Origin of the sequence: Novosphingobium sp. SG754 (assembly GCF_013149315.1) — a bacterium.
Taxonomy (GTDB): domain Bacteria; phylum Pseudomonadota; class Alphaproteobacteria; order Sphingomonadales; family Sphingomonadaceae; genus Novosphingobium; species Novosphingobium capsulatum.
This window is the reverse complement of the sequence record NZ_JABGCC010000001.1, coordinates 623,507-736,962: the sequence shown is the minus strand read 5'-3', so window position 1 is coordinate 736,962 and position 113,456 is coordinate 623,507. Positions and strand designations below refer to the sequence as shown.

General features: G+C 65.1%; 113 protein-coding genes (1 of these 113 cut by a window edge). 41 read left to right on the top strand and 72 right to left on the bottom strand.

Features of this window, described 5'->3' with window-relative positions; translation table 11 throughout:
• From FHW97_RS03435 to FHW97_RS21935, 3 genes are all read left to right on the top strand, one after another.
• A protein-coding gene (locus tag FHW97_RS03435; protein ID WP_171797971.1) for a CHAT domain-containing protein crosses the window boundary here: on the top strand, positions 1-1,724 show its 3' portion. Its footprint begins 433 nt before the window's first position; 1,724 of the gene's 2,157 nt are visible here — the last part of the coding sequence; its start codon lies off the left edge, out of view; its stop codon occupies positions 1,722-1,724.
• Positions 1,725-1,954: 230 nt separating this feature from the next.
• Positions 1,955-2,650 carry a hypothetical protein gene (locus FHW97_RS03430; protein ID WP_171797970.1) on the top strand — a complete coding sequence of 232 codons (696 nt, stop codon included), beginning with the start codon at positions 1,955-1,957 and terminating at the stop codon, positions 2,648-2,650.
• The gene (locus FHW97_RS21935; protein WP_216647608.1) at positions 2,650-3,681 is read left to right on the top strand and encodes an OmpA family protein; all 1,032 of its coding nucleotides are present in this window, start codon (positions 2,650-2,652) and stop codon (positions 3,679-3,681) included. The genes FHW97_RS03430 and FHW97_RS21935 overlap by 1 nt, the downstream gene beginning before the upstream one ends.
• 10 nt (positions 3,682-3,691) lie before the next feature.
• Here FHW97_RS21935 and FHW97_RS03420 read toward each other — a convergent pair whose 3' ends face one another.
• Entirely contained in the window at positions 3,692-3,982 is a 291-nt protein-coding gene (locus FHW97_RS03420; protein ID WP_171797969.1) for a hypothetical protein, read from the bottom strand.
• Positions 3,982-4,794, bottom strand: a complete 813-nt coding sequence (locus tag FHW97_RS03415; protein WP_171797968.1) for a hypothetical protein — start codon at positions 4,792-4,794, stop codon at positions 3,982-3,984. Before FHW97_RS03415 ends, FHW97_RS03420 begins: the two co-directional genes overlap by 1 nt.
• Positions 4,795-5,440: 646 nt before the next feature.
• Between FHW97_RS03415 and FHW97_RS03410 the strand changes: the two genes are divergently transcribed.
• Positions 5,441-5,905, top strand: coding sequence for an SRPBCC family protein (locus FHW97_RS03410; RefSeq protein WP_171797967.1), 465 nt, complete (start codon positions 5,441-5,443; stop codon positions 5,903-5,905).
• Between the two features lie 785 nt (positions 5,906-6,690).
• The gene (locus FHW97_RS03405) at positions 6,691-7,092 is read left to right on the top strand and encodes a hypothetical protein (RefSeq protein WP_133726756.1); all 402 of its coding nucleotides are present in this window, start codon (positions 6,691-6,693) and stop codon (positions 7,090-7,092) included.
• A gap of 7 nt (positions 7,093-7,099) precedes the next feature.
• On the opposite strand, the gene FHW97_RS03400 is transcribed toward FHW97_RS03405, so the two are convergent.
• Complete coding sequence (locus tag FHW97_RS03400; protein ID WP_171797966.1) at positions 7,100-8,473, bottom strand: formimidoylglutamate deiminase; 1,374 nt, start codon at positions 8,471-8,473, stop codon at positions 7,100-7,102.
• Positions 8,474-8,536: 63 nt separating this feature from the next.
• Here FHW97_RS03400 and hutI point away from each other — a divergent pair, with 63 nt between their 5' ends.
• The 5 genes from hutI (at position 8,537) to FHW97_RS03375 (ending at position 14,868) form a co-directional block, all read left to right on the top strand.
• On the top strand, positions 8,537-9,751 hold the full coding sequence (gene hutI, locus FHW97_RS03395) for an imidazolonepropionase (protein WP_171794680.1): 1,215 nt from the start codon (positions 8,537-8,539) through the stop codon (positions 9,749-9,751).
• Positions 9,748-11,277: a histidine ammonia-lyase gene (gene hutH, locus FHW97_RS03390; RefSeq protein WP_107715812.1), complete on the top strand. Its 1,530-nt coding sequence runs from the start codon at positions 9,748-9,750 to the stop codon at positions 11,275-11,277. Before hutI ends, hutH begins: the two co-directional genes overlap by 4 nt.
• The gene (gene hutG / locus FHW97_RS03385) at positions 11,277-12,071 is read left to right on the top strand and encodes an N-formylglutamate deformylase (RefSeq protein WP_171797965.1); all 795 of its coding nucleotides are present in this window, start codon (positions 11,277-11,279) and stop codon (positions 12,069-12,071) included. Before hutH ends, hutG begins: the two co-directional genes overlap by 1 nt.
• Before the next feature lie 2 nt (positions 12,072-12,073).
• Positions 12,074-13,741 (top strand): urocanate hydratase, encoded by a 1,668-nt coding sequence (gene hutU, locus FHW97_RS03380; RefSeq protein ID WP_171797964.1) that lies wholly within the window; start codon positions 12,074-12,076, stop codon positions 13,739-13,741.
• A gap of 167 nt (positions 13,742-13,908) precedes the next feature.
• Positions 13,909-14,868, top strand: coding sequence for a transferrin-binding protein-like solute binding protein (locus FHW97_RS03375; protein WP_171797963.1), 960 nt, complete (start codon positions 13,909-13,911; stop codon positions 14,866-14,868).
• A 132-nt stretch (positions 14,869-15,000) separates the two neighbouring features.
• Here the strand turns inward: FHW97_RS03375 and FHW97_RS03370 are convergent, their stop codons facing one another.
• Complete coding sequence (locus tag FHW97_RS03370; protein WP_245652518.1) at positions 15,001-15,627, bottom strand: polysaccharide biosynthesis/export family protein; 627 nt, start codon at positions 15,625-15,627, stop codon at positions 15,001-15,003.
• Between the two features lie 490 nt (positions 15,628-16,117).
• Between FHW97_RS03370 and FHW97_RS03365 the strand changes: the two genes are divergently transcribed.
• The 5 genes from FHW97_RS03365 (at position 16,118) to FHW97_RS03345 (ending at position 22,496) form a co-directional block, all read left to right on the top strand.
• On the top strand, positions 16,118-18,322 hold the full coding sequence (locus tag FHW97_RS03365; RefSeq protein ID WP_171797962.1) for a polysaccharide biosynthesis tyrosine autokinase: 2,205 nt from the start codon (positions 16,118-16,120) through the stop codon (positions 18,320-18,322).
• A 259-nt stretch (positions 18,323-18,581) separates the two neighbouring features.
• Positions 18,582-19,619: a glycosyltransferase gene (locus FHW97_RS03360; RefSeq protein WP_171798198.1), complete on the top strand. Its 1,038-nt coding sequence runs from the start codon at positions 18,582-18,584 to the stop codon at positions 19,617-19,619.
• A gap of 65 nt (positions 19,620-19,684) precedes the next feature.
• On the top strand, positions 19,685-20,395 hold the full coding sequence (locus FHW97_RS22260; protein WP_171797961.1) for a DapH/DapD/GlmU-related protein: 711 nt from the start codon (positions 19,685-19,687) through the stop codon (positions 20,393-20,395).
• Between the two features lie 49 nt (positions 20,396-20,444).
• A complete protein-coding gene (locus FHW97_RS03350; protein ID WP_171797960.1) occupies positions 20,445-21,953 on the top strand; it encodes a hypothetical protein in 1,509 nt (502 codons plus the stop codon).
• A 138-nt stretch (positions 21,954-22,091) separates the two neighbouring features.
• On the top strand, positions 22,092-22,496 hold the full coding sequence (locus tag FHW97_RS03345) for a hypothetical protein (RefSeq protein WP_171797959.1): 405 nt from the start codon (positions 22,092-22,094) through the stop codon (positions 22,494-22,496).
• Here FHW97_RS03345 and FHW97_RS03340 read toward each other — a convergent pair.
• The 5 genes from FHW97_RS03340 to FHW97_RS03320 form a co-directional block, all read right to left on the bottom strand.
• A complete protein-coding gene (locus tag FHW97_RS03340; RefSeq protein ID WP_171797958.1) occupies positions 22,488-23,036 on the bottom strand; it encodes a hypothetical protein in 549 nt (182 codons plus the stop codon). The two genes, FHW97_RS03345 and FHW97_RS03340, sit on opposite strands and share 9 nt — an antisense overlap.
• Positions 23,037-23,084: 48 nt before the next feature.
• A complete protein-coding gene (mdoH, locus tag FHW97_RS03335; protein WP_171797957.1) occupies positions 23,085-24,971 on the bottom strand; it encodes a glucans biosynthesis glucosyltransferase MdoH in 1,887 nt (628 codons plus the stop codon).
• Positions 24,968-26,518 carry a glucan biosynthesis protein gene (locus FHW97_RS03330; protein WP_253941531.1) on the bottom strand — a complete coding sequence of 517 codons (1,551 nt, stop codon included), beginning with the start codon at positions 26,516-26,518 and terminating at the stop codon, positions 24,968-24,970. Before FHW97_RS03330 ends, mdoH begins: the two co-directional genes overlap by 4 nt.
• Before the next feature lie 83 nt (positions 26,519-26,601).
• Positions 26,602-27,801 carry an efflux RND transporter periplasmic adaptor subunit gene (locus FHW97_RS03325; RefSeq protein ID WP_171797956.1) on the bottom strand — a complete coding sequence of 400 codons (1,200 nt, stop codon included), beginning with the start codon at positions 27,799-27,801 and terminating at the stop codon, positions 26,602-26,604.
• Positions 27,783-28,907 (bottom strand): hypothetical protein, encoded by a 1,125-nt coding sequence (locus tag FHW97_RS03320; RefSeq protein ID WP_171797955.1) that lies wholly within the window; start codon positions 28,905-28,907, stop codon positions 27,783-27,785. The genes FHW97_RS03325 and FHW97_RS03320 overlap by 19 nt, the downstream gene beginning before the upstream one ends.
• Before the next feature lie 239 nt (positions 28,908-29,146).
• Here FHW97_RS03320 and FHW97_RS03315 point away from each other — a divergent pair, with 239 nt between their 5' ends.
• Both FHW97_RS03315 and FHW97_RS03310 read left to right on the top strand, forming a co-directional pair.
• Positions 29,147-29,926, top strand: coding sequence for an SDR family oxidoreductase (locus FHW97_RS03315; protein WP_171797954.1), 780 nt, complete (start codon positions 29,147-29,149; stop codon positions 29,924-29,926).
• Between the two features lie 27 nt (positions 29,927-29,953).
• Positions 29,954-31,828 (top strand): ABC-F family ATP-binding cassette domain-containing protein, encoded by a 1,875-nt coding sequence (locus tag FHW97_RS03310; protein WP_022674728.1) that lies wholly within the window; start codon positions 29,954-29,956, stop codon positions 31,826-31,828.
• 51 nt (positions 31,829-31,879) lie between these two features.
• On the opposite strand, the gene FHW97_RS03305 is transcribed toward FHW97_RS03310, so the two are convergent.
• The gene (locus FHW97_RS03305; RefSeq protein ID WP_171797953.1) at positions 31,880-32,659 is read right to left on the bottom strand and encodes an SDR family oxidoreductase; all 780 of its coding nucleotides are present in this window, start codon (positions 32,657-32,659) and stop codon (positions 31,880-31,882) included.
• 302 nt (positions 32,660-32,961) lie between these two features.
• On the opposite strand from FHW97_RS03305, the gene FHW97_RS03300 reads away from it, so the two are divergent.
• The 4 genes from FHW97_RS03300 (at position 32,962) to FHW97_RS03285 (ending at position 36,936) form a co-directional block, all read left to right on the top strand.
• Positions 32,962-33,951 (top strand): sterol desaturase family protein, encoded by a 990-nt coding sequence (locus FHW97_RS03300; protein ID WP_171797952.1) that lies wholly within the window; start codon positions 32,962-32,964, stop codon positions 33,949-33,951.
• Between the two features lie 70 nt (positions 33,952-34,021).
• Complete coding sequence (locus FHW97_RS03295; protein ID WP_171797951.1) at positions 34,022-34,636, top strand: hypothetical protein; 615 nt, start codon at positions 34,022-34,024, stop codon at positions 34,634-34,636.
• A 236-nt stretch (positions 34,637-34,872) separates the two neighbouring features.
• A complete protein-coding gene (locus FHW97_RS03290; RefSeq protein ID WP_171797950.1) occupies positions 34,873-35,370 on the top strand; it encodes a hypothetical protein in 498 nt (165 codons plus the stop codon).
• A gap of 111 nt (positions 35,371-35,481) precedes the next feature.
• The gene (locus FHW97_RS03285; RefSeq protein ID WP_216647607.1) at positions 35,482-36,936 is read left to right on the top strand and encodes a S41 family peptidase; all 1,455 of its coding nucleotides are present in this window, start codon (positions 35,482-35,484) and stop codon (positions 36,934-36,936) included.
• Positions 36,937-37,194: 258 nt separating this feature from the next.
• On the opposite strand, the gene FHW97_RS03280 is transcribed toward FHW97_RS03285, so the two are convergent.
• Genes FHW97_RS03280 through FHW97_RS03270 form a run of 3 tightly spaced genes read right to left on the bottom strand, consistent with a single transcriptional unit; the run spans position 37,195 to position 40,677 of the window.
• Positions 37,195-38,649, bottom strand: a complete 1,455-nt coding sequence (locus FHW97_RS03280) for an oligosaccharide flippase family protein (protein WP_171797949.1) — start codon at positions 38,647-38,649, stop codon at positions 37,195-37,197.
• A 50-nt stretch (positions 38,650-38,699) separates the two neighbouring features.
• A complete protein-coding gene (locus tag FHW97_RS22325) occupies positions 38,700-39,803 on the bottom strand; it encodes a glycosyltransferase family 1 protein (protein ID WP_171797948.1) in 1,104 nt (367 codons plus the stop codon).
• Positions 39,804-39,807: 4 nt separating this feature from the next.
• Positions 39,808-40,677, bottom strand: a complete 870-nt coding sequence (locus FHW97_RS03270) for a glycosyltransferase family 2 protein (protein WP_171797947.1) — start codon at positions 40,675-40,677, stop codon at positions 39,808-39,810.
• Between the two features lie 762 nt (positions 40,678-41,439).
• On the opposite strand from FHW97_RS03270, the gene FHW97_RS03265 reads away from it, so the two are divergent.
• On the top strand, positions 41,440-41,586 hold the full coding sequence (locus FHW97_RS03265) for a hypothetical protein (protein ID WP_157088941.1): 147 nt from the start codon (positions 41,440-41,442) through the stop codon (positions 41,584-41,586).
• A gap of 121 nt (positions 41,587-41,707) precedes the next feature.
• Here FHW97_RS03265 and FHW97_RS03260 read toward each other — a convergent pair whose 3' ends face one another.
• The 41 genes from FHW97_RS03260 to rpsL form a co-directional block, all read right to left on the bottom strand.
• The gene (locus tag FHW97_RS03260; RefSeq protein WP_370525280.1) at positions 41,708-42,478 is read right to left on the bottom strand and encodes a sugar transferase; all 771 of its coding nucleotides are present in this window, start codon (positions 42,476-42,478) and stop codon (positions 41,708-41,710) included.
• A 135-nt stretch (positions 42,479-42,613) separates the two neighbouring features.
• Positions 42,614-42,760 carry a hypothetical protein gene (locus FHW97_RS03255; protein ID WP_171797945.1) on the bottom strand — a complete coding sequence of 49 codons (147 nt, stop codon included), beginning with the start codon at positions 42,758-42,760 and terminating at the stop codon, positions 42,614-42,616.
• Between the two features lie 280 nt (positions 42,761-43,040).
• Positions 43,041-43,862, bottom strand: coding sequence for an NUDIX domain-containing protein (locus FHW97_RS03250; protein WP_171794002.1), 822 nt, complete (start codon positions 43,860-43,862; stop codon positions 43,041-43,043).
• Between the two features lie 334 nt (positions 43,863-44,196).
• A complete protein-coding gene (gene grxD, locus FHW97_RS03245; protein WP_171797944.1) occupies positions 44,197-44,520 on the bottom strand; it encodes a Grx4 family monothiol glutaredoxin in 324 nt (107 codons plus the stop codon).
• 25 nt (positions 44,521-44,545) lie between these two features.
• Complete coding sequence (locus tag FHW97_RS03240; RefSeq protein ID WP_022675082.1) at positions 44,546-44,779, bottom strand: BolA/IbaG family iron-sulfur metabolism protein; 234 nt, start codon at positions 44,777-44,779, stop codon at positions 44,546-44,548.
• Entirely contained in the window at positions 44,779-45,102 is a 324-nt protein-coding gene (locus FHW97_RS03235) for a DUF1476 domain-containing protein (RefSeq protein WP_022675081.1), read from the bottom strand. The genes FHW97_RS03240 and FHW97_RS03235 overlap by 1 nt, the downstream gene beginning before the upstream one ends.
• A gap of 67 nt (positions 45,103-45,169) precedes the next feature.
• Positions 45,170-47,497, bottom strand: coding sequence for a prolyl oligopeptidase family protein (locus tag FHW97_RS03230; protein ID WP_171797943.1), 2,328 nt, complete (start codon positions 47,495-47,497; stop codon positions 45,170-45,172).
• 64 nt (positions 47,498-47,561) lie between these two features.
• On the bottom strand, positions 47,562-49,733 hold the full coding sequence (locus FHW97_RS03225) for a prolyl oligopeptidase family protein (RefSeq protein WP_171797942.1): 2,172 nt from the start codon (positions 49,731-49,733) through the stop codon (positions 47,562-47,564).
• 80 nt (positions 49,734-49,813) lie between these two features.
• On the bottom strand, positions 49,814-50,266 hold the full coding sequence (locus FHW97_RS03220; RefSeq protein ID WP_171797941.1) for an RES family NAD+ phosphorylase: 453 nt from the start codon (positions 50,264-50,266) through the stop codon (positions 49,814-49,816).
• A 125-nt stretch (positions 50,267-50,391) separates the two neighbouring features.
• Positions 50,392-50,817 (bottom strand): 50S ribosomal protein L17, encoded by a 426-nt coding sequence (gene rplQ, locus FHW97_RS03215; RefSeq protein WP_022675077.1) that lies wholly within the window; start codon positions 50,815-50,817, stop codon positions 50,392-50,394.
• Between the two features lie 151 nt (positions 50,818-50,968).
• A complete protein-coding gene (locus tag FHW97_RS03210; protein ID WP_022675076.1) occupies positions 50,969-52,030 on the bottom strand; it encodes a DNA-directed RNA polymerase subunit alpha in 1,062 nt (353 codons plus the stop codon).
• Between the two features lie 121 nt (positions 52,031-52,151).
• Positions 52,152-52,541 carry a 30S ribosomal protein S11 gene (rpsK, locus tag FHW97_RS03205; protein WP_008065643.1) on the bottom strand — a complete coding sequence of 130 codons (390 nt, stop codon included), beginning with the start codon at positions 52,539-52,541 and terminating at the stop codon, positions 52,152-52,154.
• Positions 52,542-52,598: 57 nt separating this feature from the next.
• Positions 52,599-52,967 carry a 30S ribosomal protein S13 gene (gene rpsM, locus FHW97_RS03200; RefSeq protein ID WP_022675075.1) on the bottom strand — a complete coding sequence of 123 codons (369 nt, stop codon included), beginning with the start codon at positions 52,965-52,967 and terminating at the stop codon, positions 52,599-52,601.
• Positions 52,968-53,305: 338 nt separating this feature from the next.
• On the bottom strand, positions 53,306-54,331 hold the full coding sequence (locus FHW97_RS21930) for an SRPBCC domain-containing protein (protein ID WP_183533752.1): 1,026 nt from the start codon (positions 54,329-54,331) through the stop codon (positions 53,306-53,308).
• A 113-nt stretch (positions 54,332-54,444) separates the two neighbouring features.
• Positions 54,445-55,089, bottom strand: a complete 645-nt coding sequence (locus tag FHW97_RS03190) for an adenylate kinase (RefSeq protein ID WP_022675042.1) — start codon at positions 55,087-55,089, stop codon at positions 54,445-54,447.
• Positions 55,090-55,121: 32 nt separating this feature from the next.
• Positions 55,122-56,489 (bottom strand): preprotein translocase subunit SecY, encoded by a 1,368-nt coding sequence (gene secY, locus FHW97_RS03185; protein WP_022675043.1) that lies wholly within the window; start codon positions 56,487-56,489, stop codon positions 55,122-55,124.
• A 189-nt stretch (positions 56,490-56,678) separates the two neighbouring features.
• Positions 56,679-57,158, bottom strand: a complete 480-nt coding sequence (rplO, locus tag FHW97_RS03180; RefSeq protein ID WP_022675044.1) for a 50S ribosomal protein L15 — start codon at positions 57,156-57,158, stop codon at positions 56,679-56,681.
• Positions 57,159-57,438: 280 nt separating this feature from the next.
• Positions 57,439-57,615: a 50S ribosomal protein L30 gene (gene rpmD / locus FHW97_RS03175; protein ID WP_022675045.1), complete on the bottom strand. Its 177-nt coding sequence runs from the start codon at positions 57,613-57,615 to the stop codon at positions 57,439-57,441.
• Between the two features lie 6 nt (positions 57,616-57,621).
• Positions 57,622-58,341 (bottom strand): 30S ribosomal protein S5, encoded by a 720-nt coding sequence (gene rpsE, locus FHW97_RS03170; protein ID WP_022675046.1) that lies wholly within the window; start codon positions 58,339-58,341, stop codon positions 57,622-57,624.
• A 2-nt stretch (positions 58,342-58,343) separates the two neighbouring features.
• Positions 58,344-58,694, bottom strand: a complete 351-nt coding sequence (rplR, locus tag FHW97_RS03165; RefSeq protein ID WP_022675047.1) for a 50S ribosomal protein L18 — start codon at positions 58,692-58,694, stop codon at positions 58,344-58,346.
• Positions 58,694-59,227, bottom strand: coding sequence for a 50S ribosomal protein L6 (gene rplF / locus FHW97_RS03160; RefSeq protein ID WP_054130540.1), 534 nt, complete (start codon positions 59,225-59,227; stop codon positions 58,694-58,696). Before rplF ends, rplR begins: the two co-directional genes overlap by 1 nt.
• A complete protein-coding gene (gene rpsH / locus FHW97_RS03155) occupies positions 59,227-59,622 on the bottom strand; it encodes a 30S ribosomal protein S8 (RefSeq protein ID WP_022675049.1) in 396 nt (131 codons plus the stop codon). The genes rplF and rpsH overlap by 1 nt, the downstream gene beginning before the upstream one ends.
• A 12-nt stretch (positions 59,623-59,634) precedes the next feature.
• The gene (gene rpsN, locus FHW97_RS03150) at positions 59,635-59,940 is read right to left on the bottom strand and encodes a 30S ribosomal protein S14 (protein WP_022675050.1); all 306 of its coding nucleotides are present in this window, start codon (positions 59,938-59,940) and stop codon (positions 59,635-59,637) included.
• A 28-nt stretch (positions 59,941-59,968) separates the two neighbouring features.
• Positions 59,969-60,550, bottom strand: a complete 582-nt coding sequence (gene rplE / locus FHW97_RS03145) for a 50S ribosomal protein L5 (RefSeq protein ID WP_022675051.1) — start codon at positions 60,548-60,550, stop codon at positions 59,969-59,971.
• A complete protein-coding gene (rplX, locus tag FHW97_RS03140; RefSeq protein ID WP_022675052.1) occupies positions 60,543-60,860 on the bottom strand; it encodes a 50S ribosomal protein L24 in 318 nt (105 codons plus the stop codon). Before rplX ends, rplE begins: the two co-directional genes overlap by 8 nt.
• Positions 60,860-61,228, bottom strand: coding sequence for a 50S ribosomal protein L14 (gene rplN, locus FHW97_RS03135; RefSeq protein WP_022675053.1), 369 nt, complete (start codon positions 61,226-61,228; stop codon positions 60,860-60,862). The genes rplX and rplN overlap by 1 nt, the downstream gene beginning before the upstream one ends.
• An 88-nt stretch (positions 61,229-61,316) precedes the next feature.
• Positions 61,317-61,586 (bottom strand): 30S ribosomal protein S17, encoded by a 270-nt coding sequence (gene rpsQ / locus FHW97_RS03130; protein WP_022675054.1) that lies wholly within the window; start codon positions 61,584-61,586, stop codon positions 61,317-61,319.
• 11 nt (positions 61,587-61,597) lie between these two features.
• Complete coding sequence (rpmC, locus tag FHW97_RS03125; RefSeq protein ID WP_022675055.1) at positions 61,598-61,804, bottom strand: 50S ribosomal protein L29; 207 nt, start codon at positions 61,802-61,804, stop codon at positions 61,598-61,600.
• A 9-nt stretch (positions 61,805-61,813) separates the two neighbouring features.
• On the bottom strand, positions 61,814-62,248 hold the full coding sequence (gene rplP, locus FHW97_RS03120; RefSeq protein ID WP_022675056.1) for a 50S ribosomal protein L16: 435 nt from the start codon (positions 62,246-62,248) through the stop codon (positions 61,814-61,816).
• A gap of 22 nt (positions 62,249-62,270) precedes the next feature.
• Positions 62,271-62,966: a 30S ribosomal protein S3 gene (gene rpsC, locus FHW97_RS03115; RefSeq protein ID WP_022675057.1), complete on the bottom strand. Its 696-nt coding sequence runs from the start codon at positions 62,964-62,966 to the stop codon at positions 62,271-62,273.
• A gap of 3 nt (positions 62,967-62,969) precedes the next feature.
• The gene (gene rplV, locus FHW97_RS03110) at positions 62,970-63,347 is read right to left on the bottom strand and encodes a 50S ribosomal protein L22 (protein ID WP_022675058.1); all 378 of its coding nucleotides are present in this window, start codon (positions 63,345-63,347) and stop codon (positions 62,970-62,972) included.
• Positions 63,347-63,625, bottom strand: a complete 279-nt coding sequence (gene rpsS, locus FHW97_RS03105; protein WP_022675059.1) for a 30S ribosomal protein S19 — start codon at positions 63,623-63,625, stop codon at positions 63,347-63,349. Before rpsS ends, rplV begins: the two co-directional genes overlap by 1 nt.
• 6 nt (positions 63,626-63,631) lie before the next feature.
• Positions 63,632-64,468, bottom strand: coding sequence for a 50S ribosomal protein L2 (gene rplB, locus FHW97_RS03100; RefSeq protein WP_022675060.1), 837 nt, complete (start codon positions 64,466-64,468; stop codon positions 63,632-63,634).
• Between the two features lie 16 nt (positions 64,469-64,484).
• Positions 64,485-64,790, bottom strand: coding sequence for a 50S ribosomal protein L23 (locus FHW97_RS03095; RefSeq protein WP_022675061.1), 306 nt, complete (start codon positions 64,788-64,790; stop codon positions 64,485-64,487).
• On the bottom strand, positions 64,783-65,406 hold the full coding sequence (rplD, locus tag FHW97_RS03090) for a 50S ribosomal protein L4 (RefSeq protein ID WP_022675062.1): 624 nt from the start codon (positions 65,404-65,406) through the stop codon (positions 64,783-64,785). The genes FHW97_RS03095 and rplD overlap by 8 nt, the downstream gene beginning before the upstream one ends.
• Before the next feature lie 3 nt (positions 65,407-65,409).
• On the bottom strand, positions 65,410-66,135 hold the full coding sequence (gene rplC, locus FHW97_RS03085; protein WP_022675063.1) for a 50S ribosomal protein L3: 726 nt from the start codon (positions 66,133-66,135) through the stop codon (positions 65,410-65,412).
• Positions 66,136-66,464: 329 nt separating this feature from the next.
• Positions 66,465-66,776, bottom strand: coding sequence for a 30S ribosomal protein S10 (rpsJ, locus tag FHW97_RS03080; RefSeq protein ID WP_011444906.1), 312 nt, complete (start codon positions 66,774-66,776; stop codon positions 66,465-66,467).
• A 146-nt stretch (positions 66,777-66,922) separates the two neighbouring features.
• Positions 66,923-68,113, bottom strand: a complete 1,191-nt coding sequence (gene tuf / locus FHW97_RS03075; RefSeq protein WP_022675064.1) for an elongation factor Tu — start codon at positions 68,111-68,113, stop codon at positions 66,923-66,925.
• A gap of 89 nt (positions 68,114-68,202) precedes the next feature.
• The gene (gene fusA / locus FHW97_RS03070) at positions 68,203-70,275 is read right to left on the bottom strand and encodes an elongation factor G (protein WP_028657518.1); all 2,073 of its coding nucleotides are present in this window, start codon (positions 70,273-70,275) and stop codon (positions 68,203-68,205) included.
• Positions 70,276-70,379: 104 nt separating this feature from the next.
• Positions 70,380-70,850, bottom strand: coding sequence for a 30S ribosomal protein S7 (gene rpsG / locus FHW97_RS03065; RefSeq protein ID WP_022675066.1), 471 nt, complete (start codon positions 70,848-70,850; stop codon positions 70,380-70,382).
• A 105-nt stretch (positions 70,851-70,955) separates the two neighbouring features.
• The gene (gene rpsL / locus FHW97_RS03060; protein WP_022675067.1) at positions 70,956-71,327 is read right to left on the bottom strand and encodes a 30S ribosomal protein S12; all 372 of its coding nucleotides are present in this window, start codon (positions 71,325-71,327) and stop codon (positions 70,956-70,958) included.
• 519 nt (positions 71,328-71,846) lie between these two features.
• Here rpsL and FHW97_RS03055 point away from each other — a divergent pair.
• Positions 71,847-72,530 (top strand): energy transducer TonB, encoded by a 684-nt coding sequence (locus FHW97_RS03055; protein WP_168351687.1) that lies wholly within the window; start codon positions 71,847-71,849, stop codon positions 72,528-72,530.
• A 78-nt stretch (positions 72,531-72,608) separates the two neighbouring features.
• On the opposite strand, the gene FHW97_RS03050 is transcribed toward FHW97_RS03055, so the two are convergent.
• From FHW97_RS03050 to FHW97_RS03035, 4 genes are all read right to left on the bottom strand, one after another.
• Positions 72,609-73,094 (bottom strand): winged helix DNA-binding protein, encoded by a 486-nt coding sequence (locus tag FHW97_RS03050; protein WP_370525281.1) that lies wholly within the window; start codon positions 73,092-73,094, stop codon positions 72,609-72,611.
• A 91-nt stretch (positions 73,095-73,185) separates the two neighbouring features.
• Positions 73,186-73,632: a hypothetical protein gene (locus FHW97_RS03045; RefSeq protein WP_022675070.1), complete on the bottom strand. Its 447-nt coding sequence runs from the start codon at positions 73,630-73,632 to the stop codon at positions 73,186-73,188.
• Between the two features lie 38 nt (positions 73,633-73,670).
• Positions 73,671-74,069, bottom strand: a complete 399-nt coding sequence (locus FHW97_RS03040) for a hypothetical protein (protein ID WP_231627512.1) — start codon at positions 74,067-74,069, stop codon at positions 73,671-73,673.
• Between the two features lie 66 nt (positions 74,070-74,135).
• Positions 74,136-74,684 carry a helix-turn-helix transcriptional regulator gene (locus tag FHW97_RS03035; RefSeq protein WP_054130543.1) on the bottom strand — a complete coding sequence of 183 codons (549 nt, stop codon included), beginning with the start codon at positions 74,682-74,684 and terminating at the stop codon, positions 74,136-74,138.
• A gap of 253 nt (positions 74,685-74,937) precedes the next feature.
• Here FHW97_RS03035 and FHW97_RS03030 point away from each other — a divergent pair, with 253 nt between their 5' ends.
• Both FHW97_RS03030 and FHW97_RS03025 read left to right on the top strand, forming a co-directional pair.
• A complete protein-coding gene (locus tag FHW97_RS03030) occupies positions 74,938-76,584 on the top strand; it encodes a sensor histidine kinase (RefSeq protein ID WP_171797939.1) in 1,647 nt (548 codons plus the stop codon).
• A gap of 13 nt (positions 76,585-76,597) precedes the next feature.
• Positions 76,598-77,224, top strand: coding sequence for a response regulator transcription factor (locus FHW97_RS03025; protein ID WP_022674799.1), 627 nt, complete (start codon positions 76,598-76,600; stop codon positions 77,222-77,224).
• Positions 77,225-77,338: 114 nt separating this feature from the next.
• On the opposite strand, the gene FHW97_RS03020 is transcribed toward FHW97_RS03025, so the two are convergent.
• Positions 77,339-78,184 carry a class III extradiol dioxygenase family protein gene (locus tag FHW97_RS03020; protein WP_022674798.1) on the bottom strand — a complete coding sequence of 282 codons (846 nt, stop codon included), beginning with the start codon at positions 78,182-78,184 and terminating at the stop codon, positions 77,339-77,341.
• On the bottom strand, positions 78,181-78,681 hold the full coding sequence (locus FHW97_RS03015) for a protocatechuate 4,5-dioxygenase subunit alpha (RefSeq protein WP_253941530.1): 501 nt from the start codon (positions 78,679-78,681) through the stop codon (positions 78,181-78,183). Before FHW97_RS03015 ends, FHW97_RS03020 begins: the two co-directional genes overlap by 4 nt.
• Positions 78,682-78,794: 113 nt before the next feature.
• On the opposite strand from FHW97_RS03015, the gene FHW97_RS03010 reads away from it, so the two are divergent.
• The 5 genes from FHW97_RS03010 to FHW97_RS02990 all read left to right on the top strand — a co-directional run bounded on the left by FHW97_RS03010 (position 78,795) and on the right by FHW97_RS02990 (position 85,417).
• Positions 78,795-79,169 (top strand): hypothetical protein, encoded by a 375-nt coding sequence (locus FHW97_RS03010; RefSeq protein ID WP_022674796.1) that lies wholly within the window; start codon positions 78,795-78,797, stop codon positions 79,167-79,169.
• 395 nt (positions 79,170-79,564) lie between these two features.
• Entirely contained in the window at positions 79,565-80,548 is a 984-nt protein-coding gene (locus tag FHW97_RS03005; RefSeq protein WP_171797938.1) for a sensor histidine kinase, read from the top strand.
• Between the two features lie 122 nt (positions 80,549-80,670).
• Complete coding sequence (locus tag FHW97_RS03000) at positions 80,671-82,413, top strand: type I secretion system permease/ATPase (protein WP_171797937.1); 1,743 nt, start codon at positions 80,671-80,673, stop codon at positions 82,411-82,413.
• Positions 82,410-83,762 carry an HlyD family type I secretion periplasmic adaptor subunit gene (locus FHW97_RS02995; RefSeq protein ID WP_171797936.1) on the top strand — a complete coding sequence of 451 codons (1,353 nt, stop codon included), beginning with the start codon at positions 82,410-82,412 and terminating at the stop codon, positions 83,760-83,762. Before FHW97_RS03000 ends, FHW97_RS02995 begins: the two co-directional genes overlap by 4 nt.
• A gap of 128 nt (positions 83,763-83,890) precedes the next feature.
• A complete protein-coding gene (locus FHW97_RS02990; protein ID WP_171797935.1) occupies positions 83,891-85,417 on the top strand; it encodes a TolC family protein in 1,527 nt (508 codons plus the stop codon).
• A 28-nt stretch (positions 85,418-85,445) separates the two neighbouring features.
• On the opposite strand, the gene FHW97_RS02985 is transcribed toward FHW97_RS02990, so the two are convergent.
• The 3 genes from FHW97_RS02985 to FHW97_RS02975 all read right to left on the bottom strand — a co-directional run bounded on the left by FHW97_RS02985 (position 85,446) and on the right by FHW97_RS02975 (position 89,354).
• Positions 85,446-86,975 carry a methyl-accepting chemotaxis protein gene (locus FHW97_RS02985; RefSeq protein ID WP_171797934.1) on the bottom strand — a complete coding sequence of 510 codons (1,530 nt, stop codon included), beginning with the start codon at positions 86,973-86,975 and terminating at the stop codon, positions 85,446-85,448.
• Positions 86,976-87,093: 118 nt separating this feature from the next.
• A complete protein-coding gene (locus FHW97_RS02980) occupies positions 87,094-87,813 on the bottom strand; it encodes a response regulator (protein WP_171797933.1) in 720 nt (239 codons plus the stop codon).
• Positions 87,810-89,354, bottom strand: a complete 1,545-nt coding sequence (locus tag FHW97_RS02975) for a DUF4118 domain-containing protein (protein WP_171797932.1) — start codon at positions 89,352-89,354, stop codon at positions 87,810-87,812. The genes FHW97_RS02980 and FHW97_RS02975 overlap by 4 nt, the downstream gene beginning before the upstream one ends.
• A 149-nt stretch (positions 89,355-89,503) precedes the next feature.
• On the opposite strand from FHW97_RS02975, the gene FHW97_RS02970 reads away from it, so the two are divergent.
• Positions 89,504-91,468, top strand: a complete 1,965-nt coding sequence (locus tag FHW97_RS02970) for a potassium transporter Kup (RefSeq protein WP_022678605.1) — start codon at positions 89,504-89,506, stop codon at positions 91,466-91,468.
• A gap of 59 nt (positions 91,469-91,527) precedes the next feature.
• On the opposite strand, the gene FHW97_RS02965 is transcribed toward FHW97_RS02970, so the two are convergent.
• Genes FHW97_RS02965 through modA form a run of 3 tightly spaced genes read right to left on the bottom strand, consistent with a single transcriptional unit; the run spans position 91,528 to position 93,647 of the window.
• Positions 91,528-92,166: an ATP-binding cassette domain-containing protein gene (locus FHW97_RS02965; protein ID WP_171797931.1), complete on the bottom strand. Its 639-nt coding sequence runs from the start codon at positions 92,164-92,166 to the stop codon at positions 91,528-91,530.
• Positions 92,156-92,848 (bottom strand): molybdate ABC transporter permease subunit, encoded by a 693-nt coding sequence (modB, locus tag FHW97_RS02960; RefSeq protein ID WP_107716006.1) that lies wholly within the window; start codon positions 92,846-92,848, stop codon positions 92,156-92,158. The genes FHW97_RS02965 and modB overlap by 11 nt, the downstream gene beginning before the upstream one ends.
• Positions 92,849-92,858: 10 nt before the next feature.
• Positions 92,859-93,647: a molybdate ABC transporter substrate-binding protein gene (gene modA / locus FHW97_RS02955; RefSeq protein ID WP_171797930.1), complete on the bottom strand. Its 789-nt coding sequence runs from the start codon at positions 93,645-93,647 to the stop codon at positions 92,859-92,861.
• A gap of 164 nt (positions 93,648-93,811) precedes the next feature.
• Here modA and FHW97_RS02950 point away from each other — a divergent pair, with 164 nt between their 5' ends.
• The 3 genes from FHW97_RS02950 (at position 93,812) to FHW97_RS02940 (ending at position 96,189) form a co-directional block, all read left to right on the top strand.
• Positions 93,812-94,549 carry a thioredoxin domain-containing protein gene (locus FHW97_RS02950; protein WP_171794015.1) on the top strand — a complete coding sequence of 246 codons (738 nt, stop codon included), beginning with the start codon at positions 93,812-93,814 and terminating at the stop codon, positions 94,547-94,549.
• 68 nt (positions 94,550-94,617) lie between these two features.
• A complete protein-coding gene (locus FHW97_RS02945) occupies positions 94,618-95,073 on the top strand; it encodes an Lrp/AsnC family transcriptional regulator (RefSeq protein ID WP_022678610.1) in 456 nt (151 codons plus the stop codon).
• A gap of 33 nt (positions 95,074-95,106) precedes the next feature.
• A complete protein-coding gene (locus FHW97_RS02940) occupies positions 95,107-96,189 on the top strand; it encodes a serine hydrolase (protein ID WP_171797929.1) in 1,083 nt (360 codons plus the stop codon).
• Here FHW97_RS02940 and FHW97_RS02935 read toward each other — a convergent pair whose 3' ends face one another.
• Together FHW97_RS02935 and FHW97_RS02930 are read right to left on the bottom strand one after the other, a co-directional pair.
• Positions 96,190-97,656, bottom strand: a complete 1,467-nt coding sequence (locus FHW97_RS02935; RefSeq protein ID WP_171797928.1) for an MFS transporter — start codon at positions 97,654-97,656, stop codon at positions 96,190-96,192.
• Positions 97,657-97,766: 110 nt separating this feature from the next.
• Positions 97,767-98,801, bottom strand: a complete 1,035-nt coding sequence (locus FHW97_RS02930) for a LacI family DNA-binding transcriptional regulator (protein WP_022678614.1) — start codon at positions 98,799-98,801, stop codon at positions 97,767-97,769.
• 383 nt (positions 98,802-99,184) lie between these two features.
• On the opposite strand from FHW97_RS02930, the gene FHW97_RS02925 reads away from it, so the two are divergent.
• The 6 genes from FHW97_RS02925 to FHW97_RS02900 all read left to right on the top strand — a co-directional run bounded on the left by FHW97_RS02925 (position 99,185) and on the right by FHW97_RS02900 (position 109,693).
• Positions 99,185-102,016 (top strand): TonB-dependent receptor, encoded by a 2,832-nt coding sequence (locus FHW97_RS02925; RefSeq protein ID WP_107715843.1) that lies wholly within the window; start codon positions 99,185-99,187, stop codon positions 102,014-102,016.
• 118 nt (positions 102,017-102,134) lie between these two features.
• Entirely contained in the window at positions 102,135-103,655 is a 1,521-nt protein-coding gene (locus tag FHW97_RS02920; RefSeq protein ID WP_171797927.1) for a tryptophan halogenase family protein, read from the top strand.
• A complete protein-coding gene (locus FHW97_RS02915; RefSeq protein WP_171797926.1) occupies positions 103,652-105,511 on the top strand; it encodes an alpha-amylase family glycosyl hydrolase in 1,860 nt (619 codons plus the stop codon). The genes FHW97_RS02920 and FHW97_RS02915 overlap by 4 nt, the downstream gene beginning before the upstream one ends.
• A complete protein-coding gene (locus tag FHW97_RS02910) occupies positions 105,508-107,133 on the top strand; it encodes an alpha-amylase family glycosyl hydrolase (RefSeq protein ID WP_171797925.1) in 1,626 nt (541 codons plus the stop codon). The genes FHW97_RS02915 and FHW97_RS02910 overlap by 4 nt, the downstream gene beginning before the upstream one ends.
• A gap of 7 nt (positions 107,134-107,140) precedes the next feature.
• A complete protein-coding gene (locus FHW97_RS02905; RefSeq protein ID WP_171797924.1) occupies positions 107,141-109,222 on the top strand; it encodes a glycoside hydrolase family 97 protein in 2,082 nt (693 codons plus the stop codon).
• 147 nt (positions 109,223-109,369) lie between these two features.
• Positions 109,370-109,693: a GIY-YIG nuclease family protein gene (locus FHW97_RS02900; RefSeq protein ID WP_043611393.1), complete on the top strand. Its 324-nt coding sequence runs from the start codon at positions 109,370-109,372 to the stop codon at positions 109,691-109,693.
• 74 nt (positions 109,694-109,767) lie between these two features.
• On the opposite strand, the gene FHW97_RS02895 is transcribed toward FHW97_RS02900, so the two are convergent.
• Positions 109,768-110,211: a cytochrome c family protein gene (locus FHW97_RS02895; RefSeq protein ID WP_168351671.1), complete on the bottom strand. Its 444-nt coding sequence runs from the start codon at positions 110,209-110,211 to the stop codon at positions 109,768-109,770.
• A gap of 187 nt (positions 110,212-110,398) precedes the next feature.
• Positions 110,399-111,382, bottom strand: coding sequence for a GAF domain-containing protein (locus FHW97_RS02890; RefSeq protein WP_168351670.1), 984 nt, complete (start codon positions 111,380-111,382; stop codon positions 110,399-110,401).
• 240 nt (positions 111,383-111,622) lie between these two features.
• Here FHW97_RS02890 and FHW97_RS02885 point away from each other — a divergent pair, with 240 nt between their 5' ends.
• Positions 111,623-112,672: an aldo/keto reductase gene (locus tag FHW97_RS02885; RefSeq protein ID WP_171797923.1), complete on the top strand. Its 1,050-nt coding sequence runs from the start codon at positions 111,623-111,625 to the stop codon at positions 112,670-112,672.
• 145 nt (positions 112,673-112,817) lie between these two features.
• On the opposite strand, the gene FHW97_RS02880 is transcribed toward FHW97_RS02885, so the two are convergent.
• Both FHW97_RS02880 and FHW97_RS02875 read right to left on the bottom strand, forming a co-directional pair.
• Positions 112,818-113,000 carry a Flp family type IVb pilin gene (locus FHW97_RS02880; RefSeq protein ID WP_054130878.1) on the bottom strand — a complete coding sequence of 61 codons (183 nt, stop codon included), beginning with the start codon at positions 112,998-113,000 and terminating at the stop codon, positions 112,818-112,820.
• Positions 113,001-113,238: 238 nt separating this feature from the next.
• Positions 113,239-113,421 (bottom strand): Flp family type IVb pilin, encoded by a 183-nt coding sequence (locus FHW97_RS02875; RefSeq protein WP_022678626.1) that lies wholly within the window; start codon positions 113,419-113,421, stop codon positions 113,239-113,241.
• Between the last annotated feature and the right edge of the window lie 35 nt (positions 113,422-113,456).

Sequence of the window (113,456 nt, the reverse complement as noted above, 5' to 3'; positions counted from 1 at the left end):
GTTGGTGCATCACCTTTTTCCTGCTCGCGAGGGACGCAAATATCCGCAAGGAGATCGTTGAGACATTCGCGGTATGCTGGGACATCCTCTGGGAAATGCTCGCGCTCGACGGCCCCGGAAAACCCGACGTACAGTTTGAGATTTTTTCTGCGCTATCCTCCATCGCCAGTTGGGCGATCATCGAGGATTATTCAAAGAGGGATGAGTGGGTCGCAGCGCTCGTGCGGGCGTGGCATGCGGGGAAAATCCCGCGCCGCGCTACGTCGATCGTCGCCGTCAACTTCATCACCCGCGCGAACTCAACAACCGGACGCAGCATCCGCGACTGGGCTCTCGAAATCCTGCATTCGTTTGGCGATACGCTGCGCGAGCATGAGCGGCTGCAGTTCCTCGTGGCGACCATCGACACGCACGAGCGCTGGCGCGCTGCACGCCAAACCGTATTCGATGAGATAGAAGCCCTGAACGACCGGGCTTCTGCAGCCGAAGAAGTCGGGTCGAGCGCGTTATTCGCGCGCGATGCCCGCATCGATATTCTCAAGCCCCTGATACGGCTGCTCGTTCTCGAGCAGGATCTGGCAGGTGCGATGGACCTGCTGCGGGCATGGTACGGCAAGCCGGGGGCGCTCCCCTGCGATGACAACGTGCTGTTCGTGCATCCTGCACTCGGAGACGGTGTCGCGATGCTCTGGCCGGGCCGCGCTCTGATTAGCTTCGACACCACAGAGGATGGCCATGAGATTGTCGTCGACGCGATTGACCGTGCGCTTCGCATTGCTCGTGACCCGGATGCAGAGACGATTGAAGAGCATCGCGAAGGGATGCCCGACTATCGGCAAGGGCCAGGTGTTGAAGCGGCGATGCTTCGCTACTATCGACCAACCGAACTCGCCGCGGCATTTAAGCGGCTCTCCGATCCGCGTTCGATGGTTGTCTTCCCGTCAGTGGCTGACCCGCTGCAGGCGCTGCTGGCGCGGCACCTTTCACTGATGCTTCCCCTTGAAGTGAGCCTCGCCGAAGCGCTTCCGATGCGATCGATTCGTGAGATTTCGATTTGGGCGGGCTATACGCAATTCACTCACTTCGAGCTGCAGCTCATCCAGGAATTCGCGGCGCAAAACGGATGGCTCGCGACGGTCTTCAGCGGCAGCGAGGACGGTGACGCCGAGGATTTCCGCCGCTTCTATGAGCAGCCAGACCCCGATATTTTATGGGTGTGCGGGCACGGCGAATATGTCGCCCATCGCCTGAACGAGACGGGCATCGTCGTAGCCCCACCGAGGACGGACGGGGATGAGGATAGCTTTGCTCATGTCATCCTTCCCATGGAGACGATTGCACGGTTTCAAACACCGAACGATGGCCGACGCCTGCTCGTGCTCAACACCTGCAGTGGCGCAACAACCCAAGGTATGGCTGGTATGGCTCGGATCGGGCTTGCGCAAAGTCTGGTGCAGCCCAATCAGATGGTCATCGGCCATCTTTGGCCCGCCAGCGCCGCGGTGGCCCTGGCGTTCGGTGGCCTGTTCGCATCCAATTTGGGGCGGCACGACGTGATCGCAGCCTTTGGCACTACCTTGGCGGAGCTGCGCGACCCCTCAGCGATAGTTCCGCTGATCGAGGACCGTCTGGGTGCGACGTTTTCTGGTGGGTTCCGAGTAACGAGCGCTGTCGACGAACTCTCAAACATCCTGGCGTGGGGATGTCCCGTGCTTCTGACTTGAGCATAGCGTCGCGCACTGTCGATATGCTGTCAATTTTTGCATACGCGGGTCACGAAGTCCGAGGCGGATGTGAGTCCAGGAGTGCTGGTCATCGGGCGCTTCCACCGCACGCCATTGCGCTCGTCTTCAAAGCTCAAATCGGACATGATTTCCGCAGCCGATCTATGCTACCTTTGTGACGCAGCCAAGGACAGGCTACCCAAGGTGTGTCTACCGCTCCGGGGGGACAGATGGCAGGCGATCAAACTACCAATCCGAAAGACCGCGAGTTCGCGGAGATGGTGGGCTTCGCCCTATTTGATACGCATCCGACAGCGTCGTCGTTTGCGCCCAATCGTTCTCGGGCACAGGATCTGCTCGGGTCGATCGAAGAACGGGTCAAAGACTATTTGGGTGACGGATTTCGCCCCTTCTCCGTGCTTCAGCGGCGCGATCTCGGGGCGGAGCTGAGTGAAATTCTGAAGGTTATTCAGCAGAGCCATGACGGTGTCCTCGCCCTTGCCGGCATGGAGAACGGATTTGGTCTGAAGCTCGTGATCAACACGCTGGACAACTACACGATGGAAGCGTTCCGTGGTGGAAAAGGCGACCGCCGGATTGAGCGCCTCAGTAAAGCTGATGCCCAACGCAGCGTCGCAACTCTTTTGGCGGACTCGATGCGCTTCGCGGCGAGCACCGGCGGATCGGCATCCAGTGGCCAAGTTAACTTCACGGTCAACACGACAAAGACCGGCTATGTCCTCGATAGCTGGGCGCAATGGGCGATTACACGCATCCGCTTCGGGAGCAAGACGACGACACCCGTCTCGGGATTTCTGAAAACGGGACGCTATTATTTTGAAGGTAAGAAGGGAACCGACATCCAGAATGATGGGAGTCTGAGCTATGCTGGGGGCGCTAATACTTCGACCGTGCTGGGTTGGTAATGGCAGCCGACCCCGTCCTTGATCCGCTCGTTGCCGGCATCGGTGCTCTCATGGTCGCCGGCGGCAACATCGTCACTGCGATCGTCGGCAAGGATGGAGGGTTCTCGCCGCCATTGGATGACGATCTTGTCAAGATTTATAACCGGCTGGCGCATTTGGTTGCCGTGATCGCGGCTATCGGCACCTGGTATATCATCACCAACGATCATATTGATATCGTTCGCACGACAATGCTGCTGCTGATCGCCACGATCGTTGCAATTGTGGTCTACGTGTTCTCGCTCGCGACTTGGACGATCCGTTGTCCCGACGACCCGAGGGTCTACATTGGCGGGCTGTGGTTGCAGCCGCGGGCAAAGGCTCTACTCTCCCGTCATCGTGACGGTGAGCCGGACACACCAGCCAGCGTGCGGGATCTCTTCTGCAACAATGGCCACGAGGCGGACTTAGTATGGCCTCTTACGGCCCAGAACAGCGCGAAAGCGGTGCTCGTGCTGTTCTACGCAGTCGCAATTTTTCTTGCCTCGGCTACCTTGGCGTCGGGCTGGATGCTGATTTCACAGAGAGCGAAAAAGGACGCGCCGCCATCCACGCCGGAAAAAACGACGTTGCCGACCGTAAAATCTATCGAAGTGCCCGGCGCATTGCTCTTCGACTATAAAGACTCGGCGCTACGGCCATCCGCCGACCAAGAACTCAAGGAGGTCGTCACCCAGCAGAGGATGATCGAGGCGAACGAGATCGACGTCATTGGCCACACCGACTCGCATGGCAGCCCTGCCTATAACGCGCGCCTCTCAGAACGACGCGCGTCCGCGGTGTACATGTGGCTCCTCGGGCAGAAATGCCTCGCAGGAGTAAAACTGACCGCTCACGGGGTCGGAGCGACCCAGCCGGTTGCGCCCAATGTTCGTTTCGACGGAACCGATTACCCGGAAGGCCGCGCCCGCAATCGCCGCGTCGAGATAACGATCACTTATGGAGCAGATCCTGCAGTCGTCAAACGACGTACGGCCTGTCCGCGCCCCTGAACTGTGGGTTCTAGCAGGGCCCCTGATAAAGATCGCAAGTGCCGTTCGGGCCACAGGCGCCGAAGATTCCAATATGCTGCTCTTCATGGCACTCGCTGTAGCATGGTGTGCCCTCGGGATCGTGGGCGCAGTCCGCACCATCGCTCGCGGCAAAATTGTGGTGGCGCGCCTTGAACTCCTCAAGCGAGAGGCCAAGCCTTTCTTCCAGGAACGCCTTCAGATCGGTGATGCGCTCGTACCCGCGCGCTTTTGCTTCCGACAGCGTTCGAGGCAACTCATGATCTGACATCGACATCTCCATCACCGAACGGATTGGCCAAAGAGAGCCGCGAAATGCGCTTGTGTGGCGCGGTCGGTGGGCTGGCCCTTCTTCGAGTGATCAGTCGGGCCAACGGTGATCAGCAGGTCGTCCGTTCGCTTTCGCGATGCGCCCAACAGATTACCCGAGCCCGGATCAATCACGACACGCGACAAACTCCAGGTTGGATTGATGCCTCCGCTGGTGGAGACCACGAATGTTACATCGTAGGTGAAGGCGTCGAGCGGCGAATTATCTTGCGGCATGTCTGGCCGCGGCAGCAAAAGATGCGGCACCTGGGCGATGCGGATCTTGTTTACGAGGAACTCATCGATCTTGAGGTCGCCGTTTATAAAGTAATCTCCGTGCGGCTGACAGCGTCTCGTCCTTTCGCCATAGTCCGCCGCGAGATCGGGAAAATAGAAATAGAACTGGATCGTTTCCGTCCTCGTTGCCTCGGATGTCGCGCTCGCGGAAATTGGAAGCCCGAATGAGCGAGCGGTCGTAACGTCTCCGTTCGAGAAATGCTTTACGGCATTCTTCATGGGCGTCTTGAGCGTGACGCCTGGGGAGAGATTCGAATTTTCATCCACGGTCACCTTGAGGGAGACCTGGGCACCCCAATCGCTCAACCAAGGTGCAGGGCTGAGGGGAGCGAGCTTCCCATATTTGCTTCTGTCCCCCGCGTTCTGCGACATCACGTCATGTATGGCTTGGCCGAGCGAACACTTGATATAACCGATCAAACGCTCCTGGCTCAGCCCCTCTTCCGCATCGCCTCCATTGATCGGCAAGCGTAGGCTGGGCGTCGTCATCGCGCAGCCAGAGGTGGCAAGAATTGCTAGCGCCGCTACAACCGCCCGCCAATCACACTCCCATATGCCTCTCGCAGACGCCATCGCGCTACCCCCCGTGCCGACTGAAATGATCTGCCCATGACCCAGAAATGGCAAGAGTAATGAAGCGATCGGTTTCGGCCGCGGTGTCGATGCCCATATTCGCAGGAATAAAAAGTCCTCCGTATCCGCAGCTATGACTACCATTTGAGCGAGCGCCCGTATGGCCGGAACTGATCCGCTACGATCCCGGCGCGGGCATCGGCTGGCACAACGACCGGCCGGTGTTGAACATGTCGTCGGCATCTCACTCGGTAACGCCACGACGCTGCGCTTGCGCGAGCGGACTGTCGGCGGGTTCGCGCGCGCGAAAGCCCAGCTCGCGCCGCGGTCAATCTATTGTCCGGCGAGGTTCGTCACCAATGGGAGCACAGCACCGCCCCGATGGAAATGCCGCGCTGGTCGATCACGTTCCGCAGCCTCAACGATCGCGGCGCGTCGAAATCAATGCATCACAGCGACTGAGCTGACCGCGAAGGCAACACAATGGAAGGGCCATCCCGCGAGGGGCGGCCCTTCGCTTTTGGGTTGGTCACCAGGCGAGGCACCTCTTATCCAGATCGGGATGACCGACTCCGCCACCCACTCAGCAGCCCGCACCATCCTGGCGCCCCCCAAGGCTATCTATCGCGCCTTCCTCGATCCCGAGACCGTTATGTCCTGGCGGCCGCCGAAGGGCATGACCGCCAAGATCTTCCACTTTGATCCGCGACCGGGCGGCGGATATCGGATGGCATTCATCTACGATGATGCTGAGGCTGGCCAAGGAAAGTCGAGCGCTGGCTCTGACATCTTCGAAGGGCGGTTTGTCGAGCTGGTTCCGGAAGAGAAGATTATCGAAGCGGTCACCTTCGAGAGCGAGGACCCCTCGTTCGGCGGCACGATGACGATCACGACCCGGCTCACGCCGGTGCGAGACGGAACGAAAGTAACCTTTGTCGCCGAGAATGTGCCTGCAGGGATCAGCCCGGCCGATCACAAGACTGGCATGGAGTCGACGCTGAAGAACCTCGCCAATCTCCTTGAATGAAGCCAATGCTATTAAGGCCCTTCGTGCGAACCACACCTTGTCGCTGCGCAAGTGCGACGTCGCGTTCGCAGGTCGGACAGGAGCGAATGGGCAAGAATTGGTCCATTTGTGCTCATTTGCGCCGAACCGGCACTTCAGTGCCCTACCTCTTGCGCAACGAATCGCGTCGCTGCATGAAGATATCGGATCAGATGTAGAGACCGGATCGTGCTACAGAGCCCTCGTGGTTTTGAACTGCCGGTTTAGCCAGATGGTTCAGATCTTGAGCGCGTCCGGCTTAGGGTCTGCTCTTTGAACGAGTGAGGAGGGTGAACGACCAAGGCATGCGCCTGCGGATCGTGAACGGATGCGCCACAGGCTCTCTCGGGTGTCCTGAACTGCCGTTCTCGCTCTCAGGCAGCTGCTCAACCCGGATCGTGCTACAGGGCCTTCGCGGACCCCGAACTGCCGGAATTGTGCGGATAAATGTTGCGTGTTTAATGTGGCTGCGCCGGACGGGCCAAGGCTGCAGATGTCATTTCACCCGCGATTTCAGCCGAAGTGGCGCATCGCAAAGGATGCGACGCGCCGATTCGATGCCCCGGTTTTATGCTGTCAGGACGCTACATCCAAAAATGCGGCGCGATATCGCGCGACCAACTGCCTTGACTCGACCGTTGGAAGCCGGAAGAAGTTCGAAATGTCTCCCACTAGGGGAGCCACCCTTCCAGCACTGGTTATTGCGGCCGGCCCAGGATCGCATCATGCTGCGGCGGTCATTTCCATTGCCGGACACTATCGCCGCCATGTTCCTTCGCCCCGCCGCCATCGCGTTTGCCGTGCTCGTCGCAACGCCCCTCGCCGCGCACGCCGCGCCGGCCCATCCAAGCAGCCCTGCGCATCCGGCCTATGCGGTGTTCGCCGGCCTCGGCCCCGATGGCCGTCCGATCCGCTTTGAAGATCATGGCACGCGCTATCGGCTGCGCCTGCACGGCCATGTGCGCGAAGGCGATCTCAACACCGAACGCGGCTGGAAAAGCGATCCTGACGCCACGCTCTACGTGCTCGATTGGCAGGGCCCGGCTGCGCAGCAAACACGGCTGGTGCGCCGCACCGGCAAGCGCGACGTGCTGTTCCTGGATAGCCACGACAACATCGCGCGCCCGGTCACCCGTCTGGCGCGCGTCACCCCGCGCGCAGGCCGCTGACCGGGCTTTACCCGCGCAGCAGCGCGGTCATCGTGGCGCAATAGCGCGCTGCAATCGCGGCCCGGGCAATGTGGCGTCCGCCCTGCACCACCTGCCGACCCCTGCGCCACACGCCATCGACCAGGCTGCTGCCGCCGGCAAAGATCCAGGCGTCAATTGCACTTTCCGGCCTGTGGCCCGCCAGAGCGGGATGGGCGGAATCAAGCGTAACGAAATCGGCAGGCGAGCCCACCGCCAGGCCCGCATGTGTCTGTCCCAGCGCTTGCGCCCCGCCGGCAAGGCAGGCGCGCAGCAGCGTTTCCCCGGTCGAGGCGCCCGGCCCTTGCACCAGCACGGCCCGGCCGCGCTGGTCCAGGCGCTGGCCATATTCCAGCAGGCGCAATTCCTCGGCCGCATCGATCCGCACGTTGGAATCGCTGCCCACGCCGATCCCGCCACCGGCCGCCAGAAACGCGCCAGCGGGAAACAGCCCATCGCCCAGGTTCGCCTCGGTAATCGGGCATAGCCCCGCCACCGCGCCGCTGCGCGCCAGGGCCAGCGTTTCGGCTGGCGTCATGTGCGTGGCATGGACCAGGCACCATTGCGCATCCACACGCGTACGGTCGAGCAGCAGTTCCACCGGGCGCTGCCCGCTCCAGGCCAGGCAATCGTCCACTTCCTTTACTTGCTCGGCAATGTGGATGTGGATCGGCCCACCCTCGGCCAGCGCAGTCACCTGCGCCAACTGGTCGAGCGTGACCGCGCGCAGGCTGTGCGGCGCCACGCCCACCACCGCATCGGGCAAGGCCGCAGCATGGCCGCGCGCCGCCTCCACCAGGCGGGCAAAGCCATCAAGGTCGGTGATGAACCGCGCCTGCCCGGCGCTGGGCGGCTGCCCGCCGAACCCGGAATGGCTGTAGAGCACGGGCAGCAGCGTCAGGCCGATGCCGGTTTCCTGCGCGGCAGCAACCACAGCGGCGCTCATCTGCGCCGGATCGGCAAAAGGCCGGCCGCCCGCATCGTGGTGTAGGTAATGAAATTCGCCCACGCGGGTAAAGCCGGTTTCCAGCATTTCCACCTGCGCCTGCGCGGCAATGGCCAGCAGGTCTTCGGGCGTGACCTGCCCGACAAAGCGATACATCGCCTCGCGCCAGGTCCAGAAACTGTCTGCGCCCGGCCCGGCGCGTTCAGCCAGGCCAGCCATGGCGCGCTGAAAGGCGTGGCTGTGCAGATTGGGCAGGCCCGGCATGGCCCAGCCGTGCCGCGTCTCTCCGGCGCGCGGGGCCTGATCGGCCGCGATTGCTGCGATCTGCCCGTCAGCCAAGGTCACCCGCACATCGCGCGCCCACCCTGTGCCCAGCCAGGCCGCATCGAAGAACAGGGTTTGAGAATCCGCTTGCATCGTCACGCTCCTTGCGTGATTATGTATATACATTATCGCACCCCCGGCAAGGACCAACCCAGCATGCGCTGCGACACGATCTGGACCAATGCGCACCTTGTCACGATGGCGGGGAAAGGCCCCGACGCAGACGCGCTGGGCCGCATCGAAAACGGCATGATCGCCGCGCGCGACGGGGTTATCGTCTATGCCGGGCCGGCCGCTGCGGCGCCGGCGCTAGAGGCAGACGCAACGGTCGATTGCCAGGGCCGCTGGATCACCCCAGGCCTGATCGATGCGCACACTCACCTGGTCTTTGCCGGCAACCGTTCCGATGAGTGGGAGGCGCGCCTGGCTGGCGCCACCTATCAGGATATCGCCCGCGCCGGCGGCGGGATCATGGCCACTGTGCGTGCCACGCGCGGCGCCAGTGTCGATGATCTGGTTCGGGCCGCGCTGCCGCGCCTAGATGCGCTGCTGGCGCAAGGCGTCACCTGCGTCGAAATCAAATCGGGCTATGGCCTGACGCTCGAGGCCGAACGCGCGATGCTACTGGCTGCGCGGCAACTGGGCCAGGTGCGGCCGGTGCGCATCGTCACCACGTTCCTGGGTGCCCACGCGCTGCCGCCCGAATGGGCCGGCAATGCCGATGGCTATATCGCGCAACTGGCCGACGATTGGCTGCCCACGCTGGCGGCAGAGGGGCTGGTCGATGCGGTCGATGCCTTTTGCGAAGGCATTGCCTTTTCGCCGGCACAGGTCGATCGCCTGTTCCGCGCGGCCCGCGCGCTGGGCCTACCAGTGCGGCTGCACGCCGAACAGCTTTCCAACCTGGGCGGCGGGGCGCTGGCCGCCAGCCACGGCGCGCTCTGCGCCGATCATCTCGAACATCTCGACCAGGCGGGCATTGCCGCGATGGCGCAAGCAGGCACCGTGGCGGTGCTGCTGCCCGGCGCGTTCTATTTCATGCGCGAAACCATCAAGCCGCCGATCGCCGCGCTGCGCGCCGCCCGCGTGCCCATGGCCATCGCCACGGATTGCAACCCCGGCACGTCGCCGCTCACCGCGCTGCTGCTGGCGATGAACATGGGCGCCACGCTGTTCGGCCTGACGGTGGACGAATGCCTGGCCGGTGCCACGGTCCATGCCGCCCGCGCGCTGGGCCTGGCCGGCACGCTGGGCCAGCTTGTGCCTGGCCAGCGTGCCGACCTGGCGATCTGGAATATCGCGCGCCCGGCCGATCTTGTTCACGGGATGGGCGCAGCGCCGCTCCATACCCGCATCTGGAGTGGAAAATGACCCAAATCGTCCTCACCCCTGGCGCCGCCACACTGGCCGATTGGCGCGCGATCCACGGTGGCGCCGATGTCGTGCTGCATGATGATGCCTGGGGCGCAATCGCGGCCAGCGCGGCTGCCGTTGCGCGCATCCTGGCCAAGGGCGATGCCGTCTATGGCATCAACACCGGCTTCGGCAAACTTGCCAGCGTGCGCATCGCCGATGAAGACTTGGCCGCCCTGCAACGCAATATCGTGCTCAGCCATGCCGCCGGGACCGGCGCCCCCTCCCCCGTGCCTGTGGTGCGGCTGATGATGGCGCTCAAGCTCGCCAGCCTGGCGCAGGGCGCCTCGGGCGTGCAGGTGGCCACCGTGCGCTTGCTGGCAGACATGCTGGCGCGCGGCCTGGTACCGGTGGTGCCGTGCCAGGGTTCGGTGGGTGCCAGCGGCGATCTTGCCCCGCTTTCGCACATGACCGCCACGATGCTGGGCGTTGGCGAGATTTTCGTGAACGGCGTGGCTCTGCCCGCCGCGCAGGCCCTGGCCGATCATGGCCTCGCCCCCATCGCGCTGGGGCCCAAGGAAGGCCTGGCGCTGCTCAACGGCACGCAGTTTTCCACGGCCAATGCGCTGGCCGGGCTGTTTGCGGCCGAACGCCTGCTCGCCACCGGCCTTGTTACCGGCGCCCTGTCGACCGAGGCGGCGCGCGGAACGGATACCCCGTTCGATCATCGCATCCATGCCCTGCGCGGCCATGGCGGGCAGATCGAAACTGCCGCCACCTTGCGCGCGCTGATGGCCGGCAGCGCCATCCGCGCCAGCCACGCAGTGGATGATCCGCGCGTGCAGGACCCCTATTGCCTGCGCTGCCAGCCCCAAGTGATGGGCGCCGCGCTCGACGTGCTGCGCCAGGCCGCGCGCACGCTGGAAATCGAGGCCAACGGCGTCACCGACAATCCGTTGATTTTCCCCGATGCCGATGAAGCGCTGTCGGGCGGTAACTTCCATGCCGAGCCAGTGGCCTTTGCCGCCGACATGATCGCCCTGGCGCTGGCCGAAATCGGCTCGCTGTCGGAGCGGCGCCTGGCCATGCTGGTCGATCCCGCGCTGTCGGGCCTGCCTGCCTTCCTCACCCCGCTGCCGGGGCTGCATTCCGGCTTCATGATCCCGCAAGTAACGGCCGCAGCCCTGGTTTCGGAAAACAAACAGCGCGCCGCGCCGTGCAGCGTCGATTCCATTCCCACGTCGGCCAACCAGGAAGACCACGTGTCGATGGCCGCCCACGGCGCGCGGCGCCTGCTCGACATGGCGGGCAACCTCGATGCGATCCTCGGCCTCGAACTGCTCGCCGCCGTGCAGGGCATCGAATTTCACGCGCCGTTGCGGTCAAGCGACGAGCTGGAGGCGGTGCGCGCCATGTTGCGCGGCGTGGTGCCTGCTCTGGTCGAAGACCGCCATTTTGCACCCGACATTGCCGTCGCGCGTGGCATGGTCGAGCGCGGTGCCGTGCTGGCGGCGTGCCCGCTGCAACTGCCGGTGCTGGGCTGATGGACTGGCTCACCATCCAGCGCGGCGCCGCACCGCTGATCGTGGCCTTTCCCCACGGCGGCACCGATCTGGCCGGGTGCGACTTCGGCTCGGAATGGCTGGCCCGGCGTGATACCGATTGGTGGATCGACGAAGTCTATGACGTTGCCCGCGATCTCGGCGCCACGCTGGTGGCGACGGACATTTCGCGCAGCGTGATCGATGCCAACCGTGATCCTTCGGGTGCCTCGCTCTATCCCGGCATGGCCACCACCGGCCTGTGCCCGGAAACGACGTTCGATGGCGAGACGCTGATCCCCGCGCCGCTCGACGACGCCGAAATCGCGCGGCGCCGCGAAACCTGGCACGCACCCTATCACGCAGCGTTGGCGGCGGAAATGGAACGGCTTCGTTCGATTTACCCGCGCGTGGTGCTCTATGATGCACATTCGATCCGCAGCCGCGTGCCTCGCCTGTTCCCCGGCGAACTGCCGCTGTTCAATATCGGCACCAACGATGGCCGCTCTTGCGCGCCAGAGCTGGAAACCGCGATCGCCACCGTCTGCGCCGCCAGCGGCGAAAGCCATGTCGTCAACGGCCGCTTCAAAGGCGGCTGGACCACGCGCCACCATGGCGATCCCGCGCGCGGCATCCATGCCGTGCAAATGGAACTGGCGATGCGGGGCTATCTGGCGGAACCGGCGGAGCCCACGGCGGAAAACTGGCCGCCCCGCCCCGATCCACGGCGCCTTGCCCACCTGCAACCGATCCTGAAGTGCGTGCTCAGCGCCTGCCTTGCCTTTGCTGGAGAATGACGATGACCCGTTTGGACAACAGCCGCGTGATCCGCCCCGCCACGGGCACGGACCTGACCGCCAAATCCTGGCTGACCGAAGCGCCGCTGCGCATGCTGATGAACAACCTGCATCCCGATGTGGCCGAACGGCCCGAGGAACTGGTCGTCTATGGCGGGATCGGCCGCGCCGCGCGCGATTGGGAAAGCTATGACAAGATCGTCGAAACCCTGCGCCGCCTGGAAGATGATCAGACCCTGCTGGTGCAATCGGGCAAGCCGGTGGGCGTGTTCCGCACCCACGCCGATGCGCCGCGCGTGCTGATCGCCAATTCCAACCTGGTGCCGGAATGGGCCAATTGGGAGCATTTCAACGAGCTCGATCGCAAGGGCCTGGCCATGTATGGCCAGATGACCGCCGGCTCGTGGATCTATATCGGCACCCAGGGCATCGTCCAGGGCACGTACGAAACCTTCGTCGAAATGGGGCGCCAGCACCATGGTGGCGATCTTTCCGGCAAATGGCTGCTGACGGCGGGCCTGGGCGGCATGGGTGGTGCGCAGCCGCTAGCCGCAGTCATGGCCGGCGCATCGTGCCTGGCGATTGAATGCCAGCGCAGCCGGATCGAGATGCGCCTGCGCACCGGATACCTCGATCACGCCGCCGAAACCCTCGACGAAGCGATGGCCATCATCCGCCAGTCCTGCGCCGACAAGAAGCCGGTCTCGGTGGGCCTGATCGGCAACGCCGCCGAAATCCTGCCGCAGATGCTCGACGCCGGCATCCTGCCCGACCTATTGACCGACCAGACCAGTGCGCACGATCCCATCAATGGCTATCTGCCCGCCGGATGGACCGTGGCGGAATGGATCGACAAGCGCGAGCGCGAGCCGGAAAGCGTTGCCAAGGCCGCTCGCGCCAGCATGGCCACCCACGTGCGCGCCATGCTCGATTTTCAGGCGCGCGGTGTGCCCACCACCGACTATGGCAACAACATCCGCCAGGTCGCTTTTGACGAAGGCGTTGAAAACGCCTTCGATTTCCCCGGGTTTGTGCCGGCCTACATCCGCCCGCTGTTCTGCCGCGGGATTGGCCCGTTCCGCTGGGCGGCGCTTTCTGGTGATCCGGAAGACATCTACAAGACCGACCAGAAGGTTAAGGAACTGCTCCCCGACAACGCCCATCTGCACAACTGGCTCGACATGGCGCGCGAGCGTATCCACTTCCAAGGCCTGCCGGCGCGGATCTGCTGGGTGGGCCTGGGTGACCGCCACCGCCTGGGCCTGGCGTTCAACGAGATGGTCGCCAACGGCGAACTCAAGGCGCCGGTGGTGATCGGGCGCGATCACCTCGACAGCGGATCGGTTGCCAGCCCCAACCGCGAGACCGAGGCCATGCTCGATGGATCGGATGCCGTGTCGGATTGGCCGCTGCTCAATGCCCTGCTCAACACCGCCAGCGGCGCCACCTGGGTGTCGCTGCATCACGGTGGTGGCGTGGGCATGGGCTATTCCCAGCATTCGGGCATGGTGATCGTGGCTGATGGCACGCCAGAGGCAGCGCGCCGCCTGGAACGCGTGCTGTGGAACGACCCGGCCACCGGCGTGATGCGCCATGCCGATGCCGGCTATGCCATCGCCCAGGATTGCGCCCGCGAAAAGGGGTTGGACCTGCCCGGCATTCTGGGCTGATCCAGCCGCTGGTCGATCCCCGCCGGAACCGGCGCGCTGACCGCGTGACGGCCGATCCGGCGGGGGCAGACTATTCCCCCGATATGATCCTAAATATTTGGATACGCGTCAGGAAATCTATTGTAACAGCGGCACGCAAGACAACTTTTGCGGGACCGATCGAAACGATGGCATATACAATTCGCACCATTCGCATGGCTGTTCCACTGGCATGCGGATTGCTCGCAGCCTGCGGCGGTGATGGCCCGGTCAATTCCGTATCGGCCAGCAAGCCTTTTCCGCAGAGCACCTCGGGCACCTTTTCCGCCGCGACGGCCACGCAAACCTACACCGGCAGCCTGAGCAGCGGCCAATTCGGCAGCCAGTTCAGCAAGCCACTGGCAGTGACGCCCGCCACCACGGCAAGCGTCAACGCAGCCACGACAATCGCCTATGACGCCGCGACGGGAACCTATACCGTGCAGGCGGGCAGCACCTCGGCCAGCTTCACCGCCGCCGACAAGATGCCGTCGAGCGACTATACTACGAGTTTCAACAAAGGTGGCGACACCCTGACGCTGTATGGCAATGCGCAGCCGGGCAATACGGCAACCGCCCCTGTCAGCCTGAGCTACACCAGCTTTGGCAAATGGACCCACGTCGACGCGAGCGCCGACCAGACCGACATCCGCTATTACGTATTTGGCGAAATGTCGGGCAGCAAGGGTATGCCCACCAGCGGTTCGGCCACCTATGCCACCACCGTTTCGGGCACGATGCTGGCATACAACTATGCCCCGGCCACACTGAGCGACCTCACCGGGACGGCAACGTTCACGGCCGATTTCGCCCAGGGCACGGTCAGCACCGGCCTGTCCCTCCGCGCGGTCGGGAATCCCACCGAAGGCAGCGCAGGCGTCTACAGCGGCAGCGGCACGATCGCGAAAGACCAGTTTGCCGGTACGTTCACCAGCGGCACCAACTACTTTGCCAGCGGCGCATTCAACGGTGCCTTCTTCGGGCCATCAGCGGCAGAGATGGGTTATACGTTCGCGATCAAGGGCCACAATCCTGATCCTTATGCCGGCGCCAGCGTATCACCCGGCGACATTTCCATCGTCGGGGCAGTGGTCGGCGCGAAGAAGTAGCCCCTCCCCCACGCTGCACTCCACAGCCGTCCTCCAGCGCGAGGCCGCCCCGGATCGTCTGCTCTGGCCCAAGCGCCGGCGCGACGATCCGGCCGGCCGGGGTGGCACGGCGTTGTGGTCAGATGGTCCGCTTCAGAAATAGCGCTCACCGACGCGGATCGTGTCGCCGGGCAAAACCGCCACTGGCGCGCCGCTGCGCAGCGATACGCTGTGTTCGGCCGAAGTCGTCTGCCGCCGCAGGAATGCCGTCTTTTCGTTGGCGCGATAGGTAAATCCGCCGGCCTTGGCGATGGCCTGCTCCACCGTCATGCCCGAGGCATAGGGATATTCTCCCGGCTTGTTCACCTCTCCCAGAATATAGAACGGGCGGTAGTTGAGCACTTCCACACTAACGCGCGGATCGTTGACATAGGCGCCCGACAGCCGACCGGTAATCTCGCGCGTGACGTCATCGATCGTGTGGTTTCCCGCCTGGACCACGCCGATCAGGGGAAAGGCCACGGCCCCGGTGGAGGTGACGTTGTATTCGCCGGTCAGCGTCGGCTCGTTGAACACGGTGATGCGCAGCTTGTCACCCGCGCCCACCCGATAGCCCGCCAGGCCGGTGGCGCGGTCCACTGCCGATAGTGGCTGTGCCGTGGTGCCCGCGCACCCCGGCAACAACAGGGCGAAGCCCAGCACGGCCGCCAGCATGGCGGGCCGGGCCGCCCGGGCCATGGCAGCATGGCGCGAGAGACCATGATCGATATGGGGAATCACGTTACACCCTCCGTGTGCGTTCGTTTCCCGGTTGTTCTATGCCGCGCCCTTGCGAAGACAATGCAGCGGCCCGGGATGAAAACTCCGACTTGGAGGCTTTCCGGAATGATCGGAATCGCCGGTTAGGCTGGGCGGCGGGCTTGGCCATGCCTAATCGATGGCCATCGGGCGGAACCGGCCAGCGCGCCGTATATGCGGGCAAATCCTACGCATTTTTCCGGTGCCATACGCGGATTTACCGATAGCCGACGGCGCGATTGCCACCCGGCCTGCGCCACCCGCCGCACCCCTCTCCTGGGCCCGGATCAGCCGGCTGCAAGGGGTGCCAAGCGGTGCCGCGCTATTGCTCCGCTGCGGATATGCTTGGCCTTCCTTGCGCGGGCGAACCGCCACAGGCTGAGGTCATACCGGGAGCGGGCAAGGCCTGGGGTGCCAATGGCGCCGCCGCCATGCGCGCCGGGTGCAGAGCTTGACTTGGCCGAAGGGGGCAATGGTGAACACCGCAATCGACTTTTATCGCGCGCCAGCCGGCATCGTGCCGGCCACGCCGGCCGAGCCACGGGCCAACAGCGCGGCGGCAACCGACCGAATCGATCTGCGGCGGCTGATGGCCATGTTCCGCCGGCGCATCGGCGTGTTCCTGGGCGTTTTGCTGGGCGTGCTGGCGATTGGCATGGTCATCACGGCGTTGCAGCCGCGCACGTATCAGGCTCGCGCCGAAGTCACGCTCAACAGCAAGTTGCAGCCGGTCGCGCCGACCAGCACCAACGACCGCACCGACCAGCCCGCCATTCCCAGCGAAAGCTTTGTCGATACGCAGGTTTCGGTAATCACCTCGGAAACCAACACGGCCGCGGTCGCCGATGCCCTTGGCCTGGCGCGCGATCCGCGTTTTGCCCCGTCGCCAGACGAAGGGAAAGCCGCCAACACCAAATCTGCCGGCACCCAGCAAAGCGCGCGCGAGGCGGCCATTGCCTACCTGGCCAAGAACGTGGCGGCGCAGCGCATCGGCACGACCTATGGCATCGCCATCACGTTTGAAAGCAGCGACCCGCAGGAAGCCGCGCGCATCGCCAACGCCTTTGCCGAGCAATACACGCTGGGCGCGCTGGAGAACAAGCGCAGCGGCGCGCGCGAAACCACCGGGGTGATCGCCAACCGGCTGGAACAACTGCGCCAACAGGCGCTGGCCGATAGTGCGACGGTGCAACGCTATCGCATCGCGCATAACCTGCTCAGCACCACGCAGGGCACGCTGACCGAGCAGGAAATCTCGTCGTACAACCAGGAAGTGACCGCTGCCCGTGCACAGGCGAGCGAGGATGCCGCCCGCCTGGAAGCGGCGCAGCGCCAGTTGCAGGCCGGTGGCAGCGGCGGCGTGGGCGAAGCCTCGCTCTCGCCGGTGATCGGCCAGATGCGCGCACAGCAAGCCAGCCTTGCCGCCGAACTTGCCGCCATGTCATCACGCTATGGTCCACAGCATCCCGAAGTGCTGCGCTCCAAGGCGCAACTTGATGCCGTGAACCGGCAAATCGCCGCCGAAACCCAACGCGTGATGGCCAGCCTTGAGGCCAAGGCACGGGTATCGCAGCAACGCTTGGCTTCGCTCGCCGGTTCGCTCGATGCCTCGCGCGGGGCACTGGCGCAGAACAACGCGGCGCAAGTGGGGCTCGACGATCTGCAGAAGCGCGCCGAAACCTCCAACGCGCTTTATGAAAGCTATCTCAACCGCTTCAAGGAACTGACCGCGCGCGAAGGCACCGAGCAGGCCGATGCCGACATGCTGCACCGCGCCGATGTTCCGCGCCATCCCAATAGCCCACACATCCTGATCAACGCGGTGCTGGCCGTGGCGCTGGGCACGGGCCTTGGCATCGCCGCAGCCTTCCTGGCGGAAATGACCTTTACCGGCCTGACCACGGGTGAGGATATCGAAGAGCGCATGGGCGTGCGCTATCTGTGCGCCATCCCGACGCTGCAATCGGTGGCACGACGCGGGGAACGGGTGCCGGCCAGCGCCCTGCTGGAAGATCCGCGTTCAGTCTTTGCCGAAAGCTTCCGCTCGCTGCGCGCCTCGATCGCGATGAACACCACCGAGGCGCGGATCATTGCCATCACCTCCGCCCTGCCCGAGGAAGGCAAGACCACCACGTCGATCTGCCTGGCGCGCTCGATGGCGGCGGCAGGTGACCGCATCCTGCTGATCGACGGCGATCTACGCCACCAGGGCGTCAGCCGGTTCCTGCGCGGGGGCGAAGGGCGCCCTGGCCTGATGGAAGTGCTGCACGGCACGGCCAGCCTCGACGATGCGCTGGTTGTCGATCCTGGCACGGGTCTCTCGATCCTGCCGCTCTGCGCCGAGGCGGGTGATCGCGCGGAACTGATGACCGGGGTCGAAATGGATCGCCTGCTCGCCACGGCGCGCGAACGGTTCGATGCGGTGATCATCGATACCGCGCCGGTGCTGCCCATCGCTGACGCCCGCCTCTTGCTGGGCAAGGCCGATGCCTCGGTCTTTGTGGTGCGCTGGCGCAAGACACCGGAGCAGGCCCTGCGCGCCGCGCTGCGCCTGTTGCCGATTGACCGCGTGCAATTGGCCGGCGTCGCGCTCACCCGCGTGGACATGCGCAAGCAGCCGCGCTTCGACTATGGCGAAACCGCATTCTACCGCAGCTATGAGAGCTATTATGCCTGAGCGGCGGCGCTCGGCGGGCCGATCCATTGCGCCTGCGGACACGGCGGTGGCTGTTACCGCGCCGGGCAAATTCGGCACGGCCGACGTGCCGGCCTTGCCACTGCGCCTGCCGGAAACGGCGCGACGACGCGAGGACCATGGTGCGCGGCTGGTGCTGCCCGCCAAGCCAGAGCGCACGGCGATCCCAGCGGTCCATCCAAGCGCAGACCCACGCCGCCGCTTTGCCCGCGTGGCCATCGTGCATTACTGGCTGGTGACGATGCGCGGCGGGGAGCGCGTGCTGGAACGCCTGCTGCGCCTGTTTCCGCAGGCCGATATCTTCACCCACGTGTATGACCCGACAGCCGTTTCCGACACGATCCGCCGCCACAAAGTAACGACCAGCTTCATCCAGCATCTGCCCGGCGCACGGCGGCATTATCAAAGCTATCTGCCGCTCATGCCCATGGCGCTCGAGCAGCTGGACATGCGCGGCTATGACCTGGTGATCAGCAGCGAAAGCGGCCCAGCCAAGGGCGTGATCACGGCGCCCGATGCCCTGCATCTCAGCTACGTTCATTCGCCCATGCGCTATCTGTGGGACCACTATCACGATTATCGCGATGCCGCCGGGATGGTCAGCCGCACGATGATGCCGCTGCTGTGCCATCGCCTGCGCGCCTGGGATGCCAGCTCGGCCGCGCGGGTGGATCGCATCGTGGCCAATTCGCGCTTTATCCAGCGGCGCATTGCCAAGGCTTGGCGGCGCGAGGCCGATGTGGTGCATCCGCCGGTAGAGATCGACCTGTTCGATCGCGCCGATGCGGTGGGGCCGGCCTATCTCTGGGTAGGGCAGATGGTGCCCTACAAGCAGCCCGACCTGGCGATCGATGCGTTCAACGCGCTGGGCCTGCCGCTGGTGATGGTGGGCGATGGACCGCTGGCCGCGGCTATGCGCCGCCGCGCCGGGCCCAACATCACGATCCTGCCACGCTTGCCCTTCCCCGCGCTGCGCCGCGCCTATGCCCAATGCCGCGCCCTGGTCTTTCCGGCGGAAGAGGATTTCGGCATCGTCCCGGTAGAGGTGATCGCCTCGGGCCGGCCCGTGCTCGCCTATGCCGGGGGCGGTGCGCTCGACAGCGTGACGCAAGACCTGACGGGCCAGTTCTTTGCCAGCCAAAGCGTGGACTCGCTGATCGCCGGGGTTGAAGCGATGGAGGCATGGTTGCCGCATTTCGATCCAGCCGCCGCCATGGCCGATGCCCGCCGCTTTGCGCCCGACCGGTTCGACCAGGGGCTGTTGTATGCGCTGGAATAGGGTGCGGCGTCCCACTGTCATCGTGCTTGTGAAATCGTCTGCCACTTTCTGACCAGGGGATACCCATGGCCACGCATCTCGCCCCCGCTTCGACCGATCATGACCCCCCGGCCTTGCCACTCCCCCCTGCGGCAGGCCCACTAGACTGGCAAACTACGCCGCGCGTTGCGGTTGATGCGCCGCCCGTGGTTGGCCCCAGCGGCCGACTGGCCCGCTGGCTCGCCGCGCTCCAGCCGCGCAATCGCCTAGCCACGCTGGCCACCCGCATCGCGCTGCGGCGGCGCGGCACAGTGCCTGGGCATCGCTTTTTCGTGCACGGCCATCGTCCGCGCCTAATCGGCCAAGGCCATATCCGCATCGGGGCGCGGGTCAACCTGCGTGGTGATGTGGCGCCGGTGCGCATCGAAGTGGCGCGCGGCGCGCTGGTCACGCTGGCGGATCGCGCCTTTCTTAACGCCGGGGTGCAATTGATCTGCCACAGCGCGATCGAGATCGGCCCGCATTGCCGCATCGGCCCCGATTGCGTGCTGTGCGATACCAACCACCACCCGGTGCACCAGGGCGACGGCGTGCGCGTGGCGCCGATCCGGCTCGGCCGCAATGTGTGGCTGGGGCGCGGGGTGATCGTGCTGCCGGGCGTGACCATCGGCGATCATGCCGTGGTCGCTGCCGGCGCAGTGGTGACCCAGGATATTCCCGCCGCGCAGGTGTGGCGCGGCAACCCTGCCAGCTTTGCCAAGGCGGTGCGCTGCGCGCCCGATTTCATCCGGCCATGATGGCGCCGTTCCCTTCCGTTTCTATCGTCCTGCTTGTGCGGAGCCTGCGATGCAATTGACCTTCATCGGCGCGATCCAGGTGCTGTTGGGCCTCAGCCTGTTCCTTGCCGGATCGATCGAGGCGATGTTCGCATTCCTCTTGGTCTCGACGCTGTTTGGCGGCTCGGCGGCGATCGTGCTGCCGATGCTGGGCGGGTCGTCGATCCCGCCGGTGCAGTTTGCCCTGGTGTTCATGGCGCTGCGCCTACTGGTGCCCGGCGCGGGCAATGGCATGGCGGTGGGCCAGGCGGCGCGGGCCAATATCTGGCTGGCGACGTTCATCCTCTATGGCGCGGTGCTGGCATTTATCGGCCCGCGCCTGTTCGCCGGGCAGATTGACGTGACCCCGATGCGCGGCAAGGTGGAAGCGCGCTATATCTCCATGCGCGCCTATATCTATTCCACCCGCCCATTGAGCTTTTCGGCGCAGAACATCACCACCACGGTCTATCTGGTCGGCACCCTGCTGACCGCGATTGCCGCGCACGTGGTGTGCAGCAAGGAGCGCGGGCGCCGCGTGTTCGTGCGGACGATGGCGATCGCCGGGCTGGTCCACGGCCTGATCGGCTTTCTCAGCGTGGCGGCCAAGGGCACGCCGGTGGACACCGTGCTCGCCCTGTTCCGCAACGGATCCTATGCCCAGCTCGATCACAGCTATCGCGGGTTCGTGCGCATGGCCGGGCTGTGGCCAGAGGCATCGGGCTTTGCCTGGTTTGGGATCAACTGGTTCGTGTTCCTGTTCGAATGCTGGCTGCGCCGGGTAGACAGCCGCTACACAGGGCCGGCGGCCTTCGTGCTGGCAGCGGCGCTGCTGTGCAGTACGGCGACCACGGCTTATGTCGGCCTGGGCATCTATGGCGCGCTGGTGCTGGGGCGCAGCTTGCTGCTGCCGGGCGCCATGCCCGCCGATCGCGCCCTGATCATTGCCGGCGCGGGCCTGGCCATGATCGTGCTGATCACCGGGCTGATGATCGCCCACCCGGTTCTGGTCAACGATGCAGCGGAACTGCTGCGCCACATGACGGTGGACAAGGGCCAATCGCTGTCTGGCGAACAGCGCGGCTTCTGGGCCTGGCAGGGCTGGCATGCCTTTGTCGCCACGCATGGCATCGGCATCGGGCCGGGCAGCTTCCGCTCGTCCAGCCTGGCAACCGCCGTGCTCGGCTGCACCGGCCTGATCGGCGCGACGGCGATGATCGTGCACATGATCAGCGCGTTCAAACCGACGCGGCTGTCCACCTATGTCCCCTCGCCCGACATGGCGCTGTCCACCGGCGCGGCCTGCGCGTGGGCAGCGGTGGTCGATGCCGTGGTCGCCTCGCTGTCCTCTCCCACCTGCGATCCGGGAACGGACTTTGCCATCCTGACCGGCGCCGCCTTGGCCCTGCGCCCGATCGTGCCCCGCCTGACCCCATGGCGCGGCCCTGTGCGTCGTCTGCCCCCCTTGCAGCTTTCCCCGGCGATGGCACTGGGCAGCGTCATGCCCGAGCCGGCGTTTTCGACACAGCCGGCGGAGTGAGGGCCGAGGCTAAGGCAACGGGACTAACGGGCAGCCGGGGAACGCTGTGACAGCCGATTGCTGCGTAAGGCACAGAAAGCGGCGCGATCGAATGATCGCTTGGCAAACACAGGTCGCGCCACACCATCGCGCACTGCGTTGGCGGATAAATCCAAACGACAGTTTGCGCCCAGTTGCCGACATAAATTTGTTTGGTATTTTGCTATTATGCTTTGGTGGGAATGGAACGGTAAACAGAAGCTGGCCCTCTTGGCGGCGATGCTGATCGCTGCTGCTCTGCCGTGGATATTTCTGGGTTGGCTTCCTCAGCAATTGGGAGCTTTCGTCGGAGGCACGAGCTTTCTCTTCATCCCTCAAATTGTTGGATGGCAACTGTTTGTTGGCCTCAAAACAGGTATCATGCCGCAGAGAGGTGCAAGGGTATCTCGGGCAGATTCACCGACCAATTTTTGGATAACTGGCGGAATGTACAGTGCTTTGCTCGTCTTGTACGTTGGAATCATTCTGATGGTTTTGCTGGATGTAGCGAAGGCACTACTTTGATGGTGGCTCCCCACCAATCTCGGACGTTTCAGTCGGCTTCGCGAGGCGGCACGCTGTAAGAACTTGGCGCGCCATCGCCGGGGCCGCTCTTTTTCTAAAATTCCACACGAAGCCACGAAGCCACAAAGGTAGATAACAAGAGGCTTCTTCGTGCCTTCGTGTGAAATCATTCCAAAGCCGAGACAACCACAAGCCGGCTGAGCAAGCGGCGATACGCTTGCGTTCAGCCGCAGCAGCGTTCGTGGGATCAGCCGGCTCGCAGTAACGAGAAATCCAGGCGATTAGCAACGGCGAAGCGGGTATGACGTCCTCACGCGGATCAGGCATAAGCGTTCGAAAAAAAAGAAAATGACGCAGAAAAATCAGAAAAATTTCACTCACTTCAATGCCTGATTTGTAAGTCGCATCTTCAAGCTGGCTCCCGGATAAAGTCCTGGGTGACGAGAAAATATAAGCGACGTAAAAATTTACAGCCACCCCGGACTTGATCCGGGGTCCAGCTTCCTCTTTTGCGCGATGCGTGGAAAAACGGTCGATCAACTTCAGCTATATGCTGCGATTTCCCAAGCCATATAGCCTACTTCTATCTTACGCACCCAGCGCCTTCGCCGAAACCGGCTGCGCTTGCGCTGAACCCATGCCACCCGGCGCGGCCTCGGCCGCTGGATCGGGCACTTCGGCGCGGCCCACGCGCATGGTGCGGGCGGGGACGCGGAACAGGCCGCGTCGGGCGGCGGCTTCGCCCAGATCCTCGCGCGAGGTCAGGCTGACCAGCCAGGGGGCGGTCAACAGGCCCAGCGTGATCGGCGAGAGCCACAGCGCGGTGACGGGATCGAGCCAGACGGTGGCGGCAAACGCCAGGCCGAGCAGGATATGGTCGCGCATCGCCGGCAGGATCGCGCGCACGGCAATGGCCTGAGCATCGCGGTTTTGCGCGTTCCACTGCGAAGGAATGCCGAGCAGAAGGCCAAGCAATGCCTTGATCTGCAAGAGCATCGACACCGGCGCAAACAGGGTGGACAGCACCAGCTCGCCCAGGACGGAGCGGAGCGCGCGCCACGGCCCGCCAAAGGCCGCGCAGCGCCGTGCGTCGGCGAGAATCCACACCAGGCCCATCACCTTTGGCCCGAACAGCAGCAGCACGGTAAGCGCCAGAACGCCCGGCGGCACGGTCATCAGGACATTGCCTTCGATGCCGCCCCCGATGCGCGCCATGGCCACCTGGGCAATCGTGGCGAGCAGCAGCAGCAGCCAACCCGGCGAGGTAAGATAGGCAGAGGCGCCAATCAGCAGGTGCAACCGGCTGGTACTGGCGAGGCCCGAGGCACCGATCAGGCGCAAGTGCTGGAGGTTGCCCTGCATCCAGCGGCGATCGCGCAGCGCATGATCGACGATGGTGGGCGGATATTCTTCATAACTGCCACCGATCATCACCATGTGCACGGCCCAGCCGCGCCGCCGCAATAGCGCGGATTCGACCATGTCGTGGCTGAGGATATGGCCGCCGAACGGCGGCTTGCCCGGCAGATCGGGCAGGCCACAGCTTTCGGCAAAGGCGCGGGTGCGCACGATCGCGTTGTGGCCCCAGAAATTGGCCTCTGCCCCGCTCCACCACAGCAGCCCGGCCGATGCGATCGGGCCATAGGCCTCGCTGGCAAACTGCATCCAGCGCTGGAACAGGGTGCGCGCATTGGTGATCATCGGCACGGTCTGGAGCAGGCCGATCGACGGCCGTGCCTCCATGAGCGAGGCCAAGCCGATGATGGCGTCGCCGGTCATCACGCTATCGGCGTCAAGCACCAGCATGTTTTCATAGGCCCCGCCAAAGCGGCGGACCCATTCGGCAATGTTGCCGGGCTTGCGGGCGGTGTTTTCCTCGCGGCGGCGATAATAGACCGCGATCGGCGCACGCGCGGCCAGTTCGGCCCACGCCGCCTCTTCGCGTTTGCCATGCAATGCGCTGGAATCGCTGAGCACGAAGAAATCGATCCATGGCGCCCCGCCCGACCGATCGATGGCGAAGGCCATCGCCTCTACGCGGGCGAACACCGCGTCGACATCCTCGTTATAGACCGGCATCAGCACGGCAGTGCGATGGGCCAGGCTGGCAGCGGGCGATGGCACCGGCACAAAGCCGGGATGCGCGCCGCTGATCAGCTGGATGAAGCCGATCGTCGAACTGACAAAGCCGAACGCCACCCAGCTGAACAGCGGCACGAAGAACACGAGCAGCGCCACCTCGATGGCATTGAGGCCATCGCGCGAAAAGGCGACGCGCACCTCGCTCGACGCAGCAAGGCCCAACACCGCCGTCAGCGCGATGAGCAGCCAGCGCTTGACCAGCAGGCCGTGAGGGCGCGTTTCCACTTCGCGCCGTGCCGGGGCATTGCCGAACAGGCGCTGCACCGGCATGTCGAGCGGCGCTTCGGCCGGGAGCAGCGGCGGCTGGCCACCTGGCGCAGCGCGGTCCGTCATGGCTGGATCGCCTTGATCACGGTTTCGCTGAGCGCGCCGCCGCCGCGCTTCAAGAACAAGCGAAATTCACGCGCGGCGAGCCCCTGCGTCTTGATATCGAGCGTCACGCGCCATTGCTTTTCCCGCCCGGCGACCGGGCCGACCGCCTTGTGCAGCACGGCCTCTGGCGGCAAGTCCAGTTCGGCCGTGACACCGCTGCTGCGGTTAAGGCCTTCAAGAGAATCGCCCTGGAAATCGAGGACATAGCGCGTGGCACCGGGGATCGGATCACCGCCCGGCACGCCGCCCGGCCCGGCAAACACCTTGATGCAGCGGGCATTGGCATTGGCGGCCAGATCGCGGTTGGTCCAGGTCAGCCGATAGGCAAAATCCTGGCGCTGGCCGGCCTTGGCCGGCCGATCGCTGAGCCAGAAAGCCGCCACATTGTCGACGTTTTCCGAGATCGTCGAAAAGGCATAGAGCACAACCGCACCCGCGCCCCAATCACCCTGCGGCTCTACCCACAAAGATGGCCGGCGATCGTAGAAGGCCAGGTCATCCTGATAGTGATCGAACGCCTGATCCCGCTGGACCAGGGCAAAGCCACGCAGGGAGTTGGCGCGAAAGGTGTTGGTGCGCGGCTCTGGCGGGTTTTCCAGCGGGCGCCAGATGCGCTCGCCATCGGCCATCCAGATGGCCAAGCCGTCGGAATCGTGCACTTCGGGCCGCCAGTCGCGGCGATCCATCTTGGTCGCCTCGTCAAAGCAGAACATGCTGGTCATCGGCGCGATGCCTAGCCGCGCCACGTCCTTGCGCAGGAACAGGGCCGATTTCACCTCTTGCACCACGCCCGCCTCGGTCTGGCGGGTATCGAAGGCATAGGCCCCAGTCAGCGACGGCCCCTCAAGCAGGGCATGGATCACGAGGCGCTGGCGCCCTTCCGGCCCGCCCAGATCCTCGATCCAGAACGCGGTAAATTCGGGAAATTCCTCCGCCCCGGGCATTGTGCCGGTATCGACGGCAATGCCCCGCGCCGAAAGGCCGTACTGGTCTTTCTCGCCCGCCGCGCGGAAATAGGATGCGCCCAAGAACGCCAGCCAATCGCCATGGCCATCGGCATGCATCACGCGAAAGCCGGCGGGATCGACATTCTGCGCCGCGCCGAACAATCCTTGCGTGTTGATCAGCGGGCGCGCCTGCCCGGCCGAGACCACGTTGATGCCCACGGCAAAGGGCGCGGTTTCCAGCCGCGTGGGAAACAGGCGCACGTGGCCCGGCAGGCTTTGTGCCTCGCCATAGGTCAGCCGCGCGGCATCATCGAATGTCGGCGCGGCCCGGCGCGAGGCGGTGCGGGCCGCATAGGGGCGGCGCGCGGACGCCTGAGCGCGGGCCACCAGAATATCCCATGAAAATGGCTGGGCCGGGCCGAAATTGCCCGCCGCGCCCTGGGCCAAAAGCCGCGCCGGCAGCGCCGCCAGGCCTGCCAGGGTAAGCGCCATCGTGGCAAAACCGCGGCGCGACACAGCCGCGCCGGCGGTGGCATCGGAAGGGTTCGAAGGATCGATCATGCCTGCCTAACGCAGCCCCCGTCGTTCGGTTTCGGCGGAAAGCTGGCGCGTTCCACGGCCTGCCCCGCCTGGGTTTCGTCCTGTCACGGCTTGGACGGGCCAGCGCGCCGCCCGATGATCACCTGAACGCCGGGCTCCAGCCCGCTCGCCAGGATTTCGGTTCGCTTGCCGTCACTGGCGCCCGTGGCCACCGCCACCTGGCGCGGTTCGTTGTCGTCTGACAGGATATAGACCGTGCTACGGCGCGGCGGCACGCCATCGGGCGTAAAGCCCAGCGCGGCATTGGGCACGAGCAGCACCTTTTCGCGCGCAGGCAGGTCGATTTCCACCGTGGCCGCCATGCCCGGGCGCAACTGCACCATGGCGCCATCGCCGGCGGCCGGCGGATCGAGCGCGAAGACCGCCAGGCGATCAAGGCCACGTGTATCGTCGGTGGGATCGATCCGCACCAGCCGCGCGGTACGCACCTTGTCGGCCATGCCGGCCAACAGCACATGGGCGCGGGCATTGGTGGCCAGCCGCTGGGCATCGGCCGTCGGCAGCGGCACCGTCACCACCAGGCGATCGAGCCCGGTGGCAAGCGACAGAAGTGGCGTGCCTGGCGCCACCAGTTGCCCCGGCGCCACCGCGCGCGAGACAACCACGCCATCGAACGGCGCGCGGATCGTGCCATCGGCCAGTTGCCGGCGCGCCAGGACTTCATCGTTGCGCGCCTTGGCCAGGGCCGCCGTGGCACTGGCAAGAGCCGCTGCCGTGCGCGAAAGTTCGGCGCGGGCGCCGTCCATTTCGTTCACCGAAGGCACCCGGCCGCCAGACTTGCGCCACACGCCCTCATAACGATCGAGCCGGGCACTGGCGCCATCGAGATCGGACTGGGCCGCCAGCAGCGTGCCTTCGGCCGCCGCGCGGGTGGCCTCGGCACTGGCGAGCGCGGCCTGAAGCGGCGCGGTATCAAGCACGGCGATCGGCTGGCCGGTGCGGACCACGCCATCGCCCGGCCCGAGCAGGCTGTGGACCACGCCGCCTTCGGGCGCGCGCAGGATCACTTCGTCCTCCGCGTGCAGGGTTCCGCTCGCGCTCATCACCGGGGTCAGGCTGCCGCGTTCCAGTGGTACACTGTAATAGGGCATGTCCGGCCCATCGACAAAGCGCAGCAGCAGCCAGAACGCCGCCACGCCGGCCACCAGTAGCGCCAGGACCATGCCCCAGCGCGCCAGCCCGGCGCGCGGGCGGGCGCCGAGAAAGGCATCGAGATCGCCATCGGTCATGGCGTTGCCGGGCATTGCGATGGCGCCTGGGCCGGAGCCGCCGGGGCAAGATCGGCGGCGGTCCAGCCCAGGCCATGGGCTGTCCACAGCCGCACCTGCGCGCGCGCCAGCCCGGCCCGCGCCGTGGCATCGGCCTCTCCAGCAGCCAGCGCAGAGGCTTCGGCCACATAGAGCGTGGCAAAGGGTTCAGCGCCAGCGCGATAGCCGGCGCGGGCATCGCGCACGGTGCGATCGGCCTGCGCCAAAGTGCGTGCACTCGCCTGGGCAAGTTGGCGCGCCGCCTCCAGCGCCTTGGCCGCGCTATCCATGTCTTCGGCATTGGCCGCCGTGGCGCTGGCCAGGGCGGCGCGCGCCTGATCGACCGAGGTCGTGCCGGCAACCACCGCCTGGCCCTGCTCCTGGCGCACCAGCATCACGCCAGCGCGGCGGGTATCGGGCGTGGCAATATCGGTGAACGCCGGCACGGTGCCGCCCTGCCCCATCAGGGCAACCAGCGCATCGCCCGCAAGGCCGGTTTCCTCAGCCAGGTGCGCCATGGCCTGCGACACATCGGTTTCGGCCTGGGTGACGGCATCGGCATCGAGATCGACCATCACGCCGCCAAGCGCGCCGTCGATTGCCGAAACCAGCCCGGCCTCGCGGCGGAAGCGGGCAATTTCGGTGTTGTCCTGCCAAGGCGCGGCAGCGCTGCGCCTTGCGGCAAGGCGCGCCTGGGCCAGGCGCACGGCAAGATAGGCCTCAGCCATGGCGGCAGCGCGGCGATTGACCAGTGCGGCATGGGCATAGGCGCCGGGCGCCACGCCATCGGCAACGCGCTCTCCGGCCATCAAGCCGGTAAGCCGTCCGCCAAGGTGACGGCGCCGCGCCGCGAGGCGATCGGCCTGCGCCTGCAACTGCCAGGCATCGCAGGCGAGGCGCGCATCATGCGCCAGGCCCTGGGCAATGACCTGGGCCAGCACCGGGTCACCCGCCTGGGTCCACCATGGGGTAGCATCGGCGCGCACGTCGTCTGCCGGGGCCAGGCCGGGATCGACCACGCGCGGCGCGGGCACGGCGCAGGCCGCACAGGCCAGCGCAAGGGCCAGGGCTGCTACCCCGCGGCCAGGATGGGATGGTTTCACGCAGAACACCGGCTGGCGATTAGCAAAATATCACCGTGTGGCAATCGAATGACGGGCGAAGGGCGGATCGCCGCAGCCGTATCCCGCATTTCGGCGCAAGGATGGGGCGGTTGGGCTGCTGTGCGAACGCATCATCGCCCCGGCTTGTTCCCCACGCTGTTTGCGATAGACCCGCCGGCATATCGGCGACCACAGTGGCGGGCGCGACAAAGCCCCCGCCCCGGCACAAGGAACAGGCGATGGATCTGGGCATCAACGGGCGCAAGGCGGTGGTTTGCGCGTCATCCAAGGGGTTGGGCCTGGCCTGCGCCACGGCCCTGGCCCGCGAAGGGGCGCAAGTGTGGATCAACGGGCGTGACGCCGCCCGGCTTGAGGCGGCGCAAGCGCGGATCGCCCGCGAAACCGGCGCCAGCGTTATGGCGGTGGTGGGCGATCTCGACACGGCAGAAGGGCGCGCTGCGCTGCTCGCGGCCTGCCCCGATCCCGATATCCTGGTCAACAACAACCACGGCCCGCGCCCCGGCAAGCTCGGCATGCTGGAAGAGGCCGACTTCCTGGCAGCGCTGCATGCCAACATGCTCAGCCCGCTGGCGCTGATCAAGGCGGTGGTAGGCGGCATGCGCGCGCGCAAGTTTGGCCGCATCGTCAACATCACCTCGGCCCAGGTGCTGATGCCGGCGCCGGAAATGGGCCTGTCGGTTTCGGCGCGCGCCGGGCTGATGGCCATGGCTAAGGTCTTGCAGTTCGATTGCGTGGCCGACAACGTGACAGTCAACAACCTGTTGCCCGGCCCGTTCGACACCGATCGCCTGGCTTCGCTGGCGCAGCAGCAGGTGGCACAGGAGGGCATCACGCTGGAACAGGCCTATGCCCGCATCGGTGCGCGCGGCCCCTCGGGCCGGGTGGGCCAGCCGCACGAATTCGGCGATGCCTGCGCGTTTCTGTGCGCGGCGCAGGCCGGCTATATCTCGGGCCAGTGCCTGACGCTGGATGGCGGGGCCTATCGCGGCTTGTTCTGACGGGCGCAGCCCGCTAGGCGCACGGGCATGCTCACCATTTCCGGCATCACCGTGCGCCTGGGCGGCCGCACCATCATCGATCGCGCCTCGGCCACCGTTCCCACCGGCGCACGCGTCGGCCTGATCGGGCGCAACGGCGCGGGCAAATCCACGCTGATGAAAGTGCTGATCGGCGAGATCGAGCCTGACGAAGGCAGCGTCGACATGCCGCGCCGCGCACGCCTGGGCTATATCGCGCAGGAAGCGCCGACCGGCACGGCCACGCCATTCGAATCCGTCCTGGCCGCCGATACCGAGCGCGCCGCGCTGCTGATCGAGGCAGACACCTGCACCGACCCCGACCGCCTGGCCGACGTGCACGAGCGGCTGATCGCGATCGACGCCTATACCGCCCCGGCACGGGCGGCGCGCATCCTGATTGGCCTGGGTTTCGACGAAGCCATGCAGGCCAGCCCGCTCGACAGCTTTTCGGGTGGCTGGAAGATGCGCGTGGCGCTGGCCTCGTTGCTGTTTTCCCAGCCCGACGTGCTGCTGCTTGACGAACCGTCCAACCACCTCGACCTGGAAGCGACGCTGTGGCTGGAGAATTTCCTGCGCAGCTATCCCGGCACGCTGATCGTGATCAGCCACGAGCGCGACCTGCTCAACAACGTGGTGGACAATATCCTCCACCTGCAGGGCGGCAAGGTCACGCTCTATCCCGGCGGCTATGACAGTTTCGAGCGGCAGCGCGCCGAACGCGCGGCGCAGGCCGCTGCGGCCCAGGCCGCCCAGGCCAGCCAGCGCGCCAAGCTGGAAGACTATGTCCGCCGCAACAGCGCCCGCGCCTCTACCGCCAAGCAGGCACAATCGCGCGCCAAGATGCTGGCCAAGATGCAGCCGGTGGTGGCCATGCTGGAAGACCCCAGCCTGACGTTCGATTTCCCGAGCCCCGATGAACTGCGCCCGCCGCTCATCACGCTGGACATGGCGGCGGTGGGCTATGCCCCCGGCCAGCCGATCCTCAAGCGGCTGAACCTGCGCATCGATCCCGATGACCGCATCGCCCTGCTGGGCCGCAACGGCAACGGCAAGACCACCCTGGCGCGCCTGCTCGCCGGGCAACTGCCGGCGATGGAAGGCGGCATGACCACCTCGGGCAAGCTCGCCATCGGCTATTTCACGCAATACCAGGTGGAAGAACTGGCCGGCAGCGACACCCCGCTGCTGCACATGACCCGCGCCATGGAGGGCAAGACCCAGGCCGCCGTGCGCGCCCAGCTGGGTCGGTTCGGCTTTTCCGGCAACAAGGCGACGACCGAAGTTTCGCGCCTTTCAGGCGGGGAACGCGCGCGGCTCGCCCTGGCGCTCGTCACCCGCGATGCGCCGCACCTGCTGATCCTCGACGAACCGACCAACCACCTTGATGTCGATGCGCGCGAGGCGCTGGTCCAGGCGCTCAACGCCTATCAGGGTGCAGTCATCCTGATCAGCCACGACCGCCACATGGTGGAATTGACCGCAGACCGCCTGGTGCTGGTCGATGACGGGGCAGCCGTGCCCTATGATGGCAGCATGGAGGATTACATCGACTTCGTGCTGGGCCGGAACCAGCCCAAGGCTGATGCCGCTGCCAAGCCAGCCGCGAGCCCCAAGACCGAGGCGGAGAAGGCTGCCACCCAGGCGGCATGGCAGGCGCGCCGCGAGCTGGGCAAGCAGATTGCCAAGGCCGAAAAGGACATGGCCAAGCTGCAGGCCCGCATCGCCGACATCGATGCCGCCCTCGCCGATCCGGCCAAGGCAACCGGGCAGCTCAAGGGCATGAACCTGGGCGCCATGGGCAAGCTGCGCGAAGACCTGGAAGCCGAACTCGCCCGCGTGGAAGCGCAGTGGCTGGCGTGGAGCGAACAGGTCGACGGGTGAGGCACGGGGCATTGATCGGGGTGGTATCCATCCCGATCGCCCATTGCCACCTCACCCCGGTGTCGCCGCCGATCCGGCGAGAAGGCCGCCATCGATGTTGAATTCCGCGCCGGTCACATAGGTTGCCTCGTCGCTGGCGAGCATCACGGCGAGCGCTGCCACTTCCTCGGGCGTGCCAAAGCGCTTGAGCGGGGTATCGGCGACCAGCGCCCGCATGCGCGCGTCGCGATCGGGGCCGGTGCCCAGCATCGGCTCCCACAGCGGGGTCAGGATCGCACCGGGATGGATCGAATTGCAGCGGATTTGCCAGCCGGCCTGCGCGCAATAGAGCGCCACCGACTTAGTGTGATTGCGCACCGCCGCCTTTGACGCGGCATAGGCGGCGGCAAAAGGGATACCGACCAGGCCCGAGCGCGACGAGATATTGATGATCGAGCCCTTGCCCTGCCCCTTCATCGCGCCGATGGCATAGCGACAGCCCAGGAACGTGCCATCAAGGTTGACGGCATGGACCGCCCGCCAGTCGGCCAGGCTGGCGTGTTCGGGATCATGCGCCACGGCGCCATGCTCGAAACCAGTGACCCCGGCATTGTTGACCAGCACATCGATCACTGGCGCCTGCATGGCGAGCGCGGCCCAATCGCCCTCGTCCCGCACATCGAGCGCGGCGAACCGGCAGCCGATCGCGGCGGCCGCAGCACTGCCGGCAGCGGTGTCGCAATCGGTCAGGATCACCTGTGCCCCCTCGGCGTGAAACTGCCTGGCGATGGCCAGGCCAATGCCGCTGGCAGCGCCGGTGACCACGCATGTCTTGTCCTGCAACCTTGGCATGATCGCCGTGCCCTTTCTCTGCCCCTCCGGGGGGCGCCGGTCTGGGCGGGAAACGCCGTGGAGGCAAGTTCATTTCCTGTCGCGAATCGGGCTGGCTGGTCGCCAGCGCCGCTGCGGCCACCTGCGCCTCGCGGTGCATCGCACCATCGCCTGGCCCGCAAATCGGCCGAAATGCTGGTTTTACCGGGTGATTTAGTCAATAAGCAGGTGCAATATGGTATAGACGAAGCATTCGATCCGTATTACCATGTCTTCAATTAGTATTACTAGACCGGGTACCCAAGTATTACGAGGTCAGGCTTATGGAAGGCGTTCTGGTCGGCAAGCGGCGGATAGGCACCCAGGCACCGGTGACGGTGGGCTGGGAAAACGTCCCGCGGGTGGAAGGCGGCCCGTTCAAGCGCCTGTTCTTCACCTGGTTTCAGCCTACCGTGCTCTTCGCGATGATCCTGTTCTGGTACTATGCGCCGAACTCGATCGCCAAGGCATCCACAGCGATTGGCATCGGCATCGGCTTCCGTGTCTTGCTGATGGCGATGGAGTTCTTCTTTCCCCGCCACGAAAGCTGGCAGCTAACCTGGAAGGAAGTCACCACCGACTTGTTCTATGTTGGCCTGGGTTACACTGTATTGCGCCTGGTCGATGGCTTCATCGGTTCGGACGTGATGGTCGGCGCGATCCAGGATGCCTTGCACTGGGACAAGTTCAACTGGTTCATCACGCTGCCGATACTGGTGCAGGCCTTCCTGATTTCGTTCATTTTCGATTTCGGGCAATACTGGATGCACCGTGGCATGCACAACTGGTATCCGCTGTGGCTGCCCCATTCGGTGCACCACTACATCACCCAGCTCAACATCAACAAGGGCGCGGTGGGCAATCCGGTCGAGCTGTTCCTGATCGGGTTGGGCGTGGGTGGCTTCTTCGATTTCGTGCCGCGCGCGTTCCTTTTGGCCGGGGCAATGGGCATGGCGGTGGGCAGCTATCAGCACATCAACGTCCGGTTCAATTCGCCGCGCTGGTGGCGCTTCCTGTTCCACACCACCGAACATCACAGCCTGCACCATTCTCAGGACTTTGAGGCCAGCCGCAGCAACTTCACCAATACTTATATTTTCATCGATCGCATGTTCGGGACCTGCGTCGATGGCGAAGCCGAACTGCTGGGCATGGAAGGCGGCCGCCGCATGAGCATTCGCGAACAGATGACCTACCCGTTCACCGATGGCTGGCGCACGATCAAGGCCAAGTTTGCCCGCCCCGCCACCACCACCGCCGTTCCGGCCGAGTGATCCGGGAATGAGCAGCAGCACCGCCTCCCTCGCCGGCAGCGCCCCCCACCACGCCCACCGGAAAGCGCCTGTGAATCTGCGCTTCATCGATTGGATCTGGCATGTGCGCGGCAGCCTGGACCTGCCCGCCGGCCAGACCGGCGACGAAGCCTTTGCCAAGCTGCAACCGCTGTTGCGCCAACCCGGCACCAGCCAGCAGCGCGCCGCCGATGCCCTGCGCTTCAGCAAGGTTGATCCCGCCGCGCAAGACAAGCTGGCCGTGTTCGAAAACGGCGTGCTGCAGGTGGAACAGGGCAGCGCCGGCCTGGTGCTGCGCTATCACCTGATCAGCCGCGCGCTCCTGCTGTGCTTTCTGGCACCTCTGCTGTTCCTGGCCTTTGCCCAACTGACCATCGCGGTTGGTCATTGGCAGAAACCGGCGGCCGAAGCGGCGGAAAAGGCCAAGGCCGACAAGAAGAAAGACGCCAGCAAGGACCGCGTCCTGCCGATGAACCCCATCGACAAGGCCCTGGGCGCCCCCGCGCCTGACAAGGACGGCAAGAAGCCCGACCGCAAGGGCGATCGCTACTCCCCGACATCGGCCTATGTCTTTGCCAGCTTCTTCGCCGTGCTCTATGTGATCGGCCGCATCCTTGAGGCGAAACTGGTGAAGACCCGTCTGCGCAAGCAATTGCTGGGCGAATAGGCGCCGTTGGCAAGGGCGCCATAACGGCATAACACTGGGCATGGTTCCAGTGGAGAGCGTGGATGCCAGTTTTGCTTGCTGCACTTGCGCTTGGCCTCGCCGCGCCAGATCTGATCCACGGCGAAAGAGTTGTCACGGCCGACGATTATCCAAGCCGCATGACACAGGCCCTGCAAAGCGCGATGGTCAACATGGAGGTGGTGGTCAACCCCGCTGGCCTAACCGAATCCTGCCGCATGATCGGCTTTGTGCATGGGCCTGGCTTTGCCGAGAAGCCCCCCGCGGCCGTGACATGCGCGTTGATCAAACGGCGCGCGCGCTTTGAACCAGCGCGCGATGCCGAAGGTCAGCCAGTCTATGGGGTCTATCGCACCTGGATCAGCTATACGATCGACAACTTGACCAACGCCAAGAGCCCAGACCAGGTCGATCTGGACGTTTACGTCGCCGGCTTGCCAGCCGGAATAGCGGATCGCGCGCGTGTGGCGGTCGCCCAGTTCGTGGCGGCAGACGGCACGCCCGGCGCATGCGTGGCCGCCCCCAGGACACAGCCGCTGGCAACCGAAACTCTCTCTCCGCCGCTCGCCAGGGCCGCTTGCAAAACCCTGGCCGGAAGCGGGAAATTGGCGGTCATTACCGATAAAGCAGGTGTTCCGGTCGCCACCACGCGCCGCCTTGTCGCGCGCTTTATCGTGGGGCAGTCGCCTGCGCGCACAAAACCAGCGGTGCCCTGATCGCGCCTGCCCAATTGGGCGTGCCGCGTGCCAGAGCAAACACCGGCAAAGACGGCCCCGTAAAAATCCGATACACCCGACGCACGATCACGACTGGTTGAGGGGAAGCATATGATGGAGCGCCGCAGCGTGCTGGCGGGCTTGGCGGCGCTGCCCTTGTGCCCCGCGCCATCTGCCCACGCGGCACAGGCCCCCCTGGAAGCCGATATGGCCGTGTTGCGCGCGACATTGGCGATCCATCCCGGCCGCGACCGCTATCTTTCTCCCGCAGAACTGGCCCGGAACCTTGACCGGTTCGCGCAGGATTATGGCGCGGGGCTGGACGCGGGCAATCTTGATCGGTGCTATCTTGCCTTGTCACGACTGCTGGCGACGCTGCGCTGCGGGCACAGCTATGCCAATTTCTTCAACCAGTCAGATGCCGTGGCCAAGGCGCTGTTCGACCGGCCGACGCGGCTGCCGTTTCATTTCGAATGGATCGGCGCGGCCATGGTCGTCACCGCCGATCACACCGGCACCGGGGCATTGCCGCGTGGCACGCAGATCACCGCGGTGAACGGGGTGCCGAGCGGGCAGATCCTGGCCCGGCTGATGCCCTATGTCCGCGCCGATGGGCACAACGATGCCAAGCGCCGCTCTCTGCTCGGTATTCGTGGCGACGCCACTATCGAAACCTTCGACGTGTTTCAGGGCCTGCTGCTGCCACCCGCAACCGGGCGCCACGCGCTCGACGCCATCCTGCCCGATGGGCGCCACACCCGGATCGAGGTGCCCGCGATCGGCCTCGCCGCCCGGCGCGCCAGTATGCTCCGCTTGCCCGCAAACAGCGACGCACCGCGCTGGACCTACGAAGTGCGCAGCGATGGCATTGCCGTGCTGACCATGCCCGACTGGGGCATGTGGAACAGCAAATGGGATTGGCGCGGCTGGCTGGCAGACCGGCTTGACGATGCAGCGCACGCCCGCGGCCTGATCATCGATATCCGGCGCAACGAAGGAGGCGATGATTGCGGCGATCAGATCCTGGCGCGCCTGGTCGATCGCGATGTCATGAACTGGCCATTCAGCGGCCGCGTGCGATTTCGCACCGTGCCCGCCAGCCTCGCCGATCATGTTTCGACGTGGGACGACAGCTATCGCCACATTGGCGAGGGCGGCGCAGACCTGGGCCAGGGCTGGATCGCCTTGCCGCAAACCCATGCGCCGCAACCGGTCCGGCCCGCTGCCAAGCGGCTGACCGTGCCGGTGGCCGCGCTGATCGGGCCGGCCAACAGTTCAGCCACGTTCGGGTTTATCAGCGCGGCGCGCGCCAGCGGCAAGATCACCCTGTTTGGCGAGCCGACCGGCGGCAACCGCCGTGGCATCAACGGCGGTGGCTTTTTCTTCACGCGCCTGCCAAGCAGCGGCATCGAGTTCGACCTGCCGCTGATCGGTTATTTCCCGCTCACGCCGCAGCCCGACGCCGGCATCATGCCCGATCACCTGGTGCCGCAAACCGCCGCCACGATCGCCGCCGGAACTGACCCCGTGATGCAGGCCGCCGCCGCGTGGATAGCCACGGCGTGAACAAGGGCGCGTAGGCAAAATCAGCGGTTCGGGAACGACTAAAACTGGTGGTTGGCTGCCGTTGCGCAGTGATTGCAGGCATGGTGCACGTTATCAAGCTGGACCCCGGATCAAGTCCGGGGTGACGATAAGTTTTTACTTCATTTATATTTTTTCGTCACCCCGGACTTGATCCGGGGTCCAGCTGTTCTGCTTGTGCAAAACGCCAGCATGTCCTCAAATAAGCGATCCTGGGCATTCGAATCTTGCCACGTCGTCTTAGGCCTGGCGGGCAGAAAGCGCGGCGAGGCCAGCGCGGAAGGGCCGCCGCACCGCATGGAGCGAGAGCGCCCAGCCAGCAAGGCCTACGGGAATGACCACGGCCAGGGTCTGCCCGGGGTTGAGGTGCCAGTGCAGCGCCACCAGGCGCGCGCCCCAGGCCGAGCCGAGCGTGGCGAGCGTGGGCCACAGCACCAGCCGCGCCAGATCGCCCAGCGCCGCGCCGGCCAAGGGACGCGCCTGCCATGCCGCCACGCCCAGGGCGAGCGCCCAGCCCAGTGCGACCAGCGTGGTGGCCAGGGCCGCCGCGATCGGACCATGGCTGGCCAGCGCCAGCGTGAGCGCGGCCGTGGCAACCGCTGCCACGGACTGGACCCACAGCACCCGGTGCTGTCGATCCTCGATCACCAGCACGGCCGAGGCCACCGCAATCGGCAAGGCCGCCATGCGTGCTGCGCAAAACACCGCGATGATCGGCCCGGCCCCGCGCCAGGCCGGCCCCAGCATGACCGGGGCAATCTCGTCAGCGACAACGGCAAGCCCTGCCAGCGCCGGCCAGCACAGCGCGCCGAACAGCCCAGACAGCCGCAACCAGCTGCCATCGCCCGCCCTGCCCCGCGCCCGCTCTGCCGCAAGGCCGGTGGTGACCAGCAGCCCGGCCGGCTGCACGAACATATCGGCGAGCGCGGAAACCACGCGATTCCCGGCACGATAAAGGCCCGAGGCCGCCGGCGAAAACACCGCGCCCAGCAGCAGGTCTCCGCTGTAGTTGGCCAGGAAACCGACCATGACAGAACCATACCGGCTCCAAGACCACGCCAGCACGCGCCAGGTTTCCTGCGCGGAAGGCCTGGCCAGGCGGGGAAGCACCAGAACGGCACGATAGGCCACGATGAAGATCGCCAGCCGGGCATAGACCTGCGCCACCAGCGCCCACAGGCCCCAACCCATCAGCAGCAAGACGGCAGCGCCCAGGCCAGCGGCAATTTCCGTGATCACGGTAATCGCGTAATAGCGGCGCACCTGCTGGCCGCGCAGCAGCATAGCCTCTTCCCAACCGGCCAGGGCCGCCAGCAGGTTGGACGGGGCAAGGCAGAACAGCAGCAGGGCCACGCCCGAACCGCGAAACACCAACGGCGCGGCCAGGCCACAGCCGCACAGCAGGAGTACCCAGCCCAGCGCGACGATGACGTTGGCGACAAGGCCCGCGCTGGCGACGGTGGCGCTGTCTGCCTCGGGTGCCTTGAGCACGTATTCGAACGGCCCGGTGTAGAGCATGGTACGCGAGAGCGTGAGGAACGCGGCAGCAATCGCGAATACGCCGAAATCGGCCGGTGCCAGGGTGCGCGTGGCCACCAGCGTCACGCCGAGCAGCGCCAACTGGCTGCTTGCCCGCGCGGCCATGGCAATCACCGCCGTGAAACTGCCCCCGCGCCACCACGCGGCGATCCGCATAGGCAGGCCGCGGTGGACGGGGGGAGAAAAAGCCTCGTTCATCGCCCGCCTCATGCCGCGCAGGCGATCAACAGATCGAGCAGCGTGCGCCCCGCGCCTGCCCAGGTGTAGCGGCCAGCACGGGCCAGCCCGGCCGCCACCATCGTGGCGCGCGTATCGGCCTGTTCCAACGCGGCGATCTGATCCAGCCAGGCCGTGGGATCATCGGGGTCGGCCATCAAGGCCGCCGCGCCGCACACCTCCGGCACGGCGCCACAGGGCGCGGCGATGACCGGGCAGTTGCACAGCATCGCCTCGACCGGCGGCAGGCCAAAGCCCTCCGTCCGCGAAGGGAACAGCAGCGCCTGGGCGCCTTCATACAGCGCGCGTAGCGCCGCATCGTCGCAGCCCCCGGCAAACACGGCATCAGCGGGGGGGCGCAGGCCCGCCGCCAGCAAGACATCGCGGCCAGGCCCAACGATGACCAGCCGGCGCGGTGGCCAACCCTGCCCCGCACGGTGCGCGGCATTGGCCAGTTCGAGGGCTTCGAATACCACGGCATTGTTCTTGTAGGCCTTTACGCTGCCAAACATCAGCAGGTATTCGCCCGGCGCCAGGCCCAGACGCGGCAGAGCCGCAGGATCGGGCGCCACTTCAAGGATATGATCAGCGCCGTTGTGGACGATTTCCACGCGCCCGGCGCCGATCACGCCATATCCGGCCAGATCGCGGCGCGAATAGTCAGACACGGTGAGCACCAGGTTGCTGGACCGGGCCATGAGCGGCGCCAGAAGGCGATAGCCCATGCGCTGGCGCCAGGGATAGGAACAGTCTGGCCGGCAGAACTGCGCATCGTGCAGCATGGTAATCTTGGGCCGATGCAGCACCGGCGCCAGGTTGGCGAGGTTGACCAGCAGGCTGCCCCGCGCCAGCGCCGGCAGGCGGCGCTGCTCCCAGCTTTGGCTGGGGCCGTGCACGTCTTCCTCCACCCGGATGGCCGCATAGGGATCGGCCGCCGGGCACCCGGCGGGCACGATCAGCCGCACATCGGGGCGAGCAGCGGAAGACATGGCGGCCAGCAGGCTGTCCACCTCGCGGATCAGGCGATCCGAAACGCGCCACACCCCATTGTGCTTGCCGGCGCGAAACTTGCCATTGAATGCGATCGTTCGCACCGGATCACATGCTTTCGATCTTGCGCGGATCGATCCGCCCCCGCCACAGGTCCGCCAGCGCCAGGGCATTGCCGCGCAGGCGTCCCCAGCGATCGACATGGGGCTCGGGAAACGGCGCACGCAGCAGGTTGGCCAGGACATTGCGCCACAACAACTTGCGCCCGAGCGGGCCGGGCATGGTGCCCTTGCGGCGCAGGTAGACGATGTTGGCCACCTGCGAATAGCCCAGGCGCCGGCCCGAGGTGCGCCCGCCCTTCACCCCCAGGTGCACGCCCGAAACCAGCCCGGTGGATACCAGCCGCCCGTGCCGGGACAGGCGCATGGTGAAATCGATGTCCTCCTGCCAGCCATACAGCGGCAGCGCCTCGTCAAAGCGCAGATTGCCGACATGGGCCATGCGCAGCGCCATGTTGCAGCCATAGAGAGCCTCGCGCGGGATGATCGCCGGATCGAGCAGCAGGGTTTGCGCGGCGATCATCGCCTGGGCCTGGGCAATGCCATAGCCGCCGTGGCGCACACCATCGCCTACCAGATTGCCCGTGATCCCGGCCACATCGGGGTGGGCGAGAAACAGGCGTTCGACCGCCGCCAGGTAATCAGGCGCGGGCACGAAATCATCATCGAAGAAGATCACCACGTCGGTCCGGCCCGCGAGCAAATCTAGCGCGCGGTTGCGCTGGCGGCACAGGCCACGTTCGGCCACGGCCAGTTCGGGCGTCAGCGGGCTATCCGCGACACCGGCAAGATCGGCTTGCGCCGCGCCGACGACGATTACGCCATCGGGCTGCCGCGATTGCCCGGCAAGAAGATCGATCGTCTGGCGCGCCAGGCTGGCGCGGCCAACGGTGGCGATGGCAACATGGATTCGCAGCATGCTCTGACGCGGTCCCCCTGGTGGATTTCCCCTACGTCGTAAGACCGCGATGCAGCCGGTCCACGCGCGTTGGCTCCGTTACCGAGAGACTAAGCCGCGTGGATTGTAGGGCGGGAGCCGGGCAAAATCGCCACGTCGGCGCAATTCATCGAAAAAATTGCATTTTTGCAGTGCAAGAAATCGGCCTGCCGCCTGCTACGGGTTTGCCACGCCATGGTGCCATTTCGGCATCTTCGCACCGGCAAAATCGACACCACCGGCGTTACGGCGCGGAGTTTTGCAGCCGGTCGCACCTGTGCCTCGGCCCAGCGCAACTGATGCGATCTCAACAACCCTCCAAGCCCCCCGTCAGACCGCTGTTTTTGTTTCAGTTTAACGACAGCAAAGCCGACATGTCGGCACGCGCGCGCGCCATTCGCCTTGGCTGCGCTGTCAAACCATCATCAACGTTGCAGTGCAACGCAGACCGGGTGCAGCGCAGCAAGAACCAAAGTCATCATACCCATGGCCGCCCCGTGCGACGCAACAGCGGACCTGTTGCGCTGCAATCGTGTGTAAAAACGGTGGTATTCACGGGTTTACAACCAATCGCTGCTATGAAAAGCCTTTGCAGGACGGTCAGGCGGGACGGGAAAAACGCCCTTATCAACGGCCGTATCAACAGGAGCGAAGCGGGAACAAGCTGGCCCTGAAACGCGTTTGAATTTGGTAACGGCGGTTGCTGCCGCCAAGGCCAAGAACACTGGTTAAAAGGGTTGCAGGATGTCTACTCAGTCTTTCCGCGAAGATGGTTTCGTCTCGTTCCATGATGCCCCTGCTGGCGAAGGCACCGCCGCCGCCAAGGGATTGCTGATCGGCTTGGCGTTGAGCCAGGTTTTCTGGATCGGACTGGCGCTGCTCATCTTTTGATCAGAACATAATTCACCGAGCGTTCTTGGTTGCTGTCGTTTACTTACGCGTGACGGGAGAAGCACCAGCTGGCGCTTCTCCCGTTTGCGTTTTCCGTTAAACGATCGGCTTGCCCAATCCGTCAATACGCGCCGCGCGCCAGAATTACGCTCGGCACTGTCAGGATCAGGATGCGGAAATAGAGCCGCAACGAGCGGGCCCGGCGATAGAGCCGGTCACAGGCCACGCGGCGGCGATACGTGGTATCGTGGCGGCGCGCCACCTGCCACAGGCCGGTCACCCCAGGCCGCACCGCGCAATAGGCGGCAAAATGGCGCCCATAGCGCACGACTTCGGCATCAACGATCGGCCGCGGCCCCACCAAGCTCATATCGCCACGCAGAACGTTGATGAGCTGGGGCAGTTCATCCAGGCTGCTCTTGCGCAGAAGCCGCCCAACCGCCGTGATCCGGGGATCGTTTTGCAGTTTGTGCGTCGCTTCCCATTCGGCACGCGCGGCAGGATCGGTTTCCAGGACATGGCGCAGCCGCGCATCGGCATCCACGCACATCGAGCGAAACTTGAGGCAGGCGAAGTGACGCCCGCCCGCTCCCACCCGGCGATGGCGGAACAACACCGGGCCGCCATCTGAAAACCGCACAAGCGCGGCGATGGCGAGCATGAGCGGAAGAAACACGACAAGTGCGCCAAAGGCCATGATCACGTCGATCGCGCGCGTCCACGCCTCTGCCCGCGCGATACGCGGATCGGACGCAGGGTGGCGCCAGCGCGCCAGCGCTGCACGCGGCGCCGCGGAAAGATCGGGGGTGAAAGCAAGCGCCGGCCCATGCCAGGTGCCGGCGGAATTGCGGACACCCTCGGGTCGCGCAGCGACATTGTGTTGATGATTCACCTGAGCTGGTCCCCACACCGGGCGACGCCGCATATCCGGCGTCCATGGCAGGGATGATAGGAACAGCCCGCAGATGCCGTCAGCGAGCGATACAGCCGAGATGGTTCGTTAGCTGACGCAGCGACGGCGAATCACCTAGTGAAGGCGCAACACGCCCCAGATAATCAGTGCCCAGGCGAACGCCGAAGAGCCACCAATGATCGCCACCCGCAGCCACAGCGGATAAAGCGTGTCCGCTGCCTGAGCATTGCCCCGCGCCAGCGGCAACAGTTCTTGCTGCAACGCATGAACGGGTGAAAAAACAGGATCTTCCTCGCCAGACACGAGCCGTGGCACCGGGGCATCATCGGCCGGTGGCGGATCGGGCAGGATGCTGTGACGCGGCTGTAAAACGGGCATGGGGGATTACCTCCACCCGGGTTTTACGCCCGCCAGATTACTGCCGCCTGCGCCGGGGCATCGGGGGGTATACGTATTGCCCTCAGGAAATGCCCTTATCCGATTTGGCGATTTGACGCCGCCGGATATTCTCGAATGTGGATGCAAGTGCGCCGGGCGCCGGTCAAGCGCGGTGCGCCTCGGCCAAGGGTTCCCCCAACACGGGATAGCCATGGCCATCGGGAATGGCCAGCCACGGCTCCCCATCGCGCAGAATGGTTTGCGGCACGATCGGCACCACGGGATGGGCCGCCGCGTGCTGGCTGGCCGTGGCGAAATCGTCGAACAGGGCCAGGCGTTCAAGATTGCGCCGGGTGGGAAAGATGACGCGAATATCCCCCCGCGCGGCGGCAGCCAGCGCCTCTGCCGCGCTGGCCCAGAACAGATGGCAGTTTTCGGTACGGTCCACCGCAAGGTCGACCATGCCACTGCCAAGGTCAGCCAGATAGAACCGCGTGTCGAACACGCGCCCCGGCTTCCCTCGCGGCCACCAGCGCGCCCATGGCACCAGGGCGGCGGGATCCAGCTGCCAGCCAAAGTGCGCCAGCACTGGCGCCATGCTCCCAGCCTGCGCCAAGATCGCCCGGGCCTGCTGCGCGCCCGACGCATCGAGCGCGGCGGCATCCGGCCGGGCAGGCGCCAGGCCCACGAGCAATCCGGTTTCTTCCAGCGTTTCACGCACGGCGGCCACGCGCGCGGCGGCATCATCTGCATCCAGCCCGGATGCCCAGCCAGGCCCTTGCGCGACCAAGGCATGATCGGCCGCATCCACCTTGCCACCGGGAAACACCGTGGCGCCGCCGGCAAAACGCAACTGGGCCGAACGCTCCACCAGCAGGATCTGCGCCGGCGCGCCTGCCGCGCCCTTGCGAAACACGATCAGCGTGGCGGCTGGTTCTCCCAGGGCAGTGTCGGTCGGTTCAGAGGCATGGTGCGGATCGGGCATCGCGCCACCATGCGGTTGCTGGCGAGCCTTGCCAAGTGCCCGCAAGAACCGTCGGCATATTTTACAATTGGCCGGTGCGGCGCCATGCAAGGGCTGTGGGCATCCCCCTGAAAGATGGCCCTTCCGGAAACTGGCACGCTCTGTGCTTAGCTTTGCATACCCCGAAGACTTCTTTCTTCGAGAGGCGGAGCCGGACACCCCAAGTCTCCCCGGCTCCGCCTCCCCCGGGGCTCCCAACACCACATGATACAACGAAAAAACGCGGCCTCCCCATCGGGAAACCGCGTTGTTCAGCAAGTTGCGCCCCGGCCATCGCATGCCGGGAGCGGCACCTTCAGGCCGGCTTCACCTCGGCCTCTTCCATCAGCTGGGCCAGTTCGCCCGCTTCGTACATTTCCATCATGATGTCCGAACCACCAACGAACTCACCCTTCACATAGAGCTGGGGAATCGTGGGCCAATCGGAATAGGACTTGATGCCCTGACGGATTTCCATGTCCTGCAAGACATCGACGCTGGCATATTCCACGGCGAGGTGTTCGAGGATCGCCACGGCGCGGCTGGAAAAGCCGCATTGCGGGAACAGCGGCGTACCCTTCATGAACAGGACAACGTCGTTGCCCTTGACGATTTCGTCGATGCGCTGCTCGGTAGACATGGTGGGATGAATTCCTTTCGGCCCCTTATTTGGGGGCAGCGGTGGTCAGTTGCAAGGCATGAAGCACGCCGCCCATGCGGCCACCGAGTGCGGCATAGACCGCCTTGTGCTGCGCCACGCGGCTCATCCCGGCAAAGGCGGGCGAAACGACATGGGCGGCATAGTGATCGCCATCCCCAGCGAGATCAGTGATGGTCACGTCTGCATCGGGCAGAGCGGCGCGGATCATCGCTTCAATCTCGGCAGCGGCCATCGCCATCAGACTTCGCCCATCAGCTGGCGGCGCGCGTCAACCGCCTTGGCATCGAGCGCGGTGCGGATTTCTTCCTCGCTGACATCGACGCCAGCAGCGATCAGATCACCCAGCAGCTTGCGCACCACGTCCTCGTCACCGGCTTCCTCGAAATCGGTGTGCACCACCGACTTGGCATAGGCTTCCGCCTCCGCCTGGGTGAGCTTCATGCGCTCGGCCGCCCACTGCCCCAGCAAACGGTTGCGACGGGCATGCACGCGGAACAGCATTTCCTCGTCGTGGGCGAACTTGGCTTCGAACGCGCGCTCGCGATCATCGAACATGGTCATTGTGGTCGATCCCGTTGTGGTCCCACCTTTGCGGATAGTCAGCCACTGCCCGCCCTGCAAGGGGAACCTATGGCGCCGGCGGCGATGGCGCCAGCGGTTGGGGTGACAAGCCGGTATAGGCCGCGAGGAACGCCAGCACATCGGCGCCGCCAGCGATCACCTTGTCGACGCTCTTGCCGCCACCATGGCCCGCGCCCTGCTCCACCCGCAAGAGATGCGGCAGCGGGCCGATATCGGCCGCCTGCAGCGCGGCGGCATATTTGAAGCTGTGCGCGGGCACGACGCGATCATCGGTATCGGCGGTGGTCACCAGGATAGCAGGATAGCGCACGCCATCGCGGATGTTGTGATAGGGCGAATAGGCGCGCAGCACCTGCCAATCGGCAGCACGGCCAGGATTGCCATAGTCATCCATCCAGAACCGGCCGGCGGTGAACTGGTCAAAGCGCAGCATGTCCATCACCCCCACATCGGGGTTGGCCGCGGCAAACAGATCGGGCCGCTGGTTGACCACTGCGCCCACCAGCAAGCCGCCGTTGGAACTGCCCTGGATTGCCAGGCCACCCTTGGGCGTGACGCCCTGGGCGATGAGATATTCGCCCGCGGCGATGAAATCGTCGAAGCTGTTCTGCTTGGCCGCGAGGCGTCCGCCATCGTGCCAGGCCTCGCCAAATTCGCCGCCACCGCGAATGTTGGCCAAGGCAAAAGCGCCACCGGCGGCGATCCACGCCATGCGCACCGGCGACCACCCCGGCGTGAGCGCCACATCGAACCCGCCGTAGCCATAGAGCAGCGTCGGCAGCGCCTGCCCGGCGAGCGCGGCACGGCGGCTGCGCACCAGATAGAGCGGCACCATCGTACCATCCTTGGAGCGATAGCGGCGCTGTTCCACCACATAGTCTGCCGGATCGAACGACAGGCGCGGCTGGGCAAAGGGCGTCGCCTGCCCGGTTTTCAGATTAAGGCGAAAGATCGTGGGCGGCAGGTTGAAGCTGGAAAACTGATAGAACGTTTCGTTGTCACCCGGCCGCCCGGCAAAGCCTGAGGCCACGCCGATGCCGTTGAGCGTGATCGCCCGCGCCGGCTTGCCGCGCAGATTGGTGACCACGGCAGTCGTGGCGCCATCGTGCTGATACGACAGAATGAGGCGATCCCCCACCACGTTGCCGCCGGACAGGCTCTGGCTACGTTCGGGCACGATCACCCGCCAGCGCGGCGCGGCATTGGCCAGATCAAGTTCGGCGACCATGCCATTGGGCGCACCGGAATTGGTGATGAACCACAACCGATCGCCCAGCCCCTCGATCGGCTTCCATTCGTGAGCGAAATCGGTAACGAGCGGCAGCACGCGCCAATCGCCGCGCCGCCAGCCATCGCCGCGCAGATCGACCAGGTGGACCATGCGGCGCGCATCGGTGCTGGCCTCGGTGGTGATGACCGCCCAGCGGCCGTCCGAGGTGACGAAGGCCTTGTGCCCCCATTCGGGATGATCGGGCGTGGCAAAGACCAGTTCATCGGCCGCTTGCGGCGTGCCCACGCGGTGAAACCACACGGCCTTGCCCGCCAGCACCGCGCGATAGGCCTGCCCCTGGGCCGGCGCGGGATAGCGCGAATAGAGGAAGCCTTCGTCGCCCAGCCACCCGATCAGCGTATCGTTGGCCCACTCCAGGCGATCATCGAGCATGTGGCCATTGCGCGCGTCGACCACGCCCAGCGTGCGCCAATCACTGCCATCGCGCTGGCGCCCGAACGCCAGGAAGCGCCCGCTGCGCGAGGGGACCCACAGGTCCAGCGCCTGCGCGCCATCGGCCGACCAGCTATTGGGATCGATCAGCAGACGCGGCGCGCTGCGATCGCCTTCTTGCACATAGAGCACGGGCTGATTCTGCAAGCCGCTGTTGCGCAGATAGAAGTAACTGTGCCCCGCCTTGCGCGGCAAGGACACGCGCGGATAATCGAGCAAGCTGCGGATGCGCGCGGCAAAATCGGCGCGGCCCGGCAAAGCCTTGAGGAATGCGCCGCTCAGGCGATTTTCGCGCGCCACCCAATCTGCCACCTCGGGGCTGGTGCGCAGATCAGCTTCGAGCCAGCGCCACGGATCGGCCACGGCCTGGCCAAACGGCTTGTCGACCACCGCGTCGCGCCGCGCCAGGGGATAGAGTTCGCGGGGCAGGACCAGGCTGGCGCCCGGGGCCACGGTGGGGGTTAGCGGGGTTTGGCTGGAGGTGCCGGCATGCTCACTGCGGACAACGTCAACCGCGCCTTCCACGGCGCCATCGGCCAAGGGCGCACGGGCAGGCGCGGTGCCGGCGGTGGCTTGGCCACCACCCGCCACCAGCCCAGCCAGCGTTCCCGCCAGCAGCGCCTTGCGCCATCCTGTCCCAAACCTTGTCATTGTTCGGAAATCTCTAGCACCGGCACAGCGCCGGCGCCAGAGATTGCACGGTCAAAGATAGACTTCAGGGGCGCGGCGTCAGCCCGGTGAAATGGGCCAGGAACGCCTGCACATCGGCAGTTTCCTCGATCTGCTTGTCGATCGGCTTGCCCGAACCATGGCCGGCGCGCGTCTCGATGCGGATCAGGTGCGGCTTGGGCCCGATCGCGGCGGTCTGCAGCGCCGCAGTATATTTGAAGCTGTGCCCCGGCACGACGCGATCGTCGGTGTCGGCCGTGGTTACGAGGATGGCGGGATAGTCCACGCCCGAGCGCACGTTGTGATAGGGGGAATAGCGGCGCAGCACGCGCCAATCGGCTTCCTTTTCGGGATAGCCATAGTCATCCACCCAATAGCGCCCGGCGGTGAACTGGTCGAAGCGCAGCATGTCCATCACGCCCACGGCAGGGCTGGCCGCCGCAAACAGATCGGGCCGCTGGTTGGTCACCGCGCCAATCAGCAGGCCACCGTTGGAGCCACCCTCGATCGCCAGGCCGTGGCGCGGCGTCACGCCATTGGCGATCAGCCATTCGCCCGCGGCAATGAAATCGTCGAACACGTTCTGCTTCTTGTCGCGCCGGCCGGCATCGTGCCAAGCATCGCCATATTCCCCGCCGCCGCGTAGGTTTGCCAGGGCAAAGGCGCCGCCGCTGTCGATCCAGGTCATGAAACCGGCGGAAAACCATGGGGTAAGCGCCACATTGAAGCCGCCATAGCCATAGAGCAGCGTGGGCAGCGGGCCCTTGGCATCCTTGCGGCGGACGATGAACATCGGCACCTTGGTGCCGTCCTTGCTGGGATAGAACACCTGCTCCACCCGGAAATCGGCCGGATCGAACGTCAGGTGCACCGGCTCCCACGGGGTGGTTTTCGCCGTGGCGGGATCGAGCGCCAGCACCGTGGCAGGCTGGGTAAAGCTGCTGAACGAGAGATAGGCATGGCGATCGCCGGGCCGGCCGCTTAGGCCCGATGCGCTGCCGATGCCGGGCAGGCTGACCGCACCGGCCGGCTTGCCATCAAGATCGAACGCCAGGACCTGGCTCTTGGCATCGTGGATATAGCTGGCGAACAGGCGGTTGCCGGCAATGCCGACGGATTCGAGGTTGTCCTTGCTTTCGGGCACCACGGTATCGAAGCGCGGCGTGCTGCCCGACAGATCGACCCGCACGATCTTCTTGAGCGGGGCGCCATCGCCCGACACGAACCACAGCTGATCGCCCACGCCATCGACGAAATCCCATTGCGCCTTGAGATCGGGGATCAGTGCGGTAACCGGCCCAATCTTGCCGTTGGTGACGCGCGCAACGTGCACGGTGTTGACCGGATCGGTGCCCTCGCTGCTGGTGATCACCACCCAGCGCCCATCGCTCGAAACGCTGGCGCCGTGGCCGCGCTTGGGCAGCTCGGGCGTCGCGAACACCGGCTGATCGGCGCTTTGCGGCGTGCCCAGGCGGTGGAGCCACACCGTCTGGTTATAGTTCAGCGCCTGGAAGGCCTGGCCTTCCTTTGGCTCGGCAAAGCGGGAATAGAGCAGCGCATCGTTGCCCAGCCAGGCCAGGCCGGAAAACTTCACCCACTTGAGTTCGTCGGCCAGCGGCTTGCCGTCGGCCACGCCGACAAACTTCACCGTCCGCCAATCCGAACCGCCATCCTGCACCGAATAGGCCAGCAGGCGCCCGTCATCCGATGCCGCCCAGGCATCGAGCGCAGTGGCGCCATCCTTGGCCCAGGTATTGGGATCGAGCAGTACCCGTCCCTTGGTGCCCACCGGCGCATCGGCAGGGCGCACCAGCAGCTGCGACTGGTTCATCAAGCCGCTGTTCCAGCTGTAGAAGACCGAAGCGCCACGGCGCTGCGGCAGGCCAAACCGTTCGTAATCGATCAGCGCCTTCATCCGCTTTTCCAGCGCGGCACGCTCGGGCAACTGCTTGAGATAGGCTGCGGTATAGGCGCTTTGCGCCTGGACCCAGGCCGCCACCTTGGCATCGGTGCGCACGTCGGCTTCCAGCCAGCGCCAGGGATCAGACACCTTTTCACCGAAATGGTCTTCCACCAGCGGCATTTGCGGGCTGGCGGGATAGGGCGGCAGTGACGGCATGGCCTGGTCCTTGGCAAGGGTGGGCGGCGTCTGGGCAAACGCAACCGGGGTGGCAAGCGCAAGCGGGGCGGCCATGGCCAGCCACAAGCGGTTCTTCATCGCGATATCCTGACAAGACGGGGGGTGGTTTCTCAGGAAACTACCGCAGGATCGCCCCAGTGCAACAGACTTTGCAACGATCAGGAATAGCGGCCCAGCATCGGCGGGCGGTGCAGGCACTGGGCAAAGCGGAACGGCCGCACTGTCAGAGGTGGCACTGTGCCTGCTGCGGGATGATCGGCATTCATCAGGATGACGTCAGCCTCGGGCAGCACGGCCGACCGCACGGCCAGCAGCAGCGACCGCGCTGCGCCTGCCCAGGCATCGACAAACGCAATCGTGTCGGCGCGGTCAAGCCCATCGGGCACGCGTTCGGGCATGGCGGCAATCTCCGTCCACCCCAGGTCGAACGGCGTGTCACAGGTTTCGGCAGGTTCGGCCAGGTAGCGTTGCTGTACCAGCACGGCGAGGCCCGCCTCGCTGGCAAAGTGCACGATGCGATGGCCGGGCGAGCAATAGCGCCCGCCAAAGCGCAATGCCCCTGCCCCGTCCAACGCGTGTTCCCCGGCCTTGACCAAACGCCATACGATCATGGGGCCGTTCTATGCCGGAGCCAGCGGGCGGGCAAGCCTATCACAACGCACGAAAAACGGGCGGAGCCTTGCGGCCCCGCCCGTGATCCGGTTCGTCCGATGGTGGGGCGCGATGCCCCGCCCGATCAGGCGTTTTCGAGTTCGTCTTCGTCGGCAGTCAGCACCGGACCCGAATCGAGGCCCTTGGCCGACGTGTCACGGTCCACCAGCTCGATCACGGCGATCGGGGCGGCGTCCGAGGCGCGGTAGCCGGCCTTGATGATGCGGGTGTAGCCACCTTCACGGTCGGCGTAGCGCGCGGCCAGAACTTCGAACAGCTTCTTTTCCTGCGCTTCGTCAAGCAGACGGGCGTGGGCAAGGCGGCGGTTCGACAGGCCACCATGCTTGGCCAGCGTGATCAGCTTTTCGACGTAGGGACGCAGTTCCTTCGCCTTGGGCGTGGTGGTGGTGATCTGCTCGTGCTTGATCAGGGCGGCGGCCAGATTGCGCAGCAGCGCAATACGGTGCGACGAGGTACGACCCAGCTTACGCTGGCCCAGCTTATGACGCATAACTCATTCTCCGTTTGTAGGGGGGCCGTGTGAGGTACCCCGATCCAGGCCGACTTGAGGGGCAGCCCGTTCCCTTTCGTGCGAGGTTGCAGCGCTATGCTGCGGCCAGGCCGGTACGGAAAAGCGTTCCGTGCCGGCCCTGCCCACCCAATCAGCCGAGCAGTTCCTGCTCGAGCTTCTTGGCCATTTCCTCGATGTTTTCCGGCGGCCAGCCAGGGATGTCCATGCCGAGGCGCAGACCCATCGACGAGAGCACTTCCTTGATCTCGTTGAGCGACTTGCGGCCGAAGTTCGGCGTGCGGAGCATCTCGGCCTCGGTCTTCTGGACCAGGTCGCCGATGTAGATGATGTTGTCGTTCTTCAGGCAGTTGGCCGAACGCACCGACAGTTCCAGCTCGTCCACCTTCTTGAGGAGGTAGCGGTTGAGCTGGTTGGCGTCGCTCTCTTCCGGCGCATGCGCGGCAACGCCGGCCAGCGACGGCACGTGGCCGGTCGGCACCTGGTCGTCGAAGTGGACGAACAGCGCCAGCTGGTCCTGAAGGATGCGCGCGGCATAAGCCACGGCGTCTTCCGGGGTGACGGTGCCATCGGTTTCGACCGAAAGGCTGAGCTTGTCGTAGTCAAGCTCCTGGCCGATGCGGGCGTTGTCCACCTTGTAGGACACCTGACGCACGGGCGAGTAGAGCGAATCCACCGGGATCAGACCGATCGGTGCATCCACCGGGCGGTTCGACACGGCCGGGACATAGCCCTTGCCGGTGTCGCAGGTGAGTTCCATGTTGAAGGTCGCGCCTTCATCCAGATGGCAGATCACCAGATCCTTGTTCATCACCTCGATGTCGCCGGTCACGGCGATATCGCCGGCCTTGACTTCGCCCGGCCCGATCGCGGAAAGCTGAAGACGCTTGGGGCCTTCGCCCTGCATCTTGAGCGCGATCTGCTTGACGTTGAGCACGATGTCGGTGACGTCTTCACGCACGCCGGCAAGCGACGAGAATTCGTGCAGCACGTTCTCGATCTTGATCGACGTAACCGCAGCCCCCTGAAGCGAAGAGAGCAGCACCCGGCGCAGCGCATTGCCGAGGGTAAGACCAAAGCCACGCTCAAGCGGTTCGGCAACGAAAGTCGCGCGACGCTTCGGATCGTGACCGGGCTTGATGTCGAGATTGTTGGGCTTCTTCAGTTCCTGCCAGTTCTTGATGTTGACAGTCATGGAATTCCCCTAGGGTTTTTCGAGAGCGCCGGCAGTCGGCCAGAAGGAAGCCGCAACCGGTCAAGATATTGGGCGGGTGTGGCGCGCGTGGTACCTCGCGCGCCACTCGCCAAAAGGCAGGTCAGACGCGACGGCGCTTGGAAGGACGCACGCCATTGTGCGGGATCGGGGTCACATCGCGGATCGCAGTGATGGTGAAACCCACCGCCTGCAGAGCGCGCAGGGCGCTTTCGCGGCCCGAACCCGGACCCTTCACTTCCACTTCAAGGGTGCGCACGCCGTGTTCGGCGGCCTTCTTGCCGGCGTCGTCCGCAGCCACCTGAGCGGCGTAGGGGGTCGACTTGCGGCTGCCCTTGAAGCCCATCATGCCGGCAGACGACCACGAAATGGCGTTGCCCTGGGCATCGGTGATGGTGATCATGGTGTTGTTGAAGCTGGCGTTAACGTGCGCAACACCGCTGGTGATGTTCTTGCGCTCGCGGCGCTTAATGCGCTGAGGTTCGCGTGCCATGTGCTGAATTCCTGTCGAGAAACCGTTGGGAAGATCTAAAGCCTGAAAGGCCTGATCTTACTTCTTCTTGCCGGCGATCGGCTTGGCCTTGCCCTTGCGGGTGCGCGCATTGGTGTGCGTGCGCTGGCCACGAACCGGCAGACCCTTGCGGTGGCGCAGGCCACGGTAGCAGGCCAGGTCCATCAGGCGCTTGATGTTCATCGCGGTTTCGCGACGCAGATCGCCTTCCACGGTGTGTTCGGCGTCAATCGCTTCACGGATCTGGAGCACTTCGGCGTCCGACAGATCCTGAACGCGGCGGGCATGATCGATGCCGAGCTTGTCGGCGATCTGGCGGGCCTTGAACGAGCCAATGCCATGAATGTAGGTCAGCGCCACGATCACGCGCTTGTTGGTGGGGATATTGACCCCGGCAATACGAGCCACTTGTTTCTCCGTTTGCTCCACAGAGCGCCGAATCGAAATTGGCGCCCTATCTCATCGCGACAACACCCGCCAAAAAACGCCAAATTGCAGCCCGCGCAAGCACTTGCCCCGGACTTCAAATGACCCTTCTCGTTCGAGTGAAAGGCGCGCTTAAGCTTTTTGCAGGGAAAGGTCAACCACAAAGGGCACGTTCCCCACGCAGACGGGTGAACGTGCGGCCCTCCATGAGCACGGGGGCCAGCTTTGGTGACACCATCCTTATACGCCACAAGCGCCGCGTCGCAAAGCACGATTCGCGTGCGGGCGTGATCCCGCCCGTACCGTGCCGGCACGTCTTGTCAGTGATCGCTGCCCGGCCCCATGGCAGCGTCGAATGCGGCCTGCGCGTCCCTTTGCGCGGTCGCCTCATCACGCGGCGACGCCGCGGTTGGCTGGGCCGCAGGCTTGGGCTTGGCGGGCGCGGGCTTGGCCGGAGTGGCCCTGGCCGGCGCCGGCTTTTTGGTGGACTTGGGCGCCGCCGCCTTGCCTGGCGCTGCCCTGGCCACAGCCGGCTTGACCGAAGGGGCTCTGGCCGCTGCTGGCGCGGGGGTGTCGTCGGAAACGACCAGCCCGTCATCGTCGGCAACGGCTGGCGCCGTGGTGCGGCTGCGCGCCGGGCCCGGCGGCAAGCTGGGCAGACCACGCAGGGTGCCGAGCGGACGGCTGCTGACCGGCGCGCCATCGGGGTCGAGCGACGGGCCCTGCGGTGCGTTGCGCGAGACCGGCGCCGAGTCGCCGTTGTCAGAACGGTCAGCCGGGGCCTTGGAGGTAATGATCGGCAAGGCACCATCGGCCGCCAGCGCGCCGCCCAGCTTGTCGGCCAGGCCGGCGATCTGCTGCCCCAACATGCGATCGACTGCCGGTGCGATCTGATCCATGCGATAGCGCATGTAACCGCCCACGACATATTCGATGAGAATGCGCGTACCGTGATCACCCGCCTTCAGCGTGATCGTCATGGAGCCGAGCACGGCCTCGCTTTGCAACGGCCCCAGCGCGCCGGTCATGCGCAGCGCGCGCCCCGGCTCGACATAGACCACGCGCATGTGCTGGACGCCGCTGGCCAGGGCCCCTGCCCCGCCTTGCTTGCTCGCCGGCAGCTTTTCACAGAAACAGCCGCCCGGCACCGGATCGAGCGTCAGGTTCGCCGCTTCCCCGGAAAAGGTGTGCTCGCTTGACCACCAAGTCGCCGGCTTGACCAGTGCGCGCCAGGCCTCGGCTGTAGAAGCGCCAACGTCGACCGTCTGGCGAATGACAAAGCCGTTGTCATCGCGTGCAACGACCTCGGCATGGGCGGGCACGGCCAGAGCCGCGTTGCCCGCCACGGCGGCGAAAAGCAGCCCCGCGACCCTGCTTGAAAGCCGTGATCGCACTGGGCACACTCCTTTTCGCCGCAACGTTTCCAGGCTTTCCACGATAGTCGGAAAGCCTGGGTGCTTTAAGCCAGAATCGCCTCGATCGAAGCGGTCACGGCATCCATGTCCGCCATGCCGTCCACGCGCGCAACGATGCCGCGCGCTTCATAGATCGGCAGGATCGGTGCAGTCTTGGCACGATACTCGGCCATGCGCGTGCGCACGGTTTCCTCGTTATCGTCAGGACGGCGCTTGAACTCGTGGCCACCGCACTTGTCGCACGTGCCGGCAACCTTGGGCTGCTCGAACGTATCGTGATAACCCTTGCCACAGGTGGCGCAGGTGTAGCGGCCAGTAATCCGCTCGACCAGGGCGTCTTCGTTCACGTCCAGCTCGATCACGTGATCGAGCTTGCGGCCACGGCTTGCCAGGATCGCATCGAGCGATTCGGCCTGGGCAGCGGTGCGCGGATAACCATCGAAGATCGCGCCTGTGCCGGCGCCCATCGCATCGAGTTCGTCACCGATCAGCGCCGAGACGATCTCGTCAGAGACCAGCTGGCCCGCTTCCATCACGGCCTTGGCCTTGAGGCCAACCGGCGTCCCGGCCTTGACGGCGGCGCGCAGCATGTCGCCGGTGGAAAGCTGCTTGAGGCCATGACGTTCGACCAGGCGTTGGGCCTGGGTGCCCTTGCCGGCGCCCGGCGGGCCGAGAAGAATGATATTCACTTTGGCAGTCCCCCTCTTCGACACCTGCGCGATCAGCGCAGTCGGCCCTTCAGCTTGGCCTTTTTGATCAGGTCGCCATACTGGTGCGCCAGCAGGTGCGACTGGATCTGGGTGATCGTATCAACCGTGACGTTGACCACAATCAGCAAGCTGGTGCCACCGAAGAACAGCGTGCCCATCCCTGTCTCGGACATGATCCATTCCGGGATGACGCAGACGAAGGTGATATAGGCCGCGCCCAGCACGGTGATGCGCGTCAGCACATAGTCGAGATACTTCTCGGTGTTCTTGCCGGGGCGGATGCCGGGGATGAAGCCGCCATTGCGCTTGAGGTTTTCGGCCGTTTCTTCCGGGTTGAACACCACGGCGGTGTAGAAAAAGCTGAAGAACACGATGCCCAGGGCATAGAGCAGCATATACAGCGGCTTGCCGTGGCCCAGGTACTGATTGAGGCCGATGATGATCTTGCCCGAGGTCGTATCAGGCGAGATCGACTTGCCGGCGAACTGGGTAATGGTCAGCGGCAGCAGCAGCAGCGAGCTGGCAAAGATCGGTGGGATCACGCCAGCGGTGTTGAGCTTGAGCGGCAGGTGGCTGCGATCGGCAGCCATCATGCCGCGCTGCGTGGCGCGCTTAGGATACTGGATCAGCAAGCGGCGCGTGGCGCGCTCGAAGAAGCAGATCAGCACGACGACGCCGAGGATCAGCGCGATCACGCCCGCAATCACGAAGCCATTGAGCTGGCCCGAACGACCCTGTTCGAACAGGTTGCCCACGAACTTCGGCATCTGCGCGACGATGCCGGCCATGATGATCAGCGAGGTGCCGTTGCCGATCCCGCGCGCGGTGATCTGTTCACCCAGCCACAGCAGGAACATGGTGCCACCGATCAGGCTGATCACAGCGGTCACGCGGAACAGGAAGCCGGGCAGCACAACCGCCTGGATGCCGCTCGACGCGCCATAGGCCTCGAGGCCCGTGGCAATGGCATAGCCCTGCACCGCAGTGAGGAACACCGCGCCATAGCGGGTGTATTGGTTGAGCTTCTTGCGGCCGCTTTCGCCTTCCTTCTTGAGGGCGGCGAGCGCGGGGTGAAGCGAGGCGGCCAGCTGCACCACGATCGAGGCCGTGATGTAGGGCATCACGCCCAGCGCGATGAGGCTCATGCGCTGAAGCGAACCGCCGGAAAAGGCGTTGAAGATATCCAGGATCCCGCCACGCGTCTGATTGTAGAGCGTTTCGAGGATCAGCGGGTTCACGCCGGGCAACGGCACGAAGCTCAAGAAGCGGAACACGATCAGCGCACCGACCGTGAACCAGATGCGGTTCTTCAGTTCGGTCGCCTTCGAGAAGTTCGACAGGTTGAGATTGCTGGCGATGTTATCGGCGCGGGATGCCATGGTCGGGTATCAAGCCTTGCTGTGGCCCGCTCCGGCCGACGCCTGATCCCGAAACTCGCTTCGGATGTGTCAGGCCCCGCCCGGCGGGCTGCGCGTCAATATGGTGCGTTCAATACTGTACGGGCCATATAGGACGGGCGCAGGGATGCAATAACCCCCGCGCCCGTTTTACGCGATAATTAAAAGGTCTCAGGCTTCGGCGGCAGCCTTGGCCACGGTCACTTCAACCGCGCCACCCAGCTTTTCCACGGCCGCCACGGCGCCCTTGGAAGCGCCGGCAACCTTGAAGCTGACCTTGGTGGTCAGTTCGCCCTTGGCGAGCAGACGCACGCCGTGCTTGCCGCCACGGGCCAGGCCAGCAGCCTTGAGCGCCGCGTGATCGACCACGCCCGACACGTCGAGCTTGCCGGCGTCGATGAACTTCTGGATCATGCCCAGGTTCACTTCGGCATAGTCCTTGGCGAAGATGTTGTTGAAGCCGCGCTTCGGGATGCGCATGTGCAGCGGCATCTGACCGCCTTCGAACCCGTTGATCGAAACGCCCGAACGCGCCTTGGCACCCTTCTGGCCGCGGCCAGCGGTCTTGCCCTTGCCCGAGCCGATGCCACGGCCCACGCGCATGCGGCCCTTGCGGGCGCCGCCATTGTCGGAAATCTGGTTAAGCTTCATGAGATGCACTCGCTTTCGCTTTGAGTCGCGCTGATAGGAAGAGGCGCCCTTAGTGGCTTGAGGCCAGCTTGTCACCCCCTGAGGGCGACTCTTGATCGGATTGCAGCTCGCTAGCGCTTGCGCCCTTCGACAGGCTCAGGGCGAACGGGGTGGGAATTTGGTGCAATTGCCGTTCGGGCTGAGCTTGTCGAAGCCCCTTCCCCCGGAACGCCAAACGAAAAGCCCCGCGCACCAGGTGATGCGCGGGGCTTTTCTGAAAGCTCTGCTCAGAGGGCTATGGTCAGTCGACCACGGCCACCATGTGCGGCAGCTTGGCAATGGCGCCACGGGTTTCAGCGGTATCTTCCACTTCAACCACGCGGTTCATCTTGCCCAGGCCCAGGCCGATCAGAATCTTCTTCTGATGTTCCGGGCGACGAATCGGCGAACCGATCTGCTTGATCTTGATCGTAGCCATGACCGATTACTCCGCGATGGCTTCGGCAGCGGCTTCGGCTTCGACCTGCGAAGCACCACCACGACCGAGCAGATCAGCGACCTTCTTGCCGCGACGCTGGGCAACAGACTTCGGCGAAGTCTGGTCCTGCAGCGCGTCGAAGGTGGCGCGGATCATGTTGTACGGGTTCGAAGTGCCGACCGACTTGGTCACCACGTCGTGCACACCCAGGCTTTCGAAGACGGCGCGCATCGGGCCGCCCGCGATGATGCCCGTACCGGCCGGGGCCGAACGCACATTGACCTTGCCTGCACCGAAACGGCCCTTGCCGTCGTGGTGAAGGGTGCGGCCTTCCTTGAGCGGAACGCGAACCATCTTCTTCTTGGCAGAAGCAGTGGCCTTGGTGATGGCTTCCGGCACTTCGCGGGCCTTGCCGTGACCGAAGCCAACGCGACCCTTGCCATCGCCGACCACGACCAGAGCCGCAAAGCCGAAGCGCTTGCCGCCCTTCACGGTCTTGGAGACGCGGTTGATGTGAACGAGCTTTTCGATCAGCTCTTCACCCTGGTCCTCGTCATTGTTGTTGCGGCCACGACGGTCGTCGCGACGGCCACGGCCGCCACGTTCACCGCGTTCGCCACGCTCACCGCCACGGCCACGACCGCGACCGCGACCTTCGCGCTGCTCGCCACCGGTCTGTTCGACGGGGGCAGCGGCATCGCCCTGCAGGTTGGTTTCGTCAGCCATGATCAGAACTCCAGGCCGCCTTCACGGGCAGCATCAGCCAGCGCCTTGACGCGGCCATGGAACAGGTAACCGCCACGGTCGAAGACGACGGTGGTGACACCGGCTTCCTTGGCCCGTTCGGCGATCTGCTTGCCCACCAGGACAGCAGCGTCGACATTGGCGCCGATCGACTTCTCGCCCTTCACCAGCGAGGAAGCGGCGGCCAGGGTACGGCCGGCAGCATCGTCGATGATCTGCGCGTAGATGTGACGGCCCGTGCGATGCACGGAGAGACGCGGACGACCGCCAGCACGTGCCTTGAGGGCAGTGCGGACGCGGCGACGGCGGCGATCGAAGAGAGACAGCTTGGCCATTACTTCTTCTTCCCTTCCTTGCGGAAGATGAACTCGCCACGGTACTTGATACCCTTGCCCTTGTAGGGTTCGGGCTTGCGCCAGCGGCGAATTTCGGCCGCAACCTGGCCGACCTTCTGCTTGTCGATACCCGAGATTTCGACCGTGGTGTTATCCGGGGTCTTGATCTCGATGCCTTCCGGCACGGCGAAATCGACGTCGTGGCTGTAGCCGAGCTGCAACTTCAGGTTCTTGCCCTGAGAATTGGCGCGGTAGCCGACGCCGGTGATCAGAAGGACCTTGGTATAGCCTTCGGTCACGCCGGTAACGAGGTTGGAAACGAGCGTGCGCTGCATGCCCCAGAACGCGCGAGCGCGCTTGGTATCGTTGGCAGGCTGCACCGAGATCGCACCGTCTTCGACGGCATAGTTGATCTCGTCGACGAGCGAGAGCGTGAGGGTACCCTTGGGGCCCTTCACGGTCAGCACGCCGTTCGCGATGTCAGCGGTGACGCCACTCGGGATCGCCACCGGCCTTTTGCCGATGCGGCTCATCAGAACACCTCCGCCAGCACTTCGCCACCGACGTTGGCAGCGCGTGCTTCGGCATCCGAAAGCACGCCCTTCGGCGTCGAGACGATGGTGATGCCCAGGCCATTGCGCACAACCGGGAGTTCCTTGGAACCCGAGTAGACGCGGCGGCCAGGCTTGGAGACGCGGGCCACATGCTTGATCGCAGGCTGGCCTTCGAAGTACTTCAGCTCGATGCGCAGCTGCGGGTGAACGCCGGTGGCGTCCTCGCTGAAGCCACGGATATAGCCTTCGCGCTGAAGAACTTCGAGAACGTGTGCACGCAGCTTGGAAGCGGGCGAGAGGACCGAGTCCTTCTTCGCCTGCTGGCCATTGCGGATGCGGGTGAGCATGTCACCCAGGGGGTCGGTCAATGCCATCGTAGAGGCTCCTTACCAGCTCGACTTCGTCACGCCGGGGATGAGCCCCTTGTTGGCGAGATCGCGCAGTTCGATGCGGCAGAGACCGAACTTGCGGTAGTAGCCACGCGGGCGGCCGGTGGTGTTGCAACGGTTGCGGACACGCGTGGGATTCGCGTTACGCGGCAGCTCGGCCATCTTCAGACGGGCAATGAGGCGCTCGGTTTCTTCGAGCGATTCATCGTCGGCCTGGGCCTTGAGCGCAGCGTACTTGGCCGCAAACTTTTCAACGAGCTTCTTACGACGCTCGTTCTTGTTGATCGAACTCAGTTTCGCCATGGACTTAAGCTCTTTCCTATGACTGGCTTCAGGCGGCCTGCGCCTGTTCGGCGGCTTCCTGCGGGAACGGGAAACCGAACAGGCGAAGCAATTCACGTGCCTCGTCGTCGGTCTTGGCGGTGGTGGTCACGATGATGTCGAGACCGCGCACCTTGTCGATCTGATCGTAGCTGATCTCAGGGAAAATGATCTGTTCCTTGAGACCCATCGCATAGTTGCCACGGCCGTCAAACGACTTCGGGTTCAGGCCCCGGAAGTCGCGAATGCGGGGCATTGCGATGGTGATCAGGCGGTCAAGGAATTCGTACATGCGTTCACGGCGCAGGGTAACCTTGCAACCGATCGGCATGCCTTCGCGCAGCTTGAACTGCGCGATCGACTTCTTGGCCTTGGTGATCACCGGCTTCTGGCCAGCGATCAGTTCCATTTCGGCTGCAGCGGTCTGGACCTTCTTCTTGTCCTGGCTCGCTTCGCCAACGCCCATGTTCAGCGTGATCTTGTCGATCCGCGGAATTTCCATGTCGTTTTTGTAGCCGAACTTCGCCTTCATCGCGGCTGCGATTTCAGCGTCGTACTTGCCCTTGAGGCGCGGAGTGTACTTGTCAGCCATCGATGGCCTCCCCGGACTTGACGGCCACGCGAACCTTCTTGCCATCGCGGGTTTCGAAGCGGACGCGGGTGGGCTTGCCATCCTTGTCGGCCACGGCAACCTTCGAGATGTGCATCGGCGCTTCAAAGCGATCGATGCCACCCTGCGGGTTCTGCTGGCTGGGCTTGCGGTGACGGGCAGCGACGTTCACGCCGGCCACGATGACCTTGTCTTCCTTGGGAAGAACCTGGAGGACGGTGCCGGTACGGCCCTTGTCCTTGCCCGTGCGAACGACGACGTTATCGCCCTTCTTGATCTTGGCGGCAGCCATTACAGCACCTCCGGAGCAAGAGAGATGATCTTCATGAAGCCCTTGCCGCGCAGTTCGCGCACCACGGGGCCGAAGATACGGGTGCCGATGGGCTCTTCGTTCTTGCCGACGAGCACAGCAGCGTTGCCGTCGAAGCGGATCACGCTGCCATCGGGACGACGAACGTCCTTCTTGGTGCGCACGATAACCGCACGATGGACGTCGCCCTTCTTGACACGGGCGCGGGGCTGCGCCTCCTTCACCGACACCACGATGATGTCGCCGACGCTTGCGGTACGACGCTTAGACCCGCCCAGCACCTTGATGCACTGGACGCGCTTCGCGCCGCTGTTGTCCGCGACGTCGAGATTGGATTGCATCTGGATCATTGATCCGGTTCCTTCTCACTGGCTTGCCGGAACCAGTCCGGCAGTTCCAAAAACGTGACGCTCCCTAAGACCGAGAACGGACGTTTTGTCAAACGTCCGCTTCGATCGCGGCGGTCTTCCCAGCCAGAACCCGGTCGATAACCTTCCAGGTCTTGAGCTTGGAGTACGGCGAGGTCTCTTCGATCCGCACCGTCTCGCCGGTCTTGAAGGCATTCGCCTCATCGTGGGCGTGATACTTCTTCGAGCGACGGATGATCTTCCCGTACAGCGGGTGCTTCACCTTGCGCTCGACCTTCACGACCACGGTCTTGTCGGTCTTGTCGGAAACCACGGTCCCGATCAGGATACGCTTGGGCATCGTGTGTCTCCTTAAGCCTTGGCAGTGCGAGCACGCTCGCCCTGCAAGGTCTTGATCCGCGCGATGTCGCGGCGCACTTCCTTGATGCGCGCCGGACGCTCCAGCTGGCTGGTCGCCGCCTGGAAGCGCAGGTTGAACTGTTCGCGCTTCAGCTCGGCGAGGTCAGCAGTAAGCTGGTCGTCGCTCTTGACGCGGAGGTCTTCGAACTTAGCCATCATTCCTACTCCTTACTCGCCACCAAGGTGCGAGGTATCGCCGAGGCGAGCCACAACCTTGGTCTTGATCGGCAGCTTCATCGCAGCGCGGCTGAAAGCTTCGGCGGCCAGAGGGCCGGCGACGCCGTCGAGCTCGAACAGGATCTTGCCGGGCTTCACGCGGGCAGCCCAGTATTCCACCGAACCCTTGCCCTTACCCTGACGGACTTCTGCCGGCTTCTTGGTCACCGGAAGGTCAGGGAAGATGCGGATCCAGAGACGGCCCTGGCGCTTGATGTGGCGGGTGATCGCGCGGCGAGCCGCTTCGATCTGACGAGCGGTGACCCGCTCCGGTTCCATGGCCTTGAGGCCATAGGAGCCGAAGTTGAGGTCGGTGCCGCCCTTGGCGTTGCCGTGGAGACGGCCCTTGAACGCCTTGCGGAACTTGGTCTTCTTGGGTTGCAGCATGGTGCTAGCCTATCCTCAAGCCTCAGCGCGCCGGACGGACGCCAGAGGTCTGTGCCTCAAGCATCAGGCGGTCCTGCGCCAGCGGGTCATGACCCAGGATCTCGCCCTTGAAGATCCAGGTCTTGATGCCGATCACGCCGTAGGCGGTGTGGGCTTCGGCTTCGGCGTAGTCGATGTGCGCGCGCAGGGTGTGCAGCGGAACGCGACCTTCACGGTACCATTCGACGCGGGCGATTTCCGCCCCGCCGAGACGGCCACCGCAGGTGATCTTGATGCCTTCGGCACCAAGACGCAGCGCCGACTGAACAGCGCGCTTCATCGCACGGCGGAACGCCACGCGACGGACGAGCTGGTCGGCAATGCCCTGGGCAACGAGCTTGGCATCGATTTCCGGCTTGCGGATTTCAACGATGTTCAGCTTCACGTCGCTGTTGGTCAGCTTGGCAAGCTTGGCGCGGAGCTTTTCAATGTCCGCACCCTTCTTGCCGATGATCACACCCGGACGGGCCGCGTAGATCGAGATGCGGCACAGCTTGGCCGGACGCTCGATCACCACCTTCGAGATCGCTGCCTGCGGCAGGCTCTCGACGATGAACTTGCGGATCTGAAGGTCTTCCTTCAGCAGCTGCTGGTAGTTGCGCCCTTCGGCGTACCAGCGGCTGTCCCAGGTGCGGTTGATCTGCAGACGCAGACCGATGGGGTTCGACTTGTGACCCATGGTTCAGGCCTCCTCGACTTCACGGACGACGATCCGAAGGCGCGAGAACGGCTTCAGGATGCGGGTCGACTTGCCACGACCACGGGTGTGGAAGCGCTTCATCGTGATCGACTTGCCAACCGAGGCTTCCGCCACGACGAGCGCGTCGACGTCCAGGTTGTGGTTGTTTTCCGCGTTGGCGATCGCCGAAGCGAGCACCTTGCGGGCGTCAACCGCCATGGCCTTCTTCGAGAAGGACAGGACATTGAGGGCGTCTTCAGCCTTCATGCCGCGGATCAGGGCAGCAACCAGGTTGAGCTTCTGGGCCGAACCACGAATGTTCGTGTTGACGGCCAGAGCTTCCTTGTCACCGACCCGGCGGGGAGCAGCAGACTTGCTCATCAGCGCTTACCCTTCTTGTCAGCGGCGTGGCCGGGGAAGTTGCGCGTCGGCGCAAATTCACCAAGCTTGTGGCCGACCATCTCTTCGCTCACGGAGACGGGGATGAACTTCTGCCCGTTGTAGACGTTGAACGTCAGACCAACGAACTGCGGGATGATGGTCGAACGACGCGACCAGGTCTTGATGGGGCCAGCGCGGCTGCCAGCATCCTGGGCCACTTCGGCCTTCTTCAGGAGGTGCAGGTCGACGAAGGGGCCCTTCCAGACGGAACGTGCCATGGGGTCTTACCTCTTCTTCTTCGCGTGGCGCGAACGAATGATGAACTTGTCCGTCTTCTTGTTGTGACGGGTGCGGGCGCCCTTGGTCGGCTTGCCCCACGGAGTGACCGGATGACGGCCACCCGAGGTGCGGCCTTCACCACCACCGTGCGGGTGGTCGACCGGGTTCTTTGCCACACCGCGCGTCAACGGACGACGGCCAAGCCAGCGGTTACGACCGGCCTTGGCAAGATTCTGGTTCGAGTTGTCGGGGTTAGACACGGCGCCGACGGTGCCCATGCAGTCGCCACGCAGGTAGCGCTGCTCGCCCGAGTTCAGGCGAACGATCACCATGCCGCGGTCACGACCGACGAGCTGGACGTAGGTACCGGCCGAACGGGCGATCTGACCGCCCTTGCCCGGCTTCATTTCCACGTTGTGGATGATGGTACCAACCGGCATCTGCGACAGGAGCATCGCATTGCCAGGCTTCACGTCGGTCTTCTCACCGGCAACCACCACGTCGCCCACGGCCAGGCGCTGCGGCGCCAGGATGTAGGCCTGCTCACCGTCTTCGTACGTGACGAGGGCGATGAACGCGGTGCGGTTGGGATCGTATTCCAGACGCTCGACAGTGGCCGGCATGTCCCACTTACGACGCTTGAAGTCGATGAAGCGGTACTTCTGCTTGTGGCCGCCCGCGATACCGCGGCTGGTCACGTGGCCCTTGTTGTTGCGGCCGCCGGTCTTGCTCTTGCCTTCGGTCAAAGCCTTGACAGGCTTGCCCTTCCACAGAGCCGACTTGTCGACGAGGACCAGGCCGCGGCGTGCGGGGCTGGTCGGGTTATAGCTCTTGAGTGCCATGGTCTATGCCTTCGCCTCAGATACCGCTGGTGACGTCGATCGACTGGCCCGCGGCCAGGGTCACGACGGCCTTCTTGACGTCGGTGCGCTTGTAGGGCTTGCCCTTCCAGCGCTTGGTCTTCCCCTTCTGGGTCAGCGTGTTCACCTTGGTGACCGTGACATTGAAGAGAGCTTCCACCGCCGCCTTGATCTCCGGCTTGGTCGCCTTTTCGGCAACCTTGAAGACCACGGCATTGTTTTCGCTCAGCAGCGTCGCCTTTTCGGTGATGTGGGGAGCCACGATCACGTCATAGTGACGCGTGTCGATTGCGTCCTTAGCCATTGAAACGCGCCTCCAGCTTCTCGACCGCGGCGCGCGTCAGCACCAGCGTATCATGCTTCAGGATGTCGTAGACGTTGGCGCCGATGGCGGGGAGCACGTTGACGCCGACGATGTTGCGGGCAGCGCGGGCAAAGCCCTCGTTGACCTGCTCACCATCCACGACGAGCACCTTCTTGCCGAAGCCGGCCTTGGCCAGTGTACCGGCCAGCGCCTTGGTCTTGGCATCGGTCAGTTCCAGGCTGTCGATCACGACCAGGCCGTTCTGGGCCTTGGACGAGAGCGCCATCTTGAGACCGAGAGCGCGCACCTTCTTGTTCAGCGAAACGCTGAAGTCACGAACGCGCGGACCATGGGCCTTGCCACCGCCGATGAAGATCGGGGCCTTGCGGTCGCCGTGACGAGCGGTACCACCACCCTTCTGACGGCCGAACTTCTTGCCGGTGCGGGCAACATCCGAACGCTCGCGAGCGCCACGGGCCGTGCCACGACGGTTTTCCAGCTGCCAGGTCACAACGCGGTGCAGGATGTCGGCGCGCGGTTCGAGACCGAACACGTCATCTGCGAGTTCCACGTCGCCGGCGGCCGAACCGTCCAGATTGAGGACTTGAACCTTCACGACTTAGCCCTCCTGGCCATCGGCGGCTTCGGGAGCGGCCTGTTCGTTGGTGTTGGCGGCCTTGAGACCGGCGGGATAAGGCGCCTGCGCGTGGCGATCGACCTTGACCGCGTCACGAACGAGCAGCCAGCCGTTCTTCGCGCCAGGGACCGAGCCCTTGACGAAGATCAGGCCGCGCGCATCGTCGGTGCGAACGATTTCGAGGTTCTGCTGGGTGCGCTGACGGTCGCCCATGTGGCCGGCCATCTTCTTGTTCTTGAAGACGCGACCCGGATCCTGGCGGTTACCGGTCGAACCGTGGGCACGGTGCGAGATCGACACGCCGTGCGTGGCGCGCATACCGCCGAAACCCCAACGCTTCATGGCGCCGGCAAAGCCCTTGCCCTGGGTGTGGCCGGTGATGTCCACGTACTGGCCAGCAACGAAGTGCGAAGCGGCGATGCTGGCACCGACATCGAGCAGCGCGTCATCAGCGACGCGGAACTCGGCGACCTGCATCTTCAGCGGCACTTCTGCCTTGGCGAAGTGCTCGCGCTGCGGCTTGGCAACGTTCTTCTGCTTGGCTTCGCCAGCACCCAGCTGAAGCGCGACGTAACCGTCACGTTCGGCAGTGCGGACCGAAACCACCTGGCAATCTTCAAGCGAAAGGACGGTGACCGGCACGTGCCGACCATCTTCCTGGAACAGGCGGGTCATACCCACCTTCTTCGCGATCACGCCGGTGCGCATGATCTCATACTCCTCACAGAGGCCTTCGAGGGCCCATCCCCCAAAGGCGTGTTCAGCCCGTATAAGAAGCATGCCCCGTCCGGGCTGAGTGCCCCTGCCTGAACAGGAGCGAACGGGGGACGCTTTCCCGACCCTTGGCGCCGCGCCCGAAGGCAGCGGCAGGAGGCCGGAGGTATCCCTTTTGTCGCGGCAGAACGAATTTTCCGCCAAGCCAGCCTCAGGGCCGGAAGAGATGATGGATCACAAGTGACCCAAAACTGGAAACCGATGAGGCTCGGTCAAGCCGCCCTGCCCGCCACGCATGTGGGGGCGGGGCCAGGGCGCTGGCATCAGGCCAGCTTGATCTCGACGTTCACGCCGGCAGCGAGGTCCAGCTTCATCAGCGCGTCGACAGTGGCAGCGTTGGGCTGCACGATGTCAAGCAGGCGCTTGTAGGTGCGGACTTCAAACTGTTCGCGCGACTTCTTGTCGATGTGCGGACCGCGGTTGACGCAGAACTTCTCGATGCGGGTCGGCAGCGGAATGGGACCACGAATCAGGGCGCCGGTGCGGCGGGCGGTGTCCGCGATTTCACCAGTGGCCTGGTCCAGTACGCGATGATCGAAGGCCTTAAGGCGAATGCGGATGTTCTGGGCTTCCATGTCCGTTTACCGATGCGAAAGAGCGAAAACAAAAACCAGCCGCCCTACCCTCTGATCCCCTCCCGATGGATGGGGAGAAAGCGGGGCGACTGATCAAAAAGACCGTCCGGCGGGAGAGCGAATCTCCCGCCGGTCCGGCGCCTATATTACTTCGTGATCTTGCTGACAACCCCCGAACCGACGGTCCGGCCGCCTTCGCGAATGGCGAAGCGAAGACCTTCGTCCATGGCGATCGGCGCGATCAGCTTGACCGACAGGGTGAGGTTGTCGCCCGGCATCACCATTTCGGTGCCTTCGGGGAGAACCACTTCACCGGTGACGTCGGTGGTGCGGAAGTAGAACTGCGGGCGGTAGTTGGCGAAGAACGGCGTGTGACGGCCACCTTCGTCCTTCGACAGCACGTAGACTTCGGCGGCGAATTCGGTGTGCGGCGTCACCGAACCGGGCTTGGCGAGAACCTGGCCACGCTCGACTTCTTCACGCTTGATGCCACGGATCAGGGCGCCGACGTTGTCGCCAGCTTCACCCTGGTCGAGCAGCTTGCGGAACATTTCCACGCCGGTGACGGTGGTCTTCTGGGTGTCCTTGAGGCCGATGATTTCGACTTCTTCACCCACCTTGACGATGCCGGTTTCGATACGGCCGGTCACCACGGTGCCGCGACCCGAGATCGAGAACACGTCTTCGACGGGCATCAGGAAGGGCTTGTCGGTCGGACGCGGCGGCTGCGGGATGTAGCTGTCGACAGCGGCCATCAGCTCGGTGATCGAGTTCTTGCCGATGTTGTCGTCGCGACCTTCGAGAGCGGCCAGAGCCGAACCCTTGACGATCGGAATATCGTCGCCCGGGAAGTCGTACGACGAGAGCAGTTCACGAACTTCCAGTTCGACGAGTTCGAGGATTTCCTCGTCGTCAACCTGGTCAACCTTGTTCATGTACACGACCAGAGCCGGCACGCCGACCTGGCGAGCGAGCAGGATGTGCTCGCGGGTCTGCGGCATCGGGCCGTCAGCAGCGTTCACGACCAGGATCGCGCCGTCCATCTGGGCGGCACCGGTGATCATGTTCTTCACATAGTCAGCGTGACCCGGGCAGTCGACGTGCGCGTAGTGACGGTTGGCAGTTTCATACTCGACGTGTGCGGTCGAGATGGTGATGCCGCGTTCGCGCTCTTCAGGAGCCTTGTCGATGTTCGCGTAGTCCGTGAACGTCGCGCCGCCGGTTTCGGCGAGGACCTTGGTGATCGCTGCGGTCAGCGTGGTCTTGCCATGGTCAACGTGACCGATGGTGCCGATGTTGCAGTGCGGCTTGTTCCGCTCAAACTTAGCCTTGGCCATTGTTCAAACCTTCTATTCGCTTGTCTGTGAATTCTGCGGGGTACGGCACCCGACGGAATCAGGCGCCGCCCCTAGCCTGATCAGAGTGATCAGGCAAGCTTCTCCTTGACCTCAGCCGCGACATTCGCCGGAACTTCGTCATAGTGAGAGAACTGCATGGTGTACTGCGCGCGACCCTGCGTGAAAGAACGCAGCTGGTTCACGTAGCCGAACATGTTCGCGAGCGGCACCATGGCGTCGACGACCTGGGCGTTGCCCCGGCTGTCGGTACCCTGGATCTGGCCACGACGCGAGTTCAAGTCGCCGATCACGTCACCCATGAATTCCTCAGGGGTCACGACCTCGACGCTCATGATCGGCTCGAGCAGCTTGATGCCCGACTTCTGGGCCGCTTCACGCATGGCACCGCGACCGGCGATTTCGAAGGCCAGGGCCGACGAGTCGACGTCGTGGTAAGCACCGTCGTAGAGCAGGATTTCGAAGTCGATGATCGGGAAGCCAACCAGCGAACCGGTGGCTGCCGTTTCGCGCATGCCCTTTTCAATCGCGGGGATATATTCCTTGGGAATATTACCGCCCTTGATTTCATCCTTGAAGATGATGCCCGAACCGCGTTCGCCCGGCGTGATCTTGACCTTCACGCGGCCGAACTGACCGGTACCACCCGACTGCTTCTTGTGCGTGTAGTCGAGGTCCACCGGCTTGGCGAGGTATTCGCGGTAGGCCACCTGGGGCGCGCCCACGTTGGCTTCCACCTTGAATTCGCGACGCATGCGATCGACGATGATGTCGAGGTGCAGTTCGCCCATGCCCTTGATGATCGTCTGACCCGATTCGTGATCGGTCGAGACGCGGAACGAGGGATCTTCGGCAGACAGGCGATTGAGCGCGATGCCCATCTTTTCCTGGTCGGCCTTGGTCTTGGGCTCCACCGACAGTTCGATAACCGGCTCGGGGAATTCCATGCGTTCGAGCACGATCGGCGCGCGTTCGGCGCAGAGCGTGTCGCCCGTGGTGGTTTCCTTCATGCCGGCCAGCGCGATGATGTCGCCAGCGAACGCTTCGTCCACGTCCTTGCGGTCGTTGGCATGCATTTCGAGCATGCGGCCGACCTTTTCCTTCTTCTGCTTCACCGAGTTCAGGTAGGTGCCCTTGGTGAGCGTACCCGAATAGATGCGGATGAAGGTGAGCGAGCCGACGAACGGGTCGTTCATGACCTTGAACGCCAGAGCCGAGAACGGCGCGTCGTCCTTGGGCGGACGGCTGTCCTTCTCGTCGCTGTCGACCTTGACGCCCTGGACGTCTTCAATGTCGAGCGGCGAAGGCAGGTAGTCGACCACGGCGTCGAGCAGGGGCTGCACGCCCTTGTTCTTGAACGCCGAGCCGCAGCACACCGGCACGAACGAGTGGTTCAGCGTGCCCTTGCGGATCAGCTTCTTGAGCGTTTCGGCGTCGGGCTCGTTGCCTTCGAGATAGGCTTCCATCGCCTCGTCGTCCTGTTCGACGGCGAGTTCGATCAGTTCCGAACGGTAGATCGCGGCTTCGTCAGCCAGGTCAGCCGGGATTTCTTCGTAGAAGAATTCGGCGCCGAGCGATTCGTCCTTCCAGATGATCGCGCGGTTATTGACCAGGTCGACCAGGCCCTTCAGATCGGCTTCGAGACCGATCGGAATGTAGAGCACGGCAGGCTTGGCACCGAGGCGGTCGATGATCGACTGCACGCAGTACTTGAAGTTGGCGCCGGTGCGGTCGAGCTTGTTGATGAAGCACATGCGCGGCACGCCGTACTTGTCAGCCTGGCGCCACACGGTTTCCGACTGCGGCTCAACGCCGGCCACGCCGTCGAAGCACGCAACCGCACCGTCGAGCACGCGCAGCGAACGTTCGACTTCGATGGTGAAGTCGACGTGGCCGGGGGTGTCGATGATGTTGATGCGGTGGTCGTTCCAGAAGCAGGTCGTCGCGGCCGACGTGATCGTGATGCCGCGTTCCTGTTCCTGTTCCATCCAGTCCATCGTCGCAGCGCCGTCGTGCACTTCGCCGATCTTGTAGGACTTGCCGGTGTAGTAAAGGATGCGCTCGGTCGTCGTCGTCTTGCCGGCGTCGATGTGCGCCATGATACCGATGTTGCGGTAACGCTCGAGCGGATGGCTGCGGGCCATGGTGTGTTCCTTGGGTTCGGGAAGGGCCGGATTGCTCCAGCCCACCCCATATGGTTACTGCTGTGACCGTTTGAAGACGGCCACGTGACCAGTTTTTCGGAAGCTTACCAGCGGTAGTGGCTGAACGCGCGGTTGGCGTCGGCCATGCGGTGGGTGTCTTCGCGCTTCTTCACGGCGTTGCCACGGTTGTTGGCGGCATCCAGCAGTTCAGCCGACAGGCGGGCCGACATGGTGGTTTCCGAACGGTTGCGGGCGGCCGTGATCAGCCAGCGAATCGCCAGGGCCTGGGCGCGCTCGGGGCGCACTTCCACGGGAACCTGGTAGGTGGCACCACCAACGCGGCGCGAACGCACTTCGATGTGCGGCTTCACGTTGTTCAGCGCATCGTGGAACAGCTGAACCGGGTCAGCCTTGGCACGGGTCTGCATGGTGTCGAGAGCGCCATAGACGATGCTTTCGGCAACCGACTTCTTACCATCGAGCATGAGGTTGTTCATGAACTTCGACAGAACCTGATCACCGAACTTCGGATCGGGCAGGATGACCCGCTTTTCCGGACGACGACGACGTGACATGTTGAATTCCTTCTGATCGGGCCAGCTTCAAGGCCAGCCGCTCATTCCGGCAAGGCAGCCTGGCGGAGCATCACCTGCCCCCACCAGCCGCGCTTGCGGCCACCATTACTTCGGACGCTTGGCGCCGTACTTCGAACGGCTCTGCTTGCGGTCCTTGACGCCCTGCGTGTCGAGCACGCCGCGCAGCACGTGGTAGCGCACGCCGGGAAGGTCGCGCACACGGCCGCCGCGGATCAGCACCACGGAGTGTTCCTGCAGGTTGTGGCCTTCGCCGGGAATGTACGAAATGACTTCGCGGCTGTTGGTCAGACGGATCTTGGCGACCTTGCGGAGAGCCGAGTTCGGCTTCTTCGGGGTGGTCGTGTAGACGCGGGTGCAAACGCCGCGCTTCTGCGGGTTCTGCTCCATCGCAGGGACCTTGCTCTTGGCCTTCTGCGGGACGCGACCCTTGCGGATCAGCTGGTTGATCGTAGGCATGAAGTACTCTTCACCTTGGTTATGGCAACGCCGGAACAGGTGAAGGAAAGACGCCTCATGCAATGGGTCGGCACTGCGCAGCACGAGGCCGCAGCGCATGACGCATCGAATGAGCCGAAAACACTCCACCCAGGCCAACGGCACCGGGTTACTTTGACGGCTGGCATCCCGGCAGGCGCCCTTGCCGATTCGGCAAGATCCAACCCAAAGGGAAAAGGGCCACCCATGGCGGATTACCGCCACTTGCAGCCCCATGCGCACCGGCAATGTTCAGCTCTTTAACTGGCCGGCAGCACGCAAATGCATACCGGAACGAGTGCGCCCCTACGCCAAAGGGCCGATCCGGTCAAGGCAGGCGCCACGACGCAATTACTACCAGCGCGGTTGAGATTTCACTTTGTCACAACGAGGCATGTGATACCATCACCCTTGCAACGCCCGCCCCACGCGCTTGGAGCGCGCAGGCGTTGCCCGGCAGGCACAATCAGGCCGCCGGTACATGGCTGAGAGGAGAAACGCATGGCTTACGTCGATCAGACTGCCCGTCGTCCTTCGCTGCGCATCGGCCTTGCGGTCGGCCTGCTCCATCTGGGGGTGGGCGCCGCACTCCTCACCACGTTCGCGGGCGGCGCGATTACCGCGGTGATCCACCACACCTTACAGGGGAACAACTGGACCTATGTGCCACCCCCGCCGCCGAAACCAGCCCCAACGCCCGAGCGCAAGCCACCGCCAACCGCGCCCACGCATATCGACACCACGCCGCCGGTCATCGACAAGCTGGCCCCGGCCAATCCGCTGCCCCAAACTGGCCCGAGTACGCTGCCGCAGATCGACGACGGACCCGTGGTGATCCGGCCAACCGAGCCGTTCTTCCCGCCGCCGCCCGAACCGCAGCCCCAGGCCACCCCACAGCGCGCCACACCCAAGGGCAATCCCGGCGACTGGGTCACGCGCAACGATTATCCTGGCCAGGCGGTGCGCGAGGGCTGGACCGGCGTAACCCGGTTTCGGCTAACGATCGGCCGCGACGGGCGCGTCGCCGATTGCGCGATCACCGCCAGCAGCGGGCACGATCTGCTGGACGCTACGGCCTGCGCACGCATCGCCAGCCGTGCGCGGTTCGCCGTCGCTACCGATGCTAGTGGTGCGGCCACCACGGGCATCTACCTCGGCTCGATCCGCTGGGAGCTGGATGAATAGGGCCTAGCCCTTAGGCAGCAAAGCCCGGCTGCAAGCAGCCGGGCTTTGCTACACGCCTGCCAGACATCAGCCTGGTCTTCAGTCAGCAGTCATTTCAAAGGAAAAGGCCGGCGCCGGGCGTGGCTGGTCAGTTGCGAGCGTGGACTGCGCGACTGCACCCATCGCTGCCTGCCAGTTGAGCATGAGATCGGTCATCGCCGCCAGGCCGCGCGCGGTCAGGCACACGAACGTGCGCCGGCCATCGCGACCATCGTCCTCGCGCTCCACCAGGCCGCGCGCTTCCAGGATGCGCAGCCAGCGCAGCGCCGTGGTGGGCGGAACGTTGGCGCCGATACAGGCGCTGGTCGTGGGCACGCGGCGCGCCTCTGCCGCGGCGATGAACAGGTCGAGCAGGATATCCCAGGTTGGCTCGCCAAACAGGTCTGCCGCCAGGAACCGTTCGCGCCGCCGCCGCGCGGCATAGACTTCGCGAGCCATCGCCAGCGCTGGCGCCGGGATGGCCGGGCGCGGCACACCGGCAGTGGGTGCTGCTGCTGCCATGATCTGCTCGTTTCGAAAGGTCATGCCCTGCACTCCATCACTTCGGCGCGCGGCGGCTCGCATCGATCGCACCGTCATGCCGCCCTCCCCGCTGGAGTCAGCATGGCTGCAGCGATCAGGTCAGCCGCCAGCCATGATAGTCGCCCAGCCGGCGCGCGCGGTGCATGTGCGCGGCCGTGCCAAAGATCAGCAGCAGCAGTTGCAACGAGAAGGGAACCTGCGTCATCACCCAGTACGCCTTGCGCACCATGGCCAGCTCCCACAACTTGGCGGCGTGGCCGAGCACGACCAGCGCCTGCGCCGCGCTGACGGCCAATGGCCAGGCGCGGTTGGCGCGCAAGGCCACCCACAGCAGGACGATGAACGCCCAAAGATCGATCACCAGGTGACCGGGATTGACCGCAAACCATGCGGGATCTCCGAAGATTGCGTGGTTGGCAACGTCGAGCGCGAATGTCGCGAGCAGGATCGCCGCCACCGACTGTTCAGGTTCGCCGCCCTTGCGGGCGGCGAACAGAACGGCGCAGGCCAGGAGAATGCGAGGTAGCCAGAGCGAGAGCATCGGCCGTCACATCCTCCATACCCATGCCGGAGACAAGGTCAGGCTGCGTGCGCCAGGGGCGCCATCACCCCACCGGACGCATCGGCCGGATCGACCAGCGTCGCGGTCTTGGGGCATTCGTCATTGCCGCCCATGGTTTCGGCCGCAATGGCACTGAGCCGGCCGTGCACGCGCGCCAATTCGCCACCCGCATCGACCATCGCCTGCTGGCTCTTGAGCAGGCGCATCAGCGCATCCTGCCCGAGGAACGGCGGCAGCCCCGCCTCACGCCGCGCAGACACCATCGAAGAAAGCAGGTTGGCCTGGCGGATCAGCGCCTCGTCCAGCGCCGCTTCCGCCTCGTGCAGATCGCGGGTTACGCGCAGTTGCGCAACCGCCGGCGTCATCGCGCCAGCCACCGCGGCCCGAACCGTATTGTTGTGCTTGGTATTGGTCATCGTCATCTGCCTCCACACGACACCACCGGTGCCGTCCCCATGTTGATGCGGAGGAGATCCGACAGGTTAACGATCCACGATCCTGGACAACTGCGAGAACATCGTCAGCCCACCCAGGACGGTGAGGATCAGGACCATCGCGATAAGGGCCGTTGCCCCCAGTCGCATCAGCGTCCCGTAAGGTCCGTCGAACATCTCCGGAAGGACACGATGATACCCTTGGTCCATGGTGGCGGACGCTTGCGTGGTGGGATGATCCCCATCATCGCCACCTTCGTCTACCGGGGCTTCGGGCTCGTCTTGTCCTTCGCTGTCCTTGTGCGTCGGAATGATGACCTTGGCGACATCCTGCGAACCATATACGGGTTTTACGGATACCCTGGCAGACCCGGTTTCTTCCAGCAAAAGCCTATATGCCTGAGCCACTTCGCTACGCGAGGTGACGCCCAGCTTGCCCCGTGCCAGCAGAATGCGCTGATCGACCGTATAGGGCGAGATACCCAGTATCCGGGATATCTCCTTCGAGGTCTTGTGCTGGATCAGAAGGTTCAGCACCTCACGCTGCTTGGCCGTCAACGCATCAAGCGGCGAGGAAGAGGAAGGCGATCCGGTCATGACTTGCCTCCCATCCTATCCGCAGCGCCAAGTGCATGCCAGCCCGCAACCCACAAGCTGCGAATCAGCGCCGGGTCAAGTCGGTGCCCCGTATCGGTATTCATGAACCGGCAAGCATGGTCGATGGCATAGCCCCCTGTAACAATGGTTAACGTAAAAGCCCACCCGCCGGGAGCGCAATCCGATTGCATATCCGCGATGGGCGCCACATATCCTTTTCCATAGGGAGACCGCAGGCTTGGAGATCCGTCACATGTACGCGCGGCGCAGCGGCAAGGTATTGGCGTTGTGCCGGCTGACGATGGCCGCGATGTTCATGGCCGGCATCGTGTTCTCTCCCGATGTGGCGCTGCGCAATCCCGGCATCACCCGGATACTGGCTGGTGGCTATGTCTTCTGGGTCATCATCCTCGCCTGCGCGGCCTGGACGGATTGGTGGTATGATTGCCGCCTGGCCCCGGCCGCGCAGGTGATCGATTTCGTGGCATTTGCCGGCGCGATCTATTTTACCGAGCGCCCGCAAGGCGTGCTGACCGGGCCGTTTCTGGTGTTCGGCACGTTTCTGCTGCTGGTTGCCCTGGTGCGCTGGGGCACGATCGGCGTGGCGACGACCGGCATGGGCCTGTTCTTTGCCGCGATCGTGCCGGCCGGGATGCTGACGCTTGGCGGGGCCGCCCCCGATCCGCTGCGCTTCGTGCGTGGGCTGATCTGCATGGTCGTGGTGTCGATGCTGATGCTGTGGCTGGCCAGCCGCCAGCGCGGGCGGCGCGTGGTGACCCTGCCCGAACCAGCCGGCCCTCCCGGCGCGCGCCGCAACCGCGTGTTGGCCAGCGCCTTGCGCCAGGCCTGCCTCACCATGGGGGCACGCGGCGCGGCCCTTGCGGTGGCCTGGGGTGACGAGCCCTGGATCGATCTGCTGATCGAGGACGATGGCCGCGTCACGAGCGAGCGCCAGGGCCCGAGCGCCCTGTCCACGGCCCTGGCCATGCCTGCCCCCCCCACCCTGTTCGATCGCCAGCGCGCGCGCCGCATCGGCCTGCCGGCGGAGCACCAGTTGGTAATCGAGCGCAGCACTGCCGCCATTCCGCTGGCCGAGATCTGTGGCGTCAACGAAGGCATTCTTGCCACGTTCAGTTCTGTTTCGAGCCAGGGGCAACTGCTGGTCTGGGGCATTCCCGCCATGGCGGTGGACGACCTGCCGTGGATGAGCGCCCTGGTGCGCGAGATCGGCCTGGCGCTCGACCGCGAGGAAATGGCCACCCTGGCCAAGAGCTCTGCCGTGGCCGAAGTGCGCAATGCCCTGGCGCGCGACCTGCACGACAGTGTGGTACAGTTCCTGGCCGGCACGATGTTCCGGCTCGAAGCGCTGCGTCGCCGCCTGCGCGACGGCAAGGACCCTGAGGGCGAAATCGTGGCGATGAAGGAAGCGCTGCGCCGCGAGCAGGCGCAGTTGCGCGTGATGATCGACCGCCTGCGCCGCGGCGAGGACGGTGATCGCGCTGCCGACGTGACCGAGGAATTGCGCAGCCTGGTCGAGGAAATGTCGGCCCACTGGCGCGTCCAGATCCGCTTTGACGGACAGACCGGCCCGCTGCCGGTGCCTATCCATCTTGCCTATGAATTGCGACAAATGGTGCGCGAGGCTGTTGCCAATGCCGCCCGACATGGCCAGTGCAGCGAAGTGATGATTTCGCTCGACCACGACGGGTCCACCCTGACCGTTACGATTGCAGACGACGGGGTTGGCTTTCCAGGGGCGGGCCAGTTGTGCCAGCCGCGCTCGATCACCGAGCGCGTGGCGGCACTGGGTGGCCGTGTGCGCATCGCCGAACATTCCAACAACCATCTGCGCCCGGGCGCCCGCCTCGATATCGAAGTGCCCACCCGCATCAATGCATGACAGGCCTGAAGGCATGACCACGATCCTTGTTGCTGACGACCACGGCTTTATCCGCGCCGGCGTTGCCGCCGTGCTGCGCGACAGCCGCTTCAAAGTGGTCGCCGCCACGGCCAGCGGCGAGGAAACGCTGGACGCGATCGCCACCCACGATCCCGAAATCGTCGTGCTGGATATCAACATGCCCGGCATGAACGGGGTCCAGGTGCTCGAAACGCTGCGGGCCCGGGGCGATCGGCGGCGGGTCGTGCTGCTGACTGCCGAACTGACCGATCGCAATCTGCTGGCGGTGATGCGCGCGGGCGTCGAGGGCATCGTCTCCAAGGATGGCGCCGGCGATGAACTGATCGATGTGCTGGCCAAGGTGGAGGAAGGCGAACGGGCCATTTCGGCAGACCTTCTGCAGCGCGCGCTTGACCTGTCGCTTCATCCCGAGGGCACCGGGCCGCTCGATCGCCTGAACCCACGCGAGCGGCGCATCGCCCGCCTGGTGGCGCGCGGCATGCGCAATCGCGATATCGGCGCGGAACTGAATATCGGCGAAGGCACCGTGAAGGTTTACCTTCACGCCATGTACCAGAAGCTGGGCATCGACAACCGCACCGAGCTGGCCCTCATGGCCGTCAACGATATGGCAGACTAAGACCGTAGACCACCGCGAGGGCTGTCAAAGAGAACCGGCGCGCCCTCCCCCCCAGGAAGACGCGCCGGCCTATCGGCCCGTATGCCACGGGCACGGGCCAAACCTGCCAAGCTGTCAGGTCGGGGTCAACACCAGCGTTGCTGCGGCCGTATTGCTGATCGGGATGTGATAATTCCGCGTCACTTCGGCATGCGGCCCCTGGCCCAGCGCGCCACGTGCGGCGATCCAGTTGACGATCTCCACCCCTTGCGTGCCGGCGATCGCGGCAACCTCTTCCGTCGAATGGCGCAACAGCGCCTCGGGATCGTTGGCCAGGTGATCGAGGCAGAAGCGGTCATAGTCGGCATTGATGAACCCGGCGCGCGCGCCATCCAGCTGATGCGACAAGCCGCCCGATCCGATCACCACCACGCGTGTATCATCCTGCCAGGATTGCAACGCGCGGTGCACGGCACGGCCCAGATCATAGCAGCGCTGCGGCGAGGGTAGCGGGTATTGCACGGTGTTTATCGCAATCGGCACGATCTTCACCGGCCAGGCCGCCACGTCGGGATAGGCGAGCTCGAACGGGATCGACAGGGCGTGGTCGACCTTCATCTTCTGGCACATCGTGATATCGAACCCGCTGCCGACCAGTTCCTCGATAATGTGCCAGGAAAGCCCGGGATCGCCTTGGAAAGTCTTGTAAACCGGCAGGCCCCAGCCTTCATCCTCGTTGGGATAGGCCGCCGCCGCGCCCACCGCGAACGTGGGCATGGCATCGAGGAAGAAGTTGAGCCCATGATCGTTGTAGAACACAATGGCCACGTCCGGGCGCGCCTGCGCCAGCCACGTTCGCACCGGTGGATAGCCATCGAAGAACGGCTTCCAATAGGGCTCTGCCTGGGCGCCGCGCGCAATCGCGCCGCCGATGCCGGGAACGTGGCTGCTGAAATAACCACCGATGATCTGCGCGCTCATGCCGCCACTCCCACGTCATTGCTGGCCGGGGCGCAGCCCGCGGCCTCGCCCTGGTCGAGCAGGTATTGCTTGAATTCGGCCACGCTCATGCCGGTTTGCAAGGCGCCGAGATCTTGCACGTTGAGGCCAAAAATGCCCGCCAGCTTGGCCAGGTAATAGACATTGCCACCTGCCTCGATCATCGCCAGCACATCGCGCCGCGCCACCGCATCGCGCTGTTCGAGCGTAAGGTTATAGCGCCGGCAGTACGCGTCTTCGTCGGCCAGGAATGCGGCGCGATTGGCCGTGTCGTTGAATGAAAAGCACATGGCATTGAGTTCGAAACCGCGGCTGGCGAGTTCACCATCGAACAGCAGCGTGCCGGCGATCCCGCGCCGCAGTGCCATACTTTCAGGGTTGGTCATCGCTGCATCCTCCATGCCCATCCGCCCTGGTCCGGTGACGGATCGGGCCACCTGTGCAAGATAGCCCAGCCGCGCGCCGCCTCCTTGACGCATGTCAAAAGCGGCAAAAGCGAGGGATAAGTGGTGCAGGAGCCATCGATAGGGATGGTTACGCAAGGGGCTGACCGGGCTTTTCAAGCCTTGCCAAACCCCGTCTAGGCAGGGTCATGGCCCTGACCAATGCCGAACGGCAACGCCGCTATCGCCAGAAACTCAAAGCCCGCGCATCGGGAGAGGCGGCAGGCGATCTGGTGCGCGCGATGGTGGACCGGGCGGTTGCCGTCCTATGGCGCGTGCGCGCCGCCGCCGCCCCCGAAGACGCCTTGATCGTTCCGGCCGGGTCGCCAGCAGATCTGCCCACCACCCCGCCCTCGCTGGACGCATTCCGCGCCACGCTAGCGCGGCATCCCGCCAGCCTGCTCGCACTGTGCCGCACCACGCTGCAACGCAGCCAGGCGCTTGGCCTGGAAGAGCGCGCCTTGCTCTGCAGCCTGCTGGAGATCGAGGCCGCATTAAGGCTGTCCCGCCCCCGCCAGCCCTAGGCCGTAAACTCATAAATGGCACGCCCGAGGCGCCAAAATGGCGAACATATCGGGCCAAAGTGACCGCCGCGAAGGCTGGTGGCCTTTGCAAGGGCACTTTGGGCTGAGATGGAAGCCATTTTGGCGTCCCTTCGGGATTTGACCCAAAGGCCCCCTAGCAGCATCGAAAGCACTTGAAATATGTAGGATATTCCTGCGCGCTTTCTCCTCGCGACGGGGCCTTTGGCCTCAAACCTCGGGCGTGCGATTTATGAGTTTACGGCCTAGTTATTTGGGCCAATTGGCCCGGCGCAAACGGAAAAAGGGCTGCGGTTCGCCGGCAATGGCGTTAACACTGTTTTACAAAGATCCGCCGCAGGGATTCGCCCGGCGCGGCCAGGGTCAAAGGGGCGCAGATGAAAGTTCTGACCGGGGTTTCCGGCATGATGCGCGCCGCGCTGATCCGGCAGCGCAGCGCACTGCAACAGGCGATCCTGTGCGCCCTTCTGGTGTTCGTGCCGTCGCTCCTGCGCCTGGTGATAGAGCCGCAACCTGCGGTGATGCCGTTCCTCGCGTTCTGGCCCACGGTGCTGATCGCCGCGCTGCTGCTGGAACAGGGTTTTGCCATGCTGGCCGTGTTCGGCTCGTTTGCCGTGGCGCAGTGGCTGTTTGCCGGATCGATCATGGGCATCGCCTGGCACGGTCGGCCGCTCGTGTCGCTGCTGGTGGGCGCCGCCTGCGTGGTCCTGGTCATGGGCATGGCGATCGTGGCGCGCACCACTGTGCGCGAGCTTGATGCCCTCACGCGCCAGCAGGACACCTTCAACCGCGAATTGCGCCACCGCAGCCGCAACCTGCTGTCGATCATCCAGGCCCTGTCGGCGCGCGGGCCACGTGCCGAAAACCCGCTCGATTTCTTCCGCGAGTTTTCCCATCGTCTGGACAGCCTGGCCAAAGCCAGCGACCTGCTGCGCATCGGCACCGAAGCCGAAGGGCATCTTCCCGAACTGATCGAGCGCACTATCGGCCCCTTCGGCCAGGGATCGCGCATCCGCCTGAGCGGCACTCCCTGCACAGTGCCCGAGCCAAGCTGCATTCCGCTGATCATGGCGGTGCACGAGCTGTGCACCAATGCGATCAAGCACGGCGCGCTGTCCGATCCCGCCGGCTGGGTCGATCTGCGCTGGTTTCTGGCACCCGATGGTGACCGGCTCTACCTGCTGTGGAAGGAATCGGGTGGGCCGCTGGTCAGCCCACCGGCCCACCAGGGCACGGGATCGCACCTGCTGCGCGCGCAGCCGGGGCTCGAAGCGGTCGATCTCATGTTCGATCCGCGCGGGGTCTGGTGCGAGATGCTGATCGTTGGCGCCCGCGCCTGCACGGCGGCAGAAGCCGCCTGAAACGCCACGTAACGGGCCTGATCACAGCGTTATAGTTCCGAGCCGGAAGCATCTGCCGAAATGGCCTGATGCCGCGCTGCTATACCTGCAAGGCAACAAGGGCCTTGTGGGGGTGTTACAACGTGGATCGGCAAATGCTGCGCCTGTTCCTGCGCAGATATCGCGGAAATCTTGGATTGGTCGCCGTGGCCAGCCTGCTGTTGAACGTCCTGGTCTTTGCCGGGTCGGGCTACATGATGCTGGTTTACGATTCGGTTCTGCCCAGCCGAAGCATTCCCACCCTGGTGGGGCTGTTTGTCATGCTGGTGCTGATCTACGTATTTCAAGCGGTTTTCGAGGCAATTCGGGCAGAGGCGCTGCTGGGCGTTGCCAATGGCGTGCACGATGATCTGTTCGGTGCTGTCCACTATGCCACGGTCGCCCGCCCGCTGCGCGCGGGGCCGGACAAGGGCGATGGCCTGCAGTTTGCCCGCGACCTGGACGCGGTGCACACATTTCTGGCTGGCGCCGGCCCGGTTGCGCTGATCGACCTGCCCTGGGTGGTGATGTTCCTGGTGGTGCTGGCCGCACTGCACTGGTGGCTGGGCCTGACCGCGCTGGCCGGGGTCATGGTGATGGCAGTGTTGGCGCTGCTGTCCAACCGCCGCACGCAAACCGCCTCGCGCGAGTTGGCGATGATCACCGGACAGCGCAGCGCCGCCACGCTTTCCGAAATCCGCTTCGCCGAATCCGCCTTTGCCATGGGCATGCAGGATCGCCTGGTGTCGCGCACCTCTGGCTGGGAAAGCCAGTTCATTACCGCGCAATCGGCACTGGCGCGCACCGTCTCGCGCCTGGGTGGCGCCAGCCGCACGTTCCGCATGCTGCTGCAATCGATCATCCTGACCGTGGGCGCGCTGCTGGTGATCGATGACAAGGCCAGCGGCGGCGTGATCCTGGCATCCTCGGTGCTCTCGGGCCGCGCCCTGGCACCGGTCGATTCCGCGATTGCCAACTGGAAAGGGCTCGTCGCCGCACGCAGCGGTTGGGGCCGGATCGTCCAGGCGATCACCACGTTCCGCCGCCCGCCCGAACGGCAGGTGACACTCGATCGCCCGCGCGGAGAACTTGCCCTGCGCGATCTGTGGGTGGCACCACCGGGCACGCAGCGCTTCACCGTCCAGGGCGTGTCGCTGTCGCTGCAACCTGGCCAGGCCCTGGCCGTGATCGGCCCGAGCGCCGCGGGCAAGACGACGCTGGTGCGTGGCATCCTGGGCATCTGGAAACCGCAGCGTGGTGAGGTGCGGCTGGATGGCGCCACGCCCGACCAATGGGATGCCGAAGCGCTGGGCAGTGCCTTTGGCTATGTGCCGCAAACGGTCGATCTGATCGATGGCACGGTGGGCCAGAACATCGCCCGGTTCGATCCGGCCGCAACGTCCGACGGGGTGATGGCCGCGGCGCGCGCCGCCAGCCTGCACGAGGCGATCCTGGCGCTTCCCGATGGCTATGACACCCAGGTTTCCGCCGGGGGCAGCGAGCTTTCCGCCGGGCAGCGCCAGCGGGTGGGCCTGGCCCGCGCGCTTTATGGCAACCCGCATCTGCTGATCCTGGACGAGGCCAACTCCAACCTTGATGCCGTGGGTGATGCCGCGCTCAACCGCGCGGTGATGGACATGCGCCAGCGGGGTGGCATCGTCATCATGATCACCCATCGCCCGGCCACGCTCGGCCCGATCAGCCATGTCGCGGTGATGCAGAATGGCCGCCTTGTCGATTTCGGCGAACGTGATGCGGTGATGCAGCGCACTCTGCAGGCAAACGACAGCACCGCCACGGCCAGTGCCCCGGCGCCGGGCCGACTGGCGCAGGAGGCCGCACGATGAACGCCCCGCTCTCTCCCGAGGCCATGCGGCAATTGCTGCCGGCACTGTGGATCGACCAGCCCAGCGCGCCGCGCCCCCTTGCCCCACGCCTGCTGGTGCGGCTGGTGTTTGCACTCGCCGGACTAATGGCCCTGCTGTTCGCCCTGGCTGCGATCGTGCCTATCGGTGGCGCGGTGATCGGCGGTGGCCAGGTGGGCGTGGAAAGCAGGGTCAAGCGCATTGCCCATCCCACCGGGGGCGTGATCACCACGATCGCGGTGATCAATGGCCAGCATGTGCGCCAGGGTGAACTGCTGATGCGGCTGGATGACCGCGTGACCGGCGCTGATGCCACCTATTCCAACCTCACCGTGGAACAGCTGCTGGCGCAGAAAGCCCGGCTTGAGGCAGAGCGGCTGGGCCTGGGCCAGGTGGTCTTCCCGGCCGATCTTTTGCGAGCGGGCAACCCCAGCGCGGGCAAGGCCATGGCCGACGAACAGCACCTGTTCGCCATGCGCCAGACCGAAGAAGGCCAGTTGCGTGCCCAGCTCGCCGCGCGCGTGGCGCAATACAACCAGCAGATCACCGGGCTTCAAGCCCAGATCGATGCCCTGCGCCAGCAACGCCACCTGATCGAGCCCGAACGCCAGGGGGTGCGCGATCTGTGGGACAAGCAGCTGGTCACGATCAACCGCCTGAACCAGCTGGAACGCACGGCCGTGGATATCGACGGGCAAGTGGCACAGTTACAGGCGCAGATCGCCCAGACCCGCGCCCGCATTAACGAGGCGCAAGAGCAATCGATCCAGACGGTGCAGACCCGGCGCGTCCAAGCCGGCACCGATCTGGCCCAGGTCAATACCGCGCTCAACCAGCAGCAGTTGCGCAAGGTCAGCGCGTCCGACCAGAAGGACCGCAGCGAGATCCGCGCGCCCTATTCCGGCACGATCGAAAAGATCGCCTTTGCCGCGATCGGCGATGTCGTGCGGCCGGCCGAACCGATCATGGAAATCGTACCCGATCACGATGTCATGGTCGTCGAAGCTTCGGTCAGCCCCACCGACATCGACCAGGTGCGCGTGGGCCAGGCGGCACGAGTGCGGTTTTCCGCGTTCAACCGCGCCGCGACCCCGGAAATTCCCGGCCGGGTGATCTATGTCGCCACCGATCGGACAGACAACCAGGAAACGCGTCAGGCCTATTACACCGTGCGCATTGCGGTGGACCAGGCGGCCGTGGCGCGTGAGGGGCTGGCGCTGCGCAGCGGGATGCCCGCCGAAACCTATATCGAGACCGGCAACCGGTCGCTGCTGTCCTATGTCACCAAGCCGCTGCGTGACCAGTTCATGCGCGCTTTCCGCGACAATTGAGGGGGATTTTCGCCATGCGCCCTGCCCTGCGCCATCTGCGCCCCGTCTGCGTGCGCCGGTCACGCCTGCGCCTAAACCTGCACCTAAACCTGCACAGGGCCTGCGCCACGGCCGCGCTGGCCCTGCTTATGCCCACCGCTCGGGCGCAGGAGGCAGTCGATATCGATCGCAGCGCCGGCCTGCCGCCCGAAACCCCGGCAGACATCGCCGAAGGCGCGCTGTCAGGCCGGCCGGTTTCCACGCTGACCGATGCCCTGCGCTATGCCTATTGGACATCGCCGGCCCTGCTGGCCCAGCGCAGCAGCACGCAGAGCAGCGCCTGGGGCGTGGCACAGGCACGCGCCGCCTATGGCCCCAAGCTGGACTATGCCCTGACCTATGGCTGGACGCGCGACCGGTTCGAAATTGCCAAGGGCGTGTTTCTGGGCCGAAGCGGCTGGACATCTACCGCCACGGCCGTGTTGACCCAACCCTTGTTCAGCTTTGGCCGGTCGTTTGCCAACGAACGCGGCGCACGCGCCCAGGCCGCCTATCAGCAGGCCGTGATGCAATCGGCTGAACAGCAGGCCCTGCTCGATGCGGCCGATGCCTTTGTCGGCCTGCGCCGCACCCGCACGGCCGTGGCCATCGCTGCAGACAACCTGGCCGCGCTGACCCGCGAATTGACCGACAATCGCGCGCGCCTCGCCGCGCACGAGGTGACGGCCACCGATATCCAGCAGGTGGAAACCAGGGTGGAACTGGGCCGCGTGCAATTGCTTGCCGCGCAGCGCGACGCCGGCACGGCCGAGGCTGCATTCCTGCGCATGATCGGCACCCGGCCGGGCGATCTTGCGCCGCCACCGCCGCTGCAATTGCCGGTGGCCGATCTGGAAGAAGCCTATGCCTATGCCGAAACGCATAACCCGCTGATCCATGCCGCGCAGGAGCGCGAGCGCGCCTCGCGTGCCAGCGTGGAAGCGGCCAGAGCGGAGCGCCGCCCGCGCGTCGATTTCCAGGGGACGGCAGCCCTGCTGCCCTACTCGGCCGGCTTTTCCAACTATTCCGATACCTTGCGCCAGACCGAGATCAAGGGCGTGGTCACGCTGTCTGGCCCTCTGTTTGACAGTGGCGAGCGCGCCGCGCGCGTGCACGCCGCGCAAGCGGCCAATGATGCCGATTGGCGCCTGATGGACGCCACCTTGCGCGAAAATCGCGCGGCCCTTGCCGGCGCATGGAACGATTGGCAGGCCCAGACCGCCGCGATCGACACTCTCGCCAAGGCGGTGGCCTCTGCGCAAAACGCCTATGATGGCGCCGTGCTGCAAGAGCGGGCGGGCATGTTCACCACGCTCGACGTGCTGCAACTGGCACGCGAACTGCTTCAGGCGCGCAGCGCCTACAACGATGGGGTGGCCGGCGCCTATCTTGCCAAGGTGCAGGTACTGGCCGCGCTAGGCGCACTCGATGCCGCCTGGCTCCTGCCCGATGGCCCGCGTCGCGATGCGCAGGGCGATGCCTGGCGCGTGGCCGGCAAGGCCGATGTGCCGCTCGTAACCGACGCCGTGCGCGCGCTTGACGGCCTGGTGGAAGGCAGCGCACCTCCCCGCTCTGCGCGCGATCCGGCGATGCGCACGCTGACGCCGGCGGCAGAGCTGTCGCGTGGCGTAGACTGAAGGATGCCGCTGCTGGCGTTGAAGCCGCTCAAAATTCGGACCAGTCATCCTCCGCCACAGCCGCATTGCCGGAACTGCGCGGAGCAGCCGATGGCCGCGGTCGGGGCGCGGGCGCGGGGACTGGCGCAGGCGGCGCGGATGGCACTGATGCAACGGCCGCCACGGCCGGCGCCAGCCGGGGTTTTTCCGCTGCCGCCGATTGCACCGACGCCGGTCGCAATGGAGCGATCGGACGCGGCGCGGGCGTGGCGCGCGCCGTGGCCTGGTTGCCGGCAAAGCGGAACTTGGCCAGTTCGCGTGCCATCACGTTGGCCTGGTCGGCCAGATTGCGGGCCGTGGCCGTGGCCTCCTCGGCCATGGCGGCGTTCTGCTGGGTGATCGAATCGACATCGCGGACGGTGGCATTGATCTGACCCAGGGTTGTCGCCTGGTTGCTCGACGTGCCGTTGATCCGCTGCATCACATCGTTGATTTCGCCGACGCTGGCCGCAATCCGCTCCAGCGCGTCACCCGTGGCGGTGACGAGCGCGACGCCATTGGAAACCTGTTCGGTGGAACTGCCTATGCGGGCGCGGATATCGCGCGCGGCATCGCCCGCCCGCTGCGCCAAGGCGCGCACCTCGCTGGCGACGACGGCAAAGCCCTTGCCGGCATCGCCTGCGCGCGCGGCCTCTACCCCAGCGTTGAGCGCCAGCAGGTTGGTCTGGAACGCAATCGCATCGATCACGCCCACGATCTCGGCAATTTCCTGGGACGATTTCTCGATCGTCGCCATCGCCTCGATCGCGCGTCCCACCACCTCGCCCGATTGGCGGGCCTCATCCAGCGTCGTTTGCACCATGGTGCTGGCGTTGCCCGCCTCTTGCACCGATTTCTGCACGCTTTCGTTGATCTGGCGCAGCGCGGCGGCAGCCTCTTCCACGGCGGCGGCCTGCTGTTCGGTACGGGTGGAAAGATCTTCAGAGCCGGCGAGTATCTCGGCCGAGCCATTGGCCACCTGTTCGGCAATCCCGCCGACCGAGCGCATGGCCCCGGCCATGGCATCGACCGCCGAATTGAACGCGGTGCGCAGGCATTCGTAATCGTGGCGGAACGCGCGAGTCAGCCGGCAATCGAGATCGCCACCGGCCAGCCGCTCCAGCCCCTCACGCAGGGCATCGACCACGGCAGAAGTTTCGGCCTGGCTTTGCACCTGGATCATCAGGGCATCGCCCCCGTCGATCACCATGGGCGTCAATGTCACCAGCATGCGCAACGGCTGGCCCTTGCCGTCGAGGTTGAGCCACTCGAAGCGGGCAAAGCCGTTGCGCTGCGCCTCGGCAATCCGTTCCACCACGTGCTCGCCCGTGGGGCGGCCATCCATCTGGCAGGGCGCGGCCAGCATGTCGGGCGAGGCGCCGATGATGTCATGCCGGGGGCGCTGATAGACGCGCTCCGCCGCAGCGTTGCACAGGGTAAACCGGCCATTCTGCATCAGCAGGAAGCCATCGGCCGCCTGCTCGAACACCGCCTGCGCGAAACGGGTTTCGAGTGGAACGACAACGCGCCTTTTGAACATGCAATCTTTCCCCGGTCCTGGTGGCGGAATTGACCGGGACAGGCGCTATCATCGGCGTGCTCAAATGGCGTTTAAGCCGGGGCCACGTAAACCTGCGTGGGGGTGGCGCAGGTTCGGGTTAGCCGCGCGCCAGATCGAGGCGATATCCGATGCCTGGTTCGTTGCGCAGCGCGGAGTGGCCGGGCGGGCGATCGCTTTCCAATTTGCGCCGGATGCCGCGCGCCGCCACGCGCAGATATTCCACGTCAGTCTCGTGCCCCGGCCCCCAGATCGTGCGCAGCAATTGCGCATGCGTCACCACGCGGCCGGCATTGCCCGCCAGTTCGGCCAGGAACGCATATTCCTTGGGGGCAAGGTGCACCTCGGCGCCAGCCTTGCGCACCTGCCGCGCGGCGAGGTCGATCTCCACATCGGCAAAGCGCAGCAGTGCCTGACCGCCGGGCGCACCCGCCAGCCGCGCGCGATGGCGCAGCGCGGTGCGCACGCGCGCCAGGATTTCTTCGGGATCGAACGGCTTGGTGACATAATCGCTGGCGCCCAGATCGAGCGCGGCAACCTTTTCCGCGGTGGCATCGCGCGCGGACAGCACCACCACGGCAAGGCCCGCCGCCACCAGTTGCGGCAGGATTTCCAGGCCATCGCGATCGGGCAGCCCGAGATCGAGCAGAGCCAGATCGGGCGCCTGCGCGGCGCGCTGGGCCAGGGCCTGGGTCGCCGTGGCTGCCTCGCTCACGCCATAGCCGGCCTGGGCCAGGGTGTGGCGCAAGAGCGCGCGGATCGCCGGATCATCATCGACGATGAGCACGCCGGGGCCAGCCGGTTCTGCCGTGCCGCTCATGCCGGAACGGCCACAGGCCGCACCAGCGCGGGCGGCACATGCAGGGCGAAGCGCGCACCGCCGCCAGCGCGGTTGGCGGCCGTCACGGCAAGGCCCATCGCCTCGGCAAAGCCCTTGACGATGGCAAGCCCCAGCCCCGTGCCGCCTTGCCGGTCTGATCCTTCAAGCCGCGTGAACATGCCGAAAATGCGCTCCTCTTCGCCCGGCGGCAGGCCAGGCCCACGATCGCAGACCGCCAGTTCCACCCCGCCCTGCGGATCGGCCAGCGCCTCTATCCGAATGCCGCCCTTGCCGCCATGGCGCACGGCATTGTCGATCAGATTGATCAGGCAATGGTGCAGCAGGCGTGGATCGGCCAAGACCAGCGGCAGGTCTTCGGGCACGGCTAGTTCCAGCGGGCCGACCAGGCCACCGGGCGCGAGATGATCGAGTGCCGCGTCACAGGCCTCGGCCAGGTCAACCGGCTCGGGATCGCGCTGCAAGGCGCCGATTTCCAGGCGCACCATCTCGATCAGGTTGGCGACGAAGCGATCCAGCCGCTCGGCCTCGCCACGGGCGCTGGCCAGGGCGGCCGCCTGCTCTGGCGTCAGTGGGCGCAGCGCGCGCAGCGTGCCGAGCACGGTGGTGAGCGGGGTGCGCAGATCATGCCCAATCGACGACAGCAGAGCACTGCGCAGCCGCTCGCGCTCTTGTACGCGGCCCAGGGCCAGCTTTTCCTCTTCCAGGGCAATCCGCGCCAGGGCAAGACCGGCCTGGGCCAAGAGGCTTTCCAGAAGCGGAGTCTGCCCGCCGTGCAGCGGCAACTCGCCATCGGGATTGCCTACCCCGACCACGGCCAGCGGGCCCTGGCTGCCCGGCACCGGCAGGAACAACCACTCCGACGCGGTGGGCACTTGCCCGCCCGGCCCGGCCGAGCGCCCGCTATCAAGGCACCATTGCGCGGCGGCCGCCTCGAGCAGGTCGAGGCGATCGTGCGCGGGATGCGCGGCCACCAGTGTGGCAATGCCCTGGGCATCGGCTGCCGCCACCAGCACGCGCAGGCCAAACTGGCGGGCCACTTCCTCGGCCAGCAAGGCCCACAGCGCGTCGCGTCGCGTCACCCCCATCAAGCGCCCGGCAAACCCGGCCAACAACGCGTCGCGCCCGGCCTGCGCCTGCGCCAGCGAGGCCTGGTGGCGCAGGCGCGCGGCCATGTGGCTGCCCACCAACGCTACACCCAGCAGGATGACCAGCGTGATGAGGTGCGAGGGATCGGCCACCGCCAGCGTGAAACGCGGCGGAATAAAGAAATAGTTATAACACAGCGACGAAAGCAGCCCCGCCGCGAGCCCCGGCCGCAGACCGAGGCGGATCGCGGCAAACATGACCGGCACCAGATAGAGCAGGCCGATATCAGCCACATCCCCCCGCGCCAGCAGCGTCATGCCAACCAGGCTGGCCAGCCCAATCAGCGCCGCGGTGGCCAGCAGGCCGGCAACCAGCCCACCATCCCCCTCAGCGCCGGGCGCAGGTGCGATACGATGGGCAAGGGCCAGTGTCATGCCACCGGGATGCCGCAGCAGGGCCCCCTCTGTCGAGAGCCAAGGCTGTCGCACCGTGTCATGCCGGCGCGACGAGATGGGCGGGCGGTCGCGTAAAGAATGCATAAATTTCGTCGCATCGGGATATTGCCGGGCGTAGCGGCGCCGGCATGACCGCCATGTCCTATCCGGGCGCGCCCGAATCCACGCCTGCCGCTGCCGCTGCTGACGCTTCCCCCGCCCCTGACACCGCCGGAGTCGATCATCATGAGGGCCACGAGGCGCAGGGCCTTGTGCCACTCGCCGTGGGCGCGATCGGCGTGGTGTTTGGCGATATCGGCACCTCGCCGCTCTATTCGCTGAAGGAAAGCTTCATCGGCCACCACCGTTTGGCGGTGGATGCCGATCATATCTTCGGCGTGCTCTCGCTGATGTTCTGGACAATGACGCTGATCGTCACGGTCAAGTACGTCTTCGTGATCCTGCGGGCCGACAACAAGGGCGAAGGCGGCAGCCTGGCGCTGCTCGCGCTGATCGGGCGCCAGCTCAAGCCGGGGCGATGGACCGCTTTCACCGTGGTGCTGGGCATTGTGGCGACGGCGCTGTTCTATGGCGACGCGATCATCACGCCGGCGGTGTCGGTGCTGTCGGCAGTCGAAGGGCTGACCGTGGTGCACCCGGCCTTTGCCGAGGTGGTGCTGCCGATCTCGATCGCGATCCTCATCGGCCTGTTTGCCATCCAGTCGCGCGGGACGGCGGCGGTGGGCAAGCTGTTTGGCCCGGTGATGCTGGTCTATTTCCTGGTCATCGCGCTGCTCGGCCTGAACGGCATTGCCCGCGCGCCGGAAATCTTGCTGGCAGCCAATCCCTGGTACGCCGTCAAGTTCTTCACGCTCGATCCGCTGCTGGCATTCCTGGCGCTGGGCTCTGTCGTGCTGGCCGTGACCGGGGCAGAGGCGCTCTATGCCGATATGGGCCATTTCGGCCGCCGCGCGATCATGGTGGCGTGGCTGTGGGTGGCGTTTCCGTGCCTGCTCATCAACTATGCCGGGCAATCGGCGCTGTTGCTGCGCAACCCGGCCCTGGTGGAAAATCCGTTCTTCCTGATGGCGCCGGATTGGGCGCGCCTGCCGCTGGTCATCCTGGCGACGCTGGCCACGGTGATCGCCAGCCAGGCGGTGATCTCGGGCGCGTTTTCGGTTTCGCAGCAGGCGGTGCAGCTGGGCTTCCTGCCACGCATCCGCATCCTGCATACGAGCGCCAGCGCGGCCGGCCAGGTCTATGTGCCGTTCGTCAACTGGGTCTTGCTGGTCATGGTCATCCTGCTGGTGCTGGCGTTCCGCACGTCGAGCAACCTGGCTTCGGCTTATGGCATCGCGGTGACCGGGACGATGTTCATTACCGCCTGCATGCTGGGCGTGCTGACCTTTGCCGTGTGGAAATGGCATCCACTGGTGGCCGGGATCGTTACCGGCACGTTCCTGGTGATCGATGGCGCCTATTTCGCATCGAACGCCACCAAGATCCCCGATGGCGGCTGGTTCCCGCTGATGGTCGCGGCAATCACGTTCACCGCGCTCACCACCTGGGCCACCGGCCGGCGCATCGTGCGCGAACGCCTCGCCGAAGATGCCATGCCGTTCGAGCTGTTCCTGGGTTCGGTGTGCGAACGCGTGCGCCGGGTCAAGGGCACGGCGGTGTTCATGGCCTCTACCGTTGAAGGCATTCCGCCGGCGCTGCTGCACAATCTCAAGCACAACCACATCCTGCACGAACGCGTCGTGGTTCTGACCGTGATGACCGCCGGGGTGCCGCACGTGCCCGATCACAAGCGGCGCGAGGTGGAAGACATGGGCCATGGCTTCTACCGCATGATCATCCGCACCGGCTTCATGGACGAGGCCGACATTCCCGCCGAACTCGCCGCCGAAACGCGCGCGGCCGGTCCATTCAAGCCGATGGAAACCAGCTATTTCCTGGCGCGGCAGACGCTGATCGCGTCCAAGCGGCCGGGCATGGCGATCTGGCGGGAAAAGCTGTTTGCCTGGATGGTGCGCAATTCGGAAAGCCCGATGCAGTTCTTCCGCCTGCCCACCAACCGCGTGATCGAACTGGGCAGCCAGCTGGAAATCTAGCCTTTTGATTTTCCGCATTTTCCGAGTCGGCAGGTGATTCCACCTGCCTTGAAAATGCTCTAGATTTCCACCACCGCATCGGCGAGCCGGGCCACCTCGTCCTGCTGGTGCGACACCAGCAGGACCGGCAGGGCAAAGGCATCGCGGATGCGGGCGATCAGCGCGATCACGCCCTCGCGCCGCGCCGGATCGAGCGCGGTCAGCGGCTCGTCCATCAAGAGAAAGCGCGGGCCCGATAGCAGCGCACGGCCGATCGCCACGCGCTGCGCCTCGCCGCCCGAAAGCGTGTGCGGCCGGCGCGCCAGCAAGGGCGTGATATCTAGAAAACCGGCCACTTCGTCCAGCGCCAGGGTGCGCCGTTCGGGCGCGGCCTGGCGCCAGCCGAACAGCAGGTTGTCCGCCACGCTCAGGTGCGGAAACAGGCGCAGGTCCTGAAACACATAGCCGGCCGCGCGCCGTTCGGGCGGCAGGTCTATCCCCCGCGCCGCGTCGAAAAGCACTGTGCGGCCCACCGCGATATGGCCCGAAAGCGGGCGCAGCAGGCCGGCGACGGCATCGAGCGTGCTGGTCTTGCCCTGCCCCGATGGCCCGACCAGCGCAGTGATGCCGCCGCCACCTGCCACCCGCACGGGAAATTCCCGCTGCCCCCGCGCCAGCACCACATCGATGTCAAAGGATGGGGCCGGGTCAAAGGACATGCGCGCCCTTTCCGCCCTGCCGACGGGCGAGCAGTTCTGAAGCGACCAGTGCCAGGACCGACAGCAGCACTGCCACGCCGGCCAGGCGCCAGACCGTGGCATCGCTGCCGGGCACCTGCAACGCGGCATAGATCGCCAGCGGCAGCGTCTGGGTTTCGCCGGGGATGTTGGACACAAAGGTGATGGTCGCGCCGAATTCGCCCAGCGAGCGGGCAAAGCCCAACACCGCGCCGGCCACTATGCCCGGCGCGCACAGCGGCAGCGTCACGCGCCAGAACGTGGCCCATGGCCCGGCGCCGAGTGTGCGCGCGGCCTGTTCCAGGCGGGGATCGACCGCCTCGAGCGACAGGCGGATCGCCCGCACCATCAGCGGCAGCGCCATGATCGCGGCAGCCAGCGCCGCGCCGGTCCAGCGGAACAGCAGCGTCACGCCAAACAGGCGCCACAGCCAAGCACCCATCGGGCCGGCCGGGGCGAACGCCACCAGCAGCATCCAGCCGATGACCACCGGCGGCAGCACCAGGGGCAGATGCACCAGCGCATCAAGCAGCACACGCCCGCGAAACCGCCCGCGTGCCAGCGCCCAGGCCAGCGCGAACGCCAGCGGCAGCACGCCCAGGATCGCCACCCCGCTCACCTTGGCCGACAGTGCGACCACGCCCCATTCCTGCGCCGAAAGCAGCACGCGCGGCTCAGTGCGTCACAAAGCCGAAGCGGCGGAAGATCGCCTTGCCTTCGGCCGAGAGCAGGAAGCGGCGGAACCCTTCGGCGTCGGGATGGGTGGACGCGGTCAGCCGCGCCACTGGATAAGTGATCGGCGCGTGGCTGCCGGCCGGGAACACGCCGACCACTTTCACCCCCGGTTCCGCCCGCGCATCGGTGGCATAGACCACGCCCAGCGGCGCGGCGCCATGGGCCACCAGCGCCATGGCCGCCCGCACATTTTCCGCGCGCGCCACCTGGCCCTGCACCTGGTTCCACACGCCCAACCGCTCCAGCGCGGCCTTGCCATAGCGGCCAGCCGGCACGGCAGCAGGATCGCCCATCGCCAGTTTGCCACCGGCCAGCGCCTGCATCAGCGCAAAGCCGGGCGCCGGATAAAGCCGCAGCGGGCTGCCGGCCGGCGCCACGATAACCAGGGCATTGGTCACCAGCCGGGCGCGCGTGCGCGGGGCGACAAGACCGGCACGGGCGACATCATCCATCCAGTCTTCATCGGCCGACACGAACAGGTCTGCCGGGGCGTGCGCCTCGATCTGGCGGGCCAGGGCCGAAGAGGCCGCGAACGAAAGCACCGGGCGCGCATGGCCCAGCGCTGCCCAGCGGTCGGCCGCCGCATTCATCGATTCCTGCAGGCTGGCCGCTGCCAGCACCAGCGGCCCGCGGCCACCGGAATTTTCCGCGGCCGGCGCTGCAGCCGGCAGGAAGGCGGCCGCAACAAGGCAACACAGGGCAAGAAGACGAAGCACAAGGCGGGCCATGGCAACTCCGCAGCCCGCAGGCTGTATTTGGCGGGATATATTCAGCTGCCCTACAGCCAGCCGCCGCGAAATGCAAAGCGTGCACTGCCCGCACGGCAAGGCTTGCCGCCCGCACCGGATTGCGCAACAGCACGGCCAAAGTTTGCAAAGGACAAGGAACAGGAATGCGCGCACAGTTCTGGGCGATCGCCCTGGCGGCAACGATCACGGCCTCTGCCCCCCTGCTGGCCGCGCCGGCCATGGCGCAGGCCGCCGTGCAGACACCCGATATTCCCGCGCCGTGGCGCACCGTGCCCGATGTGGGCGCGCTGCTGGCGCAGGACCGCTTGGCCGGGCCGGCGCAGGCGCCGATCAGCGTGGTGGTCTGGTCCGATCCGGAATGCCCCTATTGCAAGCAGTTTGCCGGCGTGCCCGATGCCGCGATCGAACGCGCCAAGGGCAAGGCCAACCTGGCGATCCGCATGCTGCCCCTGCCCTTCCACGGCGCACCGGCGGTGCTGGGCAGCATGGCCGCGCTGTGCGTGGCCGACCAGGGCGGCGCGGCCGCATTCTATCGCTTTCTCAACGATTACTTTGCCCGCACCGGCGGCAATGGCCGCGGCCTGGAAGGTGGGCGCCCGGCCGTGGTTGCCCTGGCCAAGCAGGATGGCGCGGCCGATGGCGCCAAACTTGATGCCTGCCTGCGCAGCGATGAAACCTTGGGCCGCGTCGCCGCCGAAGGCGATGCGGCCGAACGCGCCACTGTGCAGGGCACGCCGGCCGTGGCCGTGCGCAACAACCTGACGGGCGAGACGATCATGGTCGATGGCGCGATCGATGGTGAAACGCTCGACCAGGCGATCACCCTGATGGCATCGCGCAGCAAGCGGCACGGTGCGCCGCCAGCGGATTATTCGCGTTGATCCGAAACGAGCCAAGGCTTCCCGCGAATCTGGCTTTATCCGCGAAGATTTTGCGCTAGACGGCGTTGATGGACCGCATAGATCGCAAGCTGCTGGCCGCGTTGCAGGCAGATTCGCAAAGTTCGCTGGCACAACTGGCCGATCGGGTGGGGCTTTCCAGCTCTGCCTGCCACCGCCGCATGCGCGCGCTGGAAGAGAGCGGTGCGATCACCGGCTATGGCGCGCGGGTCGATGCCGGCAAGATCGGCCTCAATCTGCATGCCCTGATCGACATCACGCTGGAAAGCCAGAGCCGCGAAGCGATGGAGCGGTTCGAACGGGCCACGCTCGATTCCACCGAAATCCTCGAATGCTATCTGATCTCGGGCGTGGCGGATTACCGCCTGCGCATCGCCGCGCATGACATGGCCGATTACGATCGCCTGCACCGCGATTGCCTGGCCCGCCTGCCCGGCGTCAGCACCATGCACACCAGCTTTGTCATCCGCCCGATCAAGGCGTGGAACGGCTATGCCCTGGGGTAACCGCGCGCGGTTCGGTCCGGCCTTGGCGGCGCAATGATCGTGACGCGGCGCGGGGTGATCGGGCTTTTGGCTGGACTTGCCTGGTCAAGCCGCGCCCTGGCCGCTGCGCCTGCTTTTCCCCGCAGCACGGATGCCGCCGCGCGCCTGCGCCGCCGGCTGGATGTGCCGGCCCTGGCAGCGGGCTGGCGGGAAACGCTGGCTGACAGTGGAGAGGCCTGCGCCGGGCGTCGCATGCTGGGCAACGATGTGCCGGTGGCGCCTGGCGACAGCTGGCACTGGGGGTCCATCACCAAGCCGGTTACGGCCACGCTGATCGCACTGGCGGTGGAAGCGGGCGAGCTGGCCTGGGACGAGCAACTCGTGGCGCGGCTGGGCCTGGCCGATGCCGCCGCAGCGCCGTGGCGCGGAGTTACTCTGCTGCACCTGCTGTCGCACACCAGCGGCTTTGCCCGGCTTGACGTTGATACCGAGATGGACGCCTTTCCGGCCGAGGAAGCCGATCCCCGCGCCAGCCGACTGGCCTTGACCCGCATGACCCTGGCCCGCACGCCACAGGCACCGCCGGGCGCGCGGTTCATCTATTCCAACCGCAACTACGTGGCTGCCGCCGCCATGCTGGAGGCAGCGTGCGGCGCGCCGTGGGAAGTGCTGTTGCAAGAGCGCCTGCTCGGGCCACTTGGCATGGCTGGCGCCGGCTTTGGCGCGCCCGGCACGCCCGGGCTGCTCGACCAGCCGGTGGGCCATGCCTGGTGGCCAGGAGAACATGGCGTACCCCATCCGCCGGGCGTGCCACCGACGGACAATCCCGCCGTGGCCGGGCCCGCTGCACGGCTGCATGCGCCAATGGCGGCCATGCTGGCCTTTCTCGATGCGCACCGCACCCGCGCCGTCATGCTGCGCAGTGAAACCTGGCAGCGCCTGCACACCCCGCCGTTTGGCGGCAGCTATGCGCTGGGCTGGGTCGTGCGGGCAGACGGCAGCCTGTGGCACGATGGCAGCAACAACCTGTGGACCGCCCAGGTGCTCGTGCGGCCCGAGGGCGTCAGGGCGCTGGCGACCAACTGGGGGGATCACCAGCGCCTGGCGGCCCCGCTCGAGGCCGCGCTGCGCGCCTGATCAGTCCTGTTCTTCCACGCGGGCCATGGCGATCACCGCACCGGCCATGACAACCGCTGCCACCAGCATCGTCCACTTGGGCTGATCGGGGAAAAAGCTGCGCATCACCCCGCCCATGGCCGTGGCCACAATCAGCTGCGGGATCACGATGAACAGATTGAACAGGCCGATATAGATGCCAAATTTGCGCGGCGGCAAAACCCGCGTGAGGATCACGTAAGGCATGCCCAGGATCGATGCCCAGGCCACGCCGACCAGCGCCATCGGCAGCAGCAACAGATGGGCATCGCGGATCACCAGCAGCAACAGGAAAGCCACGGCGCCTGCGCCCAGGCCCACCATATGCGTGCGCACGTTGCCGATCCGCCGCGCCAATACTGGCAAGGCAAACGCCGCCAGCGCGGCCACGCCGTTGTAGAACGCAAACATCACGCCCACCCAGTCGGCCCCGGCATTATAGGCCGCGCCGCTGGTATCGGTGGCGTGGAACACCTCGCGCGTGACGACCGGCGTGGTGTAGATCCACAGGATGAATAGCGCCACCCAGGTAAAGAACTGAGCCAGGGCCAGTTGCCGCATGGCGCGCGGCATCTGCGCCAGATCGCTGATCACCTGGGCCAGCGTGCCGGTGCTGGCCCGCGCCCGCACAACCACCTGCAACAGCCCGAACGCCACCAGGCCACCACCCAGCACCAGCAGTTGCTTGTCCAGCCCCAGTGCCAGGACCACGCCCAGCAACACCGCGCCGCCCAGCATCCACAAGGGTCCGCGCGCCGGATAGACCAGCGGCTCGTGCCCGGCTGCCGCTTCCGGCTCGTCGGCAAAGGCGGCCATTTCCGCAGGGCTGTATTCACGCACGCGCAGCGCCGTCCAGGCCACGGCCGCCACCATCGCGAACGCGCCCAGGTAGAAGCTGTAGCGCACCGAGGGCGGGATCACGCCTTCGGGCGCGGTATTGGCAATGCCCAGGGCGTTGAAGGCCGCCGGGGCCAGGCTGCCCAGCACCGCGCCTGCACCGATGAACCAGGTTTGCAGGGCAAACCCCTGCGCGCGCTGGTTCGGCGGGGTCATGTCTCCCACAAAGGCGCGGAATGGCTCCATCGCCACGTTGAGCGAGGCATCGAGCAGCCAGAGGAACAGCGCCGCCGCGATCAGCAGCGGGGTATTGGGCAGGCCCAGCAGCGCCAGCGCCGCCAGCACCGCCCCGGCCACGAAATAGGGCCGGCGCCGGCCAAAACGGCCCCAGGTGCGATCGGACCAATGCCCGATCAGCGGCTGCACCACCAGGCCGGTTACCGGCCCGGCGATCCACAGGAACGCCAGGTCGTCCACCTTGCTGCCCAGCGCCTGGAAAATGCGGCTGACATTGGCATTCTGCAGCGCAAAGGCCAGCTGGATGCCGAAAAAGCCAAAGCTCGTATTCCACAGCCCCCAGAACGTCTGCGCGGGCTTTTGCGGCGTGTTCATGGCGTCCTCTCTCTATTTTCTAGACAGGCGCGATGCGCCAGAGTTGGCGGCGGGGCGAGATGCATACGAATGTTATGCGTTGATGGCTTTGCTCAAGGCTTCCACCAACCCTATCCCCCCGTGCTCGCCCGCACCACCAGACGGGTGGGCAGGATCGCGGGCGGCGGAATGCGTTCTTCGATCTGGGCCAGCACCGATTCCACCAGCGCCTCGCCCGCCAGGCGGATATCCTGCACCACGGTGGTGAGCGGCGGATTGGCAAAGCCGGCGGCGGGAATGTCGTCAAAGCCGACCAGCGCAACGTCGCCGGGCACCGCTAGCCCGGCATCGGCCAGCACGCGCTGCGCGCCGATCGCGATCAGGTCGCTAGCGGCAAAGATCGCATCAAACGGCACCCCGCGCGAGAGCAGCACGCGTGCCGCGCCATGGCCGGATTCCTCGGAACTGATGGCATCGACCACCAATTCCGGGTCTTGCGACAGCCCGGCAGCAGCCAGCGCACGCAGCAGGCCGGCGTGGCGCTGCTCGAATTCGGGATAATGGCTGTCTGCCTGGCCCAGGAAGGCAATGCGCCGCCGGCCGCGCGCAATCAGATGCTCGCCCGCCAGGCGCCCCGCGCCGAAATTGTCCGATCCCACCGTGGCACCGATCGTGCCCTGATCGACCGACCCCCAGCGCACGAAATGCGTGCCCGCCTTGACCAGCTGGCGCAGGCGGCTTTCATACAGGGTGTAGTCGCCATAGCCGAGCAGGATCAGCCCATCGGCCCTGTGGCTTTCCTGATAGCGGCGGTGCCAGTCATCCTCCAGCTTCTGGAACGATACCAGCAGATCCAGTCCCTTGGCCGCGCAATGCCGCGTGATCGATCCCAGCATCGACAGGAAGAACGGATTGATATTGGATTCATCGGGCGTCGGGTCTTCGAAGAACAGCAGCGCCAGCGTGTTGGAGCGCTGCGTGCGCAGGGAGGATGCGTTCTTGTCGACCGTGTAGTTCAACTGCCGGGCGATCGCCTCGATCTTTTCGCGCGTGGCCTTGCTGACGGACTTGCTGCCACGCAGGGCACGGCTGACCGTGGGCTGCGACACCCCGGCAAGATAGGCAATTTCAAAGCTGGTGGGCTTGTTGGATGGCTTGCGCCCCATGGCCGACTCTCCCTTCAGCCGAGATTCGCGACTGCATTATCGCTACCATTCTTATGCATAAGAACAAAATTATGCAACGATCCCGGATAAAATGCCTATCCAAATGCATGATGCATCGATCTATACGCATGTAATACAATGGATTTTTTCGCATTCGCGAAGACATACACAATGCATGGTATACGTATGCCATATTCGCTCGCGGCCCGCTTCGGCGTAATTTGAAACCAAGCGAGATCCGGTGGAACCAGGTGTCACATCCCCGCATGACGGGATGACGCACCTGGCGGGTGTCGCGCATTCAGCCGATCGCCGCCTTGGCGATGGGCACGCCAACAAGGTTCGTAGCCGGCTGCAGGCCGGCTGGGGGAGTGGAAGGTATCATGGCACATCACGCAGTTTCTGCGGGCGGCTTGCGCTGCTCGCTGGTCGCGCTGGCGACCGTTCTGGCCGGCAGCAGCCCGGCCCTCGCCCAGGAAACCCCGGCACCGCAGGCTCCTCAGGCCGCTGCCGATGCCACGCCCGAACAGGGCGCCATCGTGGTTTCGGGCATTCGCGCCTCGCTCAATGCCTCGGCCTCGATCAAGCGCAACTCCATCGCCATCGTCGAAGCGGTTTCGGCCGAAGACATCGGCAAGCTGCCCGACGTGTCGATCGCGGACTCGCTGGCCCGCCTGCCCGGCGTGACCGCACAACGCCTCGAAGGGCGCGACCAGCGCCTGTCGATCCGCGGCCTTGGCCCGGATTTCTCGACCACGCTGCTCAACGGCCGCGAACAGGTCACCGTGGGGGACAACCGCGGCGTCGAATACGACCAGTATCCCTCGGAATTCTTCAAGAACGTGGTGGTTCACAAGGCCGCCGATCCCTCGCTGATCGCGGCGGGCATTTCCGGCACGGTCGACCTGCGCATGCTGCGCCCGCTGGCCCAGGCCAACCGCGTCATCGCGGTCCAGCTGCGCGGCCAGATGAACGGCATGCAGAAGCTCAACCCGGACGGGAAGCGCTACGGCTATCGCGCCTCGGCCACCTATGTCGACAAGTTTGCCGATGACACCTTTGGCATCGCCATCGGCGTTTCGGCCACCTCGGCCCCCTCGCAGGATGAACGCTACAACGCCTGGGGCTTCCCCACCCTGGCCGATGGCAAGACCCTGATGCTGGGCGGTGCCAAGCCCTATGTGCAGTCCAACATGCTGGACCGCTATGGCGCCGTTGCCACGCTGGAATACCAGCCGAACGACAACTGGCATTCGACGCTCGACGTGCTCTATTCGCACTTCAAGGAAACGCAGCACCTGCGCGGCATCGAATTCCCGATCTTCCCCGATTGGTCGGGCCTGGGCGGTGGTGACACCACGGTGATCCAGCCGGGCTACAAGGTGAACAACGGCTTCGTCACCGACGCGACGATCAGCAACGTCAAGGCCGTGATGCGCAACGATTACAACCAGCGCAAGGCAGACAACCTGTCGATCGGCTGGAACAACGTGATCGGCCTGGGCGACACGATGCACCTGACGGTGGACGCCAGCTACAGCCACGCCAAGCGCACCGACTTCCTGCTCGAAAACTATTCGGGCACCGGGTACATCAACGCCGGCGCGCGCGACACGCTGCACATCTCGCAGAACGGCAACGGCACGTTCGATATCGTGCCCACGCTCGATTATGGCAACGCCGCCAACTTCGGCATCACCGATCCGCGCGGCTGGGGCTATAACGGCACCACGGCCGTGGTCCAGGCCGGCTTCCTCAACAAGCCCAGCTTCAAGGACGATCTCGCCTCGCTGCGCGCCAGCCTTGATGGCGAATTTGCCCAAGGTGGCCTGCTCAAGGGCTGGGAAGTTGGCGCCAACTACAGCTATCGCAAGAAGACCTCGGCGTTCACGTCGTACTTCCTGTGCCCCAAGGGCGGCGGCACCGGCTGCACCCCGGGCAGCGGCACCACCACCTTTGCCCCGATCCCGCAGGCCGCGATCATCGGCACGGTTCCGCTCGCCTACCTCGGCGTGCCGCGCATGCTCGCGCTCGATCCGATGTACCTGTACAACAACGCGTACAATTCGGTTTACGACAACCGTCCGGTCTCGCTGGTGCGCGACAACTCGGTGACCGAAAAGGTCTGGACCGGCTATGCCATGATCAAGCTGGATGGTGACGTGGGCGGCAAGCGCCTGTCGGGCACCGTCGGCGTCCAGGGTATCTACACCGACCAGAGCAGCAACGGTTCGCTGTCGAACTTCGATGCCACCACCGGCAACGTGATCGTCACGCCTGCCCACGGCGGCGCCAAGTACTGGAACGTGCTGCCCAGCGCCAACTTTGCGCTGGAACTCGCTCCGGCCACCTACCTGAAGCTCGCCGGCTCGCTCACCATGGTGCGTCCGCGCCTGGATCAGGAGCGCGTGAACCAGGAATTCTCGATCAACCCGACGAACATCGGGTCGACCGATCCGACCCGTCCGTTCTTCAGTTCGAACGGCGGCAACGCCCTGCTGCGTCCCTACAAGTCGGCCAACCTCGATCTTTCGGCCGAGCATTACTTTGCCAAGGGCGGCTATGTCTCGGCAGCGCTCTACTACAAGCGCCTGACCGACTTCGTCGATCCCAACAACTCGTATGCCTATGACTTCAAGTCGGTGGTTGCGAGCCTGCCGGCCAGCATCCGTGACCAGATCGCCACCACGGTGGGTCCGGTCACCGCGCCCGGCAACACCGGCAAGGGCAACGTCAAGGGCGCCGAAGCCACCGTATCGCTGCCCTTCGCCTTGTTCACCCCGGCCCTCGACGGGTTCGGCGTGTTCGGCTCGGTCAGCTACACCGACAGCCGCATCGTCTTTGCCAACAATCCCAACGACCCGATCACCCTGCCCGGCCTGTCGGATTGGGTGGCCAACGGTTCGGTCTATTATGAAAAGGCCGGTTTCCAGGCACGCGCCAACTACCGCTTCCGCTCCAGCTTCCTGGCTGAAGTGGCCGGTCTGTCGGCCAACCCGACCTATCGCACCGCCAAGTCGGAAGGCATTCTCGACGCGCAGATCGGGTATGAATTCCAGCCCGGTTCTTCGCTGGCAGGTCTCGCGGTCATGTTCCAGGCCAAGAACCTCACCGATCGTCCGTTCATCACCTACCAGAACAACGATCCGCGCCAGGTGATCGACTACCAGCGCTATGGTCGCGATTTCTACCTGACGGTCAGCTACAAGCTGTAAGTTCCCTCAGGCGGCGGGCGGTCCAGGCTGGACCGCCCGCCGCCGCCATGACACGATTGCATTGGATTGCAGGGCGTTGTTTGCGCGCCCGATCCTTTCCTGCGGGGGGCACAGGGCCATGGACAGCCAAGTAGCACGGTCGATCACCATTGTTGGCGGTGGCACGGCAGGCTGGATGTGCGCGGCCGCATTGGGCCATTTCCTGGGCGAGAACACCCGCATTACTCTGGTGGAAAGCGACGCGATCGGTACGATCGGCGTGGGCGAGGCCACCATTCCCCAGATCCGCATGTTCAACCAGGCGCTGGGCATCGACGAGACCGATTTCATCCGTGCCACCGGCGCCACGTTCAAACTGGGCATCGAATTTGCCGGCTGGCTGCGCCCCGGGCATAGCTATCTTCACGCCTTTGGCGATGTCGGCCGCGATATTGGCCTGGGCGCCTTCCGCCATTTCTGGTCGCGCGCGCACCGGCTTGGCCTGGCCCGTCCGCTGGGCGATTACAGCGTCAACGATCTGGCCGCCCGCGCCGGCAAGATGCACGATGGCGCGCCGCTGACCAACCGCAACGTGCCGCAGATGCCGCACGCCTTCCATTTCGATGCCGGGCTCTATGCTGCCTATCTGCGCCGCTATGCCCAGGCCAAGGGCGTGATCCGCGAGGAAGGCCTGATCGTGGCGGTCGATCGCGACGGCGCCAGTGGGGATGTCACGGCCGTCCGCCTCGATGATGGCCGCGTGATCGACGGTGAATTGTTCATCGATTGCTCGGGCCTGCGCGCCTTGCTCATCGGCGACACGCTGGGCGTGGGGTTCGATGATTGGTCGCACCTGTTGCCGGCCAACCGCGCCGTGGCGGTGCCCTGCGCCAGCGCTGCGCCGCTCACCCCCTACACCCGTTCCACCGCCCATGCAGTTGGCTGGCAATGGCGCATTCCGTTGCAGCACCGCACCGGCAATGGCCGCGTCTATTGCGATGCGTTCCTGTCAGACGATGAAGCGACGGCTGGCCTGCTTGCCAATCTCGATGGCGCACCGCTCGCTGATCCGCGCGTGATCCGCTTCACCACCGGCTGCCGCCAGCAAGCCTGGTCGCACAATGTCATTGCCATGGGGCTGGCGAGCGGCTTTCTCGAGCCGCTGGAATCCACCTCGATCCATCTGATCCAGTCGATGATCGCCCGGATCATGACGTTCGGCCCGACCTGCCGCCCTGCCACAGCGGTGCGCGACACGTTCAACCGCCAGTTTGCCGACGAGATGGCGCGCATCCGCGATTTCATCGTGCTGCATTACTGGGCCAACCAGCGTGAAGAGCCGTTCTGGCAGGCCTGTCGCAACCTGCCCCTGCCCGCCAGCCTGGCAGAAAAGATCGCCCTGTTCCAAAGCGCGGGCCACCTCTTCCGCGATCAGTCAGACCTGTTCAGCGAAGTGGGCTGGCTCCAGGTCTTGGTCGGCCAGGGCATCATCCCGGCCACCAGCCATGCCCTCGCCGAGGCGGTTTCCGAAGCGGACCTGGCCGGCTGGCTCGATACGCTGCACGCGCTGTTTTCCCGCGAGGTGGCGGCCTATCCCACCCACGCCGACTATATCGCCCGCCATTGCGCGGCGCCTTCCCCCAAAGGACTTGTCGCATGAAAGCCCGCCTTGCCAGTGCCCTTGCCGCGGCCCTGGTCACCACCGCACTCGCCCCGGCCATGGCGGCCCCAGCCCCCGTTCCAGCGGCTTCAGCCGTGGCGGCACGGCCGGCAGCAGGGGAATCGATCTATTTCGTGCTGCCCGATCGCTTTGCCAATGGCGACACCGCCAACGACGCCGGCGGCATTGCCGGCGGGCGCCTCCAGTCGGGCTTCGATCCGGCGGACAAGGGCTTCTACCACGGTGGCGACATCAAGGGCCTGATCGCCAAGCTCGACTATATCAAGGGCATGGGCTTTACCGCGCTGTGGGTTGGCCCGATCTTCAAGAACAAGGCCGTCCAGGGCGCACCGGGGCAAGAGAGCGCAGGCTATCACGGCTATTGGATCACGGATTTCACCCAGGTTGATCCGCACTTCGGCACCAATGCCGAATTTGCCGCGCTGGTGAATGCGGCGCACGCGCACGGCCTCAAGGTCTATATGGATATCGTCGTCAACCACACGGCCGACGTGATCCAGTATCGCGAAGTGCCGCCCGGCACGGCGGCCCCCTATCGCGACAAGGCCAACTATCCCTACAGCCGCAAGGGCGGGTTGGCTGGCCCGGCAATCAATCCCGGCTTTGCCGGTGACAGCGATTCCAGCCCCGCCAATTTCAAGGCGTTGACCGATCCATCCTATGCCTACACCCCGTTCATTCCCAAGGGGGACGAACATGTGAAGGTGCCCGACTGGCTCAACGATCCGATCTATTACCACAACCGCGGTGACAGCACGTTCAGCGGCGAAAACAGCCGCTTTGGCGATTTCAGCGGGCTGGACGATGTGTTCACCGAAAACCCGCGCGTGCGCGCCGGGATGATCGCCATCTATGGTGACTGGATCCGCAAGTTCCACGTCGACGGCTATCGCATCGATACCGCGCGCCATGTCGATCCCGGCTTCTGGCAGGTGTTCATCCCTGCAATGGAAGCCGTCGCGCGGGGCCAGGGCATTCCCAACTTCACCATCTTTGGCGAAGTAGCGCGGGAAAACCCCGACAACGGCTATATCGCCCGCTTCACCCGGCGCGACGGCTATCCCCACGTGCTCGACTTTGCCTTCCACGCCGCCGTGCGCGCCGTGCTGGCGCAGGACAAGGGCACCGATGTCCTGGCCGACCTGTTCGACGGCGACGTGCTCTATGAAGGCGGTGACAAGGCGGCACTGGCCCAGCCGACCTTCATCGACAACCACGATATCGGCCGCTTTGCCTGGCTGGTCGAGCATGATCGCCCCGGCATCGGCCAGGACGAACTGCTGGCCCGCACCGCGCTGGCCCATACCATGCTGCTGACCCTGCGCGGCAGCCCGGTGGTCTATTATGGCGACGAACAGGGCATGATCGGCCACGGCAACGACCAGGCCGCCCGCCAGGACATGTTCGCCAGCAAGGTGGCCAGCTACAACGATCAGCCGCTGCTGAGCACCACGCGCACCACGGCGCAGGACAATTTCAACCCCGCACATCCGCTCTACACGCTGATCGCCCGGCTCAACGCGCTGCGCGCCGCACACCCGGCCCTGGCGCGGGGGGCACAGTTGACGCGCAGCTATGGTGAAAAGCCGGGGCTGTTCAGCGTATCGCGGTTCGATCCTGTAACGGGCGCCGAATATCTCATCGCCTTCAACACCTCTGGCCAGCCGATCAAGGCGGCCAGCACGATCGGCACCAGTGCCCAGCGGCTGGAAAGCCTGCTTGGCCAATGCCCGGCCATGGTGGCCGCGCCCGGCTCGATCGTGCTTGACTTGCCCGCATACGGCAGCGCTGTCTGCCGCGTCCTTTCCTCTTCTTCTCCTAAGCAAGGCCAATGACCCAGCATACGCCCCCGTCTTCCGCCCAAGACCTGCCCTGGTGGCACGGCGCGGCGATCTACCAGATCTATCCGCGCAGTTTTGCCGATTCCAACGGCGATGGGGTGGGCGATCTGGCCGGCATCACCGCCCGGCTCGAGCACGTTGCGCGGCTGGGCGCCGATGCGATCTGGATCTCACCGTTCTTCAAGTCGCCGATGCGCGATTTCGGCTATGACGTCTCGGACTATTGCGATGTCGATCCGGTGTTCGGCACGCTCGCCGATTTCGATGCGCTGGTCGCGCGCGCGCACGAGCTGGGCCTCAAGGTCACGATCGACCAGGTCTATGCCCACACGTCTGACCTGCACCCGTGGTTTGTGGAAAGCCGGCAAAGCCGCGACAATCCCTATGCCGATTGGTATGTCTGGGCCGATCCCAAGCCCGATGGCTCGCCCCCGTCGAACTGGCAATCGGTGTTCGGTGGCCCGGCCTGGCGCTGGGACGCACGACGCTGCCAGTATTACCTGCACAATTTCCTGGCCGAGCAGCCGCAGATCAACGCGCACAACCCCGCCGTGCAGGAAGCATTGCTAGGGGTGATGAAGTTCTGGCTTGATCGCGGGGTCGATGGCTTCCGCATCGATGCGCTCAACTTCCTGATGCACGACCCCACGCTGCGCGACAATCCGCCCGCGCCAGACGATGGCCGCCGCCGCACCCGCCCGTTCGATTACCAGCTCAAGATCTACAACCAGTCGCACCCCGGCATCATCACGTTCATCGAGCGACTGCGCAGCCTGTGCAACAGCTATGGCGCGGTGTTCACGGTGGCCGAGGTGGGCGGTGATCTCGCCGAAACCGAGATGAAGGAATACACCGCCGGATCCGCGCGCCTGAACAGCGCCTATGGCTTTGATTTCCTCTATGCCCCGCAGATCACGCCGGTGATGGTGCGCGATGTGCTGGCCAAGTGGCCCGATGAGCCGGGCATCGGCTGGCCGAGCTGGGCCTTTGAAAACCACGATGCGCCGCGCGCCCTGTCGCGCTGGGCCACGCCCGAGGCACGCGATGCCTATGCCCGGATGAAGGCCGTGCTGTTTGCCGCCCTGCGCGGCAACATCATCGTCTATCAGGGCGAAGAACTGGGCCTCACGCAAGTGGATATCCCGTTCGAGCAGTTGCAAGATCCCGAAGCGATCGCCAACTGGCCGCTCACGCTGTCGCGCGATGGCGCCCGCACGCCGCTGCCCTGGCAGGCGCAAAGCGCGATGGGCGGCTTTACCGCCGGCCCTGCCCCCTGGCTGCCTCTGGGCGAGGAGAACCTCGCGCGCGCAGTCGATCGGCAAGAAGCTGATCCGTCATCGCTGCTGGCGCTCACCACCCGCCTGCTGCACCTGCGCCGGCAAAGCCCCGCCCTGCGCCACGGCAGCTTTGCCGTGCTGCACGCCGATGCCAGCCTGCTCGTGGCGCGACGCCAGTTTGCCGGCCAGTCGCTGCTGGTGGTGATCAACATGAGCAACCAGCCCGTCGCCTGGCCGCAGGATTTGGCCCAGGAGGGCACCGTGCTGGTCGCCGAAAACGATGCGAGCCTGGGCTATCTGCCCGGCTTTGCCGCCCTGATTATCGAAGAGAGGATCTGACCCCCCAATGTCCGTTCTCACCCGTCTTGCAGCGCCGCTGGCGCTGACCCTCGCGTGCGCCCCGCTGCCGGCGCTGGCCCAGATCGCCACTGTTCCCGGCGCGGTCAACGATGGCCCGATCACCGCCGCATCGCCCGATGGCAGCCTGGTGCTGACCGTGGCGATCGATGGCGATGGCCGCCCCACCTACAGCCTGTCGCGCAAGGGCAAGCTCCTGATCGGCGCGTCCTCGCTCGGTTTCATCCTCACCGACGGCCCCACCATGGTGCGCGGCAACCACATCATCGGCAGCGAAGCCAGCAAGCCCGCGCCCAGCACCTGGGAACAGCCCTGGGGCGAGCGCCGCTTCGTCACCGACAACCACACCGAGCTGCTGGTCAAGTTCAAGCAGGTGCCCGAATGGGGCGGCCGCGAAATGAACGTGCGCTTCCGCCTGTTCAACGACGGCTTTGGCCTGCGCTATGAACTGCCCACCCAGGCTGCGATGACGACGATGAAGATCGCCGACGAGCTGACCGAGTTCAACCTGGCGCAGAACGGCACGGCCTGGTGGATTCCCGGTGGCGAGTGGAATCGCTATGAACAGGTCTATCAAAAGACCCCGATCGATGGCGTTTCCACCGCCCACACCCCGATCACCATGAAGCTGGCCGATGGCACGCACCTGGCGTTCCACGAAGCCGCGCTGGTCGATTATTCGGCGATGTGGTTCAAGCGGATCGACGGCACCAGCTTCCGCTCCACCCTGTCGCCCAATCCGGGCGGGCCCAAAGTCACACGTGACCTGCCGTTCAACACCCCCTGGCGCACGATCCGCATTGCCGACAACGCCGCCGGCCTTGTCGAAAACGATCTGGAGCTGAACCTCAACGAACCCAACAAGCTGGGCGATGTCAGCTGGGTCAAGCCGATGAAGTATATCGGCATCTGGTGGGGCATGATCCGCGGCGACTGGACCTGGGCGGAAGGGCCCAACCACGGCGCCACCACGGCCCGCACCAAGCAATACATCGATTTCGCCGCCAAGAACGGCTTTGGCGGCGTGCTGGTCGAAGGCTGGGACAAGGGTTGGAACGGCAACTGGTTCGGCAATGGCAAGGATTTCAGCTATACCCAGGCGACGCCCGATTTCGATATCAAGGCGGTTACCGACTATGCCCGCAAGAAGGGCGTGGAGCTGATCGGCCACCACGAAACCGGCGGCAACATCGCCAATTACGAGGCGCAGCTTGATGATGCGATGAAGATGTATGCCGCGCTCGGCGTCCATTCGGTCAAGACCGGCTATGTGGCGGACGCCGGCGGTATCCGCGCCCCCGGCGCCACGCCCGATACCTATGCCATGGCCTATCACGATGGCCAGCGGCAGGTGGAACACCACCTGAAGGTGGTGGAAACGGCCGCCAAGTATCACATCGCCATCGATGCCCACGAACCGGTCAAGGATACCGGCCTGCGCCGCACCTATCCCAACTGGATCGACCGCGAAGGCGCGCGCGGCATGGAATACAACGCCTGGGGCCAGTTCGCCAACGGGCCGAGCCATGAGCCGACGCTGGTCTATACCCGCATGCTCTCAGGCCCGATGGACTTCACGCCGGGCGTACTGAGCCTGGAAGGCGCCAAGCACGCGCCGCTGGCGTCCACCCTTGCCAAGCAGCTTGGCCTGTACCTGGCGATCTATTCGCCGATCCAGATGGCCGCCGATTTCATCGAAACGCTGGCCGCCCATCCCAAGGAACTGGCCTTCATCCGCCAGGTGCCGGCCGATTGGTCGGAAAGCCACCTGATCGCCGGCGAAGTGGGCGAATACGCGATCTTCGCGCGCAAGGACCGCAAGAGCGACGACTGGTACGCCGGCGGCGTCAACGATGCCACCGCGCGCACCGTGACGCTGCATTTCGACATGCTCGATCCCGGCAAGACCTATACCGCCACGATCTACAAGGACGGCGAAGGCGCGACCTATGAAACCGACGCGCGCCACAAGATCGCCTATGACACCAAGACCGTGAAAAAGGGCGACACCCTCGACCTGTGGCTGGCGCCGGGCGGCGGCGCCGCCATCCGCCTGCATCCGGGCAAGTAAACGCCGCACAAAAAGCCCTCTCCCTTTCGGGGGAAAGGGTTGGGTGTGGGGATGCTGGGCGCAGAGTTTGAAGACGGGCACCCGTCGCCCCGTGCTTGACACGGGGCTTGGCTTTCCTTGCCGCCTTGCGTTTGGCATGCTGGCAAAATGGACAAGGGCGGCTGGGTCTATATCATGGCAAACCGCTATCGCGGCGGCATGTATGTCGGTGTCACATCGGATCTGATCCGGCGGGTGGCGCAGCATCGCGATGGTTTCGGCTCGATCCACGTCGGCGACTTTGGCAAGACAAGGCTGGTCTATGCCGAGCGCCACGCGGAAATCGAGCCCGCGATTGCCCGCGAGAAGCTGGTCAAGAAATGGCGTCGGGAATGGAAGTTCGCCTTGATCGAGGCGAACAATCCCGATTGGCTGGATCTCTGGGACCAATGGTATCCTGGGGCAGCGCCGCAGGGCGAGACCGCAAAGTAGCCAGGCCCCGTGTCAAGCACGGGGCGACGAGAAATGCTGGGTGCATACAGCCGTGCTGTCGTGCAAAGAGTGCGTTAGCGCCCCTGAGACCGCAGATAGGCAATCACGTCTGCGCGGTTGAGCGGGTCGGAAATCCCCCCGAACATCATCGCGGTATGCGGCACCACCGCCTGCGGGTTCTTCAGCCAGGCATCGAGCGTGGCAGCGTCCCACTTGCCGCCGGCATCGCGCAACGCGGCGGAATAGCCAAAGCTGGGGCGGTTTCGGCCCATTTGCTGGCCATAGACGCCATGCAGGTTGGGCCCGGCCATGTCCGGCGCGCCGGCATCAAATGTATGGCAGGCCTTGCACGCAGCGGCCTTGCGATCCCCGATCTGCGGATCGGCCACGTTCATCAGCGCGGCCAGCGATGGGTTGGGGCCTGCCTTGGCCAGGCGGGCATCGTGGGTCTTGTCCCCGCCGCAGGCAGAAACGGCAAGCGCAGCAAGCGCGACGGCAACAAGGCGGGTGCGGATCATGGCGATCGTCTAGTCAGCGCAGGTGCACGGCACGATATGGCAATTTGTCCCGCGTCGGGCAGTTGCACAAATTGCATTGCACGCGGCGACGCCCCAAAAAAACTGCACAAGGCAGCGTCCACCGCACACCAAATGGCCAGCACAGCGCGGTGGAACTGCGTTCGACAGCGGCGCGAGACGCGATTCGTCAGTGGCGCAGCGACAGGCCGACTCGCTCCATTCGGCGATAGAACGTGGCGCGGCCGATGCCGAGCAGGCGCGCGGCGCTGCTCACGTTGCCGCCGGCCCGTGCCAGCGCCTGGCGCAGCACCGCGCGATCGCCGTCGTCAAAGCTGGCGGGCTGGCCATCGCCGAGGAACTCACCCAGAGGACGCGGGCAGATCGCCGTGCCCGAACCCAGGCGGAAATGCTGCCGCGCTGCCCGTGTGGCACCGATAACCAGATCGTCGCGGTCCACCGCCAGCAGGGCATGCCCGCGGGCGGTCGGATCGGTGCCGGCCAGCACGATGCGGGCATCGGCATAGCGGCGACAGAACAGGTCGCGCTCGATATGGCGGGCGGCGTCCTGCACCAGCGCGGCGATCAGCGCGGCCATCGCGCGATCATGGTCGCCGCGCGCCGATGAGATGTCGAGCGCGGCGATAAGCCGCCCCTCGGCATCGAAAATCGGCGCATCCATGCAGCTTACGCCCACGTTGCGGCTGGCAAAGTGCTCGTCACGGTGGATCGTCACGGCGCGACCCTCCACCAGGCAGGTGCCGATGCCATTGGTGCCCTGCGCCGCCTCGGCCCACGATGCACCGGGCGCCAGGCCCAGTTCCTCGAACCGGCTGGCGTCAGCATCACCCGCGCGCCAATCCAGCACCACGCCGCCGGTATCGGCAATCAGCACGCAGGCGCCCGCCAAGCCCACGCTGCCGAACAGCCGATCGAGCACGGGCGCTGCCACGGCCAGCAGTTCGCCATTGCCGGCGCGCAGGGCCTTGAGTTCGGCCCCGCCCAACCGCTCTGCCACGCTGCGCGGCGCAGCCGGATCAAGCCCATGGTGCAGCGCCGATCGGCACCATGATGCCGCCACCGCCGAAACCGCCGCGCGCGAGGATTGCACCGCATTCAACACCCGTGCGGCGTGATCGGGATCGGGATCGAGACTGGGTTGCAAAACGGCCATGGCCTGTGCCTCTCCATCGGCTGTGGCGCCGCATCGTGGTGCGCCTGCTGCAGACGCGGGCCGGCGCCGGCGTTTGTGCGGCATGGCTCCTCGTGCGGCGGTTTTATCTGGCTCCATTGCTTCCATTTGCAAGGCATTTTGGTCCTTGCCCATTGGCCATTCGGCCGATGAAAAATCCTCATGTGCATTTGCGCAATTCATCGGCAAGAAGGCGCAAGCCGCAACGAATGGAGCAATCCCTTGCAAACCCGCAAACTTGGCACGACCGGCCTTGATGTCAGCCTGATCTGCCTGGGCACGATGACCTATGGGTCGCAGAATACGGAAGCAGAGGCGCACGCGCAGCTCGATTACGCGATCGATCATGGTGTCAATTTCATCGACACGGCCGAAGCCTATCCGGTCACGCCATTCCACAACGACACCATCGGCCGCACCGAGGAATATATCGGCAGCTGGCTGACCCAGCCCGGCAAGCGAGAGAAGGTGATCTTGGCCACCAAGGTCGCTGGCCCGGCGCGCGACATGGTGCGCAAGTTCCGTGGCGGCGACAACAAGCTCGATCGCCGCAATATCCTCTCGGCGATCGACGGCAGCCTGGCACGCCTGCGCACCGACCATATCGATCTCTACCAGGTCCACTGGCCCGAACGCCATGTGCCGATGTTCGGCGCGCGCGGGCTGGCGCAGGTGGAGGACCGAGAGGATCTCACCCCGATCGAGGAAACGCTCGATACGCTGGGCGAACTGGTCAAGGCCGGCAAAGTGCGCCACATCGGTGTGTCGAACGAAACGGCATGGGGTGTGGGTGAGTATCTTCGTCTCTCGCGCGACAAGGGCCTGCCGCGCGTGGCCTCGATCCAGAATGCCTACAACCTGGTCAATCGCCTGTTCGAAGGCAGCCTGGCCGAAGTGGCGCTGCGCGAAAACGTGCCGCTGCTGGCCTATTCGCCGCTGGCAGCGGGCAATCTCACCGGCAAGTATCTGGGCGGGGTGATTCCCCCTGGATCGCGGCGCGACGTGGCCAACCAGTTCACCCGCTACGACACGCTCAATGCCAACGCTGCGATCGCGCGCTATGTCGCCATCGCCCATGCCTTTGGCCTCGATCCCGCCACCCTGGCGCTGGCCTATGTCAACAGCCGCCCGTTCGTGGCAGCGAACATCATTGGCGCCACCACGCCGGAACAGCTGGCGCTGGCCGTGGCCAGTGCCGATGTGACGCTGCCGCCCGAAGCACTGGCCGCGATCGAGGCGGTGCACGCCGTGCTGCCCGATCCCTGCCCGTGACACAAAAAGAAAGGGGGGCGTTTCCGCCCCCCTTTCCCTCTACCGTGGATGGTCTGCGCCCCGATCGCTGGCGACCGTCGCAGACCTGGGGACCGCCCCGGCCGCCGCATCGGCGTGGCCCGGGCGATCGCGCCAGGATCAAGCCTTAGAGCTTGCCGTCCGAAGCGTTGTTCATGTCGTTCGACACGAGGTTGAAAGTGTTGCCAAGCGAGTTGCCCAGCGCGCCCATGGCGGTGATGGCGGCAACAGCGATGAGAGCAGCGATCAGGCCGTATTCGATGGCGGTGGCGCCTTCGGTGTCCTTGATGAGCTTGCGGAAGAAGGTCATGTCCAAGTCTCCTGTTTGAGTAACCCCGCTGCTCTTTTGGCAAACTCCCCCTAACCAATGGTAAATGGCCTACGCATTTTTGCGTAGCTGAACCGGCCGAAACACTAACTTTCGGTCAGTAATAGCCTTAATTTTTTGAAAAGGGGTTGCCGGCCACGCAGGCAGCACAGCCTGTGCACGGTTACCCCAAACCGTGCACAGGCCTGGCCCGGCCGATCACGGCCGTTCCGCTGGCGCCTTAGAGGTGACCGTCAGAGGCGTTGTTCATGTCGTTCGACACGAAATTGAACGTGTTGGACAGCGAGTTGCCGAGCGTCCCCATGGCGGTGATCGCGGCAACGGAGATGAGGGCGGCAATCAGGCCATATTCGATGGCGGTGGCGCCTTCGGTGTCGGTAATCAGCTGGCGGAAAAAGGTCATATCCAAGTCTCCTGTTTCCGGCCCCCTGCCGCGTT

Coding starts and splice junctions, on each gene's coding strand:
- FHW97_RS03430 (WP_171797970.1), top strand. CDS start 1,955: ATGGCAGGCGATCAAACTACCAATCCGAAAGACCGCGAGTTCGCGGAG.
- FHW97_RS21935 (WP_216647608.1), top strand. CDS start 2,650: ATGGCAGCCGACCCCGTCCTTGATCCGCTCGTTGCCGGCATCGGTGCT.
- FHW97_RS03420 (WP_171797969.1), bottom strand. CDS start 3,982: ATGGAGATGTCGATGTCAGATCATGAGTTGCCTCGAACGCTGTCGGAA.
- FHW97_RS03415 (WP_171797968.1), bottom strand. CDS start 4,794: ATGACGACGCCCAGCCTACGCTTGCCGATCAATGGAGGCGATGCGGAA.
- FHW97_RS03410 (WP_171797967.1), top strand. CDS start 5,441: ATGACCGACTCCGCCACCCACTCAGCAGCCCGCACCATCCTGGCGCCC.
- FHW97_RS03405 (WP_133726756.1), top strand. CDS start 6,691: ATGTTCCTTCGCCCCGCCGCCATCGCGTTTGCCGTGCTCGTCGCAACG.
- FHW97_RS03400 (WP_171797966.1), bottom strand. CDS start 8,473: ATGCAAGCGGATTCTCAAACCCTGTTCTTCGATGCGGCCTGGCTGGGC.
- hutI (WP_171794680.1), top strand. CDS start 8,537: ATGCGCTGCGACACGATCTGGACCAATGCGCACCTTGTCACGATGGCG.
- hutH (WP_107715812.1), top strand. CDS start 9,748: ATGACCCAAATCGTCCTCACCCCTGGCGCCGCCACACTGGCCGATTGG.
- hutG (WP_171797965.1), top strand. CDS start 11,277: ATGGACTGGCTCACCATCCAGCGCGGCGCCGCACCGCTGATCGTGGCC.
- hutU (WP_171797964.1), top strand. CDS start 12,074: ATGACCCGTTTGGACAACAGCCGCGTGATCCGCCCCGCCACGGGCACG.
- FHW97_RS03375 (WP_171797963.1), top strand. CDS start 13,909: ATGGCATATACAATTCGCACCATTCGCATGGCTGTTCCACTGGCATGC.
- FHW97_RS03365 (WP_171797962.1), top strand. CDS start 16,118: ATGGTGAACACCGCAATCGACTTTTATCGCGCGCCAGCCGGCATCGTG.
- FHW97_RS03360 (WP_171798198.1), top strand. CDS start 18,582: ATGCGCGGCGGGGAGCGCGTGCTGGAACGCCTGCTGCGCCTGTTTCCG.
- FHW97_RS22260 (WP_171797961.1), top strand. CDS start 19,685: ATGGCCACGCATCTCGCCCCCGCTTCGACCGATCATGACCCCCCGGCC.
- FHW97_RS03350 (WP_171797960.1), top strand. CDS start 20,445: ATGCAATTGACCTTCATCGGCGCGATCCAGGTGCTGTTGGGCCTCAGC.
- mdoH (WP_171797957.1), bottom strand. CDS start 24,971: ATGACGGACCGCGCTGCGCCAGGTGGCCAGCCGCCGCTGCTCCCGGCC.
- FHW97_RS03330 (WP_253941531.1), bottom strand. CDS start 26,518: ATGATCGATCCTTCGAACCCTTCCGATGCCACCGCCGGCGCGGCTGTG.
- FHW97_RS03325 (WP_171797956.1), bottom strand. CDS start 27,801: ATGCCCGGCAACGCCATGACCGATGGCGATCTCGATGCCTTTCTCGGC.
- FHW97_RS03315 (WP_171797954.1), top strand. CDS start 29,147: ATGGATCTGGGCATCAACGGGCGCAAGGCGGTGGTTTGCGCGTCATCC.
- FHW97_RS03310 (WP_022674728.1), top strand. CDS start 29,954: ATGCTCACCATTTCCGGCATCACCGTGCGCCTGGGCGGCCGCACCATC.
- FHW97_RS03305 (WP_171797953.1), bottom strand. CDS start 32,659: ATGCCAAGGTTGCAGGACAAGACATGCGTGGTCACCGGCGCTGCCAGC.
- FHW97_RS03300 (WP_171797952.1), top strand. CDS start 32,962: ATGGAAGGCGTTCTGGTCGGCAAGCGGCGGATAGGCACCCAGGCACCG.
- FHW97_RS03290 (WP_171797950.1), top strand. CDS start 34,873: ATGATCGGCTTTGTGCATGGGCCTGGCTTTGCCGAGAAGCCCCCCGCG.
- FHW97_RS03285 (WP_216647607.1), top strand. CDS start 35,482: ATGATGGAGCGCCGCAGCGTGCTGGCGGGCTTGGCGGCGCTGCCCTTG.
- FHW97_RS03280 (WP_171797949.1), bottom strand. CDS start 38,649: ATGCGGATCGCCGCGTGGTGGCGCGGGGGCAGTTTCACGGCGGTGATT.
- FHW97_RS03270 (WP_171797947.1), bottom strand. CDS start 40,677: ATGCTGCGAATCCATGTTGCCATCGCCACCGTTGGCCGCGCCAGCCTG.
- FHW97_RS03265 (WP_157088941.1), top strand. CDS start 41,440: ATGTCTACTCAGTCTTTCCGCGAAGATGGTTTCGTCTCGTTCCATGAT.
- FHW97_RS03250 (WP_171794002.1), bottom strand. CDS start 43,862: ATGCCCGATCCGCACCATGCCTCTGAACCGACCGACACTGCCCTGGGA.
- grxD (WP_171797944.1), bottom strand. CDS start 44,520: ATGTCTACCGAGCAGCGCATCGACGAAATCGTCAAGGGCAACGACGTT.
- FHW97_RS03240 (WP_022675082.1), bottom strand. CDS start 44,779: ATGGCGATGGCCGCTGCCGAGATTGAAGCGATGATCCGCGCCGCTCTG.
- FHW97_RS03235 (WP_022675081.1), bottom strand. CDS start 45,102: ATGACCATGTTCGATGATCGCGAGCGCGCGTTCGAAGCCAAGTTCGCC.
- FHW97_RS03230 (WP_171797943.1), bottom strand. CDS start 47,497: ATGACAAGGTTTGGGACAGGATGGCGCAAGGCGCTGCTGGCGGGAACG.
- FHW97_RS03225 (WP_171797942.1), bottom strand. CDS start 49,733: ATGAAGAACCGCTTGTGGCTGGCCATGGCCGCCCCGCTTGCGCTTGCC.
- FHW97_RS03220 (WP_171797941.1), bottom strand. CDS start 50,266: ATGATCGTATGGCGTTTGGTCAAGGCCGGGGAACACGCGTTGGACGGG.
- rplQ (WP_022675077.1), bottom strand. CDS start 50,817: ATGCGTCATAAGCTGGGCCAGCGTAAGCTGGGTCGTACCTCGTCGCAC.
- FHW97_RS03210 (WP_022675076.1), bottom strand. CDS start 52,030: ATGACTGTCAACATCAAGAACTGGCAGGAACTGAAGAAGCCCAACAAT.
- rpsK (WP_008065643.1), bottom strand. CDS start 52,541: ATGGCACGCGAACCTCAGCGCATTAAGCGCCGCGAGCGCAAGAACATC.
- secY (WP_022675043.1), bottom strand. CDS start 56,489: ATGGCATCCCGCGCCGATAACATCGCCAGCAATCTCAACCTGTCGAAC.
- rplO (WP_022675044.1), bottom strand. CDS start 57,158: ATGAAGCTTAACCAGATTTCCGACAATGGCGGCGCCCGCAAGGGCCGC.
- rpmD (WP_022675045.1), bottom strand. CDS start 57,615: ATGGCTACGATCAAGATCAAGCAGATCGGTTCGCCGATTCGTCGCCCG.
- rpsE (WP_022675046.1), bottom strand. CDS start 58,341: ATGGCTGACGAAACCAACCTGCAGGGCGATGCCGCTGCCCCCGTCGAA.
- rplR (WP_022675047.1), bottom strand. CDS start 58,694: ATGGCCAAGCTGTCTCTCTTCGATCGCCGCCGTCGCCGCGTCCGCACT.
- rplF (WP_054130540.1), bottom strand. CDS start 59,227: ATGAGCCGCATCGGCAAAAGGCCGGTGGCGATCCCGAGTGGCGTCACC.
- rpsH (WP_022675049.1), bottom strand. CDS start 59,622: ATGGCATTGACCGACCCCCTGGGTGACATGCTCACCCGCATCCGCAAT.
- rpsN (WP_022675050.1), bottom strand. CDS start 59,940: ATGGCGAAACTGAGTTCGATCAACAAGAACGAGCGTCGTAAGAAGCTC.
- rplE (WP_022675051.1), bottom strand. CDS start 60,550: ATGGCTGACAAGTACACTCCGCGCCTCAAGGGCAAGTACGACGCTGAA.
- rplX (WP_022675052.1), bottom strand. CDS start 60,860: ATGGCTGCCGCCAAGATCAAGAAGGGCGATAACGTCGTCGTTCGCACG.
- rplN (WP_022675053.1), bottom strand. CDS start 61,228: ATGATCCAGATGCAATCCAATCTCGACGTCGCGGACAACAGCGGCGCG.
- rpsQ (WP_022675054.1), bottom strand. CDS start 61,586: ATGCCCAAGCGTATCCTGATCGGGACCGTGGTTTCCGACAAGACCGAC.
- rpmC (WP_022675055.1), bottom strand. CDS start 61,804: ATGATGGCTAAGTTCGAAGACCTCCGCGTCAAGAGCGACGACCAGCTT.
- rplP (WP_022675056.1), bottom strand. CDS start 62,248: ATGCTGCAACCCAAGAAGACCAAGTTCCGCAAGGCGTTCAAGGGCCGT.
- rpsC (WP_022675057.1), bottom strand. CDS start 62,966: ATGGGTCACAAGTCGAACCCCATCGGTCTGCGTCTGCAGATCAACCGC.
- rplV (WP_022675058.1), bottom strand. CDS start 63,347: ATGAGCAAGTCTGCTGCTCCCCGCCGGGTCGGTGACAAGGAAGCTCTG.
- rpsS (WP_022675059.1), bottom strand. CDS start 63,625: ATGGCACGTTCCGTCTGGAAGGGCCCCTTCGTCGACCTGCACCTCCTG.
- rplB (WP_022675060.1), bottom strand. CDS start 64,468: ATGGCACTCAAGAGCTATAACCCGACCAGCCCCGCACGCCGCGGCCTG.
- FHW97_RS03095 (WP_022675061.1), bottom strand. CDS start 64,790: ATGGCTAAGGACGCAATCGACACGCGTCACTATGACGTGATCGTGGCT.
- rplC (WP_022675063.1), bottom strand. CDS start 66,135: ATGCGCACCGGCGTGATCGCGAAGAAGGTGGGTATGACCCGCCTGTTC.
- rpsJ (WP_011444906.1), bottom strand. CDS start 66,776: ATGGAAGCCCAGAACATCCGCATTCGCCTTAAGGCCTTCGATCATCGC.
- tuf (WP_022675064.1), bottom strand. CDS start 68,113: ATGGCCAAGGCTAAGTTTGAGCGGAACAAGCCGCACTGCAACATCGGC.
- fusA (WP_028657518.1), bottom strand. CDS start 70,275: ATGGCCCGCAGCCATCCGCTCGAGCGTTACCGCAACATCGGTATCATG.
- rpsG (WP_022675066.1), bottom strand. CDS start 70,850: ATGTCACGTCGTCGTCGTCCGGAAAAGCGGGTCATCCTGCCCGATCCG.
- rpsL (WP_022675067.1), bottom strand. CDS start 71,327: ATGCCTACGATCAACCAGCTGATCCGCAAGGGTCGCGTCCCGCAGAAG.
- FHW97_RS03055 (WP_168351687.1), top strand. CDS start 71,847: ATGGCTTACGTCGATCAGACTGCCCGTCGTCCTTCGCTGCGCATCGGC.
- FHW97_RS03050 (WP_370525281.1), bottom strand. CDS start 73,094: ATGACCTTTCGAAACGAGCAGATCATGGCAGCAGCAGCACCCACTGCC.
- FHW97_RS03045 (WP_022675070.1), bottom strand. CDS start 73,632: ATGCTCTCGCTCTGGCTACCTCGCATTCTCCTGGCCTGCGCCGTTCTG.
- FHW97_RS03040 (WP_231627512.1), bottom strand. CDS start 74,069: ATGACCAATACCAAGCACAACAATACGGTTCGGGCCGCGGTGGCTGGC.
- FHW97_RS03035 (WP_054130543.1), bottom strand. CDS start 74,684: ATGACCGGATCGCCTTCCTCTTCCTCGCCGCTTGATGCGTTGACGGCC.
- FHW97_RS03030 (WP_171797939.1), top strand. CDS start 74,938: ATGTACGCGCGGCGCAGCGGCAAGGTATTGGCGTTGTGCCGGCTGACG.
- FHW97_RS03025 (WP_022674799.1), top strand. CDS start 76,598: ATGACCACGATCCTTGTTGCTGACGACCACGGCTTTATCCGCGCCGGC.
- FHW97_RS03020 (WP_022674798.1), bottom strand. CDS start 78,184: ATGAGCGCGCAGATCATCGGTGGTTATTTCAGCAGCCACGTTCCCGGC.
- FHW97_RS03015 (WP_253941530.1), bottom strand. CDS start 78,681: ATGCGTCAAGGAGGCGGCGCGCGGCTGGGCTATCTTGCACAGGTGGCC.
- FHW97_RS03010 (WP_022674796.1), top strand. CDS start 78,795: ATGGCCCTGACCAATGCCGAACGGCAACGCCGCTATCGCCAGAAACTC.
- FHW97_RS03005 (WP_171797938.1), top strand. CDS start 79,565: ATGAAAGTTCTGACCGGGGTTTCCGGCATGATGCGCGCCGCGCTGATC.
- FHW97_RS02995 (WP_171797936.1), top strand. CDS start 82,410: ATGAACGCCCCGCTCTCTCCCGAGGCCATGCGGCAATTGCTGCCGGCA.
- FHW97_RS02990 (WP_171797935.1), top strand. CDS start 83,891: ATGCCCACCGCTCGGGCGCAGGAGGCAGTCGATATCGATCGCAGCGCC.
- FHW97_RS02985 (WP_171797934.1), bottom strand. CDS start 86,975: ATGTTCAAAAGGCGCGTTGTCGTTCCACTCGAAACCCGTTTCGCGCAG.
- FHW97_RS02980 (WP_171797933.1), bottom strand. CDS start 87,813: ATGAGCGGCACGGCAGAACCGGCTGGCCCCGGCGTGCTCATCGTCGAT.
- FHW97_RS02975 (WP_171797932.1), bottom strand. CDS start 89,354: ATGACACTGGCCCTTGCCCATCGTATCGCACCTGCGCCCGGCGCTGAG.
- FHW97_RS02970 (WP_022678605.1), top strand. CDS start 89,504: ATGACCGCCATGTCCTATCCGGGCGCGCCCGAATCCACGCCTGCCGCT.
- FHW97_RS02965 (WP_171797931.1), bottom strand. CDS start 92,166: ATGTCCTTTGACCCGGCCCCATCCTTTGACATCGATGTGGTGCTGGCG.
- modA (WP_171797930.1), bottom strand. CDS start 93,647: ATGGCCCGCCTTGTGCTTCGTCTTCTTGCCCTGTGTTGCCTTGTTGCG.
- FHW97_RS02950 (WP_171794015.1), top strand. CDS start 93,812: ATGCGCGCACAGTTCTGGGCGATCGCCCTGGCGGCAACGATCACGGCC.
- FHW97_RS02945 (WP_022678610.1), top strand. CDS start 94,618: ATGGACCGCATAGATCGCAAGCTGCTGGCCGCGTTGCAGGCAGATTCG.
- FHW97_RS02940 (WP_171797929.1), top strand. CDS start 95,107: ATGATCGTGACGCGGCGCGGGGTGATCGGGCTTTTGGCTGGACTTGCC.
- FHW97_RS02935 (WP_171797928.1), bottom strand. CDS start 97,656: ATGAACACGCCGCAAAAGCCCGCGCAGACGTTCTGGGGGCTGTGGAAT.
- FHW97_RS02930 (WP_022678614.1), bottom strand. CDS start 98,801: ATGGGGCGCAAGCCATCCAACAAGCCCACCAGCTTTGAAATTGCCTAT.
- FHW97_RS02925 (WP_107715843.1), top strand. CDS start 99,185: ATGGCACATCACGCAGTTTCTGCGGGCGGCTTGCGCTGCTCGCTGGTC.
- FHW97_RS02920 (WP_171797927.1), top strand. CDS start 102,135: ATGGACAGCCAAGTAGCACGGTCGATCACCATTGTTGGCGGTGGCACG.
- FHW97_RS02915 (WP_171797926.1), top strand. CDS start 103,652: ATGAAAGCCCGCCTTGCCAGTGCCCTTGCCGCGGCCCTGGTCACCACC.
- FHW97_RS02910 (WP_171797925.1), top strand. CDS start 105,508: ATGACCCAGCATACGCCCCCGTCTTCCGCCCAAGACCTGCCCTGGTGG.
- FHW97_RS02905 (WP_171797924.1), top strand. CDS start 107,141: ATGTCCGTTCTCACCCGTCTTGCAGCGCCGCTGGCGCTGACCCTCGCG.
- FHW97_RS02900 (WP_043611393.1), top strand. CDS start 109,370: ATGGACAAGGGCGGCTGGGTCTATATCATGGCAAACCGCTATCGCGGC.
- FHW97_RS02895 (WP_168351671.1), bottom strand. CDS start 110,211: ATGATCCGCACCCGCCTTGTTGCCGTCGCGCTTGCTGCGCTTGCCGTT.
- FHW97_RS02890 (WP_168351670.1), bottom strand. CDS start 111,382: ATGGCCGTTTTGCAACCCAGTCTCGATCCCGATCCCGATCACGCCGCA.
- FHW97_RS02880 (WP_054130878.1), bottom strand. CDS start 113,000: ATGACCTTCTTCCGCAAGCTCATCAAGGACACCGAAGGCGCCACCGCC.
- FHW97_RS02875 (WP_022678626.1), bottom strand. CDS start 113,421: ATGACCTTTTTCCGCCAGCTGATTACCGACACCGAAGGCGCCACCGCC.